Raw genomic sequence first — 113490 nt, 5'->3', positions numbered from 1 at the left:
TCGGCCCGCGCGAGGTCGCGCCGGACCAGCGCCAGCGGCAGCAGAACCGGCCGCACCGCCGGCGACGCCTGACGCGCCAGCTCGAGGGTGTGATCGAGATGCTGCCGGGCCTGCCCACGCAGGTCCATGATCACATCCTGGATCGCCGATGATGCCTTGCCTGCGAACATCTCCTCCTGGCTGACGCCATGGCGCGCGAGGAGATCGAGCGGAACATAGAGCTGCCGGTGGGCGGCATCGCGCGGCAGCGATGCGATCACCTGGAGCAACCCTTGCGCGATGCCGGCATGGTGCGCGAGGTGATCCGCCTCCGCAAACGGCGGCGCAATGATCTGTGCCGCCAGCGCGAACAGCGCGCCGCGCGTGTCGCCGAGATAGCCGTCCAGCGCCGCCATCGTCGGCATCGGATCGTTGTAGAGATCGAACTGATGCTCATCGATCAGGCGCGTCAGCCGCTCGACCGGAAGCGCGAAGCGCTGCACGGTGAGCAGCAATTCGGCTGCAACGGGATTTCCCTCCGCGCCGCCATGTTCATGACCCGTCAGCGTGTCGTGCCACCACTGCAGGCGGACCTCGCCCGGCAGCGGCTGCGACACGAGATCTCGAATGCGGCTGACCTCGACGTTGAATGCGTATAGCGACAACAGCGCACGCCGGTGCTCGGGCGCCATGAACAGCGTCGAAGCGTAGCGGTCGAAATCATGCTCGCGGACGAGGCTCGCACAGAACGCGGCGTCGCTGTTGGCGCTGGCCTCGCTCATGGGACGGCGATGAGCGCTGCCGCCACCCGCCGCCGCTCGCCGATCATGACGTTGTAGGTGCGAATCGCGGGACCGGTCTGCATCGCATCGAGCACGACGTTCACGCCCCGCAAGGCCGCGCGCAGCGGTGCCGGCGGGATCCAGACATCGTTTCCGGTCCCCACGATCAGTGTGTCGATCTTGTTGGCTGCGTCGAAAACGCGCTGCAACGCGTAGCGGTCGATCTGGCTCGGCTGGGTGACGTCCCAGGCCCAGATCGAATCCGGCAGGCACAGCAGCGAGCCGCGATGCGACATGCCGGCAAAGGCGAAGCCGCCTTTGCCATAACCGTCGATCGGCGCGGACCGCGGGAAATGCGGAGCGTCAGTTGCCATGCGAGACCAACCTCTCAGCCCCGATTCGGGTCCAACGGCTCAAGTCCCGATCAAGGCCTCTTCTTCGGCTCGTCGGCCTGATCACCCCGAACGGCTCCGACGCCGAGATAGATCAGGATCGGCGCGGCGATGAAGATCGAGGTGTAGGTGCCGACCAGCACCACGCCGAACATCATCACCGCGGTGAAGCTGTGGATCGCAGGGCCGCCGAACAAGAGCAGCGCCAGCAGCGCCAGGGTCACCGTGACGTGCGTGATGATCGAGCGCGACAAGGTCGAGTTGATCGATTCGTTGAGCAGCTGCGGCATCGGCATCTTCTTATAGCGCCGCAACATCTCGCGGATACGGTCGTAGATGACGACGGTGTCGTTGAGCGAATAGCCGAGAATGGTCAGCAGCGCCGCGATGCTGGTGAGGTCGAAATCGACCTGGCTGATCGACATGAAGCCGATCGTCAGCACGATGTCGTGGACGTTGGCGATCATGGCACCGAGCGCGAACTGCCACTCGAACCGGAACCAGAGATAGATCAGAATCGAGACGATCGCGAGCATCAGGCCGAGCATGCCGACGGCTAGGAACTCGCCGGAAACGCGCGGACCCACCACCTCGACCCGGCGATACTCGACGGAATCGCCGATCGCCGACTTGACCTTGTTGGCCGCCTCCTGCTGGGCGGCGTCGCCACCCGGCTGCTCGGCAACACGGATCAGAACCCCCGCCGGCCCGCCGAACTGCTGCAGCTGCACCTCGCCCAGACCGAGGGTCGCCAGCGTCGCGCGCATCGCCGCGATGTCGGCGGTGCCGGACTTGGCGCGCACCTCGAGCAAGGTGCCGCCGCGGAAATCGATGCCAAGGTTCAAGCCATGGGTGAAGAACAGCACGATCGCGAGGATCGACAGCGCCGCCGAGATCGGGAAGCTGATGCGGCGGAACTGCGTGAAATCGAAATGCGTGTCGTCGGGAACGATGCGCAGCGACGGCAGCAGGCCGAGCGCGCTGACCACCGTCAGCACCGCGATCAGGATGCCAAGCCCGATGAGAACCCAGTATGTCACAGTAGCTCCTAGATTGGCACGCTTTGCGGCCGCTTCCACCGCACCCAGGCCGCCACAATCAGGCGGGTGAGCGTGAAGGCGGTGAAGACCGTGGTGAGAATGCCGATGCCCAGCGTCACGGCAAAGCCGCGCACCGGGCCGGTGCCGATGTAGAACAGCACGGCTGCGGCGATGAATGTGGTGATATTGGAGTCCAGGATCGTCGCCAATGCGCGCTTGAAGCCCGCGTCGATTGCCGAAATGGCATTGCGGCCGCCGCGCAGCTCCTCGCGGATGCGCTCATAGATCAGCACGTTGGAGTCCACCGCGATGCCGACCGTCAGCACGATGCCGGCGATGCCCGGGAGCGTCAGCGTCGCATTCAACAGCGACAGCACGCCGAAGATCATCGCGACGTTCACCACCACGGCGATGTTGGCGAACACGCCGAACAGCCGGTAGGTCACCAGCATGAACACGATGACGAGGATCGAGCCGACATAGGATGCGAGCTCGCCCTTGGCGATCGAATCGGCGCCGAGGCCCGGACCGACGGTACGCTCCTCGATGACCGTGAGCGGCGCCGGCAGCGCGCCGGCGCGCAGCAGGATCGCGAGCTCGTTGGCGGACTGCACGGTGAAATTGCCGGAGATCTGGCCGGAGCCGCCGGTGATCGGCTCGCGGATGACCGGCGCCGAGATCACCTTGTTGTCGAGGACGATGGCGAACGGCTGTTGGACATTCTCGGTCGTGGCCTGCGCGAACTTGCGCGAGCCGGCCGAGTTGAAGCGGAAGGTGACGATCGGCTCGTTGGTGCGCTGGTCGAAGCCGGTCTGCGCATCGGAGAGATCACCGCCGGAGACAAGCACCTGCTTCTTCACGACATAGGGCTGGTTGGGGGGCGATGCGCTCTGGAGCACCTCGGAATCCGGCGGCACCCGCCCTTGCACCGCCTGATCCACCGGCACGGACGTATCGACCATCCGGAATTCCATCTTGGCCGTGCGCCCGAGCAGGTTCTTGAGCTGCGTCGGATCCTGCAAGCCCGGCACCTGCACCAGGATGCGGTCGTTGCCCTGGCGCTGGATCACCGGCTCCACGGTGCCGAGCTCGTTGACGCGGCGCTCGACGATCTGCATCGACTGCTCGATGGTCTGGCGGATGCGTTCGGTGATGGCCGCCGGCGGGATCGTCAGCCGGACCAGTCCGCCACCGGCATCGCTGACTTCGAGGCTGCGCTGGCCGCTGGAGCCGAGCAGCCCGCCGAGCGGCTGCGAGAGATCGCGCAGCTTGGAAATCGCAGTTCCCGTGTCACTTTCCTTGGTGATCCGGACCTCGACCCCATCACCCCGGCTCACCAATCCGGTGTAGCCGATCTTGGCATCGCGCAGCGTGCGGCGAACGTCGTCGCGCACGGCATCGAGCCGCTCCTTCTTGATGTAGTTGGAGTCGACCTCGAGCAGCAGATAGGAGCCGCCCTGCAGGTCGAGGCCGAGCACCAGCCGGCGCTGCGCCCAGGACGGCCAGGTCTTGACCGTTGCTTCGGAGAAGAAGTTGGGCACCGCGCACAGGCACACGACGAGCGCCGTGAGAATGATGCCCAGCGCCTTCCACCGCGTGAAATACAACATGGAGGTTGTCCGTAAGGGCCGTAGCCGGCCCGAAAAATCAGAACATCACAAAGAGCGACGGCCGGCGTTCGACTGGCCAGGCCGACGATCAGCTCGCGGCCTTCTCGTCCTTCTTGTCGTCCTTTGCATCTGCCTTCGCGGGCTCGCCCTTGGTGCGGACGCCGGTGATCATCTGGCGCATCTGGCGCACGCGAATGCCGTCGGCGATCTCGAACTCGACCTGGTCGTCGTCGACGACCTTGGTGACCTTGCCGACCAGACCGCCCTGGGTCACGATCGTGTCGCCGCGGCGGACGTTCTTGACGAGGTCGGCGTGCTCTTTGACCTTCTTCTGCTGCGGCCGCAGGATCAGGAAATACATGATCACGAAGATCAGCGCGAACGGCAGCAGCGACATCAGCATGCTGTTGGTGTCGCCAGCGCCGGCGGCCTGGGCATAGGCAGGGGTGATCAGCATGTGGTCGATCCTCGTGGGCAGCGCCCGGTGAGACGGGAATAGCCGGCGAACCACGCTTGTCTCGGCGCGGGCCGGCCTCTTGCGAATTTCGCGCGGAATATAGCGGCAGCAGTCCCAATAGCAAGGCGCCCCGCCCCTTCATTTCGCCCCGCTTGCGGCAGCGGGCGAGGCCCGATATGGCTGCCCCATCAGGAACTTGCAGCATGTCGAAAAAACCAGCCAAAGCCCCGTCCCGCGGTCCCGCCCAAACCGTCGTCAGACGTCTCCAAAAAAGCTCCAAGCCCGCAGCGCAAAAGCCGGCGAAGGTCGCGGCAAAACGTCCCGCCGGCCCTGCTCCCGACCACATCGCCGAGCGCATCGCCCGTGCGCTGGAAGCCATTGCGACGCATCTGGCAACAACCCATGCGGGTGCCGCGCCGGCATTGGACCTCAACGCGGCCGACGCCTTCGTCTGGCATCCGGACGGCCGGCTCTCGACGGTGCCGCGCGTCAGCCGTGTCGAGATCGACCTGCTCAAGGGCATCGACCGGATGCGCGACATCCTGATCGAGAACACCGAGCGCTTCGCCAACGGCCTGCCGGCCAACAACGCGTTGTTGTGGGGCGCGCGCGGCATGGGCAAGTCATCGCTGGTCAAGGCCGCCCATGCCAGCATCAATGTCGCCCGCAAGCCGGCGGACCGGCTCAAGCTGATCGAGATTCATCGCGAGGACATCGAGAGCCTGCCCGCGCTGATGGACATCCTGCGTGCCGCGCCGTTCCACTTCATCGTGTTCTGCGACGACCTGTCGTTCGACGGCAATGACGCGTCCTACAAGTCGCTGAAGGCCGTGCTCGAAGGCGGCATCGAGGGCCGCCCCGAGAACGTCATTCTCTACGCCACCTCGAACCGGCGCCACCTGCTCGCGCGCGACATGATCGAGAACGAGCGCTCGACCGCGATCAATCCGGGCGAAGCGGTCGAGGAAAAGGTCTCGCTGTCCGACCGCTTCGGACTGTGGCTCGGCTTCCACCGCTGCAGCCAGGACGAGTACCTCGCGATGGTCAAAGGCTATTGCAGCCATTTCGACATCGCGGTCGCCGAGGATCAGTTGGAGCGCGAGGCGCTGGAATGGGCCACGACGCGCGGCTCGCGCTCGGGCCGCGTCGCGTGGCAGTTCACGCAAGATCTGGCGGGCCGCCTCGGCGTGCGGCTGACAACGCAAAAAGCCGCGCAGTAATCTGCGCGGCCCAGTGTCGTCCACGATTGCGTGAGGTCAAACGACCGGACCTCACGCCCCGTTGAGGAATTGCAGCGGGTCAACCGGCGACGATCCCTTGCGGATCTCGAAGTGGAGCTGCGGCGATCCGACTTCTCCCGATTGACCCGACTTGGCAATGACCTGGCCGCGCTTGATCGGATCACCGCGCTTCACCATCAGCTCACTCGCATGGGCATATGCGGTGACGTAGCCGTTGGAATGCCGCACCAGGACCAGATTGCCATAGCCCTTCAATTCATTGCCGGCGTAGGCGACGACGCCATCTTCGGCCGCCTTTACCGGGGTGCCCTCGGGAACGGCGATGTTGATGCCATCATTGGACTTGCCGTTGGTCTTGGCGCCATAGCTCGTGATCACCTTGCCGCGCGCCGGCCAGCGGAATGTCGGCAGCGAGCTGGTGGTCTCGGCCGGCCGAGCCGGCTCCTCCTCCTTCTCGGGTGCCGGATTGGCCTGGGCCAGGCGGGCGGTCTGGACCGGACCGGCGGCCGTCGCGACCCGTGTGGTCGGCGCTGGCGCCGGCACGGTCGCAACCGCCTGGGGAACGGTTGCGACCGGAACCACCGGCGCAGCTGCCGCCACGGCCCTGCCAGGGACGGTCAGCCTGGTCCCGAGCTTGAGCGGCGAAGCCTGATCGAGATTGTTGGCGCGGGCGAGCTCAGCCGCCGTCAGATGATTCTGGCGGGCGATGCTGGCGAGTGTCTCGCCGCGGTTGACGAAGTGGACGGTGGCCGGAGCTGCGGGCGCTGCGGCCGCCACCGGCTTCGGCGCAACCATTGGCGCCGCAGCAACGGGCTGGGCCGCGGGCGCAGCCGCGACCGTGCCGGGATGCGGAATGATCAGCTGCTGGCCCGGCGACAACGCGCGCGGGCCCTTGTAGCCGTTCGCAGCCAGGATCTCAGCCGGTGTCACGCGATAGCGCTTGGCGAGGATGTCGAGCGTATCGCTGGTGCCGACGATGATCTTGGTGCCGCTGGCGGGACGCGCGGCGGCGACCGAACGCGGCGGCACGGTGCCGGTGGTCTCGAGGCGCGGCTGGGCCGGCGGAGCATAGGAATGCGCCGGCTGTGCATAGGATTGGTGTGCAGCGACCGGGGGTGCAGCCACGGGGACCGCAGCAGGTGGCGCATAGGATGCGACGCCGCGCCCGCCCGAGGATACGCCTCCCGCACCGCCGCCGGCCGGATAGGATTGCGGAGCCCCGACCGCCGGGGGCGGCAGCGCCGAGGACGAGTAGGCCGGCGCCGGCGCCGGAGCGGGCGTGTAGGGCTGGTGCTGCCGGGGCGGCTGCGCCTGCACCGACCCCGTGGAATCGGATGCAAAGGGGTTTGAAAACGGGTTTTGCGTCTGCGACAGCCGCGTCGACATGTCGGCGCTGCAGCCGGCGACGCCGAACGACATCAGCGCCAATGCCGCAACCTGCGGCAGGCGGCGCGAGCGAAGCAACTCGACGGTAGTGGGCATGGTTACTCACTCGTACGCAACAAACAACGAATTCGAGTAAACACAGCCGCGGTAAATAAGCGCTTAAGCCGCGAATAAAGCGTTGTGCGGCCTGCTGATCCGCACGTTTAAAGTTCGCGCGCAATCCCCGGAATTGCCGGCACAAATCGTACGTCGACGAGCTCTTTTCGGTCGAAACGATCGCCCGTTCGCGTGATCCTGACGAGCGTCTGCACCCCGTGTTGGGGCCCGACCGGCGCGATCAGGATACCGTCCGGCTCCAGCCGGTCGAGCAGGCTCTGGGGAATCTCGTCCATCGCCGCCGTCACGATGATGCGACCGAATTGGCCGCCCCCCGGCGGCAGCGCGTAGCCATCGCCGAGCATGACCTCGACATTGAAGCAGGCGAGCTTCTCCAGCCGCTCCCTGGCCTTGTCGGCCAATGTCCGGAAGCGCTCTACCGTCAGGACATGAGCCGCAAGCCGGGACAGGATCGCGGCCTGGTATCCGGACCCGGTGCCGATTTCGAGCACGCGGTGGGTCTTTTGCAGCTTGAGCTGTTCGGTCATGTAGGCCACGACGAACGGCTGGCTGATGGTCTGCCCGCAAGCGATCGCCATCGCGCTGTCGCGATAGGCGTCCGGGCGGTCGGCCGGCAGAACGAACTCCTCCCGCGGCACCTCCTCCATCGCACGCAACACCGCCTGATCGCTGATCCCCCGCCGACGCAGGGTCAGCTGAAACATCATTTTCTCGGGAGGAGCGGCTGGGGGCATCGGGATGTCGGTTGGTGGGCTCGTGGGCAATTTACCTGCGGGGCGAGGGTTGCGCACCGAATTTCCGCGCCCGCGTCGCAACTACGCACCGACATGGTCCCAACGACGACCGCGTTCCGCACGAGGAACCAAGTCGGGTCCGGTTCGTTCACCTTATGGGCGAGCCTGCCCACGCCACGGCGGTGAAAGATGACATTGTTGACGTTGCGCCATAAGCCGTTATTTGCGAGCGTCAAATCGGGTATGGGCAAGGACTGACATCATGACTGCACCGCGGCCGCCGCGCGGCTCTGTGTTTCTGGTTGAAGACGAAGTCATGATCCGGATGATGGTGGCCGACATGCTCGAGGAGCTCGGCTATACCGTCGCGGCCGAGGCCGGCGAAATCGGCGAAGCGATGCGGCTGGCCGAGAGCACCTTTTTCGACGTCGCCATTCTCGACGTCAACGTCAACGGCAAGGTCATCTCGCCGGTGGCCGATCTCATCAAGGCGCGCAACCGGCCCTTCATCTTCGCAACCGGCTACGGCTCGTCGGGATTGCCGGAGGAATATCGCGACCGGCCGGCCCTGCAGAAGCCGTTCCAGCTCGAGACGCTCGGAAAGGCGATCGACCATGCGCTGCGTGGCGCTGAGCCACAGGGGTAGACGGCGCTTCAGCCCAGAATGTCGCTGAGCTTGCCGGAGAACGCCTCGTCCGTGCGATCCAGGCGAAGCGGAGTCACTGACACGTAGTGCGCCGCGAGGGCCGCGAGGTCCGTCCCCTCGTCGGGCACGTCGAGCGAGGCAGCGCGGTCGAAGCCGATCCAGAAATAGGGATTGCCGCGGCCGTCGCGACGCTCGTCGACCTTCAAGAAGCCGAGATTGCGCTTGCCCTGGCGGGTGACCACGACGCCCCTGACCTCTTCCGGCGCACAGGCTGGGAAGTTGACGTTGATCACCGTGTTCCTCGGTACGCCGGCTTCGAGCACCTTGCGCACGATCTGCGGGCCGAATTTGAGCGCGGTGTCCCAGGACGGCTTGTCACGCGTTGCGACGCTGAATTCCTGCGACAGGGCGAACGACGGCAAGCCGAGAATGGTGCCTTCGAGCGCGCCGGCGATGGTGCCCGAATAGACGACGTCCTCGGCAACGTTACGGCCCTTGTTGACGCCCGACAGCACCACGTCGGGCAGCTTCGCCCCCAGGATATGACGGGCCCCCATGATGACGCAGTCGGTCGGCGTGCCGCGCACCGCGAAATGCCGCGGGCCGACCTCGCGCAGCCGCAGGGGGTCATTGAGCGAGAGCGAATGGGACACGCCGCTCTGGTCCAGTTCGGGAGCCACGATCCAGATGTCGTCGGACAGGGCGCGTGCGACCTCCTCGATCACCTTGAGACCCGGCGCATGGATTCCGTCGTCATTGGTGCAGAGAATCCGCATGGCCACCTTTCCATCCCGTTCAAGACGATTGCCGCGGTGTCTTATCTGCTGCGCGACATCGAGGCAAACCCGCCGCCTCGAGCCGGGTTCGGCAGTGGTTCAGGGCCGAATCCGCCACTGCGGCAGGAACCTGGCGAGCTTCCCTCGCGTACCCAGCCGGAGCAACGCGGCGGGGGTGACGGACACATGGGACGCTGGCGGAGGGACCGGCGAAGGCACAGCGGACTCGGCCAGCGGCGGCGCCGGAAACCGGGCCCGCGCAACACCCAGCGCCTTGTCGAAATCAGCAGCGTTGAACCAGGCCTGATGGCGCAGGGCCTCCGGCGGGCCATCATGCCACACCGCTGCACGATCGATATCGAATGCTCCCTTCAGGCGCTGGTCGACCGCCTGGATGCCGGAGCCGGTGACGGCCCATTGCCGTCCGATCCAGAAAATATCCCGATGCAGAGCCATGATGCCGGTATCTGAAAAGCAATTGCTGAACAGAACCGAGGATACGACCCGTCGGCGCCCACACAATGGCGGCGACCTGGGCGGATGCAATTTGCCGCGGCGCTATGGCTCCGCGGCCACCACCTTGAGGCCGCCCATATAGGGCTGCAGCACATCGGGGACGGCGATCGAGCCGTCGGCCTGCTGATAGGTCTCCATCACTGCGATCAGCGCGCGGCCGACTGCCGTGCCCGAGCCGTTCAATGTGTGGACGAAGCGCGGCTTGCCGTCGCTTCCGCGATAGCGTGCATCCATGCGGCGTGCCTGGAAGTCGCCGCACACCGAACAGCTGGAGATCTCGCGGAAGGCGCCGCCATCGCCCTGCCCGGGCATCCAGACCTCGATGTCGTAGGTCTTCTGCGAGGAGAAGCCCATGTCGCCGGTGCACAGCGTGATGACGCGATAGTGCAGATCGAGCCGGCGCAGCACTTCCTCGGCGCAGGCCAGCATGCGCTCGTGCTCGTCCTTGCTGGTCTCCGGCGTCGTGATCGAGACCAGCTCGACCTTGGTGAACTGATGCTGACGGATCATGCCGCGGGTGTCGCGGCCGGCCGCGCCCGCCTCGGCGCGAAAGCACGGCGTCAGCGCCGTGAGCCGCATCGGCAACTCCTTCTCGTCAACGATGGACTCGCGCACCAGATTGGTCAGGGCCACCTCGGCAGTTGGAATGAGACCCAGCCGCTCGGTCCTGAGGCGCTCATCCGGCGCTGCAATCAGCTCGCCCTTCACGGCCCAGAACTGGTCGTCCTCGAATTTCGGCAATTGGCCCGTACCGAACATGACGTCGTTGCGCACCAGCAGCGGCGGATTGATCTCGGTGTAGCCGTGCTCGGTCGTATGAAGATCGAGCATGAACTGCCCGAGCGCGCGCTCGAGCCGCGCCAGGCCCCTCTTCAGCACGACGAAGCGCGCGCCCGACAGCTTCGCAGCCGATTCGAAGTCCATGGTGCCAAGAGCCGCACCGAGATCATCATGCGGCTTCGGCGCGAAGGCGTAGTTGCGCCGGGCGCCGAACATGTGGCGCTCGACATTGTCGTGCTCGTCCTTGCCGTCCGGCACCTCGTCGAGCGGCAAATTGGGAATCGCCGAAAGCTCGCGCGCCAGCTCCTCATCTGCCTGCTTCGCGGCCGCCTCGAGCTCCGGCATGGTGGTCTTGAGCTTGGCGACCTCCTCCATCAGCGCCGATGCGCGCGCGTCGTCCTTGGCCTTCTTGGCCTCGCCGATTTCCTTGGAGGCGGCGTTGCGCCGCGCCTGCGCCTGCTCGGACGCCAGGATCGCAGCGCGACGCCGCTCGTCGATGGCGAGCAGCTGCGACGACCGGGGCGACAGACCCCGGCGCGTCAGCGCCGCATCGAAACCTTGCGGATTGTCGCGGATCGATTTGATGTCGTGCATGGTCGTTCGGTCCTGGAGACGAAAAGATCTCGGCGAGTCGCCCGGGGTCACGGGCCGGCTTGCACTACCGCGAATGGCAGCGGATGGGAACAGGCCAGGCCGGGCGGGAAGCCCGGCCCTACTCGGCCGGATTGCTGGGCAGATTGCCGGCGCCGGACGACGTGCCGGAGCCCGACTTCGCAGCCGCTTGCTTCTCGACGATCCCCACCGCGATGATGGCGCCTTCGTAGAGGGCCAGCAGCGGGATCGCCAAGGACGCTTGGCTCAGCACGTCCGGCGGCGTCAGCACGGCGGCGATGATGAAGGCGATGACGATGAAATAGCGCCGTTTCTCTTTCAGCATCTGCGAGGTCACGATGCCGATGCGACCAAGCAGGGTCAGGATCACCGGCAGCTGGAACGCGATGCCGAAGGCGAAGATCAGCGACATCATCAGCGACAGATATTCGCCGACCTTGGGCATCAGCGCGATTTGCGCCGTCTCGGGGCCGCCGAGCTGCTGCATGCCCAGTGAGAAGCGCACGATCATCGGCCACACGGCAAAATAGACCAGCATGGCGCCGAGGACGAAGAAGACGGGGGTCGCTATCAAGTAGGGTAGGAAAGCATTGCGTTCGTGGCGATACAGCCCCGGCGCCACGAACTTGTAGATCTGCGTCGCGATGATCGGGAACGAGATGAAACCAGCGCCGAACATCGCGAGCTTGAGCTGCGTGATGAAATATTCGAGCAGCTGGGTGTAGATGAACTTGCTGTTCTCGGCCCCTGCCACCCAGACGAACGGCAGCACCAGGATGTTGTAGATCTGCTTGGCGAAAAAGAAGCAGAAGATGAAGGCCACGCCGAAGCCGAGCAGTGCCTTGATCAGCCGCGACCGCAGCTCGATCAGGTGATCCATCAACGGGGCCTTGCTGGCCTCGATATCTTCGACGGTCATGACGCTTTGGCGTCCTTCAGACGTTCAGCTTCTGCTGACGCAGACATTTCAGGCTGCGGCTCGGGCTTGATTTCACGCACGATCGCCAGCGGCTCGCCCACGGCTTGATGGACTTCAGCCTCCACGAAGGTCTCGGCCACTGGAGGTTCGGGGGTGGTCGGGGTCATCACAGGAGGCTCGGGCGAAGCAGCAGCCACGTCCGATGCTGGTGCCGGCTCGGCGGACTTGTCGATCCCCTCGATATCGAGCGCCTTGTCGACGTCGCGCTGCAACGAGGAGATCACGCCGGTCGGGGTGAAACCGCTGGCCGCCTCGCGGACCTCATCGAAACTCTTCTTGAGGTCGGCCATCTCCGCTTCGCGCATCGCCTCCTGGAACTGGCCCTGGAACTCCGAGGCCATCCGGCGCGCCTTGCCGATCCATTGCCCGACCATGCGCAGGACGCCCGGAAGCTCCTTGGGACCGATCGCGATCAACGCGACGACCCCAATGACGAGCAGCTCACTCCAGCCGATATCGAACATGAAACAATCCGCCTACGCGACGACGCCTCTGATCCCGCCTGCCCGGGCCTGTCCGAACAGGTCCCGGTGCCGTCCCTGCGGGAGCGCGCCGCCCGCGCCTTTCACGCGCAGATCACACGGCTTTGCTGCCGACATCCGTGCGGGTGGCTGAAGGTGTCGCGCCGTGGTCGATCGACTTGACTGGCTCGGTCTTCTCCGGCGCCTTGTCGTCGTCCTGCATGCCCTTCTTGAAGGCCTTGATACCCTGCGCGACGTCGCCCATCAGATCGGAAATCTTGCCGCGCCCGAACAACAGCAGGACGACCGCGATCACGACGATCCAGTGCCAAATGCTAAGCGAACCCATCCTGCAACCCTCCAAACACCGGCGCAGCCTTCACCCGACTGCCCGTCGACGCTACCGCCGAAACCGCGCCATATCCATGGACTTGACCGCGACACTTCGCTTCTAGCATTCGATTGCGAAACAGCAACACGAACGCGGCCTGTCACTGGCCAAAATAGCGCGCGGACAGCCCGATCTGGGCGGAAGGTAGGCGCCAACGCCTCCAAAAACAAGCACTTAAGGTCCGACAAATCGAGGCCGGACCTACGCAATAACGCGAGTGTTAACGGCTCCGACCGCTAGTTTCGGTGCGGCGAGCCGTCCTCGTCGGTATCGCTGTCGTGCGCGTCATCGGCTGCGTCGATCTCGTCGTCTGTCGCGTCGACCTCGGCCTGTGCTTCTGCCTCGTCGTCTGCCTGAGCGTCAGCGTCGGCAGACAGCTCGATAACGGCCCCGTCGTCCGGCCCGACCTCGATCTCCTCGACGGCCAAGTCCACCTCGGTGATCTCGGTTTCCGCATCGTCGCCCGGCAGTTCCAGATCGCCAATGGCGACCTGCGAGGAGGCGTCGTCCTGAACGGAGGTCTCAGCGGTCACCATGTCGCCCGCGGCGGCCTCGGCCGCAGCCGTGTCGGCTGCGGCTGTTTCCATCTCCGCCGTTTCGGCCTCTGCGGCCTCAGCTTCGCCCGGTTCGGCCTCGACCGCCGGCGCAAGCGCCAGATCGAGATCGCCCGGGTCCAGCGGCTCCTCGTCCTCCCGGAGCGTCGGATCGTCCGATGGCGTCGGGACGGTGAAGCCGGTCGGCAGGCGGGAATCCAGCAGGCCCGTGCCCTTCAGCTCTTCCAGGCCTGGCAGATCGCCCAGGGTCTCCAGGCTGAACTGGGCCAGGAACGCATCGGTGGTGCCGAAGGTCAGCGGACGGCCCGGGGTCTTGCGGCGCCCGCGTGGCTTGATCCAGCCGGTCTCCAACAGAACGTCCAACGTTCCCTTGGAGGTGACGACGCCGCGGATCTCTTCGATCTCGGCACGCGTCACCGGCTGGTGATAGGCAACGATGGCCAGAACTTCGATCGCCGCGCGTGACAGCTTGCGCGTTTCGGTGCTCTCGCGCGTCATCAGCCAGGCGAGATCACCGGCGGTACGGAAGGTCCACTTGTTGGCGACGCGCACGAGGTTGACGCCGCGATTGGCGTATTCCGCCTGCAGTTGCGCCAACGCGGCCTTGATATCGACACCTTCAGGCATACGCTTGGCAAGCGTGGCCTGCTCGAGCGGCTCGGCCGAGGCAAACAAGAGTGCCTCGAGGATGCGCAACTCTTCGGGGCGCACCTCGGGCTCGCTCGTCGCGATCTCGTCGGGCTCTTCCATGCGCAGTTCCGCCAAGCTTGCCATGGCAGGGTCTCCTTCTTCGTTACTCAACCGTCAAGTCCGGCGCAGCCATGGCGCCGGGCTGGATCGGTGGACGCTTACGAAAATACAGCGGCGCGAACGCCTGCTTCTGGTTCAGCTCGAGCTGCCCTTCGCGGACCAGCTCCAGCACGGCCGCAAAGCTCGATGCGAAGACGGTGGCCTTTTGGGCCGGCTCGGCGACGTAGCTCAGCAGATAGTCGTCGAGACATCCCCAGTCGTCCGACACCTCGGTCATGCCGACGAGCCGTTCGAGCGACGCGCGCGCCTCGGCGAGCGACCAGACGGTGCGCTTGGCCATATGAACGGATGTCACGACACGTGCCTGCCGCTGAATGGCGTAGGCCGACAGCAGGTCGAACAGGGTGGCTGTGAACTTGGGGCGGCGGACTTCCGCGATCTCTTCCGGATTGCCGCGGGGAAACACGTCGCGCTGGAACTGCGGCCGATTCATCAGACGATTGGCGGCCTCGCGGATCGCCTCCAGGCGGCGCAGCCGGTTGGCGAGCGCGGTCGCCATCTCCTCGGCGCTCGGCCCTTCCTGCGCTGGCGGCTCGGGCAACAGGAGGCGCGACTTCAGGAAGGCGAGCCAAGCCGCCATCACCAGATAGTCGGCAGCGAGCTCGAGCCGGATCTTGCGCGCGGCCTCGATGAACTGGAGATACTGGTCGGCCAACGCCAGGATCGAGATCTTGGCGAGGTCGACCTTCTGCTGCCGCGCCAGCGCGAGCAGCAGATCGAGCGGGCCCTCGTAGCCCTCGACGTCGACGACCAACGCCGGTTCGGCCTCGGCCAGCTCCGTGGTGGGCCGGCCGGTTTCAAACGACAGAATTTCAGCGGTCATGCGCTCGCGGGTCCCAGCCGGTTGATCAAGGCGTCGAGCTCGCCGCGCGCGGCGTCACGATCGAAGCCTGTGGGTGCCTTGCGCGCCGCAAGCGCGCGATCGGCGCGAACCAGAGCCTGGCCGGCCAGCTCCGGCGTCTCGGCCGCGACCGCCTGCATCTCGTCCAGTCGGCCGTTGCAGTGAAGAACCATGTCGCAGCCGGCCGCCACGATCGCACGCGTGCGCTCGGCGATCGATCCGGCCAATGCGTTCATGGAAACGTCATCACTCATCAACAAACCCTGGAACCCGATCCGTTTGCGAATCACCCGTTCGATCATTGTCGCAGAAGTCGTGGCCGGATGGGCGGCGTCGATCGCGCTAAACACAACATGTGCAGTCATCGCCATCGGGAGGTCGGCCAGCGGCCTGAAGGCGGCGAAATCGGTTGCGTCGAGTTCCGCTTCTGGCGTGTCCACGGTCGGCAGCCGGAAATGGGTGTCGGCGGTGGCACGGCCATGCCCCGGAATGTGCTTCAGCACCGGCAGCACGCCGCCCTGCTCCAGCCCCTCCGTCACCGCCCGGGCGATCGCCGCCACCTTTTCTGGCGTCGTGCCATAAGCCCGATCCCCGATCACCGCATCAGCGCCGGCGACGGGGACGTCGGCGAGCGGCAGGCAATCCACGGTGATGCCGAGCTTGAGCAGGTCGTCGGCGATCAGGCGGGCGCTGAGCCAAGCGGCACGGAGGCCTGCGGCCGAATCAAGATCGTAGAGACGGTCGAACACCACGCCTGCGGGATAGGCCGGCCAATGCGGCGGCCCCAGCCGCTGCACCCGGCCCCCCTCTTGGTCGATCAGGACTGGAGCCTCGGCGCGGCCGACGCAGGCCCTTAATTCCTCAACCAGTGCAGTCACTTGGGTGGGTGACTGGACGTTGCGTTTGAACAGGATGAAACCCCAGGGGCTGAACTCGCGGATGAACGCGCGCTCTGCGTCGGTGAGATCAGGCCCGGAGATGCCGGTAATGAAAGCCCGCATGGTCATGCGGGCCGCATAGACCCCGCCTCGGGGGCGGTCAAGCAAGCCTTACTGGTTGCTAAACGGGAAACACTGTCCGCCGGCGGTTTTCAACGATCCGCACATCTTGTTGGCCTCTTCCTTCGTCGCGAAAGGCCCGACGGCTGCGCGGTACCTGACACCGCCCTTCTCACCCAGATCCATCCGCCTGATGATCGGCTCATATTTGCCCAGCACGGCGCCGTATTTGTCCTGCACCGCCTTGTAGGACGACATCGCCTCCGCCTCGCTGGCCTGCGACGAGATCGAGACCAGATAGCCGCCGGTACGATCATTCTGGGTCTGCTCGGTGACCGGCACGGCCGCGGCGATGCGCGCCGGTGCGGCGGCCTGCGGTGTCAGCGGCATCGGGCTGTCATTGGCGGCCGACGCGTTGGCGTTGGCCGGCGATTTGCGGCCCTTCGGCGTCGCCGCCGGCTTGGTTGCAGGCGTCGCCGGCATCGGCGGATCGGCCGCTGCGGCCTGATTGCCCCCCGTCACGGACAGCGTCTTGATCGGACGCGGATCACTGTTGGGCAAAATGCCATTGGCGTTGGCCATTTGCGACATCGGGGCCGCACCGGCGCTGACCGGCGGCGGAGCCGCATTCTGGTTCATTTGCGGGAACACCACGCGCGGATTGCCGCCGCGGGCGTTCAGATCCATCGGCGTCTCCTCGCGGGACACCAGCTTCTCGCCGCCGTCATTGCCGAGCAGGCGATCCGGCACCTTCGGCGTCGGATCCTGCTGGGCCATGATCTTGGTCGGACTGTTGTCGGCGCGAATGATCGGCGGCTCGCCAGTGCGGCCGGACGAGATGTAGGTCTTGTAGCCATAGGCGCCGCCGGTGCCGACCACCGCAAGGGTCAACACCGCGAGCACGGTGCTCATGCCGCTGCGCCGCCGCGGCCGCTCCTCTTCCTCGCCCTCGTCGTAGCCGTCCTGATAGCCGTATTGGCCGTCCTGGAAATCGTTGTCGCCCTGAAACCCCTGCTGTCCCGAGCCCATCTGCCCGAACAGCGCATCGTCATAGCGCGAGGAGTCCGGCTCGTTGTCATCGAAGCTGTTGTCGCGGTTGTAGTCGCGGTCGTTCTCGGCGAACCCGTGGCGCGACTCCCCGACGCTGTAGTCGAGCTTGGACAGCTGGTCGGCGAACTCCGCGTTCGGATAACCCTGCTGCTGCCGGGGCGCGGGCGCGAAATCCTGGTCCGGGAAGCCCGGCTGGCCGCGCGGATCCTGATAGCCCGCCGGAAAGGCCGGCGGTGCCGGCGCCGGCTGCGGCGGCTCGCGGCCGATGTCGGCGAAGGGATTGGCGGCGGCAGGCTGGGCACGTTGCATCCAGGCCGGAGCGCCGGCAGGAGGCATGCCGGGAACCGGCTGTTCTGGCGCGGGCGCGGCGGGGCGCACCATCGGACGCGACTGAGGTTGAGGAGTTGCCCGGCCCGACGCGGCAAAAGGATCGTTCTGCCCGATCAGGCGAGCGAGTTCGGCGAGCGGATCGGCATCGGCCTGCTGGTTTCCACCACGGCCAAAACCATCAGCGGGAAAGGGTCTGTCCTGGTAACGATCAGCCATCGTGATGAAGCGTCCCTGCGGGTGAGCCGCATATGCGTCCTAAGGCGGACCCTGCCAGATTGAGGCCCCCAACTGAAGTCGTGTGTTTCCCCCAATCAGCGCATTGCATCAGGAGCATTAACGCCCAAGATCGCAAGTCCCGACGCCAGAACCGAGACGACGCCCTGAACCATGGCCAAACGTGCCTTGGTCAATTCTGCATCATCATCGATAATGAAGCGTAAATAGGGCAAATCCCGCCCCCGCGTCCAGAGGGCGTGAAATTCGCTTGCAAGTTCATATAGGTAGAAGGCGATCCGGTGCGGCTCATGCGCTACGGCCGCGCTCTCAACCGTACGTGGGTACAGTGCCAGCCGTTTCAAGAGGTCGTGTTCAGCCGGGTCGGATAGTTTTTCGAGATTCGCCTGCGCCAGGAACGCGAGTCGCGCGCCCTCCGCCTCCGGCAATTCGGGCAGGCTTTCCCGGGCATTGCGGAAGATCGAATGCCCTCGCGCGTGGCCGTACTGGACGTAGAACACGGGATTGTCGCGCGACTGCTCGATCACCTTGGCAAGGTCGAAATCGAGCACGGCGTCGTTCTTGCGGTAGAGCATCATGAAACGGACCGCATCGCGCCCCACTTCATCAACAACTTCCCGCAAGGTGACGAAGTCGCCGGAGCGCTTCGACATCTTCACCGGCTCGCCATTGCGCAACAGCTTGACGAGCTGCACGACCTTGACGTCGAGCACGGCCTGCGCAGCCGTGACGGCCTTCACCGCCGCCTGCATGCGCTTGATGTAGCCGCCGTGATCAGCGCCGAATACGTCGATCAGGTCGGCGAAGCCGCGCTCGAACTTGTGCCGGTGGTTGGCAATGTCGGAGGCGAAATAGGTGTAGCTGCCGTCCGACTTGATCAGTGGACGATCGACGTCATCGCCATAGGCGGTGGCGCGGAACAGGAGCTGCTCGCGATCCTCCCAATCCTCCACCGGCGCGCCCTTGGGCGGCGGCAGACGGCCTTCATACACGTCGCCCCGCTCGCGCAGGAACTCGATCGTGTCGGCAACCTTGTTGGTGCTACCTGCAATCAGCGAGCGCTCCGAAAAGAACACGTCATGACGGATGTTCAACGCGGCGAGATCGTCCTTGATCTCGGCCATCATCATCGCGATCGCCTTGTCGCGTACGATCGGCAGCCACTCGGTCTCAGCGAGCGCCTTGAGCTTGTCGCCGTACTCGCTCGCGAGCGCCTGCCCGACCGGCTTGAGATAGTCGCCGGGATAGAGCCCATCCGGAATCGCGCCGATATCCTCGCCGAGCGCCTCGCGATATCGGAGGAAGGCGGAGCGCGCGAGCACGTCGACCTGCGCGCCGGCGTCGTTGATGTAGTACTCGCGCGTGACGTCGCGCCCGGCGAACTGCAGCAGGCTGCATAGCGCATCGCCGAACACCGCGCCGCGGCAGTGCCCGACATGCATCGGCCCGGTCGGATTGGCCGAGACGTACTCGACATTTACCTTCGGCGCGCCGGGCACCGGCGCGACGCGCCCGTAGGCGGCGCCTTCGCGCAGGATCGTGCCGAGCGCTTGCGCCCAGACTGCCGGCTGCAGGGTCAGGTTGATGAAACCGGGCCCCGCGACATCGACCTTCGCCACGAGAGCATCGGCGCGCAGCCGCTCGGCGATCACATCGGCGAGTTCGCGCGGCTTGGCCTTCGCCTCCTTGGCGAGCACCATTGCGGCATTGGTGGCCATGTCGCCGTGACTCGGATCGCGCGGCGGCTCGACCACCACGCGCGAAAAATCGATGCCCTCGGGCCAGCCGCCCTGCTTGGCGAGCGCGGCGCAGATGGCGTGGACACGCGCGAGCATGTCGGCAAAAAGGTAAGGGGTGGAAGCTTGTTCGACCATGCCGCCGCCTAACGCAAATCCGGAGTCGAGTCAAAAAGCCGGTGGTGCTCCGTTAAGGCGAAACGGTCCGTCATTCCGGCGATAAAGTGGCCGATGCGGCGAGCCCGATCGCCCTCGCCCTCGCAACCGTCCAGCCAGCCCGCGGGCAGCGTCGAACCGTCCTCATGGTAGCGGCCGTACAGGTCGGCGACGATGCGCTCGGCATCGCGCATCACCCGCATCACCCGCTCATGGCGGTACATCCGCTGCCAGAGAAACCCCTTGATGGTCGCCTCGTGCTCGGCCACATCGGCCGGAAATGCCACCAGCGGCCCGCTGTGCCGCCTGATGTCGTGAGGCGACATCGGCTGCGCCCGCGCGATCCGGCGCTCGGTCTCGGCCGCCACGGCTGCGATCAGGTACGAGATCAGCTCGCGCACCAGTTCGGCGCCGCGCCGGATCGGATCGAGCGCCGGATATTGGCGGTCGATCTCGGCGATCATCGCCGCGAGCAGCGGAATCTCCTTGAGGTCGTCGACCGTGAACAGGCCGGCGCGCAGCCCGTCGTCGATGTCGTGGGCATCATAGGCGATGTCGTCCGCCAGCGCCGCGACCTGGGCCTCGAGCGAGGCGTAGCTCCACAGCTCCAGGTCGAACCGGGCGTTGAACTCGGTAATTCCCGGCGGGATCGGCTCCTGCAACGGCCCGTTGTGCTTGACGATGCCCTCGAGCGATTCCCAGGTCAGGTTGAGTCCGTCGAAATCCGGGTAGCGCTGCTCGAACGACGTGACGATGCGCAACGTCTGGGCATTGTGGTCGAAGCCGCCATGGTCCGCCATGCAGCGGTTCAGCGCGCGCTCGCCGGCATGGCCGAACGGCGGATGGCCGAGATCATGCGCCAAGGCCAGCGTCTCCGTCAGGTCCTCGTCGAGGCCGAACTGGCGGGCGAGCGCGCGGGCGATCTGGGCGACTTCCAAAGAATGGGTCAGACGGGTGCGGTAGTGGTCGCCTTCGTGGAAGACGAACACCTGGGTCTTGTGCTTCAGCCGTCGGAAGGCGGTCGAATGGATGACCCGGTCGCAATCGCGGCGAAAAGCGCTGCGGGTGCGGGACGGCGGCTCGGCGAACAGGCGGCCCCGGCTGCGATCGGGATCGCAGGAATAGGGAGCGCGGGGGGCAGCCATTCCGACCGACACGGGCGATTGTTCCTTTTGCGGTTTGATTCCTCGGCGGAGCCCACTTAACTATGGGGAGTGCCCGGCACCAAATGAATAGGGCATGACGCGCCTCCCGGAGACCCATTGCCATGACTGATGCCTCGACCGGCCCCGTCACCATCAGCGAACGCGCCGCCCGCCGCATCGGAGAGATCCTCGGCAAGGAGAGCGCCGGCGCGATGCTGCGCATCTCGGTCGAAGGCGGTGGCTGCTCCGGCTTCCAGTACAAGTTCGACATCGACCGCGCCAAGGCGGACGACGATCTCGTCATCGAGCGCGATCGCGCGGTGGTGCTGGTCGATCCGGCCTCGGTGCCGTTCCTCGCCGGCTCGGAGGTCGATTTCGTGGACGACCTGATGGGCGCCTCGTTCCGGGTCAATAATCCCAACGCCACCGCCTCCTGCGGCTGCGGCACCAGCTTCTCGGTCTAGCCTCCGTCGTATCGGTCAGACCTCCGCGGTAACGGCAGGGCCGTCGGACGGCGCAAGCGTTGGCCCTTCAAGGCTCGGTGCGGGCGTTCCGATTGCCTTCAGCATCGCCGCCACCATGGCCGGCTTGCGCAACGGCTTGGCCAGAAAGTCGGTCATGCCGGCCTCGCGGCACTGCTTGATGTCGTCCGGGAAGGCGTTGGCCGTGAGCGCGATGATCGGGAGCTCGGCGAGCCGCCCGCCCCTCGCCCGGATGGTCCGGGTCGCAGTGATGCCATCCATCTCGGGCATGCGGACGTCCATCAGCACCAGATCGAATTCCTGTTCGTCCGCCGCCTTCACCGCCTGCAAGCCATCCGGAACGATGCATTTGTCGACCGCGAACTCCTGCAGCATCTTCGACACCACCATGCGGTTGGTGGCGTCGTCCTCGGCGATCAGGACGCGCAACGGACGGCCGAGCGCTTCGATCCGCGCCTTGAGGTCACCGGCGCCGACGCGGTCGCCGCGCTGATCGGACACCTGCTTGTCGCTCCACGGCAGGGTCAGGCTGAAGCGGAAGGTCGAGCCTTCGCCCTGTACCGACGACACCGCAATCGATCCGCCCATCTGCTCGATGATGCGCCGGGAGATCGCGAGCCCCAGCCCGGTGCCGCCGAAGCGGCGATTGATCGACGCATCGGCCTGGGCGAAATCCGTGAACAGCTTGCCGACGCGATCGGCGGGAATGCCCATGCCGGTGTCGGAGACGCGCCACTCGATCGTCGCCTTGTGATCGTCCCGCGTGCGGCAGGCTACGGCAATGGTGACGCCGCCGCGCTCGGTGAACTTCACCGCGTTCGATGCAAGATTGATCAGGACCTGGCGAATGCGCGCCACGTCGCCCTTCAGAGCCGGCGGCAGCTTCGGATCGATGTCCGCGTTGACCAGCAGGCTCTTCGATTTCGCATTGACCCCCATGATGGCGGTGACCGCCTCGACCAGGGCTGCCGGCGAAAAATCCACCGTCTCGAATTCGAGCTTGCCGGCATTGAGCTTGGACAGATCGAGGATGTCGTTGAGGATGCGCTGCAGATTGTCGCCGGACTCGCGGATCGTCATGACCGCGTGGCGCTGCTCATCGTCGAGCTTTGTCTCCAGCAGGGTCGAGGCGAGCCCGAGCACGCCGTTCATGGGCGTGCGGATCTCGTGGCTCATCATCGCCAGGAAGTCGGACTTGGCACGGCTCTCGGCCTCCGCCTGCTCGGCCCGCCAGCGCTCGGTGACGTCGCGGCCGAAGCCGCGATAGCCCGCGAACTTGCCCTCATGGTCGCGCGCCGGCCGCGCCGTCAGCGCCCAGCGGCGGCGCTCGCCGCCCGCGACCACGACATGGATCAGGATCTCCGGGATCGACAGCCGCTTTGCCATGCGGTCGGCGAGAGTCGAAAGCGTCGCCGTATCCGTCGGGCAGAGATATTTCAGCGTATCGATCAGCCGCTCGCCCTTGAGCTGATCGAGCGGAAGCTGCGCCACGTCGGCGAAGCGCTGCGGCGCGTCGATCAGACGGCCCTCGGCATCGGTCTGCCACAGCCAGCTCGCGGCGTTCTCCTGGAATTCCTTCAGCAGCAGCGAGATCGTCTCGTTCTGGCGCTCATGCCGGATCTGCGCCTTCAGGTTCTCCAGGAACACGTTGCCGTGCGACACCAGGTGACGCACCATGAACGAGGTGTAGAGCAGCAGGAACACGACGAGCACGAGATAGGTCGCGCCGCCGCACAGAAACAGCGACCCCACCGAGGCGAGCATCAGGGTCCAGGTGTAGGCGAGGCCGGCCCGCGGCACGCTCGACATCGCGAACGCGCCACCGGAGATCATCCCGGTCATCAGCGAGCCCACGATGATCTGCAGATGCGGATCGACCTGCGGCATCACGATCAGCGGCAGCGATCCCCAGATGGTCGCCAAGAAAAACGCCTGGAGCGTCATCCGGGAGATGGCGCGTTCGGACGCCTCCTGCGGCCGCGACTTGCGCGCGCGCCACCAGCCGCGCAGCGCCATGCCGCCGGCCACGGCGATCGCGGCGCCCCACGCGATGAGGAAGAGATTGGAGACGGTGCTCCAGAACACGCCGAGAATGATCGCCGCGTTGGCGAAATTGATGCCGATGGTCACGGGGACGAGGCGCGCGACGGCATCGACCTGCTGCGCCCGGATGCGCCGGCGATCGCGCTCGGTCAGCGCTTCATCGTCGAGACCTTCGATGGCGCCGAAGCCGCCGATCCAAAGGAAGAAGGCACCCAGCGGGCTGCCACCGGCCGTTCGCTTCGAGCGCGTGGGATCCCCAGGCCAATTCATGAGCGCGCAGAACCTTCCTTGTGATCCCTTGCCATGCCTGACCGGCTGCTTCAGCCGCGTTAATTGTCCCGCCCGTAGAATTACGGAAGCTCCGAACGCGCGCGCTGACAGGGCTGGATGCAACTCGTCGTTCTCGCGGCACGATATGCCCGAGTCATGATCGTCGATTTCACCCTCGTTGAGGTCGAGGGCGCAGGGAATGCCGGGTGCTGGCCGCAACCCATGGCCCGCCTGCAGAAAAAAAGCAGGCGGCAGTCACCACAGGTCCAGCCGGTCAACCGGCATTCCCTGCGCAACGGCTCTACGCCTTATACGCACTCTCCCCGGGGACCGGCTTGATTGCCCCCGTGACCGGCGGATCATCGTCCCCACCGGCTTGGCCTCAGCATCGGGAGACCAGGACCATGCGATTTCGGCGTGCGCCAGGACTGTTCGTCCGCACGGCATCAGCCATGCTGCAGTCCACAGCGCCCGTCGCATCCCACCCCGCGTGTCGTGACGATCGCGATACGCCCCTCGTGCCGGGGCGGGACGACCTGAATGAAGCACGATTTCTGATAAAAAGAAACAACGAAATTTTTCGACGCGGGACTGGACAGGGCAAATCAGCTTGAAGCGACTGACGAAAATCCTTTCGGCGCGCAGACGGATTCGACGCCGGCCGCACCGGCTGACGCTCGGAGAATACACAAGGCCGCGCCACCGATTTGCCCGACGGGCACGCGCGAGGGCCAGTGTCGCGCCGCGCTCGGACCGATCCCTCAGATCACCGCGCCGGATGCGTAGGCGCTGGCCCAACGCGGAAACCCGTTCTCCATGGCGCGCGCCGCGGCGCGATCCCAGTCGTAGGTCAGCGCGAACAACTCCGCCTGCCAATGTCCGCGCCGCTCCGTCAGAACGGCATAGCGCGCGTGCGGCGAGCGATATTCGAGCTGGGCAGCGACGGGGATGTCGCCGAATACGGGGCAGCCGACGCTGCCGGGATTGACGACCAGAGGCCCGCGCGGCACCTGCACCATCGCCTGCCGATGGCTGTGGCCACACAGCACCAGCGTGGCGCCGCCGAGATTGACGAGACGCGCGGCCAGCACGTCGCGACGCGCCGAGACGTAGCGGCCGTCGTCGAGCATCTCTTCGAGGAGGCAGGTGCTGTCGTCATCCGGCGTGCCGTGGACGGCAAGAATACCCTGCTCCAACGCGATCCGCGCCGGCAAGGCATGCAACTGGCGTCGCTGCTCAGGCGTGAGCGCCGCACGCGCGAAGCGGCCGACCGGCGACAGCTTCTCCTCCGGCCATTCCTCGATCCAGCGGTCATGATTGCCGCGCACCGTCGGCAGCGCCAGCGACTGCAGCAGCTCGAAGGTTTCCTGCGGCCATAGCGGGCTCGTGACGCAATCGCCGAGATTGACGGTGGCATCGACGCTGCGGGTCGCGATGTCGGCGAGCACGGCCTCCAGTGCCGGAAGATTGCCATGCACATCGGAAATCACGGCCAGTCGCATTGTCGTTTCCTCGCGTCGCAATTCGTAGTGATCACTTGAGACAGAGCCATAGCATGATCGTCATTGCGAGCGAAGCGAAGCAACGCAGGGCGACCCAGGAACTCTGGATTACTTCGCTTCGCTCGCAATGACGGCGCAAACGTAGGGTGGGCAAAGCGGCGCCGAAGGCGGCGCGTGCCCACCATCGCGATCATGTTGTGGAACGGTGGGCACGGTGCTCGCGACGCTGGCGCGTCGCTGTGCGCCTTTGCCCACCCTACGATTCTCTCATTGCGGCGCATTGATCGCGAACACATCGGCGCGCTCGATGATCAGGTCGCGAAACAGACGCGCCCTATGCGACATCCATTGCGGATCGGGATAGACGACGTGCAGCGGCAGCGACGGGACGTCGTAGTCGGGCAGCAGATGGATAAGCTTGCCCGACGCGATATGCTCCACCGCGCACCAGTCCGGCAGCACGGCAGCGCCGAGCCCTTCCAGCGCGGCCAGGGTCATGATGTCGGCGTCGTCGCACGTGAGCGATGGCATGATGCCGACGACGTGGCGGCCGGTCTCGGACTCGAAGCTCCATTCGTTCTTTGGCGACAACCGCGAATAGGTCACGCAGGGGAGCTCGCGCAGATCGTTCGGCAGCCGCGGCTGACGGTGCCGGGCGAGCAGCGTGGGCGCTGCGACCAGCAGCCGCTTCACGGTGCCGACGCGCCGCGCGACCAGCGAGCTCGAGCTGAGCACGCCAATGCGGATGGCGAGCTCGGTGCCGGTCTCGACGAGATCGACGAACTGCTCGGTGAAGCGGATGTCGAGCCGCACCTCGGGATAGCGCCGGCCGTACTCGGCGAAGATGTCGGCGAAGAAGAAACGGCCGAACGAGGTCGGCACCGTCATCCGCAAGGTCCCGGAGGGAGCGCCGACGCGGCGCGGCGACGGCACGCCGGCGCTCTCGAACAAGGTGACGATGTCCTTGGCGAGCTTGAGGACGCGATCGGCCTCGGCGGTCGGACGCAGCTTGCGCGTGGTGCGGACGAACAGGCGGCAGCCGAACTGCTCCTCCAAGAGCGCGATGCGCTTGGTGATCGCCGGCTGTCCCAGGCCGAGATCGGCCGCGGCCTGGGTGAAGCTGCCGGCCTCCATGACGCGGATGAAGGTCTGCAGCGCGTCGATCCGGTCCATCCATTCCTCCCCGGAATGAGTTTTATTCTCGTCATTCCGTATACGTCAGGAGGCGGCCTGGTCTAGCCTCTCAAAAAATCAAACGGAGGGAGACCATGGAGAAGTCGATTGGCATTGTCGGAGCCGGCATCGGCGGGCTGCATCTCGCGCTCTATCTGCAAAAGCATGGCGTCCGGGCGACGGTCCTGACCGACCGCGAGCCCGAGCAGTATGCTGCAACGCGGCTCATGAACACGGTGGCGCACCACGGCGTCACGGTGGCACGCGAGAACGAGCTCGGCGTGAACCATTGGGACGATCCTGATGTCGTCTATCATCACCATGATCACTTCTTCAATTTTCCGGGCAGCCCCCTGCTCTTCCGCGGCGCGTTCAAGCAGCCGAGCCGGGCCGTCGACTATCGGATCTATTTGCCGGCGCTGATGAAGGATTTCGAGGATCGCGGCGGCGCGATCGAATATGCCAGCATTCAGGACGACGACATTCCGGCGCTGGTGGCGCGCTTCGACCTGCTGGTGGTATCGACCGGCAAGGGCGCGCTGGGGCGGATGTTCAGCCACCGGCCGGAGCTGTCGCCCTACAACCAGCCGCAGCGCCTGCTCTGCGTCGGCCTGTATGACGGCGTCGACCACGGCAGCCCCGACCGCGACGATCCGCGCGGCGTGACGCTATCGGTCTCGCCGGGGCATGGCGAGATGATCGTGATCCCGACGCTCACCTTCGGCGGCATGAAGACAGCGCTGCTGATGGAGAACATTCCCGGCGGCGACATGGCCGAGCTGGTGTCGCTCAACTACGACGCCGATCCCTCAGCCTTCCGGCAGACGCTGCTCGACAAGCTGGAGAAGCACCATCCGCACACCTACAACCGGATCGACACGCACCGCTTCGATCTGCAGCCGCTGGACCTCTTGCAGGGCGCCGTGGTGCCGACCGTGCGGCGCTCCTCGGTCAGCTTCGACGACGGCAAGATCGCGATCGCGCTCGGCGACGTGCACTCCGTGGTCGATCCGATGATGGGCCAGGGTGCCAACATGGCCTCCTATGCCGCATTCGAGCTTGGCAAGGCGATCACCGAGGCGGTGGCGTTCGACGACCGCTTCGTCGAGACGGTCGATCGTGCGCGCGAGAACCGCGTGCTCGCCGCCGCGCGCTGGACCAACCTGATGCTGCAGCCGCCCTCGGAGGCGATGGGCCGGCTGATCTTCACCATGGCGCAGGATCGCGGGCTCTGCGACGAGTTCACCGACAATTTCAACTATCCGGAGCGGCAGTGGGACCGGCTGGCGAGCGAGCGGCGGATTCATGCCTGGATCGATGACCGAGCAAAGCTTGCAGCGTGATGGCGGAGAGAAGCCGATGAGCCATCAGCCTGACCCGGCCAGTTTTCGCGCGGCCGCGTCGCGGTTCTCGACCGGTGTGACCGTGGTGACCAGCAGCGGTGACGACGGCGCGCCGGTCGGCATGACGGCCAACAGTTTCACCACGGTCTCGACGCAGCCTCCGACGGTGCTGGTGTCGCTGAAGCACGGCCGGACGTGGCAGGCGGTGAGCGAGACGCGCCGCTATGCGGTCAATGTGCTCGCGGCCGATGACGTCGCAATCGGCCGGCATTTCGCCGGCGCGCTGCTGCCGCAGGGCGCGCCGGCCTTGGACGAACGCGACGGGTTCTTCCTGCTGCCGCAGGCCATCGCGCAGTTCGGCTGCGAGGTCGTCAGCACGGTCGAGATCGCTGACCACACGCTGTTCATCGGCGAGGTCCGCTGGTGCCGGCACAGGGACGGCCTGCCGCTCGCGTTCTACGCCAGCCGCTTCCGCAACGGCTTGGGTGCGGAGATCTTGCCGGGCGATGCGCCGGCGTATCCGGCGGAGGGATGGAGCATTTGACCGCGTGGCGCGGTGGGCACGGCGCTGCGCGCCTTTTGCCCACCCCACCAGTCGACGGAAGTCTGATGCGGTTCGCCGGGACGACTTAGTGAGCCAAACATCGTCACATTGAAGACTGCGGGTCCGGCACAGTCGTGAGGCTCAACCGCCGATCGGTCCGGGGTCGATGCCCCCCGTTGTGGCGGCTCCAGGATGACCGGAGCGCGGCCACGTGACGATCGAACCTGAATTTTACCGCCCACCCCGCCTCGCCGTCAAATGGATCGGCACCGCAGGCGCCAGCCCTGCGGCCGGTGGTTCACAGGAGTTGCGCGCGTCGTCAGCTAGCGGCGCTCGTTCAGCCTGTGATTCCACGCCATTCGCCTTGACCGGGGTGGTCGCGGCTTGATCTAACCGAGGCCGTTTCTCCTTCCCCCGGGAACCTCAGGCCATGCGCATCGCCACCTGGAACGTCAATTCGGTCCGGCAGCGGATCGATCACCTCCTCACCTGGCTGAAGGAGTGCGCGCCGGATATCGTCTGCCTGCAGGAGATCAAGTGCACCGATGACGCATTCCCCAGGCTGGAGATCGAGGCGCTCGGCTACAACGTCGTCACCCACGGCCAGAAGACCTTCAACGGCGTTGCGCTGCTGTCGAAGCTGCCGTTCGACGAGACCAAGTCCGGGCTCGATGGAGATGCCGAGGATGTGCATGCGCGCTTCCTGGAAGGCGTGGTCAGCCTGAAGCACGGCGTCGTCCGCATCGCCTGCCTCTATCTGCCCAACGGCAATCCGCCGAACACAGAAAAATATCCCTACAAGCTCAAATGGATGTCGCGGCTTCGTGACTATGCGCGTGAACGGCTGAAGACCGAGGAGCCGCTGATCCTCGCAGGCGACTTCAACGTCATCCCCACGGCGGCCGACGTCTCCAATCCGGAGGCCTGGGTCGAGGACGCGCTGTTCCGGCCCGAGACGCGCGAGAGCTTCCAGTCGCTGCTCGGCCTGGGGCTGACGGACGCGCTGCGCGCGGTGACCGATGCGCCCGGGCAATACACGTTCTGGGACTATCAGGCGGGCGCCTGGCAGAAGAACATGGGGATCCGAATCGATCATCTGCTGCTGTCGCCGCAGGCCAGCGACCGGCTGGTCGAGGTCGGCATCGACAGCTATGTCCGCGCCTGGGAGAAGCCGTCCGACCACGTGCCGGTGTGGGCCGATTTCGATCTCGAGACGGCGTAGACTCGAGGACGGTTCCTGTGATGCGTTACTCACGGCGGCAATTGTTTCCGCTCGCGCTCGTGCCCCTGCTGGTGAAGCCCGAGCTCAATGAAAGCGTGCCGGGCGATCCCAGGGACACCACGACGCCGGCGGCGATGGCGCAGACCTTGGCGAAGCTGACGACCGGCAATGCCCTGTCAACCGCATCGCGTGACGTCCTGAACGGCTGGCTGATCGGCTGCAAGACCGGTGGTGCCAAGCTGCGCGCCGGCCTGCCCGGCGAATGGCGCATCGGCGACAAGACCGGCGCGGGTGAGCGCGGCAGCAGCAACGACGTTGCGGTGATCTGGCCGACGGGACGCGCGCCGGTGATCGTGACGAGCTATCTCACGGAGACCAAGGCCAGCGACGACAAGCGCAACGCGGTTCACGCGGCGGTCGGCCGAGCCGTCGCCAGCGCGCTCGGGGCCTGAGCCGCCGCCTCGCGATAGATCGCGGCGATCGCGTCGAATCCGGTGCGCAGCTGACGCATCTCGCGGCCGGCGAGGCGCACGCCGAGACCGGCGCTATCCGGCAGCAGGCTCGCCGCAGCGTAGAGGGCGCCGATGCAGGACAGCGCATCGGCGAGACGCTGGCGGAGCGCGGTGAGATCGTGCGTCGGGGGCAGCATCAGCACGGCCGAGCCGAACGCGCGATGGCCCTTGAAGACGGCGATATCGGGATCGCGCAGCTGCATGCGGTCGATCAGGAGCGGCTCCTCGCCCGTCCGGCGCACGACGAGCGTGGAGTCGAGCTCGCGGAACAAGCGCCCCTGCCCGTCCGGGTCATGCATCGTGAAGGCGTCGGTCACGAGCGCCGATGCATCGGCGGCGCAGTCCAGGTCGAGCACTTGGCACAAGGCCGCCCCGGGAAACAGGATGCGCGGCTCGGGTCGGTAGTCGAGCGACGCGCCGGCCGCGACGCGCAGCAGCACCTGCTCCACCGCCCGCGCGCCCGGCTCGGCGCGATGCACTGACGTTGCGCCCTGCGTCGTCAAGCAGGCCGCCGCACCCGGGCCAAGCGTGAACCGTTGCGTCAGCCGGTCCTCGCCATGCACCGCGCCACTGCCGGTCTGCAGGATCACGCTGAGGAGATCAGGCCGCTCTGCATCGGTGTGGAAGCTGCGCGTCAGCACGAACGGCCAGGCGAACAGCCGGCGGTCGATCACGGTGCGGCCGCCGCGCCGGACGAAGCTCAGGTCAAGCCGCGGCTGCTCTATGGGGACGCCATCGGTCACGTGCGGAACAGCACCTCGCGCTCGAGCAGGTCGACGATCGCTTCAACGCCCTCGCCGCGCCGGCAGTTGGTCAGCAGCACCGGCCGGCCGCCGCGGACTTCCGTTGCCTCGCGCTGCATGCGGGCGAGATCGACGCCGACATGCGGGGCGAGATCGACCTTGTTGATGACGAGCAGATCGGCGCGGATCACGCCGGGACCGCGCTTGCGCGGGATGTCGTCGCCGCCGGCCACGTCGATCACGAACATCCAGAAATCGGTGAGGTCGCGCGAAAAGGTCGAGGCGAGGTTGTCGCCGCCGCTCTCCAGCAGGATCAGCTCGACGCCGGGAAAGCGCCGCTCCAATTCGTCGGCGGCCTCGATGTTGAGCGTCGGGTCCTCGCGGATCACGGTGTGCGGGCAGGCGCCGGCCTCGACCGCCGAGACTCTTTCAGGATCGATCAGGCCGGAGCGGCGGACGCGCTCGGCATCCTCTGACGTGACGAGATCGTTGGTGATGATTGCGATGTCGATGCCGCGCGCCTGCAGCGCCGGGATCAGGCGTTCGACCAGCGCCGTCTTGCCGGAGCCGACGGGGCCGCCGACGCCGACGCGCGCCGCGGTCATGGGCTGATCGACGCGGGTGAGAACGAGCCGGCTCATCGCAGCATGAACCTCCTTGCGAGCGGCACCGTGGTGGCCGGCGGGCACATCAGCAGCTTGCCGTCGGCGCGCACCTCGAAAGTCTGCGGATCGACCTCGACATGCGGCATCGCCGCGTTTCTGATCATGTCGGTCTTGCGCAAACGGCGGACGTTCTTGATCTGCACGGTCTCACGTCCCAGCCCGAGCTTGCGGCGAATGTCAGCCTCGACCGCGAGCTTTGACATGAAGTTCACGCCGAGCCGCTGTGGCGCCGCGCCGAGCGCGCCCCACATCCGCTTCTGGATCATCGGCTCCGACAGCCCGAGGCTGCCGTTGCCGTCGCCCATCGCGGCCCACACCGGGAAGCCGTTCTTGATCACCATATAGGGCTTGAGGCCGAACGAGGCGCGTGGCCACAGCACGAGATCGGCCATCTTGCCGACCTCGATCGAGCCCACGACGTGATCGATGCCAACGGCGATCGCCGGGTTGATCGTGAGCTTGGCGACGTAGCGCTTGATGCGCTCATTGTCGGCGCGTGCGGTCGCCTCCTCCGGCAGGCGGCCGATGCGGTCCTTCATCACGCTGGCGAGCTGCCAGCATTTGGCGACGTTCTCGGCCAGCCGGCCCATGCCTTGCGTGTCCGTACCGAAGATCGAGATCGCGCCCATGTCGTGGAGGAAATCCTCCGCCGCCATCGACTGCGCCCGCACCCGCGCCTCGCCGAACATGACGTCCTCGGGCGCATTGTAGTTGAGCTGATGACAGATCATCGTCATCGGCACGCCCTCCTCCATGCCATAGGAGGTGTAGGGATTGGTCGGGTTGGTCGAGGACGGGATCACGTTGGGCCACGACACGACCTTGAGCAGGTCGGGCGCATGGCCGCCGCCGGCGCCCTCGACGTGGTACATGTGGATGGTGCGGCCATCGACCGCGGCCATCGTGTCCTCGCAGAAGCCGTATTCGTTGATCGAGTCGGTATGCAGATGCACGGCGAAATCGTTGCGGTCGGCGGCGATCAGGCTCTTGTCGATCACGTCGGGCGCGGCGCCGAAATCCTCGTGGATCTTGACCGACATGCCGCCGGCCGCGACCGCCTCCTCGACCGCTTCGGGGTTGGAGCCGCCGCGGCCGAACAGCGCGTAGTTCAGCGGCGAGAACTCGATCGATTTGAGGAAATGGCCGAAGTTCGGCCCCGAGCCGCTGCCGACGTCGAACACCGGCCCCGAGCCGTTGCCAACCAGGGTCGTGGTGCCGCCGGCGAGGGCATGATCGGATTGTTCCGGCGAGATCAGATGCGCGTGGGATTCGATCGAGCCCGCCGTGACGATGAACGGGCCGCCGGCGATCGGCGCGGTGGTGTGTCCCACCACCATGTCGGGATGCACGTCCGGCATCACGTCGGGGTTGCCGGCCTTGCCGATGCCGACGATGCGGCCGTCGCGAATGCCGATGTCGGCCTTCACGATGCCGGCGACGGCATCGATGATGGTGGCGTTCTTGATGACGACGTCGAGCACCTTGTGCTGACAGGTGCGATGGCCGGCGATGGCCTCGCCGTCGCGCAAATTCTTGCCGGCGCCGACCAAAAGCTCATGACCGTAGGTCGTGTAGTCGTGCTCGATCTCGGCGAGCAGGCTGGTGTCAGCGAGCCGGATCAGATCGCCCTTGGTCGGGCCGTAGAGCTCGGCATAGGCGCGGCGGGTCAGTGTGGCCATGATCTCAGGCTCCCAGGTAGCCGCGCGACTGCGCGAGCTTCAACGCGGCTTCGCGCGCGCCGGCTGCATCGAGCGGGCCGTTGACGAGGCCGGCCTGGCCGCGCACGATCCGGTCGCCGGTGATCGGCACCAGTCGCACGGACTTGGTGACACCCGGCTCGAAGCGGACGCCGAGTCCCGCCGGACGATCGATCTTCATGCCCCAGGCGGCGGCGCGGTCGAACAACAGCGCGCGATTGACCTCGAAGAAATGGGTGTGGCTGCGCACCTGGATGTCGCGGTCGCCGGTGTTGACGACGTCGAGCGTGACCGCCGGCAGCGCAGTGAACATCGCGATGTCGTCGCCGCCCGCAATGATTTCGCCGGGCACGAACTCGTCACCCGCGGTGCCGTCGGCCGGCTGGATCGGCTCGAACAGCGCCATCACCTTGGTGCCCTCGGCGAACATCAGCTCGACATAGAGCATCGGGATCATCTGCGCGACGCCGGGTTCGACGTCGTCGGTGGTGAGCAGCCGTCCCGCCATGTCGCGGATCTCCGCGTAGGGCAGATTGCGGCGCGCGGCGGTCATCACCTCGTCGGTGATGTAGGCCACGGCCTCGGGATGGCTGAGCCTGATGCCGAGCGAGCGGTTGCGCCGCGCCATCTGCGCGGCGTTGAAGATCACGAGACGATCCATCTCGGTCGGCGACAGGTTCATCATGGCGCAACCTCTCAGGTCGTGAACATGCGCACGTGCCGCAGCGGACCGCGCGACACGGCGATGTCTATGAAGGGCGTAAAGCTCGACGGCATGAGGTCGTCGTCGGGCGTATCGGCCAGCAGGTCGGAGAGCAGCGCGCGGGCGCGCGCGAGGCTGCGCTGGGAGTCGATGTGGCCGATCAGGCCGAGCCGCACGGCGGCACTGACGAGGCCCGTGATGAGGGTCCAGCCGGAAACGAGCTCCGCCGCATCGAGGCCGAGGCCAGCATCACGGCCGGCAATGGCTTGCACGACGGCGAGATGGCCGAGCCGGGCATCCGCCGAGACGCACGCGCGATAGGACACGGACAAGGGACCGGCGAGCTTGACCCAGACGCCGAGCAGCGCCCTGCCCGCGCGCCGCGAGCCGTCGCGCATCTCGGCCGACGGCGTGGTGGCCTCGGCAAGGCGATCGACGGTGGCGATGGCGGCGGTGTCGCAGGCGCGCCAGGCGCGGCGCAGCAGGAGACGATCCATGGTGGCCCAGCGCTGTTGCAGATGATCGGCGATGACACGGTCGAGATCATGGCGATCGGACAACAGGCCGTCGGCGGCGAGGCCTTCGATGCCCCAGGAGAATGCAAAGCCGCCGGCAGGAAAAGCGCTGTCGCCGAGCTGCAGCAGCGCGAGCGCCTCGCCGCGGTCAAACATGATCGCGCTCCGCGACCTCGCCGGCATCGAGCAGCGGCTGTATGCGGGCGCGATAGGTGTCGAGCGGGGCATCGAGCAGCACGATCAGATGATCGTCTTCGAAGCGGACGCGCCAGTGCAGGTTGCCGGCGTGCCAGCCGAGCTTCAGCGCACAGGCCGGATCGCGCGCGCGCAGGCGCCAGACCTGCTCCTCACCGAAGCGGGCGATGATCGCGCGATCGGAATCGAGATGCAGCAGCGCGCCGTCGACAAGCTGTTCGTCACGATCGAGGCTGACGGCACAGTCGGTGCCGCGATCGGTGGTCAGCCGGAAGCGCTTGCGGCCGGCATCGGCCGGTGGCACGAACAACAGCTCGATGCCGCCGCGATGCTCCAGCGCGTGCAGCCGGCCGGCATAGGCCTTGTCTTCGGCGCGTCCTAGGATGCCGTGAAGACGCAGCATCGGCGTAGGCCCTCCTTATTCGTCAGTTCTCGGCATTGGGGCCTCATGGTTCGAGACGCCCGCCAAGTGGCGGGCTCCTCACCATGAGGATTGAGAGTTTCGCGGTGCGTTAGCTTCGCTGCGAGTTTCCTCCCGCCACACCTACCGCCCTCGTCCTGAGGAGCCCGCCGCAAGGCGGGCGTCTCGAAGGACGATTGGTTTGCTGAAGTACCTCCGCGCTACCGCAGCGTCGCCGAGACCTCCTGCGAGGTCACGAGAATGACCTCGCCATCGATAATCGGCTTGGCGATGCCGAAGAAGGTCGCCACCGCGGCGGAGCCGTTGTGGCGGTCCATCGCGGCCTTGTCGGCGAAGCGCTCGTAGGTCGTGAACAGACCGGGCTCGGTCTCGCTCTGCGAGATGAAGAACCCGATCGTCTCCGGCTCGTTGGCCGCGACATGGGCCGCGACCGCAACGAGGGCATCGCGCATCGTGGCCTCGTGTCCCGCCTTGGCCCTGATGACCGCGGTGATGGTGATCATCAGAACGTCTTCCAGTCGCCGTCGGCCTCGAACGCGCTCGCCGCCTGGTAGATCGTGGACTCGCCATAGTCCTTGCCGATCAGCATCAGGCCGACCGGCAGGCCGTCCGACAAGCCGCACGGCAAGGTCATCGCCGGATGGCCTGTCACGTCGAACGGGCTGGTCGTCGCGGTCATCTCGAAGGCGCGCTGCACGACCTCGGCGAGCGGCGCATCCTTGGCCGGGATCGGCGTCGCAACGCAGGGCAAGGTCGGCATCAGCAGGAGATCATAGGAACCGAACATGGCGTCATAGGCCGCCTTGGCCTGAATCGCGATGTTGCGCGACTTGGCGTAGTAGCGGCCGCGGTAGTGCTCGAGACCCCACTGCCCGACCAGCATGGTCAGCTTCAACGTCACCGACAGATCGTCGGCGCGGGTGCGCCAGCCGGAATGCGCATCGAGCAGGCCAACGTCATACAGGCCCTTCCAGTTGAAGCCCATGCCGTTGCCGAGCATCATCTGCACCAGGAAGCCTTCGAGCGTGATCGGATTCCACGCCGCCAGCGCATGCATGTGCTCGGGGATCGAGACCTCCGACACGGATGCGCCCAGCTTGGCGAAGCGCTCGGCGCCGGCCTTGACCTTGCTGACGACGCCCTCTTCCATGTTCGGCGCGCTGAAGCCCTCCTTGAGCACGCCGATCTTGAGGCCCTTGACGCCCTTGCCGAGCGCCTCGGTGTAGGCGGAGACCTTCGGCGCATATTGCCTGGGATCGAGCCCGTCGGCGCCGGCCAGCACTTCGAGCAGCAGCGCATTGTCGGCAACCGACTTGGTCATCGGTCCGGTGTGGTCGATCGTCGACTCGATCGGCATCACGCCGGTGTAGGGCACGAGACCGTGGGTCGCCTTCATGCCGTAGATGCCGCAATAGGACGCGGGGATGCGGATCGAGCCGCCCTGGTCGCCGCCGATGGACATGTCGACCTCGCCGGCCGCCACCAGCGCGGCGCTACCCGAGGACGAGCCGCCGGCCGAATAGCCCATCTTCGCAGGATTATGCACCGGCGCAGGATCGGAGGTGTGGCTGCCGCCGGACAGGCAGAAATGCTCGCACACGGCCTTGCCGACGATGGTGCCGCCGGCATCGAGGATGCGGGTGACGATGGTGGCGTCGGCGGCGGGAATGAAACCTTCGAGCGTGGTCGAGCCGTTCATCATGGGAACGCCGGCGAGCGCGACGTTGTCCTTGAGCACAACGGTGCGGCCTGCGAGCTTGCCGCCCGATGCGCCCTTGACCTCGGTCTTGATCGCCCAGGCGTTGTACTTGTTCTCCTTCGCCGGCGGCTTGGCGCCCGGCGTACGCGGATATTTCACCGGCGGCAGCGGGTTCGGCAGCTCATCGATGATGTCGTACTGATCGAACATGCCGCCCATCAGCGACAGATATTCGGCGGCCTCCTCGACCGTCATGTTCATGTGCAGGCTGGCGGCGAGATCGGCGACTTCCTCGGCATTCGGGCGTTTGATGGACATGAGTCATCCTTTCTTGTGAGGACAAGCTGGGCAGAGACAGCAAATTGTCAGTTCAATGGGCCGGCGCAGCGCGCCGGTAGATTCTAGCTCGGGACCATCTGACCTTCCCGGGCCAGCAGAGTCTCACGGTCGAGTTCCTCGGTGATACGTCCCTTCTGGATGTGCAGGATGCGATCCGACAACGACGTGATGAATTCGAGGTTCTGCTCGACCACGATCAAAGACATCTTCCAGCGCATCTTCAGCGCCAGCAGGGTCTCGATGATCTCCTCGATGATCGATGGCTGGATGCCTTCAGTCGGTTCGTCGAGCAGGATCAGCTTCGGCTTGGTGCAGAGGCAGCGCGCCAGCGCCAGCAGTTGCTGCTCACCGCCGGACAGCGCGCCGCCGCGACGATCGAGCAGCCGGACCAGCCGCGGGAAATCCTGCAGCACGGCATCGATGACGCCGCGATCTTCCTTGGGCGCGGATGCGAGGCCCATGCGCAGATTTTCGTAGACGCTGAGCTCCGGGAAGATCTCGCGCCCCTGCGGCACGAGGCCGATGCCGAGCCGCGAGCGCTCATGCGGCTTCAGATGCGTGATGGTCTTGCCTGCAAACACCACCGAGCCGTCGGTGGTCGGCAGATGCCCCATCAGCGTGCGCAGCGCGGTGGTCTTGCCCATGCCGTTGTGGCCGAGGATGCCGAGATACTCGCCATCGGCCACCATCATGTCGATGCCGAACAGGATCGGAATCCGGCCATAGCCGGATTTGAGTCCCTTGACCTCGAGGAGCGCGCTCATGCGGCCACCTTCTTGCCGAGATAGACGTCGCGCACGCGCTGGTCGGCGAGCACCTTGTCGACGGTGTCCTCGACCAGCACGCGGCCCTGGTGGAACACGGTCACGCGCTTGGCGATCTGCTTGATGAACTCCATGTCGTGCTCGACCACCACGATGGCTCGGGTCTGGTTGATCTCGCGGATGATCGCGGCCGTGTGGAAGGTCTCCTCGTCGGTCATGCCGGCGGCGGGCTCGTCGAGCAGGATCAGCTCAGGCTCGGCGGCGAGCACCATGCCGATCTCGACCCATTGCCGCTGGCCGTGCGACAGGGTGGCGACGATGTTGTCGGCGTAGTCCGTCAGCCGGATCATCTCCAACACGGCGTTGACTGCGGGTCCCTGCTGGCGCGGCGTCGCCTTGCGGCGTACCGCCATCCAGATGTTCTCGCGCACCGACAGGCCGTTGAACACATTCGGCACCTGGGTCTTGATGCCGATGCCCATGCGCGCGATCTCGTGCGACAGCTTGCCCGCGATCGGCATGCCGCGGAATGCGATGCTGCCCGACGTCGGCACCAGTTGTCCGGTCAGCGTCTTGAAGAACGTGCTCTTGCCGGCGCCGTTCGGGCCGATCAGGCAGCGCAGCTCCATCTCCTGAAGCGTGAAGGTGATGTCGTCATTGGCGACCACGCCGCCGAAGCGCATCGTCAGGTGCTCGGCCTTGAGCAGAGGAACCAGATCCGCCATGTCATTCGGCTCCTGCGGGATGCGGCGCCGCCGCTGGCTGCATCGGGGGACCGTTGGTCTTCTTCCTGTCCGGCATCAGCCGCATCACAAGATCGCGGGCGGTCGGCACCATGCCCTTCGGCAGCAGCAGCACGAAGATCACCAGCACGCCGCCGAGCACGAGGTTGGAGTTCAAGAGCTGCTGCGAGCCGATATAGGCGACGATGTATTCGATCACGACGCAGCCGATGATCGGACCGAGCAAGGTGCCGAGACCGCCGACGGTGATCCAGATGATGATCTCGGCCGACAGCGACAGGCTGAAGATGGTGGGGCTGACAAAGGCGCCCCAGTTGACGTAGAGCGCGCCGGCAAGACCTGCGATCGCGCCGCCGAGGATGAAGGTCAGGCACTTCACGAGCCGCGGGTCATAGCCGAGCAGCGAGGCCCGCACCTCGTTCTCACGCACCGCGACGATGACGCGCCCGGCCGGCAGCGCCAGCAACAGCCGCAGCAGCAGGAACACGCCGAGCAGCACATAGGCCGTGGTCCACCATGACTGCTCCGGCGACAGCACGGTCGACGGATCGAACGGCATATTGAACGTCGGCACCGCCGGCATGCCGTTGAAGCCGCCGAGCAGCGCCTTGCCGATCTTGTAGGCATCGCCCGAGGTCGAGTTGACCGAGTTGAACAGGATCAGGGTGACCGTGAGCGTGATGACGCCGAGATAGACGTCGGAGATGCGGCCGAAGAAGATGAAATAGCCGAGGATCGCCGCGAACAGCGCGGGCACCGCGATCGCCAGCAGGATCGCCGGCGTCGAATCCTGGAAGTTGATGGCTGCGATCGCATAAGCGTAGCCGCCGAGGCCGAAGAAGGCGGTCTGCCCGAACGACAGGATGCCGCCATAGCCCCAGATGAAGGCGAGGCTCAGCGCCAGCACCGACATCGCGGCAAACAGCGTCAGCTGCATCAGGGCGAACAGCTCGATCACGCTCGGCACGATCGCAATCGCCACAATGGCAAGGACGATCGCACCCATCTGGCCCGCAAGACGGGAGTGCTTGGGCATCACAGGTTCCCCTTGAAGAAGCGCCCGGAGATGCCCTGCGGCAGCAAGCGGATCAGCACGATCGCGGTGGTGAAGACGATGACCTCGCCATAGACAGGCGTGGTGAAGTAGGCGCCGATCTGGTTGACCGAGCCGAACAGGCTTGCCGCGGACAGCGTGCCGGAGAGGATCGCCGCGCCGCCCCCGACCACGGTCATGAAGGCTTTTGCGACATAGGCACCGCCCATCACCGGGGTGATGCCTGACACCGGCGCCAGCAGGCCGCCGGCGAGGCCCGTCACGGCCGCGCCGAGCGCGAAGGTGCTCATGTAGACGCGGGCCGGATTGACGCCGAGCGTGGCCGCCATCGCCGGGTTCTGCATCGTCGCGCGGGCCACCAGGCCGAAGCGGGTGTAGCGCATCACGCCGTAGATGATCGCCATCATGACGGCCGCCATCAACGCAAGGAACAGCGTGTAGTAGCTCGACTGGTAGGATCCGATCGAGAAGCCGCCGAGCGGCGTCGGCACGCCCTGCTGGGTGTTGCCGTAGATCGTCGTGATGATCCCGATGATCAGGAGGCTGAGGCCCCAGGTCGCGAGCATCGAATCGACGAGGCGGCCATAGAGAAAGCGGATCAGGCAGCGCTCGATGACGAGGCCGACGATGCCGACGAACAACGGCGCGATGATCAGCATCGCGATCCAGATGTTCACCCCGGCATTGGCGGAGATCACCGTCGCATAGGCCCCCAACATGATGAACTCGCCATGGGCGAGATTGATGATCTTCATCATGCCGAAGATGATCGCCAGTCCCAGGCACAGCAGGAACAGCGAGGAGATTCCATTGAGGACGTCGAGCGCGAGGATGACGTAGATCGCCATGCGTCAGGTCTTTCAGGGCAGTCCAATGAAACCGGGTCCCGCCGGATGGCGGGACCCGGCAAGCGTCAGAGATTGATGATGTACTGCTTGACGTCGTTCGGGTTCTTGACGAGGTCGCAGACACCAGCGGTGTCGGCCGGCTTGGCGTCGGTGTAGGTTTCCAGCACCGACCATTTGCGTTCCTTCACCTCGGCAAGGAACGCATTGCGGACCGTGTGATGCGTCGGCTTGTCCAGCGAGACCTTGCCGCTGGGACCATCGAAGACGAGGCCGCTTTCGAGCGCCTCGATCACCTTCATCCGGTCGATGCTGCCGGCCTTCTTGACGCCTTCGGCCCAGAGCATCACCCCTTCATAGGTGCACGAGGCGAGCTCGCTGATATAAGGCGAATCCGGATGCGCCTTCTTGATCTTCTCGACGAAGCTCTTGGAGGCCGGCGTGGTGAGTTCCTCGAAATAGCCGTAGGCGCCGATGATGGCGTCGCTCTCGGCGGCATCGAGCGTCGAGGGCTCGTTGACGAGGCCGAAGGTGGTCGAGGCGATCGGGATCTTCCCCTTCATGCCGGCCGCGGTCCACTGCCGGTAGAACGCCGTGTGGTTGCCGCCGACCAGCGCCGACAGGATGAGGTCGGGCTTGGCCGCCTGGATCTTCGAGATGGTGGAGCCGAAATTGGTGACGTCGAGCGGGAAGAAGTCGGTCGAGAGGATCTCGCCGCCATTGTCCTTGCAGTATTTGGTCATCCACTTCGCGGTGATCTGACCGTAATTGTAGTCGGCCGCGATGATGTAGGCCTTCTTGCCGGACTTCTTCATCGCGCTCGGCACAAGCTTCTCCACGGTCTGCGCCGGCGTCGTGCCGGTGCAGAAGGTGTTGCGGTCGCAGACGCCGCCTTCGTACAGCGTGTTGTAGAAATACAGCACCTTGAAGCGGTCGAAGGTCGGCCGGATCGCCTCGCGCGAGGCCGAGGTGATGCCGCCGTGAACGACGTCGACCTTGTCCTTCACCGCCAACTGCTGGGCGTATTGCGAGTACATCTGGATGTTGGACTGGGTGTCGTAGTGGATCACCTTCAAGGGACGTCCGAGCAGGCCGCCCGCGGCATTGATCTCCTCAACGGCAAGCTGCAGCGCATAGACCATCGGCGTGCCGGAGGTGCCGATGGGACCGGACTGGTCGTGCAGGCTGCCGACCGTGATCGGGTTCTCGGCCGCGAGCGCACCCGAGCGCAGCACGGCGGGAGCCGCGATCAATGTCGAGGTCGCGATGGCCGAGCGTTGCAGGAAACGACGTCGGGAGAGAGTCATAAAGGTCCCCATGGGTTGATGATGCCGGTTCATGATCCGCGATAAGTTTAAAATGACAATATTTGAAAAGGCAAGTGTTTTTAGGAAGCGCCCTGCGCTAACGCGACGCGACGACCGCGAAGTCGTAGCCGTCCAGCTCGGCGAGATGGATCGGGTGGCGTCCGCCAACCACCGGCTGCGCCTCGTTGCCGCGCGCCGTGCGCCGCTGCAGCGTGCGTCCGTAGAAGCGCCTGAGGTTGCGGGCGTCGAAGCTCTCGGCGCGCTCGATCAGCGCGGCGAGCGCATGAATCCCTTCGTAGCAGGATTCGCCGTAGCCGTTGGGCGGCGGCGGATTGTCGCCGAACGCCGTGTAGTAGCGCTCGAGGAAGGCGCCGTTGTTGCGCGAGCGCAGCGAGGCAAAGTAGCTAGAGGCGACGAAGACGTTCTCGGTCTCGCTGCTGTCGAGTCCATAGACGATGGTCTCGTCGAAGGCCGAGGAGAAGCGCAGAACGTGGCGGCTGAGCCCGGCGGCGTAGAAGGCGCGGCTAAAGGCGATGCAGTCGAAGCCGAGAAAGACCGGCAGCACCACGTCGCTGCGCGTGGTCTTGATGCGGTCGAGCATCTCGTCGTAATCGTGGATGCCGACCGGCACGTAGCATTCGCCGGTCACCGTGCCGCCGAAGCGCGCGATCAGCCGCTTGGCGATCTGCAGCGACGAGCGCGGCCAGATGTAGTCGTTGCCGCAGAGGAAGAAGCGCCGGGCGCGCTTGACCTCGGAGAGCCACTGCACCGCCGGCCCCAGCAACTCGCCGGCGGTCTCGCCCGTGGTCATCACGTCGCTGTTCGCCGACAGGCCTTCGAACTGGGGCGTGTAGACGAACGGCACGCGGCCGCGCGCGGCTTGCGCGACAGGATCGCGCGCGTAGCTCGGCAGCATGCCGACGAGGCCGTCGACGGCGAGCTCGTCGACCGCCTCGACCGCAGCCCGGCCCGCGCTGGCGGCGGTCGCGCCGGCGTCGATCACGATCAGCTCGACCTGTCGGCGGCGGATGCCGGCGGCCTGGTTCAGCTCGGTCACGGCCAGCCGCCCGCAGGCTTCGGCGGAGGGCGCCCACAACCCTGCCGAGCCGCGCTGGGGAATGATCAGGCCGATCCGAACGCTGCGCAAACGTGCCGCCTCTGCTGTTGCAGAGGAATTGCACTCACGAATCGTGCCAAGCGCGTTTTGGCGTCATCGGGGTCGTTCGTGTACCAAAGATCGCCGATTTTGGTTCTGGAACCTGACGCTGGTCAAAACATCGGCGCGTCATCGCCCACTCCTTGGGCAGCCGCTGCCGTGGCCTTGATGTCTCACCGTGGCCCGCGACTCACGGCGCGGTGGCAAGCGTCTTGCTCATTGGATAGGAGGCCGCGGTGCCGAACTTGCCGGCGGGCACGCCGACATCGGCGTAGCCGCGGGCAAGATAGAATCGCTGGAGGGAACGCGACGCATTCCGCTCCTGCTACTCGCGCTTGCCCTGCACCCAGCTCTCGAGCATCTGCAGCGCCGAGGCGCGGTCATCGTCGGAGGCCTTGGCGAAGGCGCGGTTGTAGCTCTCCTTGATCCAGGCTTCGTCCGCACCGGCGCTGTCGCGCGCCAAGGTGAGCCACATCAGGCCGCGCGCCGGCTGGCGCGGCAGCCGGTCGCCGTTGAACAGCATCTGGCCGAGCAGCGCCTGGGCCTGATGCTGGCCCTTCTGCGCGGCGAGGCCAAGCCAGCGCGCGCCATAGCGGAAGTCGTCGCGCGAGGCATCCGCCGTCTTCAGGTACATCCGCGCCAGGTCGTATTGGGCGTCGGCATTGCCGAAGTAGGACGCCGCATAGGAGAACATCTCCCGCGCGCGATCCGGATCGGCCTTCACCTTCGTGTTGGGGATGCCGCTCAGGTAATAGCGGCCAAGCGCGACAAAGGCATTGGCGACGATCTGCGCCTGCGGCGCCGACGGACTGTCCTCCGCATGCGCATTGGCGATGCGGCTGAAATAGTCGAAGGCGCGCATGTCATCCCGCGCAACGCCATCGCCAGCCGCATACATGCGGCCGAGCTTGAACTGCGCAACCGGGTGACCTTCCTCCGCCGCGTATTGCAGCGCCGTCAGCGACTGCGTGGGCGACGTGGAGGACGTGGTCGCAGGCAACGCCTTGCGCAGCGCGCCGGCGCCGGCCTGAGCTCCAGCCACGGGGATCGCCGGCTCCTGGTTGACCGGAGCGCCATCGAACGCGAACGATGACGTCGGCAACGCGAGCGGGGCAACCCCCAGCATCAATGCGAAAATGATCCGATCAGATGTCCGCATAGCAATACTTCTCTTGCGCACCACCTGGGTGAGTCACGGCGCCCGCCACGGCCGGCCCCACCTGCTGGGCATATTTCCAAAGTGCACCTGACGTGTGATGCGTCTCACGCGGCGTCCACTTGGTCTTGCGTGTCGCCAGCTCGGCATCGCTCAACTTCACGTTAAGGATACCCGCCTCGGCGTCGATCTCGATGATGTCGCCATCCTCGACCAGAGCGATCGTTCCGCCGACCGCCGCCTCTGGTCCGATGTGGCCGATGCAGAAGCCGCGGGTCGCGCCCGAGAACCGGCCATCGGTGATGAGCGCGATCTTGCCGCCCATGCCCTGCCCGGTCAGCGCCGCCGTCGTCTGCAGCATTTCCCGCATGCCCGGACCGCCGCGCGGCCCCTCGTAGCGAATGACGATCACCTCGCCTTCGCGATAGGTGCGCTTCTGGACGGCGTCAAAGGCGTCCTCTTCCCGATCAAAGCAGCGGGCCGGCCCAGAGAATTTCAAGTTCGACATGCCCGCGACTTTCACGATCGCGCCCTCCGGCGCGAGATTGCCTTTCAGACCAACGACACCCCCGGTTGCAGTGATCGGCTGGTCGGCCGGCCTCACCACGTCCTGGTGCGGATTCCACTTCACGCCTTTGAGGTTTTCGGCGATCGTCCGGCCGGTGACTGTGAGGCAGTCGCCGTTCAAATAGCCATGGTCGAGCAACGTCTTCATCAAGAGCGGAATGCCACCAGCCTCGAACATGTCTTTGGCGACATAGCGGCCACCCGGCTTCAAATCCGCGATATAAGGTGTCTTTTTGAAGATTTCGGCGACGTCGAATAAGTCGAACTTGATGCCCGCCTCGTGTGCAATCGCAGGTAGATGCAGCGCAGCATTGGTCGACCCGCCGGACGCCGCCACAACCGCAGCGGCATTCTCCAGGGATTTTCGCGTGACGATGTCGCGCGGGCGGATATTGGCGGCGATCAGCTCCATGACCTGTTCGCCAGCCGTCATGCAGAACGAATCGCGGATTTCGTAAGGCGCCGGGGCGCCGGCCGAATAAGGCAGCGCCAGCCCGATCGCCTCGGAGACCGTCGCCATCGTATTGGCCGTGAACTGGGCACCGCAGGCGCCGGCGGATGGACAGGCGACGCGCTCGAGCTCGTCGAGGTCCTCGTCCGACATCGCACCCACCGAATGCTTGCCGACGGCCTCGAACATGTCCTGCACCGTGACCTGCTGGCCGCGAAAATTGCCCGGCAGAATCGAGCCGCCATAGATGAAGATCGAAGGCACGTTGAGCCGGACCATCGCCATCATCATGCCCGGCAGCGATTTGTCGCAGCCGGCGAGCCCGACCAGCGCATCGTAGGAATGGCCGCGAATCGTCAGCTCGACGGAATCGGCGATCGCCTCGCGCGACGGCAGCGACGAGCGCATGCCGTCATGGCCCATCGCGATGCCGTCGGTCACGGTGATGGTGCAGAATTCGCGCGGCGTGCCGCCCGCATGCGCCACGCCCTTCTTGACCGCCTGGGCCTGCCGCATCAGCGCGATGTTGCAGGGCGCGGCCTCGTTCCAGCACGAGGCGACGCCGACGAAGGGCTGGTGGATCTGGGCCGTGGTCAGGCCCATCGCGTAGAGGTAGGACCGATGCGGCGCACGCTCGGGCCCTTCCGTCACATGACGGCTGGGCAGCCTGCGCTTGATGTCGGTCTTCGCGTCCATCGCTGTTCTGGCCTCCCGGTGCTGAGGAGAACGCTAAAATCCTAGAAATGGATTTTCGGCAGCCTCACACGCACTGGTTATGTTCTGATCAAAGTATTTCACGACCAGGTGTGGCTAAAAAGCGGCGCGTTTGCGGAGCGCCGGAGATTGTTACCAAAACTTCGTAAACTGTGGCGACGTCGCAACATTCGTGGCCGACGCGCAACCATCCTCGGTTAACATGGAGGGCGAAGGCTACTCGGGCACCACCCCGGAGGCTCGGATCATCGGCCACCATTTATGGATCTCGGCGCGCTGAAGGGTTCCAAGGGCGGCCGGGCTGCGCTGGTCCGCCGCCGGCATCTGCAACCCCAGGTTTTTCAACTGATTTTTCACATCCGGCTCATCCAGCGCAGCCACGGCGGCCGCGTTGAGCGTGTCGACGATCTCCTCGCTGACGCCCTTCGGGAGCCAGAGTCCCGACCACAGGGTCATGTGGAAGCCCGGCAGGCCGGCTTCATCGGTGGTCGGGATCTCGGGCGCGGAATCGAGGCGCTTGGCGTCCGTGACGGCGTAGGCGCGGATCGTGCCGGCGCGGACCTGGTTGATGGCGTTGGAGGTCTGGTCGACGATCAGATCGATCTGGCCGGCGACGAGATCGTTCATCGCCGGCCCCGTGCCGCGATAGGGCACGTATTGCAGCTTGAGGCCGGTGACCTGCTCGAAATAGAGGCCTGCGATGTGGCTGCCGGAGCCGTTGCCCGCCGTGCCGGCCGATACGGGGTTCGGCTGCGACGTCACCCAGGCGAGAAACTCCGGCAGCGTTTTGGCCGGGATGTTGTTCCTGCTGACGATGATCATCGGATTGCTCGGCAGCAGCACGACCGGCTCGAGATCGGCCTCGAGGTCATAGCCAAGCCGGTAGACGGCGCCGTTCGCGACGTGGGTGCCGAGATGGCCGAAGCTCACGGTGTAGCCGTCGGGCTTCGAGCGCACCGCGCGTCCCACGCCGATCGAGCCGCCCGCGCCGGTCACGTTCTCGACCAGCACGGGCTGGCCGAGCGTCCGTTTCATGTGCTCGGCGAGGATGCGCATCATCGCATCCGATGGGCCGCCGGCGGCGAACGGCACGATCACGGTGATCGCGCGCGAGGGGTAGGTGTCGGCGCGCGCTGGCACCGCCAGAGCCAGGCACGCAAACAGCACGGCGCAAAGAGCTCGTCGCATCACGTCCTCCCTTGTGTCGCACGCGCCGGTCACAGACGCGAATGCGTCTGCGCCGGAGCATGTGCTCGAGGCCGCGGTGCTGTTTTGTTAGTTAGAACTGCCCGAAGTCGATCGGCTGGTGACGATCGAGCGTCCGGGTGACCAGCGGCAGCGGATATTTAAGTCCTGTCGCGCAATTGAACAGCATGACGCGATCGTTTTTCGTCACGCGTCCGTCGGCCAGGCTCTGCTTGTAGGCGGCATAGGTCGCCGCGCCTTCCGGGCACAACAGCAGCCCCTCCTCGCGCGCGACTTCGCTGAGCGCAGATGAAATCTTCTCGTCATCGACCGCGATGGCGAAACCTTTGCTCTCGCGGACGGCGCGCAGGATAAGGAAATCACCGACCGCCTGGGGCACACGGATGCCGGACGCGATGGTGTGGGCATCCTCCCAGCGCGTCGCATGCTCGACGCCCTGCTCGAAGGCGCGCACCATCGGCGCGCAGCCGGAGGCCTGCACCGCCACCATGCGCGGGCGCTTCGAGCCGATGAACCCGATCTTCTCCAATTCGTCGAACGCCTTCCACATGCCGATCAGGCCGGTACCGCCGCCGGTCGGATAGAAGATCACGTCGGGCACGTCCCAGCCGAGCTGCTCGGCGAGCTCCAGGCCCATCGTCTTCTTGCCCTCGATGCGATAGGGCTCCTTCAGGGTCGAGGTATCGAACCAGCCGACCTTGGCCTTGCCCTCGCCGACGATCTTGCCGCAATCGTCGATCAGGCCGTTGACGCGGTAGACGGTCGCGCCCTGCAGCTCGATCTCGCTGACGTTCACCTCCGGCGTATCGGCCGGACAGAAGATCGTGGTCTTGATGCCGCAGGAGGTCGCGTAGGCCGCGAGCGCAGCACCGGCATTGCCGTTGGTCGGCATCGCCATGTGCTTGATGCCGAGCGCCTTGCCCATCGACACCGCCATCACGAGGCCGCGCGCCTTGAACGAGCCGGTCGGCAGCCGGCCCTCATCCTTCACGATGATCTCGCCGCCGCCGAGCTTCTTCGACAGCTTGGGCAGATTGATCAGCGGCGTCATCACCTCGCCGAGGCTGACGATGTCCTGGCATTTGCGCACCGGCAGCAGCTCGCGATAGCGCCACATGTCGGCCGGACGCTGCGCGAGCGCGTCCTTGGTCAGCGCCTGCTTCACGCCGGCGAGATCGTAGCGCACCAGGAGCGGCTTGCCGGCCTTGGACAGGTTGTGGACCTGGTCCGCCGGATAATGATCGCCCTCCATCGCGCATTCGAGGTGGGTGACGAAGGTCGGGCGTTCGATAGTGAGATTGTCGTTGGATCTCACGGCAGGACTTTCAGGTTGGCCCGTCTGGTTGCATCCGCCATTGCCGGGCTTGACCCGGCAATCCATCCTCTTCGCGAACGTTCCAGAAGCGCGATGGATGCGCGGGTCAAGCCCGCGCATGACGACGGGAAACGAGACTACATGTTCAGCACGCGGCCGTAGGCGTCGAGCACGGCTTCCTTCATCATCTCCGACAGCGTCGGATGCGGGAACACCGTGTGCATCAGCTCTTCCTCTGTCGTTTCGAGGTTCATCGCCACGACATAGCCCTGGATCAGCTCGGTGACCTCGGCGCCGACCATGTGGGCGCCGATCAGCTGTCCCGTCTTCTTGTCGAAGATCACCTTGACGAGGCCCTGGTCCTCACCGAGCGCGATCGCCTTGCCGTTGCCGACGAAGGGGAAGCGGCCGACACGGATGTCGCGGCCCTGCTCCTTGGCCTTGGCCTCGGTCAGACCCACGGAAGCAACCTGCGGATGGCAATAGGTGCAGCCGGGAATGAGGTTCTTGTCCATCGGGTGCGGATGCAGGCCCTTGATCGCCTCGATGCAGACCACGCCCTCGTGCTCGGCCTTGTGCGCCAGCATCGGGGGGCCGGCGACGTCGCCGATCGCGTAGAGGCCGGGCACGTTGGTCTTGCCGTAGCCGTCGATCACGATGCAGCCGCGATCGGTCTTCACGCCCAGCTTCTCCAGGCCGAGATTCTCGATGTTGCCGACCACACCGACCGCCGAGATCACGCGATCGAACTCGACCGACTCGGTCTTGCCCTTGCCGTCGTCGATCGTCGCCACCACGCTGTCGCTCTTCTTGTCGAGCTTGGTGACCTTGGCCCCCGTCATGATCTTGAGGCCCTGCTTCTCCAGCTGCTTGCGCGCGATGCCGGCGATCTCGGCGTCCTCCACGGGGAGAATCTGCGGCAGCACCTCGACCACGGTGACCTCGGAGCCCATGGTGCGGAAGAACGAGGCGAACTCGATGCCGATCGCGCCGGAGCCGACGACCAGCAGCGACTTCGGCATCTTGTCCGGCACCATCGCCTCGAAATAGGTCCAGATCAGCTTCTTGTCCGGCTCGAGGCCCGGCAGCACGCGCGGCCGCGCGCCTGTCGCGACGATGATATGCTTGGCCTGATAGGTCCCCTCGCCGAGCGCGCCCTTGGGCGCCTCGACATCCGACTTGGTCACCGTGATCTTGCCGGGCGCATCGATCGCGGCGCGCCCCCAGATCACCTGGACCTTGTTCTTCTTCATCAGGAAGCCGACGCCGTCGTTCAGCCGCTTGGAGACGCCGCGCGAGCGCTGCACCACCGCCTTCGGATCGTAGGAGATCTTCTCGGCAGAGAGGCCGTAATCCTTGGCGTGCTGCATGTAGTGATAGATCTCGGCCGAGCGTAAGAGCGCCTTGGTCGGGATGCAGCCCCAGTTCAGGCAGATACCACCGAGGTAGGACTTCTCGATGATCGCGGTCTTGAACCCGAGTTGGGCTGCGCGGATTGCGGCGACGTAGCCGCCCGGGCCGGAGCCGATGATGATGACGTCGAAGGATGTGTCGGCCATTACGGCTCCCATTCAACTGAAGCAGTTGGAAATCAGATGGTCGTGGTGCTGCCGACGAAACGTCGCCAGATCAAGGCTCGAACAATCGCCTCCAGCAGCATCAGCACGGCGCAGATCGCGAATCCAGCGAGCACGATTGGCGCCCAGATGCCGCGCGACAGCGCCTCGCCGGAGAAGAAAGCAGAATGGATGACGTCGATCCCCAGCGGGTTGGCGAACAATGCGACGCTCACCAGTGCCGTGATCCAGGGCCACCGCGTTCTGATGCGCATGCGCTGGCCCCGTTTGCCATCCCGCTCCGGAAAGCAACATCACACCATCATCATCACGGGATTCTCGATCAGCTGCTTGAAGGCGCCGATCAGCTCGGCGCCGAGCGCGCCGTCGATGGCGCGATGGTCGCACGACAGGGTCACGCTCATCATGCTCGCGATCTCGATCTTGCCGTTGCGCACCACCGGGCGTTCCTCGGAGGTGCCGACCGCGAGGATCGTCGCATGCGGCGGATTGATCACGGCGGTGAAGTGGTTGATGCCGTACATGCCGAGGTTCGACACCGCCGTGGTGCCGCCCTGATATTCCTCCGGCTTCAGCTTGCGCGAGCGGGCGCGCGCGGCAAAATCCTTCATCTCGCCGGAGATGGCCGATAGCGTCTTGGTCTCGGCCTTGCGGATGATCGGCGTGATCAGGCCGCCCGGCATCGCCACAGCGACGCCGACGTCGGAATGCTTGTGCTTGACCATGCCGCCTTCGGTCCAGCTGACGTTGCAGTTCGGGATCTTCTGCAGCGCCACCGCCATCGCCTTGATGACGAAGTCGTTGACCGACAGCTTGTAGAGCGGCTTCTTCTCCTTGTCCTTCGGCGCCGCCGCATTGATCTCCTCGCGCGCGGCCAAGAGCTTGCCGATGTCGCAGTCGATCGTCAGGTAGAAGTGCGGGACGTTCTGCACCGACGCGGTCAGGCGCTGCGCGATGGTGCGGCGCATGCCATCATGCGGGATGACCTCGTAGGAGCCCGGCTCGAACAGCGCCAGGATCTGCTTGTCCGACATCGAGGGCGCGAGCGCGGGGGCGCCTGCCGCGGCGGTTGCGGCTGACGGCGCGGCCTTGAGGCCCTTGCCCGATTTCGCCTCCTCGACGTCACGCGCGACCACGCGGCCATGCGGGCCGGTGCCGGTGATGCGGGCGAGATCGATGCCGGCATCCTTGGCGAGCCGCCGTGCCAGCGGCGAGGAGAAGATGCGGGCGTGGCCGTTCAGCTGCGGCGCAGCGGCGGGCGCGGGAGCAGCAGGAGCTGCGGCCGGCTTCGGCGCAGGCGTGGCGACAGGAGCGGCTGCCGCTGCGGGAGCCGCGGCGGCAGTGGGCTTTGCTTCTGGCTTGGGGGCTGCGGCCGCCGGCGCGCTGCCGGCCGCCTTGACGTCCTCGCCCTCGCCAGCGAGCACCGCGATCACGTCGTTGACCGGAACGTCCTGCGTGCCTTCCGGCACCAGGATCTTGGCGAGGGTGCCTTCGTCGACCGCCTCGACTTCCATCGTGGCCTTGTCGGTCTCGATCTCGGCGATGACCTCGCCGGACTTGACCTGGTCGCCTTCCTTCTTGAGCCAACGAGCAAGGTTGCCCTTCTCCATCGTCGGCGACAGCGCGGGCATGAGAATGTTGATCGGCATGATCAGTGACCTTGTTTCGACCTGGGGCTGGTGGTGCCCGTGTCGGTCGGCCGAGCCAGCTCGGCTTCGAACATCTCGACGATGCGCTGCAGCGCCTCGTCTTCGGAATAATCGCTCTCGCGCGCATAGGCGCGCGCAGCATGGCGGGCGACGTCGACCAGGAGCAGCCCCCACACGTCGGGCTCCTCGAAGGCGCGCTGGAAGGCGATCGAGAGCCCGCCATCGAGCACGAAGGCGCGCAACACTTCGGTGGCGTCCTCGCGGCCGATGACGTCCGGCGGCAATGGCTGCTCCTTGGGTCCGGCCATCTGGGCTTTCCCTTAGCGGTAGCAGACGGATTTGGCGGCCTGCACGACCTCCGCCGCCGACGGCAGCGCGAGCTTCTCGAGGTTGGCCGCATACGGCATCGGCACATCCTTGCCGGACACGCGGACGACCGGCGCATCGAGATAGTCGAAGGCGTGCTCCATGATCCGCGCGGCAATCTCGGCACCGACGCCGCTCTGCGCCCACCCCTCTTCCACCGTGACGGCGCGGCCGGTCTTCTTGACCGAGGCGACGATGGTCTCCGTGTCCATCGGGCGCAGGGTGCGCAGGTCGACCACCTCGGCCTCGATGCCCTCCTTGGCGAGCTCGTCGGCGGCCTTGAGCGCATAGGTCATGCCGTTCGACCACGCGATGATCGTCACGTCCTTTCCGGCGCGCGCGATGCGCGCCTTGCCGATCGGAATCACGTAGTCGTCGAGCTTCGGCACCTCGCCGGAATGACCGTACAGCACCTCGTTCTCGAGGAAGATCACCGGGTTCGGATCACGGATCGCGGCCTTCAGCAGGCCCTTGGCGTCCGCCGCCGAATACGGCGCGACCACCTTCAGACCGGGCACGTGCGAGTACCAGGACGAGTAGTCCTGGCTGTGCTGGGCGGCAACGCGCGCCGCCGCGCCGTTCGGGCCGCGGAACACGATCGAGCAGCCCATCTGGCCGCCGGACATGTAGAGCGTCTTGGCTGCGGAGTTGATGATCTGGTCGATCGCCTGCATGGCGAAGTTGAAGGTCATGAACTCGACGATCGGCTTCAGGCCGGCCATCGCGGCACCGACACCGATGCCGGCGAAGCCGTGCTCGGTGATCGGCGTGTCCATCACGCGGCGGGCGCCGAACTCCTGCAGCAGGCCCTGGGTGACCTTGTAGGCGCCCTGATATTCGGCGACCTCCTCGCCCATGATGAAGACGTCGCCGTCGCGACGCATCTCCTCGGCCATCGCGTCGCGCAGCGCCTCGCGGATGGTCTGCGTGACCATCTCGGTGCCCGCGGGCACCTCGGGATCGGGCTGAGCAACGCTCTGCGGCGCAGCCACGCCGGTCGGCGCGGGCGCGGCCGGCGCGGCTGCGGCGGGCTCGGACGGCGGCGCCGATGGTGCAGCCTTCGTCTCGGCCGCAGGTGCTGCGGCCTTGCCGAGATCGGCCGCGGTCTCGCCGTCCGCGAGGATGGTCGCGATCGGCGTATTGACCGCGACGTCGGCGGTGCCTTCGGGGATCAGGATCTTGCCGAGCGTGCCCTCGTCGGTCGCCTCGACCTCCATCGTGGCCTTGTCGGTCTCGATCTCGGCGATCACGTCACCCGACTTGATCGCCTCGCCTTCCTTTTTCAGCCATTTGGAGAGATTGCCCTTCTCCATCGTGGGCGACAGCGCAGGCATCAAAACTTGAATTGGCATATCAGCTCCGGACAAAACAGCGTCTGCGCTTAACGGTAAACGTCGGTGTAGAGCTCGGCGACATCCGGCTCGGGATCGGCCTGGGCGAAATCGGCGGCCTCGTTGACGATCTTGCGCACGTCGGCGTCGATCGCCTTGAGATCCTGCTCCGTGACCTTGGCCGCCAGCAGGCGGTTACGCACCTGCTCGATCGGATCCTGGTCGTGACGCACCTTCTCGACTTCTTCGCGGGTGCGATACTTGGCCGGGTCGGACATCGAGTGGCCGCGATAGCGATAGGTCTGCATTTCCAGAATGTACGGGCCCTTGCCCTCGCGGCACCACGCGACGGCCTTCTCACCGGCAGCCTTCACGGCGCGGACGTCCATGCCGTCGACCTGCTCGCCCGGGATGTTGAAGGAGATGCCGCGCTTGGAGAAGTCGGTCTGCGCCGAGGCGCGCGACACGGCCGTGCCCATCGCATAGCGGTTGTTCTCGATGACGTAGATCACCGGCAGCTTCCAGAGCTCCGCCATGTTGAAGCTCTCATAGACCTGTCCCTGATTGGCCGCGCCGTCGCCGAAATAGGCAATGCTGACCGAGTCGTTGCCGCGGTAGCGGTTGGCGAGCGCGAGGCCCGTCCCGAGCGACACCTGCGCACCGACGATGCCGTGGCCGCCGAAGAAATTCTTCTCCATGCTGAACATGTGCATGGAGCCGCCCTTGCCCTTGGAGTAGCCGCCGCGGCGCCCGGTGAGCTCGGCCATGACGCCCTTGGCATCCATCCCGGTCGCCAGCATGTGGCCATGATCGCGATAGCCGGTGATGACCTGATCGCCCGGCTTCAGCGCCATCTGCATGCCGACGACCACAGCCTCCTGCCCGATGTAGAGGTGACAGAAACCGCCGATCGCACCCATGCCATAAAGCTGACCCGCCTTCTCCTCAAAGCGACGGATCAGCAGCATGTCGCGTAGCGCGGCCAATTCCTGTTCTCTGGTGAATTCCGGCGGCGGGCCGTTGTCTCTGTCCTGCCCTTGTTCCTTTGCGGCGGTTTTCTTGGGTGCGGCCATGGCAATTCCGGATGAGAGAAAAAGTAGCTCTCTCTAGCTCAACTCCAAGGCACGTAAAAGGACTGCGTGAATTGCGGTTCATTTTGCTTTGCCGCACTGCAAACGATCGCGAAATAAACGAATGCTGATGAGCGCGTTTTTGAAATTCCTGATGCCACGGCCTGCTAAAGTTTAGGCACCGCGGCGAAGGGACACGCGTCACTGCGGTCGATTGATCCGGATCAGATCACGCGGGTTGGCATAGCCGAGCTGAAAACGGGCGCGTTCATCGAGCATGTCGGGATCGACCCGGTCGGAGCGCAGCAGCAATACGCGCTTCTCACCCTCCGCCCGCTCCTGCTTCAACCGGGCGAGCTCGGAGGTGAGCGCAATGATCTCCTGGTCGAGCTCCTGACGCGCGGTCAGGCCGTACCGGCCGGTATAGGCGTTGATGCCGAAATAGCCGATGATGGCGGCCGCCATCGTGTAGAGAGCTAGCCCGGTCAGGAAGGATTTGAGGCGCGCGCGGGAGACCATGGCCCGAGAATGCGGCGCCCCGGTTAAGGAAACGCTAACCCTGAGCCCCCGTGCCGCTACGCGCTCAAGTCCGATAGGCGGGCTCCTCGGCGTCGAGCGTCCGCTTGATCGCTTCGAGATGCAGCCGTGCCGATTCCGCATCTCCCTCCCGCATCTGGCGATAGGCGGCCTCGGCGATGTCGGGCGCCACCGGCACCACCTTGCGGCCGGTTGACAGCGCCAGGCACTGAACCTGGCAGGCGCGCTCGAGATAATAGAGATCATCCCAGGCTTCGGCGATGGTCGGCGCCAGGACCATGACGCCGTGATGCTTCATGAAGACGATGTCGGCATCACCGACAGCCCCGGCGATGCGGTCCCCCTCGCGCGCGTCGAGCGCCAGCCCGTTGTAGTTCGCGTCGACGGCGGTTCGTCCATAGAATTTCAGCGCCGTCTGCCCGGCGAAGATCAGCGGATCGCCTTCGGTCATCGAGAGCGCGGTGGCATACGGCATATGCGTATGGAACGCGACCTTGGCGCGCGGCAGCGCCTTGTGGATGCGGGCGTGGATATAGAACGCGGTCGCCTCCGGGCGGCCGTCGCCGGCAATGACATTGCCGTCGAAATCGCAAACCAACAGCTTCGAGGCCGTCAGCTCACGAAAGGCATAGCCGTAGGGATTGACGATGAAGAGGTCGTCATAGCCGGGGACCAGCGCCGAGAAGTGGTTGCAGATGCCCTCTTCGAACCCGTGCCGCGCCGCCATCCGGAAACAGGCCGCAAGGTCGATCCGCGCCTGCCAGACGGCCTCCGAGTCGAGATCCGGCTGGTTCGGGCCGGGCTTCGCCGACGACGCGGGTGTGAACGAATGGGCCATCGTGCTTCCTTGGCAATGCGCATCCTTGCGCAGGTCCGGCATTGCCTTGAAACGGATCGGGCAAGGCGCGTCAACGCCCTGCCCGGATCATACCCGTCATGCAGTTGGCGACCGCCGCACGGGCGGACGCACGGCGACGACCCTGGTCAGCCGTTCTGCTTGGCCACGAAGGCGGCGAACGCCTCCAGATATTGCTGCAGCACCGTCTTGAGCGAATCCTTGACCAACTCGCCCTGGGCATCGAAGGCATCGCCGACCCCGTTCAGGTAGATCTCCGGCTGCCCCATCACCGGGCCCGCGATGCCCGGCATGATGTTCTGCAGGTGCTTGGACGCCGCGACGCCGCCGAGCGCACCCGGCGAGTTGGCGATGAGACCGACCGGCTTGCCCAGGAACGAGCTCTGCCCATAGGGGCGCGAGGCGATGTCGATCGCATTCTTCAGCACGCCGGGAATCGAGCGGTTGTATTCGGGCGTCAAGATGAGCACGCCGTTCGAGGCCTTCAGCTTGTCGCGCAGGGCGAGCCAGTCGGCCGGCGGATTGGCTTCGAGATCCTGGTTGAAGAACGACAGGCCGTTGAGCGTGGTGACGTCGATCTTCAGGCTGACCGGCGCCAGCTTGGCCAGGGCTTTGGCGATCTTGAGCGTGAAGCTCTCCTTGCGGAGACTGCCGACGAGGGCGACGATCGAATAGGGTGCAGGCATGGGGAGATCCTTTGAGGAGCGGCGTGTGAGGGGCACTTAAAGCGCTCCGGCAGGAACATGCAAGTGCATGAAACCGGATCCCGCGAAACACTGCGCTTCATCGCAAGAGGCGCTCGATGACCCCGCCCGCCTGCCGCTTCCCTCGGGCTCAACCGGTCTCGTTGAGGTGACGGGTGAATTCCGCCACCGCCTGATGCGTCAGCCAGATGGCCTGTCCGTCGACCGGCTGCGCCCATGACGAGACCTTGGCGATCACGATGTCGTTGGACGTATCCACGAACAGGTTCTGGCCGTGAATGCCCATCGCGAACATGAGCTGCGGCTGGTCGTTGATGACGTACCAGCCGCTGCGATAATGCATGTTGCGGCTGATGGCGGCAAAGCTGTCGCGCCACTGCCCGTCGCGCCACGCCTGGGCGTCGCCACTGTGCCTGATGTCGTCGAGCCAGCCCTCGGGGATGATCGTGTGCGAGCCGCGCCGGCCGCCTGACAGCACGAGCTGGCCGAGCCGCGCAACGTCGCGCAGCGTGGCGCAGAACCCGCCGGTGCAGCGCGGCGCGCCCTTGCGGTCGAGAGTGATGAAGGCCTCGCCGCTCGCCCCCATCGGCTTCCACAACAGTGTGCTGACGAGGCTCGCGAAGCTGCGGCCGGTGGCCCGCTCGATCGCCCAGCCGAGCAGATCGGTGTTGGCGGAGACGTAGCTGAACGGGCCGCCATGCGGCTTCGCCTGCGCGCGCATCGTCGCGAAGAACTCGTGCAGGTTCGGCGACGTGCCGGGCGCAACCGGCTCCCAGCCGGCGGCGTCGGCATAGGCCTGCAGGCCGGCGCCGTCGAACACGACGCCCGCACGCATGTCGAGCAATTGGCGGATCGTGGCGCCGCGATAGGCCGTGGCCGCCACTTCCGGCACGTAGCGCGTGACCTCGGCGTCGACGTCGAGCTCGCCGCGGCCGGCCAGGATGCCGGCCATCAGCCCGGTGATCGACTTGGTCGCCGACATCAGGATGTGCGGCGTGTCGCGGTCGGTGCCACCGTCATAGTGCTCGAACACGATGCGGCCGTCGTGGAGGATCAGGAGCCCGTCCGTCGCCGTCGCCTTCAGGAAGCCGTCGAGATCGAGCGTGCCGCCCTTCGGCAGGCGCAGGCTGAACTGATCGAAGGAGATCGGACTTGCCGGCAGCGGCCACGCGCTGCCGGGCGCGCTCTCGATGTCGGCGACCGGGAGGATCGACCGGATGTTGTGGAAGGCCCAGCGGCTGAACGGCGCGGAGCGCCAGTTGGAAAGATCGGCGCTGGAAGCTGAGAGATCGGTCGACATGCAAGGCCCTGCGGACATCCCGGGAGGTTCGACATAGGCGCTCGCGCGAGCCGCGGAAAGCCCGACATTTCGCATATGCAAAAACGAGCAGGCCGCCCGAAGGCGGCCCCCTCTCTCCTCCGTCATTGCGAGCGAAGCAATCCAGGGCTCGGTTGTGACTCTGGATTGCTTCGTCGCGGAGCCTGTCCTCGGGCTCGCCGGAAGCGAGACCCGGGGGCTCCTCGCAATGACGCTAACCGATAATCAGATCACCGGATTCCACGGCGCCGGAATCAGCCGGTACTTGGCGCCGTCCTTCTCGACATAGCCCACGGAGGGGAACGAGAAGTGGAAGCCGATCACCTTGGCCTTCTCGGCGGCGGCCATGTCGTAGAACTTGTGCCGGGTCTCCTGCGCCTGCGCCGCATCGGTGTCAAACATGACGTGCCAGTCCGGGTTGCGCAGGAACAGCTCGGGGACGTTGGTGACGTCGGCCTGGATCAGGACCCTGGCATTGCCGGACGCGACCGCGAACGAGGTGTGTCCCGGCGTGTGACCGGGCGTGCCGAGCGCGGTGATGCCGGGCGCAACCTCCTTGTCCCACTCGTACTGGGTGACCTTGCTCTCGAGCCCGCCGAACACCTTCTTGAAGTTGGCGAAGTTGCCCTTCATCAAGTCGGTCTGCGCCTTGGCGGCGTTCTCGTCGCTATTCCAGAACGCCCACTCCTTGGCCGGCACCTTCAGCTCGGCGTTCGGAAATGCCAGCGAGCCGTCGGCGAGCTTGAGGCCGTTGACGTGGTCGCCGTGCATGTGGGAGAGCACGACGACGTCGATGCTCTTCGGATCGACGCCGGCGGCAGCGAGGTTCTGCAGCGTGCGGCCAACCGCGCCCTTGCTGGCCTCGAAGGCGCCAGCGCCGTTGCCGGTGTCGATCAGGACCAGCTTGGAGCCGGTGTTGATCAACTGCGGATTGAAGGGGATCGTGATCATACCCTTCGGCATGTAGGCGCTTTCGGCAGCCGCGAGCGCGTCGTCCTTCGCCGTGTTGACGACGAACGTGTCGGGCATCGGGAAGGTGCGCGCGCCGTCATTGACGGAGGTGCATTCATAGTCGCCGACCTTGTAGCGATAGAAGCCGGGCGCCTGCGCGCCGGCGGGTGCAACCGCTGCGCGTGCCTGTCCGGCCAGCGGCGGCAAAGCGGTCGCAGCTCCGGCGAGGGCCGCACCGGCCAGAAATCGACGGCGATCCAGACGGCGATCCAATAGGGTCATGACAAATCTCTCCTCAGTGCTCCATGCGGCTGACACCGCCCCCAGACAAACGGGGCGGATTTTCTCCGCATGCAGGCCAAACGCAAGCCCGTCAGCAACGTCCGGGGAGCGACGTTAGGTCACTTCTCTTTGTTGGGGTCGATGAGGAATTTTTCGCCGGTGGCCCGTTTGGCGTACACGGCGAGATTGGCCGGATCGAGGGCTTCGGGGAGTGATACGACCTTGGTGTAGTGGCTCGCGAAGGTCGTCTTCAGCTCGTCGACGACGCGCTGCCGCAACCGCTCGGTATCCGCCTTGCCGATCTTCATCAGGAATGGGAACAGCAGCCAGCCGCCGACGCTCCAGGTCATGCCGAAGCCGCGCGTGATCTCGGTCGGGCGCGTATCCAGGCTACCGTAGATGTAGACCTGCTTGTGCACGTTCGAGCCGTAGCGGCTGTAGGGATGCTTGCCGGACTTGTTGATCGCAGCTTCCATCGCGTTGAGGATCTGGCCGGCGAGCTTGCCGCCGCCGATCGCATCGAAGGCGATGGTCGCGCCGGTCTCGACCAGCGCCGCGATCAGGTCGTCCATGAAAGTCGGCGCCGTCGAATCCACGATGTATTTCGCGCCGATGCCGCGCAACAGCTCGGCCTGATCAGCGCTGCGCACGATGTTGACGAGCGGGATGCCGTCCTTGAGGCAGATCTTGTTGAGCATCTGCCCGAGATTGGACGCGGCGGCCGTGTGCACCAGCGCGGTATGGCCCTCGCGCCGCATCGTCTCGGTCATGCCGAGCGAGGTCAGCGGATTGACGAAGCAGGAGGCGCCCTCGGCCGGCGTGGTGCCGGCCGGCAGCGGCAGGCATTCGGAGAGCTTCAGGCAGCGATACTGGCTGTACATCGCGCCGCCGATGGCCGCGACCGTGCGGCCCATCAGCGCCTTGGCGGCATCCGACGACCCGGTCTTGACCACGACGCCGGCGCCCTCGTTGCCGACGGCCAGGGACTCGTCGAGCCGGCCGGCCATCGCCCGCATCCCCGCCTCCGGCACCTTGGCGGTGATCACGGGCCGCTCCTTGGTGCCGGACGCCTGCAGGGTCGACAGATCGGCCGCGCCGACGAGGAGGCCGAGATCGGACGGATTGATCGGCGCCGCCTCGATCCGCACCACCACCTCGTCCGGCCCCGGCTCGGGGGTCGGCACGTCGACCAGCGAGAGCTCGAGCTCGCCGCTGCGCCTGATCAACGTCCGCAGTTGCAGGCCCTGTGTCTCGACACCCATGCGTGCCTCCCTTTTTTCTTTGGTTAGCTTAGTCCAGACTCAGGCCAGCGCCTTCAGCGCCGCCCTGCCCGCATACTTGGCCTGCGCGTCCAGCTCCTGCTCGATGCGCAGCAACTGGTTGTACTTGGCGGTGCGGTCGGCGCGCGCCAGCGAGCCGGTCTTGATCTGCCCGCAATTGGTGGCGACCGCGAGATCGGCGATCGTGGAATCCTCGGTCTCGCCGGAGCGGTGCGACATGACAGCGGTGTAGCCGGCCTTGTAGGCCATCTCGACCGCGGCCAGCGTCTCGGTGAGCGTGCCGATCTGGTTGACCTTGATCAGGATCGAATTGGCGCGGCCGTTGCGGATGCCGTCGGCGAGACGGTTGACGTTGGTGACGAACAGGTCGTCGCCGACGAGCTGGCACTTGTGGCCGATCAGGTCGGTCAGCTCCTTCCAGCCGTCCATGTCGTCCTCCGACATGCCGTCCTCGATCGAGGCGATCGGGTAGCGGGCGACCAGATCCGCAAGATACTTGGCCTGCTCGGAGCGCGAGCGCGACTTGTTCTCGCCCTCGTAGACGTACTTGCCGTCCTTGAAGAATTCGGTCGCGGCGCAGTCGAGCGCCAGCATGACGTCCTCGCCGGCGGTGTAGCCGGCCTTGCCGATCGCGCTCATGACGAAGTCGAGGGCTGCGTCCGCCGACGGCAGGTTCGGCGCGAAGCCGCCCTCGTCGCCGACATTGGTGTTGTGGCCCGCCTTCTTCAGCTCGGCCTTGAGCGTGTGGAAGATCTCCGAGCCGCAGCGCAGCGCCTCCGCGAAGCTCGGCGCGCCCACCGGCATGATCATGAATTCCTGGAAGTCGATTGGGTTGTCGGCGTGGACGCCGCCATTGACGATGTTCATCATCGGCACCGGCAGGGTGCGGGCCGAGGTGCCGCCGACATAGCGATACAGCGGCATGTCGTAGGAGATCGCCGCCGCCTTGGCGCAGGCGAGCGAGACGCCGAGAATGGCGTTGGCGCCGATCCGGCTCTTGTTCTCGGTGCCGTCGAGCTCGATCAGGATCTGGTCGATCTGGACCTGGTCCTGCACAGACATGTCGCTGAGCGCCTCATAGACCTCGTCGTTGATCGCTTCGACGGCCTTCAGCACGCCCTTGCCGAGATAGCGGTGCTTGTCGCCGTCGCGCAGCTCGACCGCCTCGTGGGCGCCGGTGGAGGCGCCGGACGGCACGGCAGCGCGGCCGACCGAGCCGTCCTCCAGCACGACGTCGACCTCGACCGTGGGATTGCCGCGGCTGTCCAGGATTTCGCGGCCGATGATGTCGACGATGGCGGTCATGAGGTCCTCTCGCGGGCGTTTCTGGGTGGGCGTTGTTGCGCTGCTTCTACCGCAAGCCCGCGAGGCCGAAAAGGCCAAGTCACGACCAAATCAAGTCGCGGCCAGATCACGAAGCGGATGACGCCGGCCCCCCGATTGGCTAAGAGGGCGCCTCCCAGCATCCGTGACGTGACACATGGCGAAAAGATCCACCAAATCCGAGACATCAGCGGGACTTCAACTCGGCCGCGAGGTTGCCCAGCCGGACAGTCCGGACGCGGCGAAGCTCGACCGCGTGCCCAATCCGCAGAAGGACACGGACTATCTGGCCCGCTTCACGGTGCCGGAGTTCACCTCGCTGTGCCCGGTAACGGGACAGCCGGACTTCGCCCATCTCGTCATCGATTATGCGCCCGGCCCCTGGCTGGTGGAATCCAAGTCGCTCAAGCTCTATCTCGCCAGCTTCCGCAACCATGGCGCGTTCCACGAAGACTGCACCGTCGCGATCGGCAAGCGGCTCACTGCCGAGATCAAGCCCAAATGGCTGCGCATCGGCGGCTATTGGTATCCCCGCGGCGGCATCCCGATCGACGTGTTCTGGCAGACCGGAAAGCTGCCGAAGGGGCTGTGGGTGCCCGATCAGGGCGTGGCGCCCTATCGCGGCCGGGGGTGAAGCTGTTCGAGAAGCTGGAGGTGCGGTCGTGAACGGCGCAGTCGAACATGCCCGCCTGTCGGTGTTCTGTCCCAAGTGCACCACAACCGTCACGTGGCCGTCTTCGCTGTCAGCAACGGACCAGGCGAGAATTGCAGCCGAAATCCGCCGCAGCCCGATTGAGGGCCACAAACTGCTCGTCGCCCAGTTCGGCTTCTCCATGGCGGAAGCAAAGGCCCTGACGCTGCACGTCACGCAGACCGCAGGCACGTGTCACCGCTGCCGCCGTCCCCTTTCACGAAAGGACGATGTGATAGTCTGCGAGATGTGCCGCTCAGCCAATCTCGACTGGTAGTCGCCGATCGCGCACTCGCGGCTCAGTAAACGAAATAGTCCCGAACTTCGCCTTCGATGGTGATCTGCTGTTCGCGGGAGAGGACCTTCGTGGGGCCAATCCATGGGTTGGGATCGGACCGACCGCTGGAAATGCAGCGCCAACCACACTATATTCAATGCGGTCATTCCACTTCCGGGACCATCTGGGGTCGTTTTGACTCGGGATCGGCAGCGCGCCAACGCCGTCGATCCCAACTACTCGATGATGGCTCAGGGAGCCGGATTCGGACCGGCATCTCCACACTTGTAGGGGCGGGTGTCCTACCGTTAGACGATCCCTGATAGTACAAAGCCGATTAAGGGCCCTTGCGCTTCCATGTCACCGGAGCCGCGCAAGGGCCCTACTGCTTTTCCGGGCCCGCGACGCCGTTCGGCGAAACGCCCGGGCTCTCACTGTTGTTTTCATGGCTAATCTCCGCGCCAATGATGAAACTGTAATGCGGATTTTGGATAACGTCAAGTCACTAACCTAAATCCGCAAACAACGTCCTTGACGCCTCGATTCGCTTCGCGTAAATAGGCTCCGCGCAATCCAGTTTCGTGAACGGAGACTGCCTCATGAATGGCGAGAACGTAGCCTCAGCGGAGGAGGTAAAGGCGAGGTCCGGTGACGCGCGCCAGCGCTCCACCATCGGTTTTCCTTACATGCCCCTTAAGGACGCTGTGGAGCTTGCGGAAGCAATCCACGGAAATGTGGGATTGGGAGAATGTGACGACGATCAGCTTGCAGCTTGGAGCGGTCAGAGCACCAAAAGCAGCGGATTTCGGGTCCAGATCAGCTCTGCACGCCAATTTGGGTTGATTACCAGTGAGGCCGCAGGCCGGTACAAATTGACCGACCTGGGGCGAATGATCGTTGACCCTAGTCAAGCGCGCGAGGCCAAGGCTTTAGCCTTCCTCAACGTGCCGCTCTACAAGGGCATCTTTGAAAAGTATCGGGGCGGTGTTCTCCCAAGCCAAGCGGCCGCCCTTGAGCGCGAAATGGTTGGCATGGGAGTGTCGGATAAAGTCAAAGACCGAGCCCGGCAAACCTTCGAGCGCTCTGCGGAACAGGCTGGCTACTTTGAGCACGGAAAGAACCGGCTGGTTATGCCAGCGGTCTCCACAGTCCGCGAGGCGCCAGCTCCGGAGCCAGAGGAGCCTAAGGGAGGAGGCGGAGGTAACGGCGGCGGCCGTCAGCCGTCTGGCGTTGACCCTATCATTCAAGGGCTTCTAGTGAGGTTGCCGCCGTCTGGAAGCGTATGGGCAGAGGCGGAACGTAATCTTTGGCTGGAACTGCTTAAGGGTAGTTTTCAGCTGATCTACAAGGACAAGGACCCTGGCTAGACTGGACGAACGTCCCAACCTGTGTAGATTCGAGATTCGCATGCGTCCTAGGCCATGCGAAAAGCACGAAGGCCAGCCCGAGTAATCGGACCAGCCTTCGGAAGGGAAGCTCTCTTAACAAAGGGCGGTGGGGTCGTTTCCTTGGCCGGGGCGACCCCATTCCTTTTGATCAACGTTATGTTGACCGACAACAATCTACGAATTTTTGTTGTTTGGTCAAATGCATAGCGATTAATTTCGCGCATCACGCCTGTGTATGACGGGGCCAACTTGACCCTTTATCCTAGCCTTGCCTTTCAGCGATTTATGCGAGAAACGAATGAAAAAGGCCGCCAACCGAGGCGACCCTTTCGAACAAATTGAACTTCGACAATGTGCTAACGTGGGGCTGCAAAGAGACGCCCCACGAGGCTTTCGACTAGTCTTACCGCCTAATCTCAACCTTGATCTTGATAGTCACAAATATCATGCCGATCCCTCCCTTCCGCTCCCCGGTCGGGAACTAGCAGAGGCCTCTGCACGAGCAGATGAGCACGATTACCGGCGCGGCGGAATTCACGTTTCAGAAATCCAAATTAGGACACTCCCTGAGTCGCCCGACGGGCACGCTGCCGCTCGACTTACGCAACCATCAAACCGCTGCTCCCGGGAGCCGATTTGCGCTGCACTCTCAAGCCGATCACCCCTATCCAGACCTTCCGAAGAAAATATTTCACTTTCGCTTTATCAGAATTCATGATTGACTGCCGCCATCCCGTCTCGATCAGAGGGGCGCTTCGCGGTCGTCACGGACGTTGAGGCGGGATGCGGTGGGCGTGTCGGGTTCGCAGCGTGATCAGTCATGCGGACGAACGAGCCTGATGCGCCGGCGAAATCGTATGGTCCTGGCCTCCCGACGCTGAGGTCACGCCGGTGGTGATGATCCGCCGGTTACGGGGGCAAGACAGCCCGGTCCCCGGGGAGAGTACGTATAAGCCGCCCAACCATCGCGCGGGGAATGCCGGGATGTCTCGGCTGAACCTGTGGTTCCTGCCGCCAGCATTTTTTTCTGCTGGCGGGCCATGGGGGCGGCCAGCTCCCGGCATTCCCCGCGCCCTCTTCTCAGAAAGAGGGCATGTCCCAAGGCAAAGCTCGGACGCAGACGCGCCGCGAGATGGCGGCGGTGCGTCCCGCGGCCAACGAAAGCGCCGATATGTCTCAGCCGCGCATCTACAGCATCGAGAGCGAGAAACGCCCTCGCCGCACTTCCCCAGGACCATCGCAGCTAACGATGGGCATTTTGCCCTCGCCCGTCTCCACGTCGTCATGCCCGGGCTTGTCCCGGGCATCCACGTCCTTCTCAGCGCGCCGAACGACGTGGATGGCCGGGACAAGCCCGGCCATGACGGAGCAACAAATGAGCAGGCGTTGCTGCCGCGACGGGACCATGTCTTCAGATGCAATGGGCTCGCGCCCGTGTCCGACATGGCCGTCAGCTGACCGCCGCATCCGCCGGCGGCCGTTGCCGCAGCAGCGCGGCGCAGGCGAAGCCGAGCGCGACCATCAGCGCGGCGGCGATCATCAGCGTCGGCTGCTTGCCGCCATGGACCAGGCCGAAGCCATAGGCGATCGGGCCGACCGTCTGGCCCATGAAGAAGAAGAACGAGTGCAGCGACATCGCGGTCGCGCGCGCCCCGATCGACAGCTCGCTGGCGAACACCTGCAGGCAGCCATGGATCATGTAGAAGCCCCAGCCCATCAGCAGCATGCAGCCGAACTGCAGCTTCCAGCCCGGACCGAAGGCGAGCGCGGCAAGCTGCAGCCCGACCAGGGCAGCGCCCGTGATCATCATGCCCTTGACGCCGAGCCGCGGCAGGAAGTTCGAGACCGTGAACGTGTAGAACAGCCCGCCGACCGCGAAGCCCGCGATGACGATGCCCGCGATCGACAGCGAGGTCTCGCCGAGATCGAACAGGAACGAGGCGATGAACGGAAACAGCCCGAACACGCAGCAGCCTTCGACGAACACGGCCGAGAAGCAGAAGCGCGAATTGGGGTTGGTGAAGATGGTGCGGTAGCCCTTCCTCAGCGCGGCGAGATCGGTGGTCGGCGCATGCGTGACCTTGGCGCCGCGAAAGCCTGCCGCCACCGCGAAGGAGGCGATCAGCCCGAGCGCGCCGAGGATCGCGAGCACGCCGCGCCAGCCGATGAAATCGCCGATGATGCCGGATGCCGTCGCGCCGAGCAGGTTGCCCGCCATCGAGCCCGCGAGCGTGCGGCCGATCGCGACCTGCCGCTTGTCGGGCGCGACGAGATCGCTGGTCAGCCCGAGCGCCACCGGAAACACGCCGCCCGAGGCGATGCCCGCGAGGATGCGCGTCGCGAACAGCAGCGGAAACGAGGTGGCGAGCGCACCGAGGATGCTGGCGACACCGAGCAGCGCCAGGCACAGCGTCATCAGCCGCGCCTTGCCGAACAGATCGGCGGCCGCACCGATCGCAGGCTGGATCAGTGCGTAGATCAGCGCATAGCCGGCGGCGATGCCGGCCGCGGTGGTGATGCTGATCGCGAAATCCTCGGCGACATGCGGCAGCACCGGATCAAGCGCCCGCGTCGACAGCGCCGCCGAGAAGCCCGCCAGCGCGATGATGTTCACGGCTGGTGGAAACTTCTGCCCCGCGGGCTTGGCGACGGTCTGGTGCATCAGCGCGCGGCGTCCGATGCCCGCCCCTTGGCGAGCGCATCGAACGCCATCAGCGTTCGCAGCAGCCCCTCGAACTGCGCGAGCGGGACCATGTTCGGCCCGTCGGAGGGCGCGTGATCGGGATCCGGATGCGTCTCGATGAAGACGCCGGCGACGCCGACGGCCACCGCGGCCCGCGCCAGCACCGGCACGAATTCGCGCTCGCCGCCCGACGAGGTGCCCTTGCCGCCCGGCTGCTGCACCGAATGCGTAGCATCGAAGATGACAGGCGCGCCGGTCGTGCGCGCCATGATCGGCAGCGCGCGCATGTCGGAGACCAGCGTGTTGTAGCCGAACGAGACGCCGCGCTCGGTGACCAGCACGTTGCGATTGCCGGAGCCGGTGATCTTGGCCACGACATTGGCCATGTCCCAGGGCGCCAGGAACTGGCCCTTCTTGACGTTGACGACCTTGCCGGTCGCGGCGGCCGCGAGCAGCAGGTCAGTCTGCCGGCACAGGAAGGCCGGGATCTGCAGCACGTCGACCGCCTGCGCCACCTCGGCGCACTGACTCGCATCGTGGACGTCAGTCAGCACGGGCAGGCCGAGCGACGCGCGGATCTCGGCGAAGATCGGCAGCGACTGCGAAAGCCCGAGGCCGCGCGCAGCCGAGCCGCTGCTGCGGTTGGCCTTGTCGAACGAGGTCTTGTAGACGAGCCCGATGTTCAGCCGCGTCGCGATCTCCTTCAGCGCCGAGGCGACCTCGAGCGCATGAGCCCGGCTCTCGAGCTGGCACGGGCCGGCGATGACCGCGAGCGGCAGCTGATTGCCAAACTTGACGGAGCCGAGGCTGACGACCGGCGCGGCAGAGATCGAAGCGTTCACGACATCATCCTCTTGTGGGCGCGCGACCATGGCCCAGCGCTGGCTGCCGGATCAACCCGGCGCGTGCCCGCGAATAGCAGGGTTGCGGGGATGAGGCCATCCGCGCATCCCGGCTCCCGTGCAAGGGCCCTATTTCAACGCCGAGAACGCCGTCGGCACCAGGAACTGGCTGGTGATGTTGGCGACGATCTGGCCGTCCTCCTCGCTCTTGGCGCGCGCCGCGATCCAATCGGGATCGGTCATGAACTTGGTCCACTTGGTCTCGCGCTCGGCGAGCGACTCCCAAGCGATGAAATAGGTCAGGTCCTGGTTGGATTCGCCGATCAGGGTCGTGAAGAAGCCGACCGGCCGGATGCCATGCTTCCCCCACAGCTTCAGCGTCGTGGTCTCGAAGCGCTTCAGCAGCGCCGACAGCCGGCCCGGAATGCAGCGATAGATGCGGCTCTCGTAGATCATTGGTCACTCCCTGATCGGTTGGATCGGGAGCGTTCTCGCAATATTCGGCCACACCGTCAAAGACGGTCGTCAGACCAGCCGCGACTGCACCATCGCCGCCTGGATGAAGGACGCAAACAGCGGATGCGGCTCGAATGGCCGCGATTTCAGCTCGGGGTGGAACTGGACGCCGATGAACCAGGGATGGTCCTCATATTCCACGATCTCCGGCAGCACGCCGTCCGGCGACAGGCCGGAGAACTTCAGACCGTGCTGCTCGAGCCGGTCCTTGTAGGCGGTGTTGACCTCGTAGCGGTGGCGATGGCGCTCGGAGATCTCGGTGGCACCGCCATAGACCTCGGAGACGCGGCTGCCGCGCTTGAGCGCCGCAGGATAGGCGCCGAGCCGCATCGTGCCGCCGAGATCGCCGCTCTTGGAGCGCTTCTCCAGCTCGTTGCCGCGCAGCCATTCCGTCATCAGGCCGACGAGCGGCTCCGGCGTCGGACCGAACTCGGTCGAGTTGGCCTCGGTGATGCCGACGAGATTGCGCGCCGCCTCGATCACCGCCATCTGCATGCCGAAGCAGATGCCGAAATACGGCACGTCACGCTCCCGCGCGAACCGCGCCGCGCGGATCTTGCCCTCGGCGCCGCGCTGGCCGAAGCCGCCGGGCACCAGGATGCCGTTGACGTGCTCGAGGAATGGCGCCGGGTCCTCGTTCTCGAACACCTCGCTCTCGATCCAGTCGAGCTTGACGCGGACCTTGTTGGCGATGCCGCCATGCGACAGCGCCTCGATCAGCGACTTGTAGGCGTCCTTCATGCCGGTGTACTTGCCGACGATCGCGATCGTGACGTCGCCTTCAGGATTGCGGACGCGCTCGTTGATCGTGTGCCAGCTCGCCAGCGCCGGCGGCACCCGCGGCTCGATGCCGAACGCGGCCAGCACCTCGTCGTCGAGGCCGGCGGCATGATAGGCCTCCGGCACGGCATAGATGTTGTCGACGTCACGCGCCTCGATGACGGCGCTTTCACGCACGTTGCAGAACAGGCCGAGTTTGCGCCGTTCCTCCTTCGGAATCGGGCGGTCGGTGCGGCACAGCAGGATGTCCGGCTGGATGCCGATCGAGCGCAGCTCCTTGACCGAATGCTGCGTCGGCTTGGTCTTCAACTCGCCGGCGCTCGGGATGTAAGGCAGCAGCGTGAGATGGATGTAGATCGCGTGATGGCGCGGCAGCTCGTTGCCGAGCTGCCGGATCGCCTCGAAGAACGGCAGGCCCTCGATGTCGCCGACGGTGCCGCCGATCTCGACCAGCACGAAATCGTACTCGTCATTCCCAGACAGGACGAAATCCTTGATCGCATTCGTCACGTGCGGGACGACCTGGATGGTCGCGCCGAGATAGTCGCCGCGCCGCTCCTTGGTCAGGATGTCCTGATAGATCCGGCCCGTGGTGATGTTGTCGGCCTTGGTCGCCGGCCGGCCGGTGAAGCGTTCGTAATGACCGAGATCGAGATCGGTCTCGGCACCGTCGTCGGTCACGAACACTTCGCCGTGCTGATACGGCGACATCGTGCCGGGATCGAGGTTGAGATAGGGGTCGAGCTTGCGAAGCCGGACCTTGTAGCCACGGGCCTGCAGCAGCGCGCCTAACGCGGCTGAAGCCAGACCCTTTCCGAGCGAGGAAACCACGCCGCCGGTGATGAAGATGTACCGCGCCATGGGACCCTACCTTTAATGCCGCGCGCTCGATTCGCCAAAACGAATCGCTTGCAGCCCGCAACGCTGTCGCGGGCCTGTGGGTTACTTCAAAATATTAATGGTCTCAGGTACTTGAGACCGCCTCATGACGCAGGACGCCAATTGCGTTCCTGCATGGCTTGCCCGCGTTATTGCGACTGCGGGGCCTGCGGCGCAGCCGGAGCCGCGGGTGCCTGCTGCTCGTCGGCCTTCTTGAGCTGGTCGAGCACGCCGCCCGCGGTCGGCGCCGCTGGGGTCGCTCCGCCTGACTGGGTCTGCCCCGGCAGGTTGTTGAGAATCGAGGTCGGCTTGCGATCCAGACCCGCGAGCCAAGTCAGCGCCAGGCTGGTGAGGAAGAAGAGGAGTGCCAGGATCGCGGTCGTGCGCGTTAGCAGGTTGGCCGTGCCGCGGCTCGACATGAAACCGGCGCCGCCGCCCATGCCAAGGCCACCGCCCTCGGATTTCTGCAACAGCACCGTACCGATCAGGACGGCGACAATCATGAGGTGGATGACGATCAAGACAGTCTGCATGGTGACCTTCCGTCACAAGCCCTCGCAGGCCCCGACCGGGGGCCGGGATCGCGAGAGCTTCGCGGGCTATTCGGAAATTTGCGCGGTGTTACACGATCATGTCGAGCAACGCCACCCCGCAGATAATCGCAACCGCGCTTCGCACAAGCGCCGACGTCGCCCTCCGGGTCGACCCTTGCCGGCCGCTTCAATATCCATTATTAGAGACGAATGGATCAAATAGTAGACGACTTCAGCCAGAGGCTCGCCCGTCGCCTGCTGCTGGAACGGGACGGCCGTGGGTGGTCGCTGGCCGACCTCGCCGAACGCTCTGGCGTGTCGAAGGCGACCATCAGCAAGATCGAGCGTGCCGAAGTCAGCCCGACCGCGGTGATCCTGGTTAAGCTCGCAAGCGCTTTCGATCTCACGCTGGCCGGCTTGATGCTCCGCGCCGAAGCCCAGTCGGAGCGCCTGTCCAAGGCCGCCGAGCAGCCGGTCTGGCGCGACCCGGACACGGGCTACGTCAGGCGCCAGGTCTTTCTCAGGCCGGATCATCCGATCGAATTGGTGACCGTCGAGATGCCGGCGCACCGCAGCGTGACCTTGCCGGCCTCCTCCTACATCCACATCCGCCAGCTCCTCTGGGTTCAGAGCGGGCAATTGACCATCACGGAAGGCGCGGAACGCCACGTGCTCGGGCCGGGCGACTGCCTCGGCTTTGGCCCACCGATCGACACCACCTTTGCCAATGAGACCGACGCGCCGTGCGTCTACGTCGTCGCCCTTGCCAGGAGTTGAGAATGTCCCCGCCCCGAATCGCGGCCCTGTCAGATACGCCGGCAATCCGGGCTGCGCTTCGCGCAATGCTGATCGAAACGGTCGCCCATGGTGGCTCGGTCAGCTTCATGCACCCGCTTCGCGAGGAGGATGCCGACGCGTTCTGGCGGGAATCGCTGTCGGCCGCGGCGCGCGGCGAACGAGCCGTTCTTGGCGCCTTAGATGGAGAGGATGTGATCGCGACCGTGACGCTGCAGCTGAAGCTGCCGCCGAACCAGCCGCACCGCGCCGAGATCGCAAAGATGATGACGCGCATCAGCCACCGCAAACGCGGAATCGCGACCGCGCTGCTCTGCGCGGCCGAAAACCTCGCCCGCGCGCATGGGCGGACGATGCTGGTCCTCGATACCGCCGAGGATGGGGGCGCCTCACAGCTCTATGAAAGCGTCGGCTTCCAGCTGAGCGGAACCATCCCGGACTATGCCTTGAAGCCGCATGGCGGCCTCACCGGCACAAAGATCTATTGGAAGCGAATCGAACAGGCGGACTGAGGCGCGCGCTTTCGCTCACGTCGCTTCTCAACAGCCCTTCGCAATGGCGAGAAAGTCTGAGGCTTTCAGGCTGGCGCCGCCGACCAACGCGCCGTTGACATTCGCGACCGCCATCAGCTCGGCCGCATTGGAGGGCTTCACCGAGCCGCCATAGAGGATGCGCGTCCGCGCTCCCTCCTGCTTGAAGCGATCGATCAGCAGCTCTCTGATAAAGGCATGAATCTGCTCGACATCCTTGGCGGTCGGGGTCAGGCCGGTGCCGATCGCCCAGACCGGCTCATAGGCCACGACCAGGTTGTCGGCCCGTGAGCCCTGCGGCAGACTGAGGTTGAGCTGGCCGCGCAGGATGTCGAGCGTCTGCCCGGCATCGCGCTGCTGCTGGGTTTCGCCGACGCAAGCGATCGCGACCAGCCCGGCACGCCACACCGCCTCGGTCTTCTGGTGCACCACAACATCGGTTTCGCCATGATCGGCGCGCCGTTCGGAATGGCCGACGATGATGGCGCTGGCGCCGGCATCGGCCAGCATCTCCGCCGAGATGTCCCCGGTATGGGCTCCCGACGCCTTGGGGTGGCAATCCTGGGCCCCGACCGCGATCGCGTGGGTGCCGCGTGCCCTCTCGGCAAAGCCTGCCACCAGAGTGGCGGGCGGACAGACCAGCAGATCGGCCTTGCCGGTGACCTCGGCGGCTCCGGCCAGCATGGCGTCGAACTCGGCGGTCGAGGCCTTCAGGCCGTTCATTTTCCAGTTGCCGGCGATCAGCGGCCGGATGCGGTCGGTCATGGCGGGATTCCAGCAAATGTTGTGACGGACATCGGCTAGCAGAGCCCTTCGACGAGCACCAGAGCGGGAGCCGTCTTCCCACCGCTTCAATCGGCCTCAGGGCCGAGGTTGCGACCGGGCGGCGGCCTCTTTATAAGCCGTTTCAACTCGGTGACGGCCTTTTGCGGAATCTGCTTTAAGGCGCGGCCTCTTCATCCTTTTTCCTGCAGACAGACTGGGACCCATGCTTCGAGGATTACGCAAGGCCTCATCAAACTGGCTCGGCAAGACCATCATGGCGGTGGTCATGGGCGTTTTGATCGTCAGTTTCGGCATCTGGGGCATCGCCGACATCTTCCGCGGCTTCGGGCAGTCGACGGCTGCAACCGTGGGACGCACGGAGATCTCGGTCAACGAGTTCCGGCAGATCTATACCGACCGGCTGCAGCAGATCGGCCGCCAGCTCGGCCGTCCGCTGACCACCGAGCAGGCCCGCATGTTCGGGCTCGACCGCTCCGTTCTGCAGCAGACGATTGCGGAAGCCGCCCTCGACGAGCAGGCCCGCCGTCTCGGTCTCGCCCAGTCCGATGCGGAGACCATGCGGGTGATCCTCAGCGATCCCAACTTCAAGGGCCCGAACGGGGCGTTCGACCCGCAGCGTTTCCAGGCCATCATCCGCAATTTCGGCTTCACCGAGCAGCGCTATCTGGCTGACCAGCGCCGACAGTCGCTGCGGCGGCAGATCACCGGCACGATCGCGGCCGGGCTGGAGCCGTCCAACACGATGCTCGAGGCGCTCGGCCGCTTCCAGAACGAGCAGCGCTCGATCGATTACATCAAGCTCGACGCGGCGCAGGCCGGCACCATCGATGCGCCCTCGCCCGAGGTTCTCGCGTCCTATTTCGAAGAGCACAAAGCCCAGTTCAAGGCGCCGGAATATCGCAAGATCTCCTTCGTCGTGGTGACGCCCGAAGAGATCGGCAAGTGGACCGACGTATCTGACGAGGACGCCAGGAAGCTGTTCGACCAGCGCAAGGCGCTGATGGGCACGCCGGAGAAGCGCCAGGCCCAGCAGATGACCTTCCCCACCATGGAGGAGGCACAAGCGGCGCGCGCCCGGATCGCCGCGGGTGAAGTCACGTTCGACGAGCTCGCCAAGGAGCGCAACCTCAACCCAGCCGATCTCGATCTCGGTCTGGTGACGAAATCGGCGATTCTCGACCCTGTCGTTGCCGATACCGCCTTCTCGCTGCCGACCGGCGAGGTCAGCCAGCCGGTCAAGGGCGCGTTCAACGTGGCGCTGGTCAAGGTCAGCGCGATTCAGCCGGGCCAACAGCCGGAATATGAGAGCGTCGCTGCCGACATCAAGAAAGAGATCGCAGCCGACCGCGCCAAGTCGCAAGTCGCCAATCTTCGCGACAAGATGGAAGACGAGCGCGGCGGTGGCGCCAGCGTGTCAGAGGCCGCCAAGAAGCTCGGTCTCAATGCCGTCACGCTCGAAGCGGTCGACAGGTCCGGCAAGCAACCCAACGGCCAGCCCGTTTCGAACATCCCGCTTGGCCTGGATGTCGTTGCGCAGGCCTTCAACAGCGACGTCGGTGTCGACAACGAGCCGATCTCGTTCCGCGGCGGCTATGTCTGGTTCGAGGTTCTCGGCATCACCCCGCCGCGCGATCGCCCCCTCGACGAGGTCAAGGATCAGGTCGCCGCGCGCTGGCGCGACGACGAGGTCGCAGCCAAGCTGCGCGCGAAGGCCACCGAACTGGTCAAGAAGCTCAACGAGGGCGGCAAGCTCGCCGACGAGGCGGCATCGCTCGGCGTGAAGGTCGAGACGGCCAGCGCGTTCAAGCGCGACGCCTCGGTTCCCGGCGTCCCCACCGGAGCGATCACCGCCGCATTCCGCACGGCGAAGGACGGCGTCGGCCAGACCGAGGCTGATGGCGGCCGGCAGTGGATTGTGTTCCGTGTCACCGACATCATCGAGCCGAAGGTCGACCTCGCGTCCGAAGACACCAAGAAGCTGAAGGACCAGTTGCAGCGCGCGCTCGCCGACGAGCAAGGCACGGCCTATGTCATGAAGCTCGAGAAGGACATCGGGACGACGATCAACGAGGCTGCCGTGGCCCAGGTGGTCGGCGGCGGCAGCAGCAACCAATGACGGATCGCTAGGGGCACGCGATGGACGATCTCAAGTCGATCATTGGCAAGTTGGCGACCGGCGCGCCGCTGTCCCGCGAGGAGGCGGCGTCCGCCTTCGACAGCATGATGTCGGGCGAGGCGACGCCGTCGCAGATGGGCGCGCTGCTGATGGCGCTGCGTGTGCGCGGCGAGACGGTCGAGGAGATCACCGGCGCCGTCAGCGTGATGCGGGCGAAGATGCTGCGCGTCGACGCGCCGGCGAGCGCGGTCGACATCGTCGGCACCGGCGGTGACGGCTCTGGCTCGGTCAACGTCTCGACCTGCGCCTCCTTCATCGTGGCCGGCGCCGGCGTGCCGGTCGCCAAGCACGGCAACCGCGCGCTGTCGTCGCGCTCGGGCGCAGCCGACGTGCTCGCCGCGCTCGGCGTCAAGATCGATCTGAAGCCCGACCAGGTCGGACGCTGCGTGCGTGAGGCCGGCATCGGCTTCATGTTCGCGCCCGCGCATCATCCGGCGATGAAGAACGTCGGTCCGACCCGGGTCGAGCTCGCCACTCGCACGATCTTCAATCTGCTCGGTCCCCTGTCCAATCCGGCCGGCGTCAGGCGCCAGATGGTCGGCGTGTTTTCGCGGCAATGGGTGGAGCCGTTGGCACAGGTGCTGAAGAATCTTGGCTCGGAAGCCGCATGGGTCGTGCACGGCTCCGACGGGCTCGACGAGATCACCTTGACCGGCCCGACCTTCGTCGCCGCCCTGGAGAACGGCCATATCCGTACCTTCGAGGTCTCGCCCGAGGAGGCCGGGCTTGGCCTGTGCGGCAGCGATGGTCTGAAGGGCGGTGACGCGGCGGCCAACGCCGTGGCGCTGCAGAGTGTGCTCGATGGCCTGCCGAGTCCCTATCGCGATGTGGCCCTGCTGAACGCCGCGGCGGCGCTGGTTGTCTCCGGCCGCGCCAAGACGCTGAAGGAAGGCGTCGCAATCGGCCGGGATTCGCTCGACAGCGGCGCCGCAGCAGCGCGGCTGAAGCAGCTGATCGACGTCTCGAACGACTGATCTGCGGAGCGCGCCATGTCGGATATCCTGGCCAAGATCGAAGCCTATAAGCGCGAGGAGATCGCGGCCGCCAAGCGGGCGTGCCCGCTGTCGGATCTCGAGGCGCGAGCGCGTGATGCCTCAGCGCCGCGCGGCTTCGTCGCGGCGATCCGAGCCAAGCATGCGAACCACGACTACGCGCTGATCGCGGAGGTGAAGAAGGCTTCGCCGTCGAAGGGGTTGATCCGCGCCGATTTCGATCCGCCTGTTCTCGCCAGGGCCTATGAGGCCGGCGGCGCGGCCTGCCTCTCGGTGCTGACCGACACGCCGTCGTTCCAGGGCCATCTGGACTTCATGGTCGCCGCACGCGCCGCGACCGCCCTGCCCGTGCTGCGCAAGGACTTCATGTTCGACACCTATCAGGTGGTCGAGGCTCGCGCTCATGGCGCCGACTGCATCCTGATCATCATGGCCGCGCTCGATGACGCCGCGGCTGCGGAGATCGAGGCCGCCGCGCTCGCCCACGGCATGGATGTGCTGATCGAGATCCATGATCGCGCCGAGCTCGATCGCGCGCTGAAGCTGCGCTCGCCGATGATCGGCATCAACAACCGCAACCTGCGCACCTTCGAGACCACGCTGGCGACCTCCGAGACGCTGGCGCCGCTGGTCCCGAAGGAGCGTCTGCTGGTCGGCGAGAGCGGCATCTTCACGCCGGCCGATCTCGCGCGCCTGGCGCGCGTCGGCATCCAGACCTTCCTGGTCGGCGAGAGCCTGATGCGGCAGGCGGACGTCACGGCGGCGACCCGCGCGTTGCTCGCGCGCGATGCCGCCTCCGCCAGCGCGGCTGAGTGACAATGTCCGACAAGTCACCCGGCGCTCCCGCCCTCACCCACATCGATGCTCGTGGCGAAGCCCGCATGGTCGACGTGTCGGACAAGGCTGCAACGGAGCGCACGGCAACAGCCGAAGGCCGCGTGGTGATGAGTCCCGCGACGCTCGAGCTCATCATCTCCGGCAACGCCAAGAAGGGCGACGTACTCGGCACGGCTCGCATTGCCGGCATCATGGCCGCCAAGCGCACATCCGAGCTCATCCCGCTGTGCCACCCGCTGGCGCTCTCCAAGGTCACCGTCGACATCACCCCCGACGCTGCGCTGCCCGGCTGCATCGTCAGTGCAACCGTCAAGGTCACCGGGCCGACCGGCGTCGAGATGGAAGCCCTAACGGCCGTGTCCGTCACCTGCCTGACGATCTACGACATGATCAAGGCCGCCGAGCGCGGCGTGCGCATCGAAGGTATCCGATTGACCGAGAAGATCGGCGGCAAGTCCGGGCGTTATCGCGCCTGAAGGTATTGGAAAACCAAATACAACTTCGAATTAATTGTTCGCTAACTCAACTTCCTAACCTCACTTCCATAGCGGGCCTATAGCAATGGTTGTGGGAGGGACATCGTAGCGGTTCCATCCCGAAGCGCCTATCGCAAGCGTATTCAGGACCGATGACGACCAACGCTAGTCCACGGAATGCCCTCAGAGCTTCGACCGACCGCGGTGGACCGATCCGCTGGCTGGTCGGCGGAGGCCTCGTGCTGATTGCAGCCATCGCGATCGGCACGACCATCATGGCCGACAGTTTCCGGGAACGCGCGCTGAACAGCGCGACGCGCGAGCTGGAGAACACCGTCCTTCTACTGGCGCGTCATTTCGATCAGCAGATGGAGGATCTCGGCGCGATCCAGCGCGATCTCGCCAACTACGTCCGACAGAACCATATCGACACCGGCGCCCGCTTCAAGGAGCAGATGGGAAGCGCCGCCGTCAATGCCATGCTGAAGGACAAGCTGAGCGCGGTGACCTATGTCGGCGGTCTGAACATCTTCGACTCCGACGGCAACCTGATCAACTCCGGAGCGACCTGGCCGGTGCCGCCCGTCAATATTGCCGATCGCACCTTTTTCAAGCGGCTGAAAGCCGATCCGACCGCGCCGCAATTGCTGATCGAACCGGTCGTGGGCCGGATCACCGGCACATATGTCGCGGTCATCGCCCTGAAGCTGACCAGTCCCAACGGCGAGTTCCTGGGCATCATCGGCCGCAGCCTCGAACCCATCAATGTCGAGCGGTTCTTCGCCTCCGTCGCGCTCGGGCCCGACGCGGCGATCTCGATGATGCATCGCGACGGAACCCTTCTGGCCCGCCATCCACGCCACGAGGGCATGCAGAACCAGAACTACAAGAGCGCGCCGATCTTCCGCCAGATCCTGGCCGGCGATGGCAACACCACGGGCATTTTCAGCAGCCCCGTCGACGGCGAGCACCGCATCGGCGCGTCGCACCGGCTGACGAGCTATCCCTTGATCGTGACCGCGACGACGACGGTCTCGGCGGCGCTCGCCGACTGGCGCGAGCAGATGCGCTTCCTGATCGCCGTCGGCGTGACCTCGGTGCTGCTGATCGCCGGCATGCTCTACGTCGTGGTGCGCCGGTTGATCAGCGACCACGACGCCTCCAGCCGCCGCTTGACGCTGGAGAAGGAACGGCTCGACAAGGCCGTCAACAACATGACCCAGGGCCTCCTGCTGTTCGACGCATCGGAGCGCCTGGTCATCAGCAACCAGCGCTACGTCGACATGTACGGCCTGTCTGCCGACGTCGTGAAACCAGGCTGCACGTTCCGCGAGTTGATCGCGCACCGCAAGGCGACCGGCTCGCTCGCGGGCGACGACGGCGAATATGCCGATGCGGTGCTGCGCGACATCGGCCGCAAGACCTCGCAGATCATCGAGACCACGGACGGTCGCTGGATCCAGATCGTCAACGAGCCGATCGCGGGCGGCGGCTGGCTCGCCACCCACGAGGACATTACCGAGCGCAAACGGTCCGAGGAGCAGATCACGCATCTGGCGCACTATGATGCCCTGACGGATCTGCCGAACCGCACCCTGTTTCACGAGCGCCTCAAGGAGGAGCTGACCGGCGTCCTCCAAGGCCGGCGCCTCGCGCTGCACTACATCGACATCGACGAGTTCAAGGGCGTCAACGATTCGCTCGGCCACCTCGTCGGCGACGAGCTGTTGAAATCCGTCGCGGCGAGCCTGAGCACCTGTGTCGGCACCACGGGATTCGTCGCCCGCCTCGGCGGCGACGAGTTCGCCGTGGTTCAGACGGCCATCCGCAACCGCGAGGACGTCGAACAGCTGATCGAGGATATTCTCAGCGCGATCCGCGCCCCGCGCTACTGCCTCGGCCATCAGCTCACCGCCGACGCCTCGATCGGCGTGGCGCTGATCCCCGAGCACGGCACCGATCTCGACCAGATCATGAAGAACGCCGATCTGGCGATGTACGCCGCCAAGGCCGCAGGACGGCGCACCTGGCGCTTCTTCGAGCCCGAGATGGACGCCCAGGTCAAGGCGCGCCACCAGCTCGAGGTCGACCTGCGCCAAGCCATCTCCGACGATCGGCTCGAGGTCTACTACCAGCCTTGTCTGAGCCTGCAGGACGACCGCATCGTCGGCTGCGAGGCGCTGGTGCGCTGGAAGCATCCGACCCGCGGCACCGTCTCGCCGGCCGAGTTCATTCCGATCGCCGAGGACACGGGCCTCATCAACCTGCTCGGCGAACGCGTCCTCCAGGTCGCCTGTACCGAGGCTGTGAGCTGGCCGGACGACATCCGGCTCGCCGTCAACGTCTCGCCGGTGCAGTTCAAGAGCGGCACCCTGGCGCTCAAGGTCGCGAATGCGCTTGCGACCTCCGGCCTGCCGCCGCATCGGCTGGAGCTCGAGATCACGGAAGCGGTGCTGATCCGCGACGACGACGCGCTCGACACCCTGCACCAGTTGCGCGCGCTCGGCGTCCGTATCGCGCTCGACGATTTCGGCACCGGCTATTCGAGCCTCAGCTACCTCCAGCGCATTCCGTTCGACAAGATCAAGATCGACCGCTGCTTCGTCCAGGACATCACCGAGAGTGAGGGCTCCGCGGCGATCGTCCAGGCCGTGGTCAACATCGCCGCCATCCGCAAGATGTCGACGACCGCCGAGGGCGTCGAGACCGAGGCGCAGCGCCAGGTGCTGAAGCGGCTCGGCTGCTCGGAGATGCAGGGCTATCTGTTCAGCCCTCCGAAGCCCGCAGCCGACGTGGGGCAATTGTTCGCCGCGCAGCGCGCCAATCCCTCAACCGGCCGCCATTCGCGCCCCAACGCCGCGTGAGCCAGTTCCGAACCGATAAATACCGTTGCAATTTGAGGCTTTTCCACAAGCCAAACTCAAACCCTACCAACCAGTCGTCCCGTCCGCCGCTTGAAGTCCACGGCTCCGCCATGATCTACGGGACACAGACGGACATACTCCGTGTCCGCTTGTACACGCTGGTCGAAAACCACGGCGGGACGGCCTCAGGGCCGCCCCGTCGGGTGTGAGCATCGGGCGCCGCAAGCCGCCACCCTGAAGATCAGTTCGGCACCGCCGCCTTGGCACGGACGTCGGCATTCACGGTGACGCCGCGCAGCACGTTGAAGGCGGCGTGCAGCGCCTTGTCGTCCTTCTCGTCCGGCGGAACGTAGGACTGCGAGCCGGTCTGCTCGGTGCCGTCGGGCGCCGAGAGATGGCCGCGCATGCCGGCCTCACCCTTGAGATCGCCGCGATCCTTCAGCTCGTCCGGCACGTCCTGCTTGACCTCGATGTCCGGGGCGATGCCCTGCGCCTGGATCGAGCGGCCGGAGGGCGTGTAGTAGCGCGCCGTAGTCAGCGCCAGCGCGCCATTGCCGGCGCCGAGCGGAATGATGGTCTGCACGGAACCCTTGCCGAACGAGCGCGTGCCGACCAGGGTTGCACGCTTGTGATCGTGCAGCGCGCCCGCCACGATCTCCGACGCCGAGGCCGAGCCGCCGTTGATCAGCACCACGAGCGGCTTGCCCTTGGTGAGATCGCCGCCGCGTGCGGTGAAGCGCTGCGTCTCCTCAGGATTGCGGCCGCGGGTCGAAACCACCTCGCCTCGCGAGAGGAACGTGCTTGAGACCGACACCGCCTGATCGAGCAGGCCGCCCGGATTGTTGCGCAGGTCGACCACATAGCCGGCGAGCTTCTCCTGCGGAATGTCCTTGGAGATGCTGGCGACGGCCTTGCGCAGGCTCTCGGTGGTCTGCTCGTTGAATGATGTGATGCGGATATAGCCGATGTCGCCGCCTTCGGTGTGATAGCGGACCGGGCGCACCTTGATGATCTCGCGCGTCAGCGTAACGTCGAGCGGTGCGTCCTTGCCCTTGCGCATGATGGTAAGCTTGGTCTTGGTGTTGACGCCGCCCTTCATCTTGGCGACGGCCTGCTCGAGCGTCAGTCCCTGCACCGCCTCGCCGTCGATCTTGGCGATGAGATCGCCCGAGAGAACGCCGGCCTTGGACGCGGGCGTGTCATCGATCGGCGCGACGACCTTGACCAGGCCCTCCTCCATGGTGACCTCGAGACCGAGTCCGCCGAACTCGCCGGACGTGGTCTCCTGCATGTCGCGCCAGGACTTGTCGTTCATGTAGCGCGAATGCGGATCGAGCGAGGACACCATGCCGTTGATGGCGCCTTCGATCAGCGCGGGATCGCTCGGCTTCTCGACATAGTCGGCGCGAACGCGCTCGAACACCGCGCCGAACAGATTGAGCTGCGAATAGGTGTCGGCCATGCCGGCCGCGGCCTTGGCCTTCGCAACGAGTTGCGCGCCGTCGGGACCCGTGACCATCAGGGTCAGCCCGACGCCGGTCATCGTGCCCGCCAAGAACAGCCAGTTTTTCCGCATTGTTTGCTTCCCGAGCGTTTGTTGGATGGCCGGCCGATCAAATGGTCCGCACGCATTGCCGGCGCGATTTGTGTTGCGAACACACACCACATTTCCGGTTTCTTCAAGGCCGATATTGCGCCGCCGTACCGGGGCCCGACCGCCGGCGCTCGCATCCGAAATGGACGTTCACAGGCTGAAATCAAGCTCAAGGCTGCGCCGGCGCCGAGCCCTGCTGAACATACCCCGTCTTTCACGGACACCCATGATCACAATTCGACGAGCCGTGTACCACGCCGCGATTTGATGGCCTGGGCCTGCGGGGCGCCGCTCCCTGCGCGCGCCCGGGAAGCTCGAGTTCGGAATGGCTTGCTCCCGGCCCGCTCCATGGGCAATGCTCCGCGGCAAAACCGCAAACATGACAGTCGCTGGGAGGCAAACATGAACCAACGGACCCCGATCGAGGCCGGGTGGCGGAACGTCGAACTCGGCTCGAGCGACGAGAAGTTCCAGAACCTGCACGAGCTCATCCGCAAGGCGCGCGCCCAGCTCAACCAGAACGCCTGGGACTACATCATCGGCGGGGCCGAAACCGAGACCACGCTGCGTCGGAACCGGATGGCGCTCGACGAGATCGCGTTCCGTCCGCGCGTGCTGCGCGACGTGTCCAGGGTCGATGCCTCGGTCGAAACTTTCGGACGCAAGCTGCGCCTGCCGGTGGTCATGGCCCCGGTCGGTGCGCTCGAAATCTTCGATCCGGGAGGGGCGGCCAGCGTGGCCCGTGGGGCGGGCCGATTCGGAGCGGCGCACATGCTGAGCTCGGTGTCGGAACCCGGGCTGGAGAAGACCGCCGAGGCCGCGCCCGACGCGCTGCGAATCTTCCAGCTCTATGTCCGCGGCGACGACGCCTTCGTCGAGGACTATGTGAGCCGGGCGGTCGCCAACAGCTACACCGCGTTCTGCCTGACCGTCGACACCGCCCACTACAGCCGGCGCGAGCGCGACATCGCCAAGCGCTACGTCCGCGAAAGCCGGCTGCGCGCGACCGGCGGCGACCACCAGAAGGCGCTGAGCTGGCACACCGTCAAGCTGATCAAGGACAAGTTCAAGCTGCCGCTGATCATCAAGGGCATCGCGACCGCCGAGGACGCGCAGATTGCGGTCGATCACGGCGTCGACTGGATCTACGTCTCCAACCATGGCGGCCGCCAGCTCGACCATGGCCGCGGAGCCATGCAAGTGCTGCCGGAGATCGTCGCCGCCGTGAGGAGCCGGGCAAAGATCATGGTCGACGGCGGCTTCTGCCGTGGCACCGACATCGTCAAGGCGATCGCCTCCGGCGCCGACCTCGTCGGCATCGGCCGGCTGCAATGCTGGGCGCTCGCCGCGGCCGGCGAGGACGGCATCCTGCGCATGCTCGAGCTGCTGGAGGACGAGGTCATCCGCGCGCTCGGCCTGCTCGGCGTCACCTCGTTCGCCGAGCTCAACGGCTCCTACCTGCATCCGGCAACCGCCACCAACCAGCCGAGCGTCGTCAGCGCGTTTCCGCTGGTCGACATCGAGCCCTACCGTTATTGAGGCGGAGGCCCTTCCGTTCAACGCCAGCCATCGACGCCCCCCTCCATGCCCTCCTCCGCTCTCCGCCCCGGCGACGCCGACGCGCTGCTGTTCGATCTCGGCCGCGTCGTCATCGACATCGATTTCGTCCAGGTCGTCTCGCGCTGGGCCGCGCTTGCCGGCTGCGCGCCGGAGCATCTCGCCGCGCGCTTCGTGCGCGACGAGATCTACCACGGCCATGAGCGCGGCACGGTCTCCGACGCCGACTTCTTCGCCAACCTGCGCCGGCAGCTCGGCATCGACATCACCGACGCGCAGTTTCTCGAGGGCTGGAACGCGATCTTCGTCGGTCCGATGCCGGGCATCGTCCCGCTGCTCGCACGCGCGGCGGAGAAACTGCCGCTCTATGCCTTCTCCAACACCAACCAGCCGCACATCGATCACTTCTCGCCGCGCTACGCCGACCTGCTTGGTCACTTTCGCGAGATCTTCCTGTCGTCGTCGATCGGCCTGCGAAAGCCGGACGCCGAGGCCTACGCGCATGTGGTCGATGCGATCGGCGTGCCCGCCGAGCGCATCGTATTCTTCGACGATCTCGCTGAAAACATCGACGGCGCGCGGGCCAGCGGGCTGCAGGCGGTGCTGGTGCGCTCGACGGCCGACATCGCCGCAGCGCTGGAGGCGCTCGGGATCTGATCGCATCGCGCAAGGGTGCGTCATGGCCAGCGGCGCGACGTTGAAAGGCTGCGCTCGCAATGACGGTGCCCACTCATGCAAGATTGTTCTCGCGACACGATGTGCCCGAGCTTTGCCGCTCTCATCTCACCCTCCTCCAATCGGAGGGCGCAGGGAATGCCGGGCTGCTGGCCGCAACCCATGGCCCGCCTGCAGAAAAAAAGCAGGCGGCAGTCACCACAGGTCCAGCCGACATCCGGCATTCCCTGCGCGATGGTCTTCACGTTTATACGCGATCTCCCCGGTGCCCGGCTTGTTGGCCACCGTCGCCGTCGGGATCATCATCACCCGCCGGCTTGGCATCAGCTTCGGGATGCCAGGACCACGCGACTTCACGTCCGCGCCATGCCGTTCGTCCGCGCGCCATCAGGGCACGCTGCGACACGTCGCGGCCACCGCATCCCGCACTCCACGTCCGTGACGATCGCGAAGCGCCCCTCCTGTCGAGCACGGGACCAAATCAGCATAGCAGACTTTTCCGAAAAAGCGAATCCTAAATTCGACCGCCGGCAAGGGAGCGATCCGGCCCGTCTCCCGCCACATCCGCTGGTCGCAGACGGCCCGACCGCCTAAGCTGTCCGCTCTGCACGCCCCCGCGGCCCGGAAGAACCGAATGCCCCTCGACATCATCTGTTTGCGTGATCGGCCCGACCTGATCCCGCGCGTGTTCTCGCCCGAGCTGGATGCCATCTGGCCGGAGTTCATGCGGCAGGACCGGACGGCGACGTTGTACTATGATCCGCCAGTGTTCGACCAATATGCGGACTGCGCCTACGTGGCGCTCGCCGGTGACGAGGTGGTCGGGCGCGCCTTCGCCGTCCCCTTCACCTTCGGCATCGACGGCCGCCGCACGCTGCCGGATGCGGGCTGGGACGAGGTGATCCGCTGGGGTCACGAGGACCGCCTGCTGGGACGGCGGCCGACGACGATGAGTGCGCTGGAGATTGCGCTGCTGCCGAAGGCGCGCGTGCCCGGCAGCTCGCTCGCCATGCTCGCGGCTCTGAAAGGCTGCGCACGCGCCAAAGGTTTTGCCGAGCTGTATGCGCCGGTGCGACCGAACCAGAAACATCTGGCGCCGCGGACGCCGATGCGCGCCTATCTCGATCAGCGGCGCGAAGACGGCCGATTGGTCGATTCCTGGCTGCGCACGCACCTCGGCATCGGTGGCGAGATCGTCAAGATCGCGCCGTGCTCGATGACCATCGTCGGCACGCTCGCCGAGTGGTCGCAATGGACCGGCGTGACCTTCGATCGCTCGGGTGAGATCGAGGTCCCCGCTGCTCTCGTGCCCGTGCTCGCGTCGGTCGAGCACGACCATGCCGCCTATGTCGAGCCGAATGTCTGGATTCGGCATCCGCTCTAACGCGGTGCAGGCCGTCCGCGCGACGATCAACGCGCCGGCACGACGCGCTCGTCCAGAAATCCGATCACCGCATCGAACGCCTGCCGTCGATTCCGCTCCATCAGGATCATGTGCGTGCCCTGCCCGATCTCGACCAGGCGCTTGTACGGCGCGCTCACGAGACGAACGAACAGGTCGTGCGCCACGTCGAAGCGGACGTCCACATCCCATTCCGCCGAGAGCACGAGAACAGGGCAGTTGATCGTGCTGGGATCGTAGATCGGCTGGTCCACAGTCCAATGCTCGCGCACGTCCTGCACCGCGCCCAAAGGCGCGCGGATCGCGCCGGGGTACGGCGAGTCCGGATCGGTCGCGAGCGTCACCTCCGCCCAGGACTCGAACCAGCCGTCCGGAATCAGCTTGTCCCGCGCCTGCTCCGGAGCGGCGCCGCGCCACGCAGCCTCGAACGCGCGCGGGCTGACGATCCGATAGGCGCCGAGCGGTCCGCCGGCGTCGATGCGCAGCGGCTCGCTGGACAGCCAGAGCGGCGTCACCAGGATCAGCTTCTCGAGCTTCGCGCTCGCCGCGCTCGCGAGCATGCCCGCGACGGTGGCGCCCCAGGACATGCCGAGCACGTTGGCGCGCGGGACGTCGCGATGCCGGCAGATGAAGTCCACCGCCGCGCCGAAATCGTCCACGGCGGTCCGCGCATTGACCAATGGAGATCCCTCCTCGGCCCCCCGCGACATCTCCGGCGGCCGGCTGGAGCCGCCATAGCCGCGCGCATCGACGGCCCAGACATCGTAGCCGGCCTGCGCCAGGACATCCATGAAGGAGGCGCCACCAACCGCGACGTCGAACAGGCTGGCGGATGAAAAGGTGGCGCCGTGCATCATCACCAGCGTGCGCTCGGCCGAGAACCGTTGCACGTCATGCCGGCGCTTGTTGATGAGCTGAAGCTGGACGTCGGACACCGGGCCTTCGATCAGGCGGCGCTCGGAAACGATGCGCGAGGAGGACGTTGCGTTCTCGGTCATGGTCACCTCGGATCAGGCGAACTGCCACGCGAACCGGTCGTCGTCGCGGCTGATCCGCCCGGCCGAGGACTCGGCGAAGTGGGTCGTGAACACGAGGGAGCCGGTCTCGGCGGCGTGGTTCAGCGCCCATTGGCGTGAGCTCCGCGCCGCGTCCGGAAATTCGCAATAGACCGAGTTCCAATCCGGACGCGCGACCTGCAGCGGATGATGCATCACATCGCCCCAGAACAGCGCGCGCTCGCCGCGCGAGGTGAGACTGATGCAGGCGTGATCGATGCTGTGACCAGGGCTCGGCAGATAGCGGAAGCCATCCACGACCTCGCTGCCATCGACCGTGATCTCACGCGCGAGGCCGGCCTCGACGATCGGCAGCACGCTGTCTTCGTAGACCCCTGGCAGCGGCGGATGAAGCATGCGACCGAGACCGGCCGCATCCCTGATCGCGGCATCCGAGCCGTCAGCGGCCGACAGTGCCGCCAGATAGGCGCGCTCGCGGCCTGAGAAAACGTACCGGGCGTTCGGAAACACCGGCGTCCAACGGCCATCGGCAAGCTGCGTATTCCACCCCACATGATCCGCGTGCAGATGCGTCATCAGGACGAGATCGACATCGCCAGGGGCGACGCCGGCCGCCCGCAGCCGGTCGAGAAACGGCTCGTTCAAGCGATGCAGAACTGCTGCGCCGGGCCGCTCCTTGTCATTGCCGGTGGCCGTGTCGATCAGGACCACCCGCTCCGGCGTCCGCACCAGCCAGCTATGGATGCTCAGGCGCAACGATCCCATGTGCGGATCGACCGATCCCGGCCCCACCTGGCCTCGTTCCCGAACGATGCTGTCTGCTTCTACGCCCGGAAACAAAAACTCTCCCTCGACCGCATCGAGGCCGATCTCGAAGATCCTCGTGATGGTGGCGTCTCCGACGCGATAGGTCGTGATGTCCTGCATGTCTGGCGGCCTCGATCCGAACGGTGGTCTTGTCTGGGCCGAGATCTAGGGCTAGGTCATACATTCCTCAAATCGATCCAGCTCATGCAGTCCATCGATCACTTCGATCTTCGCTCCTTCGACCTCAATCTGCTGGTCGCGTTCGACGCGCTCATGCAGGAGCGCAGCGTGACGCGCGCGGCCGCACGCCTCAAGGTGGGTCAGCCTGCGATGAGCCATACGCTGTCGACGCTTCGCGTGCTGCTGCAGGACGAGCTGTTCGTCCGCGTCGGCGCCGTCATGCAGCCGACGCCAAAGGCTGCGGTGCTCGCCGGGCCGGTTCGGGCGGCGCTGGGGCAGATGCAGGCAGCGCTGCATGCCGCACCGGAGTTCGACCCGGCGACCGAGCAGCGCACCATCCGCCTGGGATTTTCAAGTGAGGTCGAGCTGCTGCTGATCCCCGAGCTCACCGCGGTGCTCCGTCGAACGGCGCCCGGCGTGCGGCTTCTCAGCCGGCCGACCGAGCGTAACGAAGTGCATCGCCTGCTCGACGACGGAGCCTTGGATGTCGCGGTCGGCTGCTTCGACGCCGTCGCACAGCGGCACAGATCCCAGCTCCTGTTCGAGCAGGCGCTGAGCTGCGTCTACAATCCAAAGCGCATCGCGATGAAAACGCCGATCAGCCTCGCCGACTATCTGTCGCTTCCGCACGCGCTGGTGACGCTGACCAACAGCCTGCAGGGCTGTCTGGAGGCGGCGCTGGATGAGATCGGGACCGAGCTCAACGTGGTCTCGGCCTCCTCGGAATTCCTCAGCGTGCTGGCGACGGTCGCCGCATCACCGGTGATCACGACGATACCGACCAGGATGGCAAAGCTCTACGGGCCGCGATTTGGGCTGACGCTCTGTCCCGCGCCGTTGAAGCTGCGGCTGCCGGCCGTCTCGATGGTCTGGCCGCTGCAGCTCGATCGTGATGCAGCATCGGTCTGGCTGCGGAACATGGTGGCGGATATCCTGCACACGACCGAGCGCGCCGCCTGTCGCGCAGCTGCGGGATAGCATTCAAAATGAACTCTCTGCATCACGTCTGCTCCGGCCGCGCGCGGCTCGCCGCCGAGGTTGCCGGCCAGGGAGACCCTGTCGTCTTCCTGCACGCCGCAGTGTTCGACCGCTCCATGTGGCGCGCGCAGATCGAGGGCGTCGCGGCAACGCATATGGCGATCGCCTATGACCGGCGCGGATTTGGTGAGACGGTCGCCTATGAGGAAGCTCATTCTCCGGTCGAGGACCTGCTCGCCGTCGTCGACGCGTTCGCGCCGGGGCGGCCGGCGACGCTGATTGCCTGCTCGCAAGGAGGCCGCATCGCGCTCGACTTCGCGCTTCGCCATCCGTCACGTATGGCATCGCTGGTGCTGATCGCACCTTCGATCAGCGGCGCGCCGGAGCCGGTCTATCCACCGGAGATCAAGGCGCTAACGGCGTCGTTGGCCGCTGCCGAGGCCGCACAGGATTGGGATCGGGTCAGCGCTATCAAGGCGCATCTGTGGGTCGACGGTCCCTTGCAGCGCGAGGGACGCATCTCCGGCGAGCCACGCGAGACGTTCCTGAAGAAGAACGCCGCCGCACTCCGCGCGCCGCCAACCGGCGCGACTCTCGATATGGCACCAGCCTTCCCGCGCCTCGCGGAGATCGTCGCGCCATCGCTCGTCATCTGGGGGGACTTGGACTTTCCTCACATCCAGCAGCGAAGCAGGCTGCTCGCCGCAACAATGCCGAACGGGTCAGGACATGAGCTGGCCGGAACGGCGCACCTGCCGAGCCTGGAACGTCCGCAGGAGGTCACGCGGTTGATTGCAGACTTTCTCGCGCGATCGTGAGGCAGCGGCCCGGACGCGGCCCACATCAGACGATCAGAAGGCAGGAAGCGGCCTGAGCCCTTGGCCGAGCCGTGCGCGTTCGGTTAGAAGGCGACTCATTCGATCTGCCGTCTCCGTCCGAAGGAACTCTCATGGCCCTGATGCCGGTGTCCGATGCGTTGTCCGCCGTGCTCGCCGGCGCCGAGCCGCTGGCCGAGGAGCTGGCCGAGGAGCTGGTGACGCTGGACGAGGCCCATCACCGCATCCTGGCCCGCGACCTCGCGGCGCTGCGGACGCAGCCGCCCGAGGCGATGTCGGCGATGGACGGCTACGCCGTACGCGCGGCGGACGCAGCCCAGGCCAAGGTGCGGCTGAGGGTGATCGGCGAGGTCGCGGCGGGGCGGCCGTTCGATCGCGTGGTCGGACCCGGCGAGGCGGCGCGCATCTTCACTGGTGGCGTTGTCCCTGAGGGCGCCGACGCGGTGGTGATCCAGGAGGACACGATCGCCGAAGATGGCCACGTCGTCATCACCGAGGCCGCGATCAAGGGCCGGCACATTCGGCCCGCGGGCGTCGACTTCCACCAGGGCATGGTGCTGCTGAAGGCGGGCCGCCGGCTCAGCGACCGCGACCTGTCGCTGGCGGCCAGCATGAATCATCCGGCACTGCCGGTGCGGTGCCGGCCGAAGGTGGCGCTGCTCGCCACCGGCGACGAGCTCGTGATGCCGGGCTCGACGCCCGGCCCGGGCCAGATCGTCTATTCCAACGGCTACGCCCTGCGGGCGCTGGTGCGCAGCGAGGGCGCGACACCGATCGATCTCGGCATCGCCGCGGATACGATGGAGGCCACGGTCGCCGGGATCCGGCGGGCGCGCGAGGCCAAGGCCGACATCCTGATCACGACCGGCGGCGCCTCGGTCGGCGATCACGACCTCGTCAAGCAGGCGCTCGAAGCCGAGGGCATCGAGATGGCGTTCTGGAAGATCGCGATGCGGCCGGGCAAGCCGATGATGCACGGACGGCTCGGCGACATGAGGGTGATCGGACTGCCCGGCAATCCGGTGTCGTCCTATGTCTGCGCCATCCTGTTCCTGGTGCCGCTGATTCGGCGGCTGCTCGGCCGTGACGAAGCTCGCATGCCACGCGAGACCGCCCTGCTCGGCCGCGAGCTCGGGGCGAACGATTCGCGCGAGGACTATCTGCGGGCGCAGCTCGAAGAGCGCGCCGACGGCACCCTGATCGCAACGCCGGTGACGCAGCAGGATTCGTCGCTGCTCGGCAATCTCGCGCTCTCGCAGGCGCTGGTGATCCGGCGGGCGTATGCGCCGAAGGCCGCCGCCGGCAGCCCGTGCGAGATCCTGCGCCTGCCGAGCTAGGCCGTTTCCCCCGGCAAAGCCCGGTCCGTTCACTACAATTTAAGGATTGCGGAACACACATCGAACATATAGTGTCCGTTCATGATTTGTTTTTAGTATGTTGCGGGCGACGCGATGATGGTCCGACTCCAAGGCGCTCTCAGCCGGTTTGTGCTCAAGGCGCAGCTCCTGGACTCGGACGACAACAAACTGGGGACCAGGTCGAGATGCTGACGCGCAAACAGTACGAACTTCTGCGGTTCATCAACGAGCGGCTCAAGGAAGCCGGCGTGCCGCCGTCCTTCGACGAGATGAAGGATGCGCTCGATCTGCGCTCGAAGTCCGGCATTCATCGCCTGATCACGGCGCTCGAGGAGCGCGGCTTTATCCGCCGGCTGCCCAACCGCGCCCGCGCGATCGAGGTGATCAAGCTGCCCGAGCTGTCACAGGCTGCCAACAACCGCCGCGGCTTCACCCCATCGGTGATCGAGGGCAATCTCGGCAAGGTGCGCACCAGCACTCCCGCGCTGGACGATGGCGAGCGCCCCGTCGCGGTGCCGGTGATGGGCCGCATCGCCGCCGGTACCCCGATCGAGGCGCTACAGACGCGCAGCCACACCATCAGCGTGCCCGCCGACATGCTCGGCAACGGCGATCACTATGCGCTCGAGGTGCGCGGCGACTCCATGGTCGATGCCGGCATCCTCGACGGCGACATGGCGCTGATCCAGCGCAACGAGACCGCCGACACCGGCGACATCGTGGTAGCGCTGATCGACGATGAGGAAGCGACGTTGAAGCGCTTCCGCCGCCGCGGCGCATCGATCGCGCTGGAGCCGGCCAACACCGCCTACGAGGTGCGCATCCTGCCGCCCAACCGGGTGAAGATCCAAGGCAAGCTGGTCGGGCTGTATCGCAAGTACTGATCGCGGACGCGATCGGTCGATCGGCGGCGAGCGCACGCGCTTCTCCGCCGATCGAAATTGGTCACGCGCGAATGCACCTCAGGATGTGCAGCGCGGCATGCTCAAACGCTTGTGATCGCCCGCGGGCGCACGCGGTGCAGATCAGCGCAGAATTGCCGTGAAGCGCGCGCTAACATCTCCTCGATGTCCACTCTGATAGAGGCCTGCGCCTGTCCGGGGGGAGCGTGGGTCGGCTATCTCTCAACGAGGAGCGATCCGATGTGTGACTACAGCCTCCATGCGGTTGCGTCCCGTCCCGCCAAGGTCGGCGAGACGTTGATCTCGACGACGTTTCGCGGCACCGCCACCCGCGGCTTCGCCCTCGAGAGCGAGCCGACCGTCGCAGTCTGCATGCTGCCCGGCACCGAGTTGGCATTTGTCGAGGACGTCCGCTACGACAGCCGCTGGCTCTGGACCCGGACGATCCGCGAGCGCGTCGCGAAGTTCAACAGCATCGAGACGCACATCCCCGATCGCCATCACGACGCGATCGAATTCGCCGACGGCCGCCACGTGCTGGTGACCCAGCTCTGCGAGGGCCAGCGCGTCACCGTGCTACAATTGCCGGTCAGCAAGCAGCCGGCCGAACGCCGCCCGGGCATGGCGGAGGACGTTCCGGCTTCGCAGGCCACACCGATTCGCCGCATCAGCATCACCTGAGCGCCTGCGCGTCCGCATTTCTCTCGGTCATGAGCGAGCTTTCGGCCGGGGGAGATTTGGTTTCTGCAAGCGCAAGGTCCTTTCGGGCGAACCTCACGCTCCGGCATCGCATCGAATAGGAACGACATCCCTCGGCCGGCATTGTGTGCCGGGGGAGCTTGCCGCCGCGGTCAACAAGATCGATTGGAACAAGGCCGACCGGATCACCGAGCCCGGCCGCTACATGCTTCCGTTCGGATGGCTAACGGTCACGGTTGATGACATCGCCGTCTGGCAACGATATCCGGGCGCTGCGTTCACGCTGGTCGAAGGTCCCTCGCTGTTCGATGGACCCGACGACACCGAGTATCATCTCAGCACGTTGTATCATCTCAGCACGTTCGAGCTGTCCGGCGCTCAATCCTGCTCGCCCTGCTCCGTCTCCGGCGGCGTCGCGTCCTGAAGCCGCGACACCGGCGCACGCGGCGTCAGCGTCGTGTCGAACTCGCCGGCCTCGGCGGGCGCCGGCCACCACGGGCGGTCGGTGCCGCCGGCGCGCACCGGCGTGACGGAGAAGCCGGTGCCCCGCTGCACCAGCATCAAGGCGCCCTGCTGCTGCAGGCGCTGGCGATCGATGACGGCCGCCGCGCAGGATGACGGCGCGGCGCGCGCGGTGACGATCAGCGCGGCACGGGCGCAATCATCGTCGAGCGCCTCGGCGCGCAGGGTCAAGGCGGCGAATCGGCCGTCGACCATCGCGACCACGCAGCCCGCCTCGTCGCAGGAGACGCCATCGGCGAGCGATGAATCCGCCGGCAGCCGGGCATCGGCGTCGGCCGCGAGCCACTCCTTGGTGGCGAACACGTCCTTGCCGGTGCGCATCACATGCAGACGTCCGTCACGGCCGCGCACCGCCACCGCGCGCCCGTCGCCGGCGATCAGGACGTCGGGCAGAGGCGTCGTGGCGGCCCACGCGGTGGCCACCGCGAGCCCGACGGCGCCCGACCAGCGCAGCGGTGTGCGCAGCAGGCCGATCAGGATGACGCCGAGGCTGGCCAGGATCAGCGGACCGATGCCGAAGCCCGGGATGCGCCCGACCGCGCCGGGCAGCGCCGCCACCCAGCGCGTCACCGCGATCATCCAGTCGATGCCGAGGCCCATCAGCGTCCACCAGGGACCGTCGAGCCCGAACGGCGCCGCCAGCAGGCCGAGCAGTCCGGCGGGCATCACCAGCACCGAAACCACCGGCATCGCCGCGAGATTGGCGAGCACGCCATAGGGCGTGACGCGATGGAAGTGGAACGCGGCATAGGGCGTGGTCGCAAGCCCCGCGATCAGCGAGGCCAGCAGCAGCATCGCAAGCTCGCGGCCGCCCCACAGCGCGATGCGCTGCGTCGTGGAGCTGTCCGGCGTCGCAAACAGTTTGGGCAGGCCGAACTGCACCAGCGCGACCAGACCGAGCGTCGCCGCGAACGACATCTGGAAGCTCGGATGCACCAGCGCTTCGGGTGCCGCGATCAGCACGATCATCGCCGCGACCGCGAGCGTGCGGAAGGTGACGGCGCGGCGATCGACCATGACCGCGATCAGCACCACGGCCGTCATGAAGAACGATCTCTGCGTCGCGACCTCCGCGCCCGACAGCAGCAGGTAGAACGCCGCCGCGACCAGCGCCGCCGCGGCCGCCCACTTCTTGATCGGATGGCTGATGGTGAGGCCGGGGATCAGCGCAAGCAGCGCGCGCACGGCGAAGAACACGACGCCGGCGACGACGGCCATGTGATAGCCTGAGATCGACAGCACGTGGCCGAGGCCGGAGACGAACATCGCATCGTTGACATCGGGCGTGATGGCGTCGCGCCGGCCGGTCAGCAGCGCGGTGGCGATGGCGCGCTCATCGCCCGTCAGGCGGGCACGGATGCGTGCGTCGATCGCATCGCGCAGACCCTGCATGGCCGCCGCATAGCCCAGGCCGAAGCCGGCGGCCTGCGGCGGCGTCGCCGTCGTGATCGCGCCCATCACGAAACCGGAGGCGCCGATGCCCTGGAAGAACATGTCGCGCGCGAAGTCGTAGGATCCCGGCCGCACCGGGGCCATCGGCGGCAGCAGCCGCGCCTTGAGCTGCACGAAGCTGCCGACCTCGGGCGCCGTGCCCTTGCGCACCGCGAGCCGCACGCGCGCGATCGTGGCGGCGTTGCGCGGGCTCTCCATCGCGGCGACGCGCAGCACGATCCGATCGCTGCGCTCGCGGACGTCGCGCGCCTCGACGAAGCCGGACAGCGCCACCGAATACAACGGCCGCGCCAGCACCGGATGTGCGACACGCGCGGTCTTGATGGTCGCCGCGGCAAAGCCGCACGCTGCAGCTGCGATCATCACGGCAACCGGAAACATCCGATGCCGCCGCATCATGATGGCGACGATGCAGAGCAGCGCCGCGGTGGTGGCGGCGATCCAGAGCACCGGCTCGTGATCGGCGGTGAAGTACAGCGCGATGCCGGCCCCGAACGCCACCGGCACCCAGGGCAGCAGCCGGCCCGCCCCGGCCTCCTCGACCGCCCAGCTCTTCAGGCGGGCGGCGAATGCCGACGACGCGCCGGACCCGATCGCGGGCCAGCCGCCGGCCAGCGCGCCGCGCGGCGGCCAGACATCGGCCATCGCGCCCGCGATCCCGCGACGCCCTCCCGGCGGCCTGACCGGCTCCGCCATTGCCCACACCACCCGTTACTTCACGGGCATGGAGGCTAGCGAAACCACGGGGAATCCGACTAGCGGAACGGAACGAGAATCCAATCCCGGTGCCGGGAACGTCATTGGAACTTTCGGCACCGCACGGGCTTATGCGGGTATGGACCACCATGACAATGACGATCCCTTTGCCGACCTCGCGCTCGACACGGCGATCCACCTGCGCTGGACGTTGCGGGACATCAAGGCCCACCGGCTCACGCTCTCCCCCGTCGCCGACGATGATCTCTCGCTCCTCGCGGAGCGCGGCCTGGTCGAGGTCAGCGATGGCGTGCCAACGCTGACCGAGGCCGGCCTCGCAGCGATCAATTGAGCTGCGGCTGCGGTCCCCATCTCATCCCTTCGCGACCTCCTTCGCAAAGGTGTCGCGCAGGCCGATGGTGCGGTTGAACACGAGCTTGTCGGGCATCGAATCCGGATCGCGGACGAAGTAGCCCTGGCGCTCGAACTGCATCGGTGCGTCCGAATTGCTCTCGGCGATCGCCGGCTCGATGCGGGCGTCGATCAGGACCTCGAGTGAGTTGGGATTGAGATCGGCGGTGAAGTCGGCCGCATTGGGGCTCGGATTGGCGAACAGCTGGTTGTAGAGGCGGATCTCGGCGGTCAGCGACTGCGCAGCGGGCAGCCAGTGCATCGTCGCCTTGACCTTGCGTCCATCCGGCGCGTTGCCGCCCTTGGTCGCGGGATCATAGGTGCAACGCAGCTCGACGATCTCGCCGGCGTCGTTCTTGATGACGTCGCGGCACTTGATGAAATAGGCGTAGCGCAGCCGCACCTCGTTGCCCGGCGACAGCCGGAAGAACTTCTTCGGCGGGTTCTCCATGAAGTCGTCCTGCTCGATATAGAGCTCGCGGCCGAAGGCGATCCTGCGCGTGCCGGCTGCGGGATCGTCGGGGTGGTTGATCGCCTCGAGCTCCTCGACCTGGCCTTCCGGATAATTCTCGATCACCACCTTCAGCGGCCGCAGCACGGCCATCCGACGCAGCGCCGTGCGGTTCAGCTCCTCACGAATGCAGAATTCGAGCATGCCGACGTCGACGATGCTGTTGGCCTTGGCGATGCCGATGCGCTTGATGAACTCGCGCACCGCAGCCGGCGGCACGCCGCGCCGCTTCAGGCCGGCGATGGTCGGCATGCGTGGATCGTTCCAGCCTGAGACATGGCCGTCCTGCACCAGCCGCGTCAGCACGCGCTTCGACAGCAGCGTGTAGGTCAGGTTGAGCCGCGCGAACTCGTACTGGTGCGGATGCGACGGCACCGGCAGCTTGTCCAGGAACCAATCGTAGAGCGGCCGGTGGTCCTCGAACTCGAGCGTGCAGATCGAGTGCGTCACGCCCTCGATCGCGTCCGACTGCCCGTGGGCGTAGTCGTAGCTCGGATAGATCTTCCAGGCGTCGCCGGTGCGCGGGTGATGGGCGTGCATGATCCGGTACAGCACGGGGTCGCGCAGGTTGATGTTGCCGGCGGCCATGTCGATCTTGGCGCGCAGCACGCGCGCGCCGTTCGGGAATTCGCCGGCCTTCATGCGCCGGAACAGGTCGAGATTCTCCTCGACCGTGCGGTCGCGGAACGGGCTGTTCTTGCCGGGCTCGGTGAGCGTGCCGCGCGACAGGCGGATCTCCTCCTGCGACTGGTCGTCGACATAGGCGAGCCCGGCCTTGATCAGCCCTTCCGCCCAATCGTAGAGCCGCTCGAAATAATCCGAAGCGAAGAACAGGTTGTCGCCCCAGTCATAGCCGAGCCAGCGCACGTCGGCCTGGATGGAATCGATATATTCCTGCTCTTCCTTGGTCGGATTGGTGTCATCGAAGCGCAGATTGCAGCGGCCGCCGAACTCCTGGGCAATGCCGAAGTTGAGACCGATCGACTTGGCATGGCCGATATGCAGGTAGCCGTTCGGCTCCGGCGGGAACCGGGTGACGATCGTCTTGTGCCTGCCGCTGTCGAGATCGGCCTGGACGATGTCGCGGATGAAGTCGCGCCCTGCCTCTGCCGTCGTCGCCGTGTCTGTCGTCGTGGTCATCAAGAATATCCTGCTCCGGAATTTGGCAGCCTATCTGCCAAATCCGCTTCCCCCAAGGAAGGCTTTAGTTATGCGATAGGCCTGCTATACACCCCCCGCCCTTCATAGCCCCTGCCTGGATTTCGTGCTGCCGCCCATGACCTCCCCGATCGTCACGCGCTTTGCCCCCTCCCCGACCGGCTTTCTCCACATCGGAGGCGCCCGGACGGCCCTGTTCAACTGGCTGTATGCGCGGGGCCGCGGCGGCAAGATGCTGCTGCGGATCGAGGACACCGACCGTGAGCGCTCGACCACGGCGGCCATCGACGCCATCCTGGACGGCCTGAAATGGCTCGAGCTCGATTGGGACGGGGAGGTCATCTACCAATATAGCCGCGCCGCGCGCCATCGCGAGGTCGCCGAGCAACTGCTCGCCAGCGGCATGGCGTATCGCTGCTATGCCACCGCCGAGGAGCTGGCCGCGATGCGCGAAAAGGCGCGCGCGGAAGGCCGCACCCGGCTCTATGACGGCATGTGGCGCGACCGCGATCCAAAGGAGGCGCCCGAAGGCGTCAAGCCGACGATCCGGCTGCGCGCGCCGCTGACCGGCGAGACCGTGATCGAGGACCAGGTGCAGGGCCGCGTGGTCTGGCAGAACGAGAACCTCGACGACCTCGTGCTGCTGCGAGGCGATGGCAATCCGACCTACATGCTGGCGGTGGTCGTGGACGACCACGACATGGGCGTCACCCACGTCATCCGCGGCGACGACCATCTGATCAACGCCGCGCGCCAGAAGCAGATCTACGATGCGCTCGGCTGGACGGTGCCGTCGATGTCGCACATCCCGCTGATTCACGGGCCCGACGGCTCGAAGCTGTCGAAGCGCCACGGTGCGCTCGGCGTCGACGCCTACCGTGCGATGGGATATCTGCCGTCGGCACTGCGCAATTACCTGGTGCGGCTCGGCTGGAGCCATGGCGACCAGGAGATCTTCTCCACCGAGGAGATGATCAAGGCCTTCGACCTGCCGGCGATCGGCCGCTCGGCGGCGCGGTTCGACTTCGCCAAGCTCGAAAACCTCAACGGCCACTACATCCGCCACAGCGACGATGCGGCGCTGGTGCGCCAGTTCGAGGACGTGCTGAATTACGTGCCGAACGGCGCGGCTCTCAAGGCCAAGCTCAACGACGTCACGCGCGCGCAGCTCACCCAGGCGATGCCCGGCCTCAAGGAGCGCGCCAAGACGCTCTTGGAGCTGATCGACGGCGCCGCCTTCATCTTTGCCGACCGGCCGCTTCCGATCGACGCCAAGGCCGCCGCCCTGCTGACGCCGGACAGCCGTGCCTTGATCGGCCGGCTACATGAGGCGCTGGCCGCTGTCGAGTCCTGGAGCGGACCGGCCACGGAAGCCGCGCTGCGTGCGTTTGCTGAAGCCAACAATCTCAAGCTGGGCGCGGTGGCGCAGCCGCTGCGCGCGGCGCTCACCGGCCGAACCACCTCACCCGGTATTTTCGACGTTCTGGCGATCCTGGGGCGTGATGAATCCTTGGGCCGTCTGGAGGACCAGACCACCTCATAAGGTCGCATTGCTCCCCATCTTGCAGCGCACAGGGCAATACGATACGCATTTGCGCGGCACCCACTGGTTTTCCCGGCTCGGACATTCTTCATACGTTGCGGCGGGCTCGTTGACGGATGTTAGGGCCGAAGGACACTAGTAAGTATAAGATTCCAGTACGGTTTCGGATTTGACCTTCGCTTAAGCTGTTGGCAGCGACAGTGACGCGAATGTCAAAGCCACCGCACTAGATAAAGTCCACCTGCCCTGCCATCTCTCAAAAAGAACAAGGGCCAAGCCTAACGATCTCATCGGGGACAAACGATGGACGCAAAATCCGCAAGCAAGACCGCGACCCTCACCGTCGGCAACAAGAATTTCGATCTTCCGATCCTGAGCGGCACCGTGGGTCCCGACGTCATCGACATCGGCAAGCTCTACGCCCAGACCGGGATGTTCACCTATGATCCCGGCTTCACCTCGACCGGCAGCTGCCAGTCCAAGATCACCTATATCGACGGCGACGCCGGCGTCCTGGAATACCGCGGCTACCCGATCGAGCAGCTTGCCGAGAAGGGCGACTTCCTGGAAACCTGCTATCTGCTGCTGTACGGGGAGCTTCCGACCAAGGCCCAGAAGCAGGATTTCGACTATCGCGTGACCCATCACACGATGGTGCACGAGCAGATGTCGCGCTTCTTCCACGGCTTCCGCCGTGACGCGCATCCGATGGCGGTCATGGTCGCTTCGGTCGGCGCGCTCGCCGCGTTCTACCACGACTCCACCGACATCAATGATCCGAAGCAGCGCATGATCGCGTCGATGCGGATGATCGCCAAGATCCCGACCCTGGCGGCGATGGCCTACAAATACACCATCGGCCAGCCCTTCGTTTATCCGAAGAACTCGCTCTCCTTCGCCGAGAACTTCCTGAACATGTGCTTCGCGGTGCCGTGCGAGGAGTACAAGCCGAACCCGGTTCTCGCCGACGCGCTCGACAAGATCTTCATCCTGCATGCCGATCACGAGCAGAACGCCTCGACCTCGACGGTGCGCATCGCCGGCTCCTCGGGCGCCAACCCGTTTGCCTGCATCGCCGCCGGCATCGCCTGCCTGTGGGGTCCGGCACACGGCGGCGCCAACGAGGCGGCACTAAACATGCTGGCCGAGATCGGCACCGTCGACAAGATCCCGGACTTCATCGCCAAGGTGAAGGACAAGAACAGCGACGTGCGCCTGATGGGCTTCGGCCATCGCGTCTACAAGAACTACGACCCGCGCGCCAAGATCATGCAGAAGATGTGTCACGCGGTGCTCAAGGAGACGGGCCACGCCGACGATCAGATGCTCAAGGTCGCGATGGAGCTCGAGAAGATCGCGCTCAGCGATCAGTACTTCATCGAGCGCAAGCTCTATCCGAACGTCGACTTCTACTCGGGCATCACCCTGAAGGCGATGGGCTTCCCGGTGTCGATGTTCACGGTGCTGTTCGCCGTCGCCCGCACCGTCGGCTGGATCAGCCAGTGGAGCGAGATGATCGAGGATCCGCAACAGAAGATCGGCCGTCCGCGCCAGCTCTACACCGGCGTCACGACGCGCAACTATGTCGACATGGACAAGCGCGGCTGAGCCGCACCGCAGCGCAATTCCGCTCTCGAACGGCGCCGTCGATCCCGACGGCGCCGTTTCGTTTGTGAGGTCGCACCTTTCTAACTCGCGGCACCAGTCGGGAGTGCATCAGGCCAGCGCCTCGAGATGAGACCTGAGCTGCTCGGCCCCATATGGCTTGGCAAGGAAGCGCGCGCCCGACGGCAATTCCGAAGGGGTCACCTGACCTGACGTCACCAGGAGCGCAACCGGGGGCCAGCGGTCCCTGATGACGGCGACCAACCGAAGGCCGTCCATCGAACCGGGCATTTGGATATCCGTGAAAACGACCGATACACGGTCACATCGCTCGAGAAGCGAAATGGCCTGATCGGCGTCAACGGCCTCGATGACTTCGAAACCGAGGTCTCTGATCATGTCGACAGCGTTGGCGCGGATCAGCCCCTCGTCCTCAACGACCAGAACTGTTTTTCTTGTGAGCCGACCGCGGGACACTCTGTCTCCTGTCCAATCTCATTCAATCGCACCATGATCCTTTTGTTCCGGCGAACGTTCCGGGGCTCAATGCGTTGAATGGTGCAAATTGAAGACACGACTTGCATCCTGGACCGGGGATCAGCTCGAGCATACGATGACGACCAATCGCAACTCGGACGTCGATGCTGTCCAGCAGCTCGACGCCGTTCCCAAAATTCTGGACTCGGTGAGCAGGATCACCGGGATGGGATTCGTTGCGGTCGCGCGCGTGACCTCGGATCGATGGGTCTGTTGTGCGGTCCGCGACGACATCAATTTCGGCCTGAAAGAGGGCGGCGAGCTGCGCGTCAAGACGACGATCTGCAGCGAGGTCCGGGAGCGAGGCGAAGCTGTCGTCATCTGTGACGTCGAGACGGATCGCATGTTTCGCGATCACCCGACGCCAAAGCTCTACGGCTTTCGCAGCTACATCTCCGCTCCGATCACCCTGTCCGACGGGACCATCTGGGGCACCCTGTGTGCGATCGATCCAGCGCCGCGCGAGCTGGACCGGCCCGAAATCGTCAGCACGTTTCAGCTGTTCGGGGAGTTGATCGCGGCCCAGCTGGAGCTTCATCAGCGCTTCGCGCTCAGTCAGGCCAGCCTCGGCCTCAGCGAGAAGAGCCGGTTTTCGACCGAGCAACGGCTCAAGATCACCGAGGCCGATCTGCTCGACGAGCGCCGGACCGCCGAGCTGAGAGAGCAATTCATCGGCGTTCTCGGCCATGACCTCCGCAATCCGCTGGCCTCGATCGACGCCGGAATGCGCGTGCTGCTGCGCAACCAGGACAGCGCCAGAGCGCCCGAGATCATTTCCATGATTCAGAAATCAGTCATGCGCATGGCCGGACTGGTCGACAACATCATGGATTTCGCCCGGGGGCGCCTCGGCGGCGGCCTGACGATCAAGCCCGACGCGCGGCAACCGTTGGCGCCGGTGATCGAGCAGGTCGTCTCCGAGATCCGGCTGGCTTGGCCCGATCACGAGATCGAGACCCGGATCAACATCGCGGAGCCGGTCAAGTGCGACCGCAGCAAGATCGGACAATTGTTCTCGAACCTGCTCGGCAATGCCATCTCCTACGGCGACAAGGACAAGCCGATCCAGGTCTCCGCAACGACGAGCGAGGGCTGTTTCGTGCTGGATGTCACCAATCACGGGCCGCCGATCTCGGACAAGGCGATGCAGAATCTGTTCAAGCCCTATATGCGCGGCGAGCGTCCAAGCCAGCATGGTCTCGGGCTTGGACTCTACATCGCTTCCGAGATCGCGCGAGCGCATGACGGCACGCTGCAGGCCACCTCGACCGAGGACAGAACGACCTTCGAATTCAAGATGCCGCTTCAGGCCTGATCAGCGCCGTCCGCTGCGCATCGTCGCCAGCACGATGTCGGCCGCGCGCACGCTCGGCGAGGCCGCGCCCGTGGACATGATCGCGTCGAGGCGATCGAATGCCTCGACCTGGCGCGCTCGTATCGGACCGTCGCCCAGGAGATCGGCGAGAACGGGCGCGAGATTGTCGGCGGTGCAGGCTTCCTGAAGGAATTCCGGAATGACGTTCTCGCCGATCACGAGATTGGCGAGAATGACCGATTGCACGTTGACGACTCGCCGGAGAATGAACGCCTCGATCTCGCCGACGCGATACGCCGTCACCATCGGCACGCCGGACAGCGCGAGCTCCAGGGTCACCGTGCCGGACTTGGCGAGCGCGGCGCGCGCGCGCCTGAAGGCTGCCCGCTTCTCGGCCTCGCCCGTGACGATCTCCGGAGCGAGCGGCCAGTTTGCGACTCCAGCCCGCACCGCGGCTTCGAGATGCGGCGTGGTGGGCAGCACGGCTTCGAAGGCCAGGTTTTGGGCGCGCAGCCGCGCCAATGTCTCGCCGAACACGGCGATGTGGCGCGCGACCTCGCTGCGCCGGCTGCCGGGAAGCACCAGCAGAACGGGAGGGTCGGCATCCCGGCGCGCCTGCTCTGCCGCATTGGGGCGCAGGTTGGCGAGCTGCTCGATCAGGGGATGGCCGACATAGGTGCAGGGCGGACCATTGAGCCTTCGGAACGCCTCCGGCTCGAATGGCAGCAGGCCCAGCACGTGATCGACGTAGCCGCGCATCGCGCGCGCCCGGCCCGGGCGCCACGCCCATACGGTCGGTGCGACGTAGTTCACGATCGGAATCTCGGAATCGCGCGCGTGAACCCGCTTCGCCACGCGCTGGGTGAAGTCGGGACTGTCGATGATGACAAGCACGTCGGGCTGGGCCGCAACGATCGCGTCAACCGTACCGCGGATCAGGCCGAGGATCTTGGGCAGTTGCTTCAGCACCGCCGCGAAGCCGACGATCGAGAGCTCCTCGATCGGAAACAGCGAGGCGAGCCCCTCGCGTGTCATGCCGCGGCCGCCGACGCCGGAGAATTCGACGCCGTCGCCGAGCCGCTGGCGCAGCACCTTCATCAAGCTGGCGCCGAGGCGATCCCCGGACTCTTCGGTCGCGACCAGGCAGATCCTGCGCATGGCCGCGCCTGCCAGAGGCCGCGCCGTCACGCAGTGACGCCCGTGATGAACACGCCTGCCCGATCGGCGGCAGCCACTGTCTCCTGGGGATCGGCGAGCAGCGTATAGGCGGCCGCGACGGCGACTCCGGCGAGACCCGCGGCTGAAAGCCCCTCGACGGTGCGCGGGCCGATGGTCGGCAGGTCGTAGCGAAGATCCTGGCCGGCCTTGGGCGCCTTCACCAGCACGCCGCGCCCGGCCGCAGCACGAATACGGCGATCGGCACGCAGCCGCGCCACGCGGGCCAGCAGCCCGTCGGTGCCCTCGATGTCCTCGAGCGCAACGACGTGGCCGTCGATCACGACCACCGCCTGCCCGACATCGAACGGCGCCATCGCGCGCAGCACGGCGAGCCCCTTGGCGATGTCACCGGTCACCAGATCGTTGGGCCCGCTCCGCGTCAGCCGCCCTTCGGGCACGAGCAGATTGGGGGCGACGTCCTTGACGCCGATCATGTGAAAGCCGTGGCGCTCGAAGATGCGGCCAACGCCGGACAGTAGATGATCGTCGCCGCCACGAAAGGCCGACCAGATGTAGGGCAGCTCGCGCAGCGTCCCCCAATCGAAACGGATCTCCGACACCGCCGGACGAACGAGATTGCCGATGAACATCAGGTCACGGACACCCTCGGCCTTGAGCAGCTTCAAGGCGTTGCCGAGCTGGCCGAGGCCGATCCAGTGATGCCGGAAACGCGCCAGCGGCTTCGGATCGCAGATGCCCTTCAGGGCGAACAGCACCGGCGTCTGGCCGCGCGCGACGATGGCATCGGCGACCGCGAAAGGCAGCACCCCGCCCGCGGCGATCATGCCGATCGGCGGAGAGGTCTCGGCGGCCGGCGTCGCCATGGCGCTACGGCTCGATGGCCGGCCTGCCGATCTCGGGCAGGCACAAGGCGCGATGTCGGCCGCCATCGATGAAGGCGAGGATCTCGGCAATGGCGGGATCCTCGCCGGCGAGCGGCCGCACCGCCGCGAGGCGGTCGGCGAACACGCCGGGACCGTGGAACAGCTTCTGGTAGAAGGCACGCACCGTGGCGAGGCGCTCGCGGGTGAACTTGCGGCGCTTCATGCCGATCACGTTGAGGCCTTCGAGCGCGGCATACTGGCCGTTGGCGAGGCCATACGGAATGATATCCCCGCGCACGCCGCAGACGCCGCCGACCATCACGCCATGGCCGATGCGGGTGAACTGATGCACCGCCGAGAGACCGCCGATGTAGACGGAATCGCCGACCACGACATGGCCGCCGAGTGTGGCCGAGGTCGCGAAGATCACGTTGTCGCCGACGACGCAATCGTGGGCGACATGGGCATTGTTCATGAAGAACCCGGCATTGCCGACCTTGGTCAGGCCGCCGCCCTTGGTGGTGCCGATGTTCATCGTCACGCCTTCGCGGAAGGTGCAGCCGGAGCCGATCTCGAGCCGATGCGGCTCGCCGCGATAGCTGAGATCCTGCGGCGCGCCGCCGAGCACGACGAAGGGCGAGATCACGTTGTCATCGCCGAGCGTGGTGTGGCCCATGATCTGGACGTGGCTGATCAGCTTGCAGTTGGCCCCGATCACGACGTTGGGGCCGACGATGCAGTAAGGACCGATCACGGTCCCCTCACCGATGACGGCGCCATCCTCGACGCGTGCGGTGGGATCAATCTTGCTCATGTCGACGCAATCAACTTTCTACCAGCCCGTCAGTCGGTCAGCATCGCGCCGACATCGGCCTCGGCGACGACGACGCCGTCGACCTTGGCATCGCCGTGGAACCACCACATCGTCTTGCGCCGGCCGATCGAGCGCATGTGATACTCGATGGTCTGGCCGGGCAGCACCGGCTTGCGGAACTTGCACTTGTCGATGGTGAGGAAATACACCGCGCGCGGCTTTTCCGTGCCCTCGACCGACTTGATGCCGATCACGCCGGCGGTCTGGGCCATGCCCTCGATCATCAGCACGCCCGGATAGACCGGCCGCTCCGGAAAGTGCCCCTGGAAGCAGGGCTCGCCGATCGACACGTTCTTCACGCCGATGCCGCTGTAGTCGGCCCGGATGTTCTTCACGCGGTCGATCAGGAGAAATGGATAACGGTGCGGTAGCGTCTTGAGAATCTCGTTGATGTCGACGTCCGCAAACTTGATGGGTGACTCCTCCATCACTCCCGTCCCCCGTCCCTGTTCGTCGCGGTCGAATCCCGCACCAGCCGTTCCACCGCAACGATCTCGCGGAACCACTGCTTGGTCGGCTTGGCGAAGAAACCGCCCCACCGGCCGTTCGGCGGAATGTCGTCCTTGACGCCGCTCATCGCGGTCACCTGCGCACCATCGCCGATCGTCAGGTGATTGTTGATGCCAACCTTCGCCCCGAGCGCGACGTTGTCGCCGATCGTGAGACTTCCTGCTAGCCCGATCTGGGCCGCCAGCAGGCAATGCCGCCCGATTGTGACATTGTGGCCAATCTGCACCTGGTTGTCGATCTTGGTGCCTTCGCCGATGACCGTGTCGCGCAGGCTGCCCCGGTCGATCGTCGTGCCGGCGCCGACCTCGACATGGTTCTGGATCAGAACCCGCCCGGTCTGCGGCACCTTGGTGTGCCCGTCCGCGCCGAAGAAGATGAAGCCGTAGCCGTCCTGGCCGATGCTGCAGCCGGGATGGATCAGAACGTCATTGCCGATCAGCGCGCACTGGATGACGGTGCGGGCGCCGACATTGCAGTCGCGACCGATCTTGACGTGGGGGCCGATCACGGCACCCGCGCCAACGATCGTCCCCGAGCCGATCTCGACATGGGCGCCGATCACCGCCAGCGGCTCGACGATGACGCCGTCCTCCAGGCGCGCGGTGGGATCGATGATGGCTTGGGGCGAGATTCCGTCGTCGCCGAACCAAGGCTGCGGCCGCAGTGCGTCGGCATGGAACTCACGCGCGAGCTGCACGAAGGCGCGGAACGGCTGATTGGCGCGAAGCACTGCGACATGGGACGGCACGCGCGCCTCGAATCGCGGACTGACCAGGCAGGCGCCCGCTTTGGTCCCGGCGAGCTGGTCGGCGTATTTGAGGTTGTCGAAGAATGCCAGATGCATCGGACCGGCCTCGTCGAGCGACGCCAGTCCCTTGACGACCTGCTCGCCACGGGATGGGTCGACCAGGGTGGCCTTGGCGGCGGCGGCGATCGCCGCCAGGGTCGTGGGCGGCGGCGATTGGAAGAAGGTCGGCTGGGCCATTCCGTCGTACTCTCAAGACAAAAAGTCAGAGCCCGGCTCCGGTGTCCCGGAACCGAGCTCCCATTTCTTACACCGGCGAGGTTGGTCGATGCCAACCCGGATTCGATCGGCCCAGGCTCAGAACGAGGTACCGCCGCCGAACCGGAATTCCTGCGTCCGGTCGAACTGACCCTTGGTGAGCGGGATCGCGTAGTCGAAGCGCAGCGGACCGAACGGCGACGCCCACACCAGACCCACGCCGACCGAGGTCCGAACCTTGTTCTGGTCATCGAACTGCAGACCAAGGCAGGTGCCGGCGTTGTTCGGGTTGCGCGTCGGCTTGATACAGCCGGGGGTATTAACCTCGCCCGTCGCAGCCCAGGACGTCGGCCCCTGATAGCCCCACAGGCCGCCAGCGTCGGCGTAAACGGCACCCTTCAGGCCCGTCTCCTTGGGCAGGAACCAGAACGGCATCTGCAGTTCGAGCGAAGCGCCCCAGTACTTGGTGCCTCCCAGCGCGTCCTGCGTGCCGAACGGATTGATATCGCGCGGACCAATGCCGTTCGGAGCGAAGCCGCGCACCAGGTTCGGACCCATCTGGAAGTGATCGAGCATGCGCAGCTGCGTATTGCCGATCTTGTTCAGGATGCCGCCCTGGAGGTGAACGATGCTGACGATGTCCGACACCAGCGGAGTGAAGTACTTCGCATCGAACGCGGTCTTCAGGTACGACACGTCGCCGCCGACGCCCGCGAAGTCCTGCTTGAAGTCGACCAGCAGGCCGTCGGTCGGGTTCTTGTTGTTGTCGAGCGTGTTGTAATTCAGCGTGTAGCCGAGCGCCGAGGTCAGCGTTGCGCCCTTCGCCAGCTCCTGACGGACCGGCAGCGACGCCTCGCCATTGGCGAAGCAGCCCAGGCCGTTATTGCCGGTCGGATCGACGCCGCCATTGGCGTTGATGAAGGCCGGGGTCGGGTTGAACGGCACGAAGCGGTTGCCGATCAGGGTGCCGGCGGCCAAGTTGTTACAGTCCGACAGCGTCGCCGGCAGTGAGATCTCCTGGCGGTAGATCGAATAGCGCAGCTGCAGCGACAGATCCTCACGCAGCTGGAAGCCGAGGCGCGGGCTGAAGCCGAGCGTCTTGGTGCCGTAGGAGATGAAGTTGTTGGCGAGCTGCTGGCGCTGGTAGAGGTCGAGGCCGAGCGCGACCCGGTAGTCGAGCAGATAGGGCTCGACGAAGGACAGCGAGTAGCCGCGGGCGAACTGGCCGTAGGTCACCGACGCCTTGGCGAACAGGCCGCGGCCGAGGAAGTTACGCTCGGAGATCGAGACCTCGGCAAGCGCACCGTCTGTGGTCGAATAACCGCCGGAGATCGAGAAGTCGCCGGTCGACTTCTCTTCCAGGATGACGTTCAGGACCACGCGGTCGCTCGAAGAGCCCGGCTCGGTCACGATCTTCACGTCCTTGAAGAAGTCGAGGTTCTTCAGGCGGCGCTCGGCACGGTCGACCAGGGCGCGATTGTAGGCGTCGCCCTCGGAGATGTCGAACTCGCGGCGAATGACGTAGTCACGGGTGCGGGTGTTGCCGCGAATGTTGATGCGCTCGATATAGGTGCGCGGCCCCTCGTCGACAGCGAACACGACCGACACGGTGTGGGCCTCGAAGTTGCGATCGCCGCGCGGACGGACCACCGCGAACGCGTAGCCGCGTCGCGAGGCCTCGATCTGCATTTCCTCGACCGACTTCTCGATGTTCTCGACGTTGTAGAGCGAACCGACGCTGACGCGCGAATAGCCGCGCAGCGTAGTGGCGTCGAGCGTTGCGATCGACGACTGGAAGTCGACCGAACCAACCCGGTACTGCTGGCCTTCCTCGATCTTGAAGGTCACGAGGAAGCCCTTGCGCTCCGGATCGTACTCGCTGAGCGCAGCCACAACCTGTACGTCGGCATAGCCATTCTTCAGGTAGAAGCGGCGAATGAGGTCGCGGTCGGCCTCGACACGGTCCGGATCGTAGACGTCGCCCGAGCCGAGGAAGCTCAGGAGGTTGGTCTCGCGGGTCTTGATGACGTCCTTGAGGCGATAGGACGAGAAGGCATTGTTGCCGACGAACTCGATCGACTTCACGCCGGTCTTGGCACCTTCCTCGACCGTGAAGATCAGGTCGACGCGGTTGTTCGGCTGCTCGATCATTTCCGGCGTGACGCGCACGTCGTAACGGCCCGAGCGGCGGTAGATCTCCGCGATGCGCTGGGCGTCGGACTGCACCATCGGGCGCGACAGCGTGCCGCGCGGCTTCGACTGCACTTCCGCCTGGAGCTGCTCGTCCTTGACCTTCTTGTTGCCCTCGAACGCGACGCGGCCGATCACCGGGTTCTCGACGACCGTGACGATCAGGCGCCCACCCTGGCGATTGATCTTCACGTCGGAGAACAGGCCGGTCTCGATCAGCGCTTTGAGGCCGTCGTCGACCCGGCCGGCGTCGAGCGTCCCGCCGGGGCCTGGCTTGAAGTACGAGCGGATGGTCTCCAGCTCGACGCGGCGGTTACCGACCACTTCGATCGAGTTGACCGTCTGAGCCGCAGCTGGCGACGAAAGAACCACGCTCGCCAGCGGCAAAGCCACCGGTCCGGCGAACATGATAAAGGCGGCCGCCAAGCCCCCCCGCACCCGCAATCCGAACTTCATGCGCTACGCGCCCTTATATTCCGTTGCCGGTTCCGTACCCCTACGAACCCGACAGATTCCCATTTGTCGTTCGCTTGTAGCCAATTTGGACCCGACGGCAAACGCCGGATCTCTCTGAATTTTCAAATTCGTTTCAAAACGTTGCCCAACGGCCACGTCGTAAAAAAGCCGCGCTCAGGACCCGGCGAGGTGAAGGATATCGTTATAGGTTGCAAAGACCATGAGCATGAGGACCAGCCCGAGGCCGATTCGGAACCCCATCTCCTGCGCCCGCTCGGATAGCGGCCGACCGCGGACGGCCTCGACCCCATAGAACAACAGGTGCCCGCCATCGAGCAGCGGAACCGGGAACAGGTTCAGGAGCCCGATCGAGACCGAAAGCGTCGCGCACAGTTGCACAACGAACTGGAAGCCGAGGCTGGCCGCCTGCCCCGAGAGTTGTGCGATTCGGATCGGTCCGCCGACGTCGCCGGCACTCCCGGCGCCCGCGAACAGCGAGGCGATGAACTTGAAGGTCGTGGAGATGATGAACCAGACCTGCTCGAAGCCGATCTTGATCGATTCGAGGAACCCGACCGGGATCGACCGCGATTCGTCCGGCTTGGCGTTGTACTGGATGCCGAGCACGCCGATGCGGTGGCTGTTGCCGAACAGGTCCTTGACCTCCTTCAGCGCCGGCGTCGCCTTCAGGGTGAGTTCCGTGCCGTCACGCTTGATCAGGAAGGACAATTCCGTGCCTGCGCTGACCGAGACGACCCGCTGCATGTCGGCGAAGGTCTCGATCGCGCGGCCATCGATGGCGGCGATGACGTCACCGTCCTTGAAGCCGGCGGCGGCCGCGACGCTGTCCGGCTGCACCGCATCGACCCGCGGGGTCGTGTTCGGCTTGCCGAAATACAGCGCCATGCCGGCGAAGATGATGACCGCCAGGATGAAGTTGGCGATCGGGCCGGCCGCGACGATCGCAGCGCGCTGGCCGACGGTCTTGTGGTGGAAGCTGTCGGCGCGCTCCTCGGCCGTCATCTTGGCGAGCGCCTCGGCCGACGGCGTCGAGGCCTCGGATTCGTCGCCGAAGAACTTCACGTAGCCACCGAGCGGGATCGCCGAGATCTTCCAGCGGGTGTTGTGGCGGTCGTTGAAACCGATCAGTTCTGGGCCAAATCCGAGCGAAAACGTCAACACCTTCACGCCGGCCCAGCGCGCGATCAGGAAATGGCCGAGCTCATGGAAGAACACCACGATCGTCAGCACGAACAGGAACGGGACGATGTAGCCGAGAAGGCCATGGCTCAACGTATTGAAGATATGGTGGAAAAATTCCGACATCGATGACCTTCCCGATGGGCCAGTGGCCCGTCCAACCCTTTAAGATGCTTTTGCGGCGATTTGAGGCAAGAGGCCGGAGGCCCTTTTTCGCGCGTCATGGTCAATGGCGATGGCGTCGTCCGCCGAGGTCAACGGTGCCAGATTACCCGATCGGGTCCACGCTTCGAGGGTCGCCTCGACCAGTCGGGCAATGGCACCGAACCGGATATGACCAGCGATGAAGGCCGCGACGGCGACTTCGTTGGCCGCATTGAACACCGTCGTCGCGCCGCGCCCGGTGCGCAGCGAATCGTAGGCCAGCCGCAGACCGGGGAACCGCTCGAAGTCCGGCGCCTCGAAAGTCAGGGTGCCGATCTTGGCGAGATCGAGCCGAGCCGACGGGCCCTTGATACGCTCCGGCCAGCCAAGACAGTGGGCGATCGGAATGCGCATGTCGGGCGCGCCGAGCTGCGCCACCACCGAGCGATCCGAGAACTCGACCATGCCGTGGACGATGGACTGCGGGTGGACCAGGACGTCGATCTCGTCGGGCGACAGCGCGAACAGGTAGGACGCCTCGATCACCTCGAGGCCCTTGTTCATCATCGAGGCCGAATCGATCGTGATCTTCTGGCCCATGCTCCAGTTCGGATGCTTCAGCGCCTGCGCCAAGGTCGCCTGCTCGATGTCACCAGCCGCCCAGGTGCGGAACGGACCGCCGGAGGCGGTGATGATCACCCGCACCAGCTCCTCGCGATTGCCCGAGGACAGCGCCTGGAATAGCGCGTTGTGTTCCGAATCGGCCGGCAGGATGCAGGCGCCGGCCCGGGCGGCCCGCTCCATGAAGAAGTCGCCAGCACAGACCAGGCATTCCTTGTTGGCAAGCGCCACGGTCGCGCCGCGGTCGACCGCGGCGAGCGCCGGCTTGAGGCCGGCGGCGCCGGAGACGGCCGCCATGACCCAGTCGGCGGGACGGGTTGCCGCCTCGATGATGGCGCTCTCCCCTGCCCCGCATTCGATCCCGGTGCCCGCCAGTGCGTCACGCAGCTCATCGAGCCCCGCCGGATCGGCCACCGCGACGAAGCGCGGGCTGAACTCCCGGGCCAGCTTCACCAGGCCCTGGACGTTGCTGTTGCCGGTCAGCGCCTCGACCCGGTAGCGCTCCGGCGCGCCGCGCACGAGATCCATGGTCGAATCGCCGATCGAGCCGGTGGCGCCGAGCACGGTGACGCTGCGCACCTCCGCGATACCGGCCTTGTTGTTCCGCAATGGCACTGCGCTCATGTTCTCACCAAAACATTATCGACCGGTCAGCCGCGCTGCCGATCACCAAACCAGAAGACCGCGGCCGACGCCATCGAGGCCGCCGCGCAGCAAACCGAGGACCGCGGCAAAGACGATTGCCGCGACGTAGCCGTCCAGGCGATCCATTAGGCCGCCATGGCCGGGAATGATGTGACTGGAGTCCTTGACCCCGAAGTGCCGCTTCACCGCAGATTCGAGCAGGTCGCCGAGCTGCGAGACCACCGACAGCACTGCTGCCAGCACGAGAATCGTCACCAGTCCGCCGGCGCCCGCCAACGACCAGCCGGCCGCGGCAGCAAGGCTGGCCGCGAAGCCGCCGATCGCGCCGGCCCAGGTCTTGTTCGGGCTGATCCGCGGCGCGAGTTTCGGCCCGCCGATGCTGCGGCCCGCAACGTAGCCGCCGATGTCGCTGGCCCACACGACCAGAAACACCAGCACCAGCGCATGCCATCCCTCGGCGGCATCGAAGCGCACCAGCACCGAGCCGAACTCGGCAGCGGCGGCGTAGGCGAAGCCGGCGGCCGCCCAGGCGCGGCGTCCCGCATCAGCCAGCGCCGTGACCACGACGAGGCCAAGGGCGAGCACGACGACGGCGAAGTCGATCAGGCCGAATGCGCAGCAAATGCCGGCAACGCCGATGGCCAGGGCTCCGGCCGTGCCGACGCTGGCCTTGCGGACCTCGCCCACCACCATCAGCCATTCGAGATACAGGCCGACCGCGACCACCGTGACCAGTGCGGTCCAGAATACGCCGCCGGCATAGGCGGCGCCGAGCGCCAGCGGCACCAGCACCAGCGCCGCCGCAACCCGCATCACCAGATTGCTGGGCGCAGCCTGCTTCGGCTGCCCGCCGGCGTCTCCCACGGCTGCGGTGTCCGGTTTGGTCACGAGGCGGTTTTCGCCACGAGGCCGCCGAAGCGGCGTTCACGCCGGCCGAACTCGGCGATGGCGCCTTCGAGTGCGGCCTTGTCGAAATCGGGCCAATGGATCGGCACGAACACCAGCTCGCTATAGGCCGCCTGCCACATCAGGAAGTTCGACAGCCGCTGCTCGCCGCTGGTGCGGATGATGAGATCGGGATCGGGAACATCGGGCGCATCGAGATGGGCACCGATCGCGTCGGCATCGATCGAGGACGGATCGCGCCGGCCCTCGGCGACCTCGCGCGCCAGAAGCTGGGCCGCGCGCGCGATCTCCTGGCGCGAGCCGTAGTTGAAGGCGACCACCAGCGTCAGCTTGGTGTTGCCCCGGGTCAGCTCCTCGGCTTCGCTCAGGAGCGCGCAGATGTCGGGCTCGAGCCCGTCGCGCTCACCGATCACCCTGACGCGCACACCGTCGCGATGCAGGGTTGCGAGATCGTTGCGGATGAAGCGGCGCAGCAGGCCGAACAGATCGCCGATCTCGCTCGCCGGGCGTGACCAGTTCTCGGACGAAAACGAGAAGATGGTGAGATAGCGAATGCCGAGCTCAGGCGCGGCGCGCACCACGCGGCGCAGCGCCTCGACACCGCGGCGATGCCCTTCCGCGCGCGGCAGCCCGCGCGCCGCAGCCCAGCGACCGTTGCCATCCATGATGATGGCAACGTGGGCCGGGCCGTCGGAGCGTTCCGGCGCCTCCGTCACGGGGGCCGCGGCATTGGACATCAAAAACATCCTTCAGACGGTGAGGATTTCCTTTTCCTTCGCCGCCAGCAGCTGGTCGATCTCCGAAATCACGCTGTCGGTCGCCTTCTGCACGTCGGCAGCGAGGCGCTCCTGATCGTCCTCGGACATCTCGTGATTCTTCTCGAGCTTCTTGAGGGTATCGAGACCGTCGCGGCGGACATGGCGGACAGCGACGCGCGCGGCCTCGGCATATTTGTGCGCGACCTTCACCAGCTCCTTGCGGCGCTCCTGGTTGAGCTCGGGAATGCGAAGCCGGATCACCTGACCTTCGGTCGCCGGCGACAGGCCGAGATTGGAATCCACGATCGCCTTCTCGACCGCCTTCACCATCGACTTGTCCCAGACCTGCACCGACAGCAGACGCGGTTCGGGCACGGAGACGGTGGCGAGCTGGTTGAGCGGCATGTGCGAGCCATAGGCTTCGACCTGGACCGGCTCCACCATCGACGCCGAGGCGCGGCCGGTGCGCAGGCCGCCGAGCTCGTGCTTCAGCGCCTGGGTCGCGCCCTGCATGCGGCGCTTCAGTTCGTTGAGATCGAAATTGCCCGTGGACATCACGCTTTCCTTTCTGCAACCCGGTCGCTGCGGCCGTTCTGCCGGGCCTTGGAGGGCCAGCGGCCGGACTCGCGCAACTCCCGGACGAATTCCTGTTTCGCTTACGCTTCTACCGCAGGCTGGGGATCGGTCCAACACCGGCTGCCGACGGTGCCGGGCTCACCCCGCGACGATGGTGCCGCGCCCTTCGCCCCGCAGCATCGCACCGATCGAGCCGGGTTCGGCAATGGAGAAGACAATGATAGGCAGCGATGTTTCCCGGGCAAGCGCGAATGCAGTCGCGTCCATGACCTTGTAGCCGCCCTCGATGGCCTGCGAATGGGTCAGACGGTCGAAGCGCTTGGCGGCCGGATCCTTCTTGGGATCGGCACTATAGACGCCGTCGACATTGGTGGCCTTCAGCACGGCCTGCGCGCCGATCTCGGCCGCCCGCAACACGGCGGT

At 65.8% G+C, this 113490-nt stretch carries 107 protein-coding genes and 1 pseudogene (2 of these 108 running past the window's edge); 31 read left to right on the top strand and 77 right to left on the bottom strand.

All coding sequences use genetic code 11. The features are described from left to right. The 5 genes from QX135_RS17240 to yajC all read right to left on the bottom strand — a co-directional run. Positions 1-761, bottom strand: the 5' portion of a protein-coding gene (locus QX135_RS17240; RefSeq protein ID WP_315797506.1) for a phytoene/squalene synthase family protein. The gene continues 103 nt to the left of window position 1, outside the view; only the first 761 of its 864 coding nucleotides appear in the window; it begins with the start codon at positions 759-761; the stop codon falls past the left edge of the window. After that, on the bottom strand, positions 758-1135 hold the full coding sequence (locus QX135_RS17235; RefSeq protein WP_315738136.1) for an Mth938-like domain-containing protein: 378 nt from the start codon (positions 1133-1135) through the stop codon (positions 758-760). The genes QX135_RS17240 and QX135_RS17235 overlap by 4 nt, the downstream gene beginning before the upstream one ends. A 50-nt stretch (positions 1136-1185) precedes the next feature. Then, a complete protein-coding gene (gene secF / locus QX135_RS17230) occupies positions 1186-2193 on the bottom strand; it encodes a protein translocase subunit SecF (protein ID WP_315756649.1) in 1008 nt (335 codons plus the stop codon). 8 nt (positions 2194-2201) lie between these two features. Then, positions 2202-3803: a protein translocase subunit SecD gene (secD, locus tag QX135_RS17225; RefSeq protein WP_315797507.1), complete on the bottom strand. Its 1602-nt coding sequence runs from the start codon at positions 3801-3803 to the stop codon at positions 2202-2204. An 88-nt stretch (positions 3804-3891) separates the two neighbouring features. Then, positions 3892-4260 carry a preprotein translocase subunit YajC gene (gene yajC / locus QX135_RS17220; RefSeq protein ID WP_172108587.1) on the bottom strand — a complete coding sequence of 123 codons (369 nt, stop codon included), beginning with the start codon at positions 4258-4260 and terminating at the stop codon, positions 3892-3894. Between the two features lie 203 nt (positions 4261-4463). On the opposite strand from yajC, the gene QX135_RS17215 reads away from it, so the two are divergent. After that, positions 4464-5480, top strand: a complete 1017-nt coding sequence (locus QX135_RS17215) for an ATP-binding protein (protein WP_315738140.1) — start codon at positions 4464-4466, stop codon at positions 5478-5480. 51 nt (positions 5481-5531) lie between these two features. Here the strand turns inward: QX135_RS17215 and QX135_RS17210 are convergent, their stop codons facing one another. Next, complete coding sequence (locus QX135_RS17210; RefSeq protein ID WP_316177962.1) at positions 5532-6983, bottom strand: LysM peptidoglycan-binding domain-containing M23 family metallopeptidase; 1452 nt, start codon at positions 6981-6983, stop codon at positions 5532-5534. A gap of 107 nt (positions 6984-7090) precedes the next feature. After that, on the bottom strand, positions 7091-7738 hold the full coding sequence (locus QX135_RS17205; RefSeq protein ID WP_315738317.1) for a protein-L-isoaspartate(D-aspartate) O-methyltransferase: 648 nt from the start codon (positions 7736-7738) through the stop codon (positions 7091-7093). Positions 7739-8000: 262 nt separating this feature from the next. Here QX135_RS17205 and QX135_RS17200 point away from each other — a divergent pair, with 262 nt between their 5' ends. Further along, the gene (locus QX135_RS17200) at positions 8001-8384 is read left to right on the top strand and encodes a response regulator (protein ID WP_315738142.1); all 384 of its coding nucleotides are present in this window, start codon (positions 8001-8003) and stop codon (positions 8382-8384) included. 8 nt (positions 8385-8392) lie between these two features. Here QX135_RS17200 and surE read toward each other — a convergent pair whose 3' ends face one another. The 12 genes from surE to QX135_RS17140 form a co-directional block, all read right to left on the bottom strand. Continuing rightward, positions 8393-9160 (bottom strand): 5'/3'-nucleotidase SurE, encoded by a 768-nt coding sequence (surE, locus tag QX135_RS17195; protein WP_315774957.1) that lies wholly within the window; start codon positions 9158-9160, stop codon positions 8393-8395. A 99-nt stretch (positions 9161-9259) separates the two neighbouring features. Then, a complete protein-coding gene (locus QX135_RS17190; RefSeq protein WP_315738144.1) occupies positions 9260-9616 on the bottom strand; it encodes a hypothetical protein in 357 nt (118 codons plus the stop codon). 102 nt (positions 9617-9718) lie between these two features. Continuing rightward, the gene (gene serS / locus QX135_RS17185; RefSeq protein WP_316177960.1) at positions 9719-11050 is read right to left on the bottom strand and encodes a serine--tRNA ligase; all 1332 of its coding nucleotides are present in this window, start codon (positions 11048-11050) and stop codon (positions 9719-9721) included. Positions 11051-11168: 118 nt separating this feature from the next. Further along, complete coding sequence (tatC, locus tag QX135_RS17180; RefSeq protein ID WP_316177958.1) at positions 11169-11987, bottom strand: twin-arginine translocase subunit TatC; 819 nt, start codon at positions 11985-11987, stop codon at positions 11169-11171. After that, positions 11984-12511: a Sec-independent protein translocase protein TatB gene (gene tatB / locus QX135_RS17175; RefSeq protein WP_316177956.1), complete on the bottom strand. Its 528-nt coding sequence runs from the start codon at positions 12509-12511 to the stop codon at positions 11984-11986. Before tatB ends, tatC begins: the two co-directional genes overlap by 4 nt. A 112-nt stretch (positions 12512-12623) precedes the next feature. Beyond that, positions 12624-12857 carry a twin-arginine translocase TatA/TatE family subunit gene (locus QX135_RS17170; protein ID WP_006614346.1) on the bottom strand — a complete coding sequence of 78 codons (234 nt, stop codon included), beginning with the start codon at positions 12855-12857 and terminating at the stop codon, positions 12624-12626. A gap of 278 nt (positions 12858-13135) precedes the next feature. Further along, a complete protein-coding gene (scpB, locus tag QX135_RS17165; protein WP_315770791.1) occupies positions 13136-14227 on the bottom strand; it encodes an SMC-Scp complex subunit ScpB in 1092 nt (363 codons plus the stop codon). Positions 14228-14246: 19 nt separating this feature from the next. Further along, positions 14247-15086 (bottom strand): ScpA family protein, encoded by an 840-nt coding sequence (locus tag QX135_RS17160; RefSeq protein ID WP_315738149.1) that lies wholly within the window; start codon positions 15084-15086, stop codon positions 14247-14249. Continuing rightward, positions 15083-16111 carry a beta-N-acetylhexosaminidase gene (gene nagZ, locus QX135_RS17155; protein WP_315738150.1) on the bottom strand — a complete coding sequence of 343 codons (1029 nt, stop codon included), beginning with the start codon at positions 16109-16111 and terminating at the stop codon, positions 15083-15085. Before nagZ ends, QX135_RS17160 begins: the two co-directional genes overlap by 4 nt. Before the next feature lie 42 nt (positions 16112-16153). Continuing rightward, positions 16154-17698 (bottom strand): SPOR domain-containing protein, encoded by a 1545-nt coding sequence (locus tag QX135_RS17150; protein WP_316177955.1) that lies wholly within the window; start codon positions 17696-17698, stop codon positions 16154-16156. 95 nt (positions 17699-17793) lie between these two features. Continuing rightward, the gene (argS, locus tag QX135_RS17145; protein WP_316177953.1) at positions 17794-19590 is read right to left on the bottom strand and encodes an arginine--tRNA ligase; all 1797 of its coding nucleotides are present in this window, start codon (positions 19588-19590) and stop codon (positions 17794-17796) included. An 8-nt stretch (positions 19591-19598) separates the two neighbouring features. Then, positions 19599-20765 (bottom strand): deoxyguanosinetriphosphate triphosphohydrolase, encoded by a 1167-nt coding sequence (locus QX135_RS17140; RefSeq protein ID WP_316177951.1) that lies wholly within the window; start codon positions 20763-20765, stop codon positions 19599-19601. Positions 20766-20875: 110 nt separating this feature from the next. Between QX135_RS17140 and erpA the strand changes: the two genes are divergently transcribed. Continuing rightward, positions 20876-21217, top strand: a complete 342-nt coding sequence (gene erpA / locus QX135_RS17135) for an iron-sulfur cluster insertion protein ErpA (RefSeq protein WP_315711699.1) — start codon at positions 20876-20878, stop codon at positions 21215-21217. A 15-nt stretch (positions 21218-21232) separates the two neighbouring features. Here the strand turns inward: erpA and QX135_RS17130 are convergent, their stop codons facing one another. The 3 genes from QX135_RS17130 to QX135_RS17120 form a co-directional block, all read right to left on the bottom strand. Further along, on the bottom strand, positions 21233-23548 hold the full coding sequence (locus QX135_RS17130) for an ATP-binding protein (RefSeq protein WP_316177949.1): 2316 nt from the start codon (positions 23546-23548) through the stop codon (positions 21233-21235). A gap of 761 nt (positions 23549-24309) precedes the next feature. Then, complete coding sequence (locus QX135_RS17125) at positions 24310-25050, bottom strand: metallophosphoesterase family protein (RefSeq protein ID WP_316177947.1); 741 nt, start codon at positions 25048-25050, stop codon at positions 24310-24312. Positions 25051-25317: 267 nt separating this feature from the next. Next, entirely contained in the window at positions 25318-26223 is a 906-nt protein-coding gene (locus tag QX135_RS17120; protein ID WP_316177945.1) for a LysR family transcriptional regulator, read from the bottom strand. Between the two features lie 95 nt (positions 26224-26318). On the opposite strand from QX135_RS17120, the gene styA reads away from it, so the two are divergent. The 4 genes and pseudogenes from styA to QX135_RS17100 form a co-directional block, all read left to right on the top strand. Then, the gene (styA, locus tag QX135_RS17115) at positions 26319-27566 is read left to right on the top strand and encodes a styrene monooxygenase subunit StyA (RefSeq protein ID WP_316177943.1); all 1248 of its coding nucleotides are present in this window, start codon (positions 26319-26321) and stop codon (positions 27564-27566) included. A gap of 16 nt (positions 27567-27582) precedes the next feature. Next, complete coding sequence (locus QX135_RS17110; protein ID WP_316177941.1) at positions 27583-28110, top strand: flavin reductase family protein; 528 nt, start codon at positions 27583-27585, stop codon at positions 28108-28110. Positions 28111-28540: 430 nt separating this feature from the next. Then, entirely contained in the window at positions 28541-29332 is a 792-nt protein-coding gene (xth, locus tag QX135_RS17105) for an exodeoxyribonuclease III (protein ID WP_316177939.1), read from the top strand. Between the two features lie 71 nt (positions 29333-29403). Then, a pseudogene (locus QX135_RS17100) lies at positions 29404-29784 on the top strand (serine hydrolase); the annotation flags it as partial. On the opposite strand, the gene QX135_RS17095 reads toward QX135_RS17100, so the two are convergent. The 31 genes from QX135_RS17095 to eno all read right to left on the bottom strand — a co-directional run bounded on the left by QX135_RS17095 (position 29739) and on the right by eno (position 61325). Beyond that, on the bottom strand, positions 29739-30587 hold the full coding sequence (locus tag QX135_RS17095) for an urease accessory protein UreD (RefSeq protein WP_316177937.1): 849 nt from the start codon (positions 30585-30587) through the stop codon (positions 29739-29741). The pseudogene QX135_RS17100 and the gene QX135_RS17095 sit on opposite strands and share 46 nt — an antisense overlap. Continuing rightward, a complete protein-coding gene (ureG, locus tag QX135_RS17090) occupies positions 30584-31228 on the bottom strand; it encodes an urease accessory protein UreG (protein ID WP_316177936.1) in 645 nt (214 codons plus the stop codon). Before ureG ends, QX135_RS17095 begins: the two co-directional genes overlap by 4 nt. Then, a complete protein-coding gene (gene ureC / locus QX135_RS17085; protein ID WP_316177934.1) occupies positions 31225-32931 on the bottom strand; it encodes an urease subunit alpha in 1707 nt (568 codons plus the stop codon). The genes ureG and ureC overlap by 4 nt, the downstream gene beginning before the upstream one ends. 4 nt (positions 32932-32935) lie before the next feature. Further along, positions 32936-33634 carry an urease subunit beta gene (gene ureB / locus QX135_RS17080; protein WP_316177932.1) on the bottom strand — a complete coding sequence of 233 codons (699 nt, stop codon included), beginning with the start codon at positions 33632-33634 and terminating at the stop codon, positions 32936-32938. A gap of 11 nt (positions 33635-33645) precedes the next feature. Further along, positions 33646-34323 (bottom strand): urease accessory protein UreF, encoded by a 678-nt coding sequence (locus QX135_RS17075; protein ID WP_316177930.1) that lies wholly within the window; start codon positions 34321-34323, stop codon positions 33646-33648. Beyond that, complete coding sequence (gene ureE / locus QX135_RS17070) at positions 34316-34765, bottom strand: urease accessory protein UreE (protein ID WP_316177928.1); 450 nt, start codon at positions 34763-34765, stop codon at positions 34316-34318. Before ureE ends, QX135_RS17075 begins: the two co-directional genes overlap by 8 nt. Positions 34766-34983: 218 nt before the next feature. Beyond that, positions 34984-35286, bottom strand: coding sequence for a putative quinol monooxygenase (locus QX135_RS17065; protein WP_316177926.1), 303 nt, complete (start codon positions 35284-35286; stop codon positions 34984-34986). After that, positions 35286-36800 (bottom strand): amidase, encoded by a 1515-nt coding sequence (locus QX135_RS17060; protein WP_316177924.1) that lies wholly within the window; start codon positions 36798-36800, stop codon positions 35286-35288. The genes QX135_RS17065 and QX135_RS17060 overlap by 1 nt, the downstream gene beginning before the upstream one ends. An 83-nt stretch (positions 36801-36883) precedes the next feature. After that, the gene (locus QX135_RS17055; protein ID WP_316177922.1) at positions 36884-37585 is read right to left on the bottom strand and encodes an ABC transporter ATP-binding protein; all 702 of its coding nucleotides are present in this window, start codon (positions 37583-37585) and stop codon (positions 36884-36886) included. Then, on the bottom strand, positions 37582-38310 hold the full coding sequence (locus QX135_RS17050) for an ATP-binding cassette domain-containing protein (protein ID WP_315774979.1): 729 nt from the start codon (positions 38308-38310) through the stop codon (positions 37582-37584). Before QX135_RS17050 ends, QX135_RS17055 begins: the two co-directional genes overlap by 4 nt. A 1-nt stretch (position 38311) precedes the next feature. Then, on the bottom strand, positions 38312-39364 hold the full coding sequence (locus QX135_RS17045; RefSeq protein WP_315780134.1) for a branched-chain amino acid ABC transporter permease: 1053 nt from the start codon (positions 39362-39364) through the stop codon (positions 38312-38314). Then, a complete protein-coding gene (locus QX135_RS17040) occupies positions 39364-40230 on the bottom strand; it encodes an ABC transporter permease subunit (RefSeq protein ID WP_315711674.1) in 867 nt (288 codons plus the stop codon). Before QX135_RS17040 ends, QX135_RS17045 begins: the two co-directional genes overlap by 1 nt. Positions 40231-40295: 65 nt before the next feature. Continuing rightward, complete coding sequence (locus QX135_RS17035) at positions 40296-41534, bottom strand: ABC transporter substrate-binding protein (protein ID WP_315738173.1); 1239 nt, start codon at positions 41532-41534, stop codon at positions 40296-40298. 97 nt (positions 41535-41631) lie between these two features. Next, a complete protein-coding gene (locus QX135_RS17030) occupies positions 41632-42681 on the bottom strand; it encodes a substrate-binding domain-containing protein (protein ID WP_316177920.1) in 1050 nt (349 codons plus the stop codon). A gap of 334 nt (positions 42682-43015) precedes the next feature. Further along, on the bottom strand, positions 43016-43732 hold the full coding sequence (locus tag QX135_RS17025) for a tetratricopeptide repeat protein (RefSeq protein WP_409997702.1): 717 nt from the start codon (positions 43730-43732) through the stop codon (positions 43016-43018). A 103-nt stretch (positions 43733-43835) separates the two neighbouring features. After that, positions 43836-45560, bottom strand: a complete 1725-nt coding sequence (gene ilvD, locus QX135_RS17020; protein ID WP_315774988.1) for a dihydroxy-acid dehydratase — start codon at positions 45558-45560, stop codon at positions 43836-43838. A 234-nt stretch (positions 45561-45794) separates the two neighbouring features. Further along, on the bottom strand, positions 45795-46766 hold the full coding sequence (locus tag QX135_RS17015) for a tripartite tricarboxylate transporter substrate binding protein BugD (RefSeq protein ID WP_316177918.1): 972 nt from the start codon (positions 46764-46766) through the stop codon (positions 45795-45797). 91 nt (positions 46767-46857) lie between these two features. Next, complete coding sequence (locus QX135_RS17010) at positions 46858-48099, bottom strand: threonine synthase (RefSeq protein WP_316177916.1); 1242 nt, start codon at positions 48097-48099, stop codon at positions 46858-46860. Between the two features lie 137 nt (positions 48100-48236). Then, positions 48237-49658 (bottom strand): dihydrolipoyl dehydrogenase, encoded by a 1422-nt coding sequence (gene lpdA, locus QX135_RS17005; protein ID WP_315738180.1) that lies wholly within the window; start codon positions 49656-49658, stop codon positions 48237-48239. 32 nt (positions 49659-49690) lie between these two features. Further along, positions 49691-49930: a hypothetical protein gene (locus QX135_RS17000; RefSeq protein ID WP_315780143.1), complete on the bottom strand. Its 240-nt coding sequence runs from the start codon at positions 49928-49930 to the stop codon at positions 49691-49693. Positions 49931-49969: 39 nt separating this feature from the next. Beyond that, positions 49970-51325 carry a pyruvate dehydrogenase complex dihydrolipoamide acetyltransferase gene (locus QX135_RS16995; protein ID WP_316177913.1) on the bottom strand — a complete coding sequence of 452 codons (1356 nt, stop codon included), beginning with the start codon at positions 51323-51325 and terminating at the stop codon, positions 49970-49972. A 2-nt stretch (positions 51326-51327) separates the two neighbouring features. After that, positions 51328-51633 (bottom strand): DUF5076 domain-containing protein, encoded by a 306-nt coding sequence (locus QX135_RS16990; RefSeq protein WP_015666657.1) that lies wholly within the window; start codon positions 51631-51633, stop codon positions 51328-51330. Positions 51634-51645: 12 nt separating this feature from the next. Continuing rightward, positions 51646-53043, bottom strand: coding sequence for a pyruvate dehydrogenase complex E1 component subunit beta (locus QX135_RS16985; RefSeq protein ID WP_316177911.1), 1398 nt, complete (start codon positions 53041-53043; stop codon positions 51646-51648). 29 nt (positions 53044-53072) lie between these two features. Beyond that, positions 53073-54095 carry a pyruvate dehydrogenase (acetyl-transferring) E1 component subunit alpha gene (gene pdhA / locus QX135_RS16980; protein WP_315756686.1) on the bottom strand — a complete coding sequence of 341 codons (1023 nt, stop codon included), beginning with the start codon at positions 54093-54095 and terminating at the stop codon, positions 53073-53075. Between the two features lie 198 nt (positions 54096-54293). Then, positions 54294-54611, bottom strand: a complete 318-nt coding sequence (locus tag QX135_RS16975; protein WP_315738186.1) for a septum formation initiator family protein — start codon at positions 54609-54611, stop codon at positions 54294-54296. A 64-nt stretch (positions 54612-54675) separates the two neighbouring features. Beyond that, complete coding sequence (locus QX135_RS16970; protein WP_316177909.1) at positions 54676-55467, bottom strand: aldolase; 792 nt, start codon at positions 55465-55467, stop codon at positions 54676-54678. 146 nt (positions 55468-55613) lie between these two features. Then, the gene (locus QX135_RS16965; protein WP_316177907.1) at positions 55614-56171 is read right to left on the bottom strand and encodes an NADPH-dependent FMN reductase; all 558 of its coding nucleotides are present in this window, start codon (positions 56169-56171) and stop codon (positions 55614-55616) included. A 148-nt stretch (positions 56172-56319) separates the two neighbouring features. Continuing rightward, entirely contained in the window at positions 56320-57489 is a 1170-nt protein-coding gene (locus QX135_RS16960; RefSeq protein WP_316234188.1) for a serine hydrolase, read from the bottom strand. Positions 57490-57732: 243 nt separating this feature from the next. After that, positions 57733-58740 (bottom strand): MBL fold metallo-hydrolase, encoded by a 1008-nt coding sequence (locus QX135_RS16955; RefSeq protein ID WP_316234187.1) that lies wholly within the window; start codon positions 58738-58740, stop codon positions 57733-57735. Between the two features lie 119 nt (positions 58741-58859). Beyond that, complete coding sequence (locus QX135_RS16950) at positions 58860-60002, bottom strand: zinc-binding dehydrogenase (RefSeq protein WP_316234186.1); 1143 nt, start codon at positions 60000-60002, stop codon at positions 58860-58862. A 39-nt stretch (positions 60003-60041) separates the two neighbouring features. Further along, positions 60042-61325 carry a phosphopyruvate hydratase gene (gene eno / locus QX135_RS16945; protein WP_315738192.1) on the bottom strand — a complete coding sequence of 428 codons (1284 nt, stop codon included), beginning with the start codon at positions 61323-61325 and terminating at the stop codon, positions 60042-60044. Positions 61326-61500: 175 nt separating this feature from the next. Between eno and queF the strand changes: the two genes are divergently transcribed. The 4 genes from queF (at position 61501) to QX135_RS16925 (ending at position 64421) form a co-directional block, all read left to right on the top strand. Then, positions 61501-61977: a preQ(1) synthase gene (gene queF / locus QX135_RS16940; RefSeq protein ID WP_316234185.1), complete on the top strand. Its 477-nt coding sequence runs from the start codon at positions 61501-61503 to the stop codon at positions 61975-61977. 28 nt (positions 61978-62005) lie between these two features. After that, on the top strand, positions 62006-62311 hold the full coding sequence (locus QX135_RS16935; protein WP_316234184.1) for a hypothetical protein: 306 nt from the start codon (positions 62006-62008) through the stop codon (positions 62309-62311). Positions 62312-62910: 599 nt separating this feature from the next. Beyond that, positions 62911-63678, top strand: coding sequence for a hypothetical protein (locus tag QX135_RS16930; RefSeq protein WP_316234183.1), 768 nt, complete (start codon positions 62911-62913; stop codon positions 63676-63678). A 527-nt stretch (positions 63679-64205) separates the two neighbouring features. After that, complete coding sequence (locus QX135_RS16925; protein WP_316234182.1) at positions 64206-64421, top strand: hypothetical protein; 216 nt, start codon at positions 64206-64208, stop codon at positions 64419-64421. A gap of 728 nt (positions 64422-65149) precedes the next feature. Here the strand turns inward: QX135_RS16925 and QX135_RS16920 are convergent. From QX135_RS16920 to secG, 5 genes are all read right to left on the bottom strand, one after another. Continuing rightward, positions 65150-66361 carry an MFS transporter gene (locus tag QX135_RS16920; RefSeq protein ID WP_316234181.1) on the bottom strand — a complete coding sequence of 404 codons (1212 nt, stop codon included), beginning with the start codon at positions 66359-66361 and terminating at the stop codon, positions 65150-65152. Next, positions 66361-67224: a 3-deoxy-8-phosphooctulonate synthase gene (kdsA, locus tag QX135_RS16915; RefSeq protein ID WP_316234180.1), complete on the bottom strand. Its 864-nt coding sequence runs from the start codon at positions 67222-67224 to the stop codon at positions 66361-66363. Before kdsA ends, QX135_RS16920 begins: the two co-directional genes overlap by 1 nt. 129 nt (positions 67225-67353) lie before the next feature. Continuing rightward, positions 67354-67680, bottom strand: coding sequence for an NIPSNAP family protein (locus QX135_RS16910; protein ID WP_316176367.1), 327 nt, complete (start codon positions 67678-67680; stop codon positions 67354-67356). 69 nt (positions 67681-67749) lie between these two features. Next, complete coding sequence (locus QX135_RS16905; protein WP_315775009.1) at positions 67750-69381, bottom strand: CTP synthase; 1632 nt, start codon at positions 69379-69381, stop codon at positions 67750-67752. A gap of 167 nt (positions 69382-69548) precedes the next feature. Further along, positions 69549-69932: a preprotein translocase subunit SecG gene (gene secG, locus QX135_RS16900; RefSeq protein ID WP_315798413.1), complete on the bottom strand. Its 384-nt coding sequence runs from the start codon at positions 69930-69932 to the stop codon at positions 69549-69551. A 210-nt stretch (positions 69933-70142) separates the two neighbouring features. Here secG and QX135_RS16895 point away from each other — a divergent pair, with 210 nt between their 5' ends. After that, positions 70143-70709, top strand: a complete 567-nt coding sequence (locus QX135_RS16895; protein WP_315756702.1) for an XRE family transcriptional regulator — start codon at positions 70143-70145, stop codon at positions 70707-70709. A 2-nt stretch (positions 70710-70711) separates the two neighbouring features. After that, complete coding sequence (locus QX135_RS16890) at positions 70712-71239, top strand: GNAT family N-acetyltransferase (protein WP_315738202.1); 528 nt, start codon at positions 70712-70714, stop codon at positions 71237-71239. 27 nt (positions 71240-71266) lie between these two features. Here QX135_RS16890 and tpiA read toward each other — a convergent pair whose 3' ends face one another. Then, positions 71267-72022 carry a triose-phosphate isomerase gene (tpiA, locus tag QX135_RS16885; RefSeq protein ID WP_315798416.1) on the bottom strand — a complete coding sequence of 252 codons (756 nt, stop codon included), beginning with the start codon at positions 72020-72022 and terminating at the stop codon, positions 71267-71269. Between the two features lie 223 nt (positions 72023-72245). Here tpiA and QX135_RS16880 point away from each other — a divergent pair, with 223 nt between their 5' ends. The 5 genes from QX135_RS16880 to QX135_RS16860 all read left to right on the top strand — a co-directional run bounded on the left by QX135_RS16880 (position 72246) and on the right by QX135_RS16860 (position 79388). Further along, positions 72246-74159, top strand: coding sequence for a peptidylprolyl isomerase (locus tag QX135_RS16880; protein WP_315775014.1), 1914 nt, complete (start codon positions 72246-72248; stop codon positions 74157-74159). Between the two features lie 20 nt (positions 74160-74179). Next, the gene (gene trpD / locus QX135_RS16875; RefSeq protein WP_315775015.1) at positions 74180-75193 is read left to right on the top strand and encodes an anthranilate phosphoribosyltransferase; all 1014 of its coding nucleotides are present in this window, start codon (positions 74180-74182) and stop codon (positions 75191-75193) included. Between the two features lie 15 nt (positions 75194-75208). After that, a complete protein-coding gene (gene trpC, locus QX135_RS16870; protein WP_316176368.1) occupies positions 75209-76027 on the top strand; it encodes an indole-3-glycerol phosphate synthase TrpC in 819 nt (272 codons plus the stop codon). A 2-nt stretch (positions 76028-76029) separates the two neighbouring features. After that, complete coding sequence (moaC, locus tag QX135_RS16865) at positions 76030-76524, top strand: cyclic pyranopterin monophosphate synthase MoaC (RefSeq protein WP_315775016.1); 495 nt, start codon at positions 76030-76032, stop codon at positions 76522-76524. 152 nt (positions 76525-76676) lie between these two features. Beyond that, a complete protein-coding gene (locus tag QX135_RS16860; RefSeq protein WP_316176369.1) occupies positions 76677-79388 on the top strand; it encodes an EAL domain-containing protein in 2712 nt (903 codons plus the stop codon). A 241-nt stretch (positions 79389-79629) separates the two neighbouring features. Here the strand turns inward: QX135_RS16860 and QX135_RS16855 are convergent, their stop codons facing one another. Continuing rightward, positions 79630-80964 carry a S41 family peptidase gene (locus QX135_RS16855; RefSeq protein ID WP_315738209.1) on the bottom strand — a complete coding sequence of 445 codons (1335 nt, stop codon included), beginning with the start codon at positions 80962-80964 and terminating at the stop codon, positions 79630-79632. 420 nt (positions 80965-81384) lie between these two features. Between QX135_RS16855 and QX135_RS16850 the strand changes: the two genes are divergently transcribed. From QX135_RS16850 to QX135_RS16840, 3 genes are all read left to right on the top strand, one after another. Further along, positions 81385-82521: an alpha-hydroxy acid oxidase gene (locus QX135_RS16850; protein ID WP_316176370.1), complete on the top strand. Its 1137-nt coding sequence runs from the start codon at positions 81385-81387 to the stop codon at positions 82519-82521. 45 nt (positions 82522-82566) lie between these two features. Then, complete coding sequence (locus QX135_RS16845; protein ID WP_316176371.1) at positions 82567-83196, top strand: HAD-IA family hydrolase; 630 nt, start codon at positions 82567-82569, stop codon at positions 83194-83196. A gap of 742 nt (positions 83197-83938) precedes the next feature. Then, the gene (locus QX135_RS16840) at positions 83939-84598 is read left to right on the top strand and encodes a hypothetical protein (protein ID WP_315775304.1); all 660 of its coding nucleotides are present in this window, start codon (positions 83939-83941) and stop codon (positions 84596-84598) included. Between the two features lie 26 nt (positions 84599-84624). Here QX135_RS16840 and QX135_RS16835 read toward each other — a convergent pair whose 3' ends face one another. Beyond that, complete coding sequence (locus tag QX135_RS16835) at positions 84625-85614, bottom strand: alpha/beta hydrolase (RefSeq protein ID WP_316176372.1); 990 nt, start codon at positions 85612-85614, stop codon at positions 84625-84627. 12 nt (positions 85615-85626) lie between these two features. Further along, positions 85627-86559 carry an MBL fold metallo-hydrolase gene (locus QX135_RS16830; RefSeq protein ID WP_316176373.1) on the bottom strand — a complete coding sequence of 311 codons (933 nt, stop codon included), beginning with the start codon at positions 86557-86559 and terminating at the stop codon, positions 85627-85629. Between the two features lie 84 nt (positions 86560-86643). On the opposite strand from QX135_RS16830, the gene QX135_RS16825 reads away from it, so the two are divergent. The 6 genes from QX135_RS16825 to QX135_RS16800 all read left to right on the top strand — a co-directional run bounded on the left by QX135_RS16825 (position 86644) and on the right by QX135_RS16800 (position 91816). Then, entirely contained in the window at positions 86644-87597 is a 954-nt protein-coding gene (locus QX135_RS16825; RefSeq protein ID WP_315738214.1) for a LysR family transcriptional regulator, read from the top strand. 8 nt (positions 87598-87605) lie between these two features. Continuing rightward, positions 87606-88415, top strand: coding sequence for an alpha/beta hydrolase (locus QX135_RS16820; protein ID WP_316176374.1), 810 nt, complete (start codon positions 87606-87608; stop codon positions 88413-88415). A gap of 131 nt (positions 88416-88546) precedes the next feature. Then, entirely contained in the window at positions 88547-89770 is a 1224-nt protein-coding gene (gene glp, locus QX135_RS16815) for a gephyrin-like molybdotransferase Glp (RefSeq protein WP_316176375.1), read from the top strand. 206 nt (positions 89771-89976) lie between these two features. After that, on the top strand, positions 89977-90675 hold the full coding sequence (gene lexA, locus QX135_RS16810; protein WP_172109545.1) for a transcriptional repressor LexA: 699 nt from the start codon (positions 89977-89979) through the stop codon (positions 90673-90675). 258 nt (positions 90676-90933) lie between these two features. Then, complete coding sequence (locus QX135_RS16805; protein ID WP_315775027.1) at positions 90934-91374, top strand: hypothetical protein; 441 nt, start codon at positions 90934-90936, stop codon at positions 91372-91374. Between the two features lie 223 nt (positions 91375-91597). After that, positions 91598-91816, top strand: coding sequence for a hypothetical protein (locus QX135_RS16800; RefSeq protein ID WP_409998063.1), 219 nt, complete (start codon positions 91598-91600; stop codon positions 91814-91816). On the opposite strand, the gene QX135_RS16795 is transcribed toward QX135_RS16800, so the two are convergent. Further along, positions 91771-94062, bottom strand: a complete 2292-nt coding sequence (locus tag QX135_RS16795; protein ID WP_316234179.1) for a ComEC/Rec2 family competence protein — start codon at positions 94060-94062, stop codon at positions 91771-91773. The genes QX135_RS16800 and QX135_RS16795 overlap by 46 nt on opposite strands. 139 nt (positions 94063-94201) lie before the next feature. Here QX135_RS16795 and QX135_RS16790 point away from each other — a divergent pair, with 139 nt between their 5' ends. After that, entirely contained in the window at positions 94202-94414 is a 213-nt protein-coding gene (locus QX135_RS16790; protein ID WP_315738219.1) for a hypothetical protein, read from the top strand. A 21-nt stretch (positions 94415-94435) separates the two neighbouring features. On the opposite strand, the gene QX135_RS16785 is transcribed toward QX135_RS16790, so the two are convergent. Next, positions 94436-96124, bottom strand: coding sequence for a glutamine--tRNA ligase/YqeY domain fusion protein (locus QX135_RS16785; protein ID WP_315780189.1), 1689 nt, complete (start codon positions 96122-96124; stop codon positions 94436-94438). 136 nt (positions 96125-96260) lie between these two features. Between QX135_RS16785 and gltX the strand changes: the two genes are divergently transcribed. Together gltX and gltA are read left to right on the top strand one after the other, a co-directional pair. Next, on the top strand, positions 96261-97685 hold the full coding sequence (gene gltX, locus QX135_RS16780) for a glutamate--tRNA ligase (RefSeq protein ID WP_316234178.1): 1425 nt from the start codon (positions 96261-96263) through the stop codon (positions 97683-97685). 303 nt (positions 97686-97988) lie between these two features. Beyond that, positions 97989-99293, top strand: coding sequence for a citrate synthase (gene gltA / locus QX135_RS16775; protein WP_315738222.1), 1305 nt, complete (start codon positions 97989-97991; stop codon positions 99291-99293). A gap of 108 nt (positions 99294-99401) precedes the next feature. On the opposite strand, the gene QX135_RS16770 is transcribed toward gltA, so the two are convergent. Then, on the bottom strand, positions 99402-99767 hold the full coding sequence (locus QX135_RS16770; RefSeq protein WP_315780193.1) for a response regulator: 366 nt from the start codon (positions 99765-99767) through the stop codon (positions 99402-99404). 136 nt (positions 99768-99903) lie between these two features. Here QX135_RS16770 and QX135_RS16765 point away from each other — a divergent pair, with 136 nt between their 5' ends. Beyond that, positions 99904-101142: a GAF domain-containing sensor histidine kinase gene (locus QX135_RS16765; RefSeq protein WP_316234177.1), complete on the top strand. Its 1239-nt coding sequence runs from the start codon at positions 99904-99906 to the stop codon at positions 101140-101142. Here QX135_RS16765 and lpxB read toward each other — a convergent pair whose 3' ends face one another. The 12 genes from lpxB to pyrH form a co-directional block, all read right to left on the bottom strand. After that, on the bottom strand, positions 101143-102300 hold the full coding sequence (gene lpxB / locus QX135_RS16760; RefSeq protein WP_316234176.1) for a lipid-A-disaccharide synthase: 1158 nt from the start codon (positions 102298-102300) through the stop codon (positions 101143-101145). 26 nt (positions 102301-102326) lie between these two features. Continuing rightward, the gene (locus QX135_RS16755; RefSeq protein ID WP_316234175.1) at positions 102327-103184 is read right to left on the bottom strand and encodes an LpxI family protein; all 858 of its coding nucleotides are present in this window, start codon (positions 103182-103184) and stop codon (positions 102327-102329) included. A 4-nt stretch (positions 103185-103188) separates the two neighbouring features. After that, positions 103189-103998, bottom strand: a complete 810-nt coding sequence (lpxA, locus tag QX135_RS16750; protein WP_316234174.1) for an acyl-ACP--UDP-N-acetylglucosamine O-acyltransferase — start codon at positions 103996-103998, stop codon at positions 103189-103191. 29 nt (positions 103999-104027) lie between these two features. Continuing rightward, complete coding sequence (gene fabZ, locus QX135_RS16745; RefSeq protein WP_315775037.1) at positions 104028-104486, bottom strand: 3-hydroxyacyl-ACP dehydratase FabZ; 459 nt, start codon at positions 104484-104486, stop codon at positions 104028-104030. After that, positions 104486-105553 carry a UDP-3-O-(3-hydroxymyristoyl)glucosamine N-acyltransferase gene (gene lpxD / locus QX135_RS16740; protein WP_316234173.1) on the bottom strand — a complete coding sequence of 356 codons (1068 nt, stop codon included), beginning with the start codon at positions 105551-105553 and terminating at the stop codon, positions 104486-104488. Before lpxD ends, fabZ begins: the two co-directional genes overlap by 1 nt. A gap of 117 nt (positions 105554-105670) precedes the next feature. Next, positions 105671-108217 (bottom strand): outer membrane protein assembly factor BamA, encoded by a 2547-nt coding sequence (gene bamA / locus QX135_RS16735; RefSeq protein WP_315738228.1) that lies wholly within the window; start codon positions 108215-108217, stop codon positions 105671-105673. A gap of 174 nt (positions 108218-108391) precedes the next feature. Continuing rightward, entirely contained in the window at positions 108392-109543 is a 1152-nt protein-coding gene (gene rseP / locus QX135_RS16730; protein WP_315738229.1) for an RIP metalloprotease RseP, read from the bottom strand. Positions 109544-109582: 39 nt separating this feature from the next. Continuing rightward, a complete protein-coding gene (gene dxr, locus QX135_RS16725) occupies positions 109583-110806 on the bottom strand; it encodes a 1-deoxy-D-xylulose-5-phosphate reductoisomerase (protein WP_315810878.1) in 1224 nt (407 codons plus the stop codon). 42 nt (positions 110807-110848) lie between these two features. Next, positions 110849-111715 (bottom strand): phosphatidate cytidylyltransferase, encoded by an 867-nt coding sequence (locus tag QX135_RS16720; RefSeq protein ID WP_315810877.1) that lies wholly within the window; start codon positions 111713-111715, stop codon positions 110849-110851. Next, positions 111712-112470, bottom strand: coding sequence for an isoprenyl transferase (locus QX135_RS16715; protein WP_315775043.1), 759 nt, complete (start codon positions 112468-112470; stop codon positions 111712-111714). Before QX135_RS16715 ends, QX135_RS16720 begins: the two co-directional genes overlap by 4 nt. Positions 112471-112482: 12 nt before the next feature. Then, complete coding sequence (frr, locus tag QX135_RS16710; RefSeq protein ID WP_315738233.1) at positions 112483-113046, bottom strand: ribosome recycling factor; 564 nt, start codon at positions 113044-113046, stop codon at positions 112483-112485. Positions 113047-113205: 159 nt separating this feature from the next. Next, positions 113206-113490 carry the final stretch of a UMP kinase gene (gene pyrH / locus QX135_RS16705; protein ID WP_315738234.1) on the bottom strand. It continues 432 nt past the right edge of the window, so only the last 285 of its 717 coding nucleotides appear in the window; its start codon lies off the right edge, out of view; its stop codon occupies positions 113206-113208.

The organism is Bradyrhizobium sp. SZCCHNR1098 (assembly GCF_032489375.1).
In the GTDB taxonomy this organism is placed as follows: Bacteria; Pseudomonadota; Alphaproteobacteria; order Rhizobiales; family Xanthobacteraceae; genus Bradyrhizobium.
The sequence above is the reverse complement of the archived record's forward strand: the minus strand, read 5'-3'. Positions and strand labels throughout refer to the sequence as shown.

What these genes read in the sequence shown, in the direction of transcription:
- moaC (WP_315775016.1), top strand. Translation starts at nt 76,030, where the DNA reads ATGTCCGACAAGTCACCCGGCGCTCCCGCCCTCACCCACATCGATGCT.
- ilvD (WP_315774988.1), bottom strand. Translation starts at nt 45,560, where the DNA reads ATGGACGCGAAGACCGACATCAAGCGCAGGCTGCCCAGCCGTCATGTG.
- lpxA (WP_316234174.1), bottom strand. Translation starts at nt 103,998, where the DNA reads ATGAGCAAGATTGATCCCACCGCACGCGTCGAGGATGGCGCCGTCATC.
- fabZ (WP_315775037.1), bottom strand. Translation starts at nt 104,486, where the DNA reads ATGGAGGAGTCACCCATCAAGTTTGCGGACGTCGACATCAACGAGATT.
- QX135_RS16970 (WP_316177909.1), bottom strand. Translation starts at nt 55,467, where the DNA reads ATGGCCCATTCGTTCACACCCGCGTCGTCGGCGAAGCCCGGCCCGAAC.
- lpdA (WP_315738180.1), bottom strand. Translation starts at nt 49,658, where the DNA reads ATGGCCGACACATCCTTCGACGTCATCATCATCGGCTCCGGCCCGGGC.
- QX135_RS16955 (WP_316234187.1), bottom strand. Translation starts at nt 58,740, where the DNA reads ATGACCCTATTGGATCGCCGTCTGGATCGCCGTCGATTTCTGGCCGGT.
- queF (WP_316234185.1), top strand. Translation starts at nt 61,501, where the DNA reads ATGGCGAAAAGATCCACCAAATCCGAGACATCAGCGGGACTTCAACTC.
- erpA (WP_315711699.1), top strand. Translation starts at nt 20,876, where the DNA reads ATGACTGATGCCTCGACCGGCCCCGTCACCATCAGCGAACGCGCCGCC.
- serS (WP_316177960.1), bottom strand. Translation starts at nt 11,050, where the DNA reads ATGCACGACATCAAATCGATCCGCGACAATCCGCAAGGTTTCGATGCG.
- styA (WP_316177943.1), top strand. Translation starts at nt 26,319, where the DNA reads ATGGAGAAGTCGATTGGCATTGTCGGAGCCGGCATCGGCGGGCTGCAT.
- QX135_RS16975 (WP_315738186.1), bottom strand. Translation starts at nt 54,611, where the DNA reads ATGGTCTCCCGCGCGCGCCTCAAATCCTTCCTGACCGGGCTAGCTCTC.
- lpxD (WP_316234173.1), bottom strand. Translation starts at nt 105,553, where the DNA reads ATGGCCCAGCCGACCTTCTTCCAATCGCCGCCGCCCACGACCCTGGCG.
- QX135_RS16830 (WP_316176373.1), bottom strand. Translation starts at nt 86,559, where the DNA reads ATGCAGGACATCACGACCTATCGCGTCGGAGACGCCACCATCACGAGG.
- QX135_RS16785 (WP_315780189.1), bottom strand. Translation starts at nt 96,124, where the DNA reads ATGACCACGACGACAGACACGGCGACGACGGCAGAGGCAGGGCGCGAC.
- QX135_RS17040 (WP_315711674.1), bottom strand. Translation starts at nt 40,230, where the DNA reads ATGGCGATCTACGTCATCCTCGCGCTCGACGTCCTCAATGGAATCTCC.
- QX135_RS17050 (WP_315774979.1), bottom strand. Translation starts at nt 38,310, where the DNA reads ATGGCGGATCTGGTTCCTCTGCTCAAGGCCGAGCACCTGACGATGCGC.
- QX135_RS17210 (WP_316177962.1), bottom strand. Translation starts at nt 6,983, where the DNA reads ATGCCCACTACCGTCGAGTTGCTTCGCTCGCGCCGCCTGCCGCAGGTT.
- QX135_RS16985 (WP_316177911.1), bottom strand. Translation starts at nt 53,043, where the DNA reads ATGCCAATTCAAGTTTTGATGCCTGCGCTGTCGCCCACGATGGAGAAG.
- ureB (WP_316177932.1), bottom strand. Translation starts at nt 33,634, where the DNA reads ATGATGAACCTGTCGCCGACCGAGATGGATCGTCTCGTGATCTTCAAC.
- QX135_RS17190 (WP_315738144.1), bottom strand. Translation starts at nt 9,616, where the DNA reads ATGGCTCTGCATCGGGATATTTTCTGGATCGGACGGCAATGGGCCGTC.
- QX135_RS17215 (WP_315738140.1), top strand. Translation starts at nt 4,464, where the DNA reads ATGTCGAAAAAACCAGCCAAAGCCCCGTCCCGCGGTCCCGCCCAAACC.
- QX135_RS17035 (WP_315738173.1), bottom strand. Translation starts at nt 41,534, where the DNA reads ATGACTCTCTCCCGACGTCGTTTCCTGCAACGCTCGGCCATCGCGACC.
- secD (WP_315797507.1), bottom strand. Translation starts at nt 3,803, where the DNA reads ATGTTGTATTTCACGCGGTGGAAGGCGCTGGGCATCATTCTCACGGCG.
- QX135_RS17150 (WP_316177955.1), bottom strand. Translation starts at nt 17,698, where the DNA reads ATGGCTGATCGTTACCAGGACAGACCCTTTCCCGCTGATGGTTTTGGC.
- gltX (WP_316234178.1), top strand. Translation starts at nt 96,261, where the DNA reads ATGACCTCCCCGATCGTCACGCGCTTTGCCCCCTCCCCGACCGGCTTT.
- QX135_RS17055 (WP_316177922.1), bottom strand. Translation starts at nt 37,585, where the DNA reads ATGAGCGCGCTCCTCGAGGTCAAGGGACTCAAATCCGGCTATGGCCGG.
- QX135_RS17200 (WP_315738142.1), top strand. Translation starts at nt 8,001, where the DNA reads ATGACTGCACCGCGGCCGCCGCGCGGCTCTGTGTTTCTGGTTGAAGAC.
- QX135_RS16910 (WP_316176367.1), bottom strand. Translation starts at nt 67,680, where the DNA reads ATGATCTACGAGAGCCGCATCTATCGCTGCATTCCGGGCCGGCTGTCG.
- eno (WP_315738192.1), bottom strand. Translation starts at nt 61,325, where the DNA reads ATGACCGCCATCGTCGACATCATCGGCCGCGAAATCCTGGACAGCCGC.
- QX135_RS17015 (WP_316177918.1), bottom strand. Translation starts at nt 46,766, where the DNA reads ATGCGACGAGCTCTTTGCGCCGTGCTGTTTGCGTGCCTGGCTCTGGCG.
- ureE (WP_316177928.1), bottom strand. Translation starts at nt 34,765, where the DNA reads ATGCTGCGTCTTCACGGCATCCTAGGACGCGCCGAAGACAAGGCCTAT.
- QX135_RS16905 (WP_315775009.1), bottom strand. Translation starts at nt 69,381, where the DNA reads ATGGCGCGGTACATCTTCATCACCGGCGGCGTGGTTTCCTCGCTCGGA.
- QX135_RS16825 (WP_315738214.1), top strand. Translation starts at nt 86,644, where the DNA reads ATGCAGTCCATCGATCACTTCGATCTTCGCTCCTTCGACCTCAATCTG.
- argS (WP_316177953.1), bottom strand. Translation starts at nt 19,590, where the DNA reads ATGGTCGAACAAGCTTCCACCCCTTACCTTTTTGCCGACATGCTCGCG.
- trpC (WP_316176368.1), top strand. Translation starts at nt 75,209, where the DNA reads ATGTCGGATATCCTGGCCAAGATCGAAGCCTATAAGCGCGAGGAGATC.
- secG (WP_315798413.1), bottom strand. Translation starts at nt 69,932, where the DNA reads ATGCAGACTGTCTTGATCGTCATCCACCTCATGATTGTCGCCGTCCTG.
- QX135_RS16715 (WP_315775043.1), bottom strand. Translation starts at nt 112,470, where the DNA reads ATGTCCAATGCCGCGGCCCCCGTGACGGAGGCGCCGGAACGCTCCGAC.
- QX135_RS16860 (WP_316176369.1), top strand. Translation starts at nt 76,677, where the DNA reads ATGACGACCAACGCTAGTCCACGGAATGCCCTCAGAGCTTCGACCGAC.
- QX135_RS16790 (WP_315738219.1), top strand. Translation starts at nt 94,202, where the DNA reads ATGGACCACCATGACAATGACGATCCCTTTGCCGACCTCGCGCTCGAC.
- bamA (WP_315738228.1), bottom strand. Translation starts at nt 108,217, where the DNA reads ATGAAGTTCGGATTGCGGGTGCGGGGGGGCTTGGCGGCCGCCTTTATC.
- xth (WP_316177939.1), top strand. Translation starts at nt 28,541, where the DNA reads ATGCGCATCGCCACCTGGAACGTCAATTCGGTCCGGCAGCGGATCGAT.
- dxr (WP_315810878.1), bottom strand. Translation starts at nt 110,806, where the DNA reads ATGAGCGCAGTGCCATTGCGGAACAACAAGGCCGGTATCGCGGAGGTG.
- QX135_RS17120 (WP_316177945.1), bottom strand. Translation starts at nt 26,223, where the DNA reads ATGGACCGGATCGACGCGCTGCAGACCTTCATCCGCGTCATGGAGGCC.
- QX135_RS17110 (WP_316177941.1), top strand. Translation starts at nt 27,583, where the DNA reads ATGAGCCATCAGCCTGACCCGGCCAGTTTTCGCGCGGCCGCGTCGCGG.
- rseP (WP_315738229.1), bottom strand. Translation starts at nt 109,543, where the DNA reads ATGTCGGAATTTTTCCACCATATCTTCAATACGTTGAGCCATGGCCTT.
- glp (WP_316176375.1), top strand. Translation starts at nt 88,547, where the DNA reads ATGGCCCTGATGCCGGTGTCCGATGCGTTGTCCGCCGTGCTCGCCGGC.
- QX135_RS16755 (WP_316234175.1), bottom strand. Translation starts at nt 103,184, where the DNA reads ATGGCGACGCCGGCCGCCGAGACCTCTCCGCCGATCGGCATGATCGCC.
- pdhA (WP_315756686.1), bottom strand. Translation starts at nt 54,095, where the DNA reads ATGGCCGCACCCAAGAAAACCGCCGCAAAGGAACAAGGGCAGGACAGA.
- QX135_RS16800 (WP_409998063.1), top strand. Translation starts at nt 91,598, where the DNA reads ATGCTTCCGTTCGGATGGCTAACGGTCACGGTTGATGACATCGCCGTC.
- scpB (WP_315770791.1), bottom strand. Translation starts at nt 14,227, where the DNA reads ATGGCAAGCTTGGCGGAACTGCGCATGGAAGAGCCCGACGAGATCGCG.
- QX135_RS16925 (WP_316234182.1), top strand. Translation starts at nt 64,206, where the DNA reads ATGAGCACGATTACCGGCGCGGCGGAATTCACGTTTCAGAAATCCAAA.
- QX135_RS17075 (WP_316177930.1), bottom strand. Translation starts at nt 34,323, where the DNA reads ATGTTTGACCGCGGCGAGGCGCTCGCGCTGCTGCAGCTCGGCGACAGC.
- QX135_RS16805 (WP_315775027.1), top strand. Translation starts at nt 90,934, where the DNA reads ATGTGTGACTACAGCCTCCATGCGGTTGCGTCCCGTCCCGCCAAGGTC.
- QX135_RS17235 (WP_315738136.1), bottom strand. Translation starts at nt 1,135, where the DNA reads ATGGCAACTGACGCTCCGCATTTCCCGCGGTCCGCGCCGATCGACGGT.
- QX135_RS17125 (WP_316177947.1), bottom strand. Translation starts at nt 25,050, where the DNA reads ATGCGACTGGCCGTGATTTCCGATGTGCATGGCAATCTTCCGGCACTG.
- lpxB (WP_316234176.1), bottom strand. Translation starts at nt 102,300, where the DNA reads ATGCGCAGGATCTGCCTGGTCGCGACCGAAGAGTCCGGGGATCGCCTC.
- QX135_RS16855 (WP_315738209.1), bottom strand. Translation starts at nt 80,964, where the DNA reads ATGCGGAAAAACTGGCTGTTCTTGGCGGGCACGATGACCGGCGTCGGG.
- ureC (WP_316177934.1), bottom strand. Translation starts at nt 32,931, where the DNA reads ATGGCCACACTGACCCGCCGCGCCTATGCCGAGCTCTACGGCCCGACC.
- QX135_RS16960 (WP_316234188.1), bottom strand. Translation starts at nt 57,489, where the DNA reads ATGTCGACCGATCTCTCAGCTTCCAGCGCCGATCTTTCCAACTGGCGC.
- QX135_RS16890 (WP_315738202.1), top strand. Translation starts at nt 70,712, where the DNA reads ATGTCCCCGCCCCGAATCGCGGCCCTGTCAGATACGCCGGCAATCCGG.
- yajC (WP_172108587.1), bottom strand. Translation starts at nt 4,260, where the DNA reads ATGCTGATCACCCCTGCCTATGCCCAGGCCGCCGGCGCTGGCGACACC.
- tpiA (WP_315798416.1), bottom strand. Translation starts at nt 72,022, where the DNA reads ATGACCGACCGCATCCGGCCGCTGATCGCCGGCAACTGGAAAATGAAC.
- QX135_RS16965 (WP_316177907.1), bottom strand. Translation starts at nt 56,171, where the DNA reads ATGCCTGCACCCTATTCGATCGTCGCCCTCGTCGGCAGTCTCCGCAAG.
- nagZ (WP_315738150.1), bottom strand. Translation starts at nt 16,111, where the DNA reads ATGACCATGCGGGCTTTCATTACCGGCATCTCCGGGCCTGATCTCACC.
- QX135_RS16995 (WP_316177913.1), bottom strand. Translation starts at nt 51,325, where the DNA reads ATGCCGATCAACATTCTCATGCCCGCGCTGTCGCCGACGATGGAGAAG.
- QX135_RS17060 (WP_316177924.1), bottom strand. Translation starts at nt 36,800, where the DNA reads ATGTCCATCAAACGCCCGAATGCCGAGGAAGTCGCCGATCTCGCCGCC.
- ureG (WP_316177936.1), bottom strand. Translation starts at nt 31,228, where the DNA reads ATGAGCCGGCTCGTTCTCACCCGCGTCGATCAGCCCATGACCGCGGCG.
- QX135_RS16930 (WP_316234183.1), top strand. Translation starts at nt 62,911, where the DNA reads ATGAATGGCGAGAACGTAGCCTCAGCGGAGGAGGTAAAGGCGAGGTCC.
- QX135_RS17000 (WP_315780143.1), bottom strand. Translation starts at nt 49,930, where the DNA reads ATGCGCATCAGAACGCGGTGGCCCTGGATCACGGCACTGGTGAGCGTC.
- gltA (WP_315738222.1), top strand. Translation starts at nt 97,989, where the DNA reads ATGGACGCAAAATCCGCAAGCAAGACCGCGACCCTCACCGTCGGCAAC.
- QX135_RS16820 (WP_316176374.1), top strand. Translation starts at nt 87,606, where the DNA reads ATGAACTCTCTGCATCACGTCTGCTCCGGCCGCGCGCGGCTCGCCGCC.
- QX135_RS16950 (WP_316234186.1), bottom strand. Translation starts at nt 60,002, where the DNA reads ATGGGTGTCGAGACACAGGGCCTGCAACTGCGGACGTTGATCAGGCGC.
- QX135_RS17205 (WP_315738317.1), bottom strand. Translation starts at nt 7,738, where the DNA reads ATGCCCCCAGCCGCTCCTCCCGAGAAAATGATGTTTCAGCTGACCCTG.
- QX135_RS16835 (WP_316176372.1), bottom strand. Translation starts at nt 85,614, where the DNA reads ATGACCGAGAACGCAACGTCCTCCTCGCGCATCGTTTCCGAGCGCCGC.
- trpD (WP_315775015.1), top strand. Translation starts at nt 74,180, where the DNA reads ATGGACGATCTCAAGTCGATCATTGGCAAGTTGGCGACCGGCGCGCCG.
- QX135_RS17045 (WP_315780134.1), bottom strand. Translation starts at nt 39,364, where the DNA reads ATGCCCAAGCACTCCCGTCTTGCGGGCCAGATGGGTGCGATCGTCCTT.
- QX135_RS16880 (WP_315775014.1), top strand. Translation starts at nt 72,246, where the DNA reads ATGCTTCGAGGATTACGCAAGGCCTCATCAAACTGGCTCGGCAAGACC.
- QX135_RS16850 (WP_316176370.1), top strand. Translation starts at nt 81,385, where the DNA reads ATGAACCAACGGACCCCGATCGAGGCCGGGTGGCGGAACGTCGAACTC.
- QX135_RS16795 (WP_316234179.1), bottom strand. Translation starts at nt 94,062, where the DNA reads ATGGCGGAGCCGGTCAGGCCGCCGGGAGGGCGTCGCGGGATCGCGGGC.
- QX135_RS16765 (WP_316234177.1), top strand. Translation starts at nt 99,904, where the DNA reads ATGACGACCAATCGCAACTCGGACGTCGATGCTGTCCAGCAGCTCGAC.
- QX135_RS16990 (WP_015666657.1), bottom strand. Translation starts at nt 51,633, where the DNA reads ATGGCCGGACCCAAGGAGCAGCCATTGCCGCCGGACGTCATCGGCCGC.
- QX135_RS17130 (WP_316177949.1), bottom strand. Translation starts at nt 23,548, where the DNA reads ATGAATTGGCCTGGGGATCCCACGCGCTCGAAGCGAACGGCCGGTGGC.
- lexA (WP_172109545.1), top strand. Translation starts at nt 89,977, where the DNA reads ATGCTGACGCGCAAACAGTACGAACTTCTGCGGTTCATCAACGAGCGG.
- QX135_RS16840 (WP_315775304.1), top strand. Translation starts at nt 83,939, where the DNA reads ATGCGGCAGGACCGGACGGCGACGTTGTACTATGATCCGCCAGTGTTC.
- tatC (WP_316177958.1), bottom strand. Translation starts at nt 11,987, where the DNA reads ATGACCGTCGAAGATATCGAGGCCAGCAAGGCCCCGTTGATGGATCAC.
- QX135_RS16920 (WP_316234181.1), bottom strand. Translation starts at nt 66,361, where the DNA reads ATGCACCAGACCGTCGCCAAGCCCGCGGGGCAGAAGTTTCCACCAGCC.
- QX135_RS17065 (WP_316177926.1), bottom strand. Translation starts at nt 35,286, where the DNA reads ATGATCACCATCACCGCGGTCATCAGGGCCAAGGCGGGACACGAGGCC.
- surE (WP_315774957.1), bottom strand. Translation starts at nt 9,160, where the DNA reads ATGCGGATTCTCTGCACCAATGACGACGGAATCCATGCGCCGGGTCTC.
- QX135_RS17170 (WP_006614346.1), bottom strand. Translation starts at nt 12,857, where the DNA reads ATGGGTTCGCTTAGCATTTGGCACTGGATCGTCGTGATCGCGGTCGTC.
- QX135_RS17160 (WP_315738149.1), bottom strand. Translation starts at nt 15,086, where the DNA reads ATGACCGCTGAAATTCTGTCGTTTGAAACCGGCCGGCCCACCACGGAG.
- QX135_RS16895 (WP_315756702.1), top strand. Translation starts at nt 70,143, where the DNA reads ATGGATCAAATAGTAGACGACTTCAGCCAGAGGCTCGCCCGTCGCCTG.
- QX135_RS16845 (WP_316176371.1), top strand. Translation starts at nt 82,567, where the DNA reads ATGCCCTCCTCCGCTCTCCGCCCCGGCGACGCCGACGCGCTGCTGTTC.
- frr (WP_315738233.1), bottom strand. Translation starts at nt 113,046, where the DNA reads ATGTCCACGGGCAATTTCGATCTCAACGAACTGAAGCGCCGCATGCAG.
- tatB (WP_316177956.1), bottom strand. Translation starts at nt 12,511, where the DNA reads ATGTTCGATATCGGCTGGAGTGAGCTGCTCGTCATTGGGGTCGTCGCG.